The organism is Pseudomonas sp. P8_229 (assembly GCF_034008635.1).
Taxonomy (GTDB): Bacteria; Pseudomonadota; Gammaproteobacteria; order Pseudomonadales; family Pseudomonadaceae; genus Aquipseudomonas.
This window is the reverse complement of record NZ_CP125378.1, coordinates 3897843-4013185: the sequence shown is the minus strand read 5'-3', so window position 1 is coordinate 4013185 and position 115343 is coordinate 3897843. Positions and strand designations below refer to the sequence as shown.

The following is a 115343-nucleotide window of genomic DNA, read 5'->3' as shown; positions in this document are numbered from 1 at the left end:
ACGTGCTTCTACATGATCGTCGGCCTGGTGCAGGCCGATCAGGGCCGCGTGCTGATCGATGATCTGGACGTCAGCCATCAGCCAATGCACGGTCGCGCCAAGGCCGGTATCGGCTATCTGCCGCAAGAAGCGTCGATCTTCCGCAAGCTGTCGGTGGCCGACAACATCATGGCCATCCTCGAGACCCGTCAAGAACTCGACAAGGCCGGTCGTCGCAAGGAGCTGGAAAGCCTGCTGCAGGAATTCCACATCAGCCACATCCGCGACAACCTCGGCATGAGTTTGTCCGGTGGTGAGCGCCGCCGCGTGGAAATCGCCCGCGCCCTGGCCACCGCACCGAAATTCATCCTGCTCGACGAACCGTTCGCCGGTGTCGACCCGATCTCGGTCGGCGATATCAAGCAGATCATCCACCACCTCAAGGCCAAGGGCATCGGCGTACTGATCACCGACCACAACGTGCGTGAGACCCTGGATATCTGCGAAACCGCCTACATCGTCAACGACGGTCAACTGATTGCCGAAGGTGATTCCGCGACTATCCTGGCCAACGATCTGGTCAAGGAAGTGTACCTGGGCCACGAGTTCCGCCTCTAAAGCGCGATTGAGTTCGACCAGCCGGCAGAGTGCTGTAGCGTTGAAGTGAAGTTTTATACGCTTTTATTGTTACAGCGCTCTAGGCAAACACGACGCCTCAAAGATGTTCACCGCGCTTTGAGGCGATACGTCAACAAAGTTTTATAAGCTTTTATTGTTACAGCGCTCTAGGCAAACACTTCAGTTTCAGGCATATAATTTGCTTAAGTTTGGCGCTTCGGCGCCCTGTAGTGGATGGCGCATGTGCGCCGGCGAATAAGGTGTTAAGCCCCTGCCATGAAACCATCGCTAGTCTTGAGAATGGGCCAGCAGCTGACGATGACACCGCAGCTGCAACAGGCCATCCGCCTGCTCCAATTGTCGACCCTGGACCTGCAACAGGAAATCCAGGAGGCCCTGGAATCCAATCCGATGCTCGAACGCCAGGAAGAAGGCGACGACTTCGACAACTCCGATCCTTTGGCCGACAACGCCGAACAAAAACCCAACACCGAAATTCAGGAACCCTCCTATCAGGAAACCGCACCGACGGTGGACAACCTGGAGGATGGCGAATGGAACGAGCGCATCCCCAACGAATTGCCCGTCGATACCGCCTGGGAAGACGTCTACCAGACCAGCGCCAGCAGCCTGCCCAGCAGCGATGATGACGAGTGGGACTTCACCACCCGCACCTCCGCCGGGGAAAGCCTGCAAAGCCATCTGTTGTGGCAATTGAACCTGGCGCCGATGTCCGACACCGACCGCCTGATCGCCGTGACCCTGATCGACTGCATCAACAATCAGGGCTACCTCGACGAAACCCTCCAAGAAATTCTCGACGCCTTTGATCCGGAGCTCGACATCGAGCTGGACGAGATCGAAGCCGTCCTGCACCGCATCCAGCAGTTCGAACCGGCCGGCATCGGCGCCCGCAACCTCGGCGAATGCCTGCTGCTGCAACTGCGCCAACTGCCGGCCAAGACCCCGTGGCTGAACGAAGCCAAGCGTCTGGTCAGCGATTACATCGACCTGCTCGGCAGCCGCGACTACAGCCAACTGATGCGGCGCATGAAGCTCAAGGAAGATGAGCTGCGCCAGATCATCGAACTGGTACAAAGCCTCAACCCGCGCCCGGGTTCGCAGATCGAATCGACCGAAGCCGAGTACGTGGTCCCCGACGTCATTGTGCGCAAGGACAACGAACGCTGGCTGGTCGAACTGAACCAGGAATCGGTGCCGCGCCTGCGGGTCAACGCTCAGTACGCCGGTTTCGTTCGCCGTGCCGACACCAGCGCCGACAACACCTTCATGCGCAATCAGCTGCAGGAAGCGCGCTGGTTCATCAAAAGCCTGCAAAGCCGCAATGAAACCCTGATGAAGGTGGCCACCCAGATCGTCGAGCACCAGCGCGGCTTCCTGGAATATGGCGACGAGGCCATGAAGCCGTTGGTCCTGCACGACATCGCCGAGGCGGTGGGCATGCACGAATCGACGATTTCCCGGGTGACCACGCAGAAATTCATGCATACCCCACGCGGTATTTATGAGCTGAAATACTTTTTCTCCAGCCACGTCAGCACCTCCGAAGGCGGCGAATGCTCGTCCACGGCGATCCGCGCGATCATCAAAAAACTGGTTGCAGCGGAAAATCAGAAAAAGCCGTTGAGTGACAGCAAAATCGCTGGTTTACTGGAGGCACAAGGCATTCAGGTGGCTCGCCGCACCGTCGCCAAGTACCGCGAATCCCTCGGGATCGCGCCTTCGAGCGAACGCAAGCGGTTGATGTAAGCCACGTTACAGCGTTCCAGTGGCAGGCTATCCAGCCTGCCGCTTTATGCACTGGCAACGAAGGAGAAGCTGTATGCAAGTCAACATCAGTGGACACCAACTGGAAGTGACCGAACCGCTGCGCACCTACATCAACGAGAAACTCGAACGATTGGAGCGCCATTTCGACAAGATCACCAACGTGCAAGTCACGATGTGTGTCGAAAAACTGAAGCAGAAAATCGAAGCCACCTTGCATATTCCCGGCAGCGAAGTGGTCGCCAACGCAGAAGATACCGACATGTATGCTGCGATCGACTCACTGACCGACAAGCTGGATCGCCAACTCAAAAAGCATAAGGAAAAGACCCAGAGCCTCCTCCAGGGCGCAACAGGTCGTTAACACCCCCAACCCATGATCCGACTTGAAAGTATCCTGACCCCCGGCCGTTCCCTGGTGAACGTGCCGGGCGGCAGTAAAAAGAAAGCCCTCGAACAGATTGCCAACCTGATCGCCCGCGAAGTGCCGGATCTGGAGATGCAGGATGTCTTCGAAGCGCTGATCGCCCGAGAAAAACTCGGCTCTACCGGTTTCGGCAACGGCATCGCCATTCCCCACTGTCGTCTCAAAGGCTGCGAAGCGCCCATCAGCGCATTGATGCACCTTGACGCCCCCATCGATTTCGATGCAATCGACGGCGCACCGGTTGACCTGCTGTTTGTCCTGCTGGTCCCGGAAGCGGCCACCGATGCTCACCTGGAATTACTCCGCCAGATCGCCAGCATGCTCGATCGCAAGGAAGTGCGCGAAAAACTGCGCAGCGCACCGAGTAACGAAGCCTTGTATCAGGTTGTCCTGAGCGAGCAAAACGGTCATTAATCATGCGTTTGATCATCGTCAGCGGCCGTTCCGGCTCGGGTAAAAGTACCGCCCTGGATGTCCTTGAGGACAACGGCTACTACTGCATCGACAACCTGCCGGCCGGCCTGCTGCCTGAATTGGCCGAGCGCGCTCTGGTTCACACCGAGCTGGCCCAGCCGCTGGTAGCCGTCTCGATCGATGCCCGCAACCTGCCAAGCCATTTGTCGCGCTTCCCCGAGCTTTTGGAGGAAGTCCGCAGCCGCCATATCCAGTGCGATGTGCTCTATCTGGATGCCGATGAGGAAACCCTGCTCAAGCGTTTCTCGGAAACCCGTCGGCGCCATCCACTGAGTACCGCCAATCGCTCGCTGGCCGAAGCAATCAACGACGAAACCGCCCTGCTCGGCCCGATCGCCGACCTGGCCGACCTCAAGGTCAACACCACCAATCTGAATCTGTACCAGTTGCGCGACACCATCAAGCTGCGCCTGCTGAACCAGCCGGAGCCGGGTACGGCCTTTCTGGTCGAGTCGTTCGGCTTCAAGCGCGGCATGCCGGTGGATGCCGATCTGGTGTTCGACGTACGCTGCCTGCCCAACCCGTACTGGAAGCCGGAACTTCGCGCACAATCGGGTCTTGATGCACCGGTCGCCGAATACCTGGCGGCGCAGCCGGAAGTCGAAGAGATGTATCAGGACATCTTCGGCTACCTGAATAAATGGCTGCCGCGCTTTGCCGCGAGCAATCGCGCCTACGTCACCATTGCCATTGGCTGCACCGGCGGGCATCACCGCTCCGTTTACCTGACCGAACGCCTGGGTCAGGCCCTGCAGAAAACCCTGAAGAACGTCCAGGTTCGCCACCGCGACCTCACTTAAAGGATTCACACCGCGATGCCTGCTCTGGAAATCGAAATCATCAACAAACTGGGCTTGCACGCCCGCGCGTCGGCCAAGTTCGTTGGCGTGGCAGGCCAGTACCCGGATTGCACCATCAGAGTGGGTCGCACCCCTGAAGCCACGGTGGACGGCAAAAGCATCATGGCGATGATGATGCTCGCCGCCGGCAAGGGCACGAAAATCTATCTGAGTACTGAAGGCCATCAGGAACAGGAAGCGCTGGATGCACTGGTGGCGTTGATCAACAACTACTTCGACGAAGGTGGTTGACTCCGTGTAGAGAGGGAGCTTGCTTGCTCCCTTTCTAAACTTCAGCCCAATGCTGTATCCATCACCATCATCAGACAGAAGCCGATCAGCAAGCCAAGACTGGCGAGCTTGTCATGACCATTGCGTCGCGACTCGGGGATCACTTCATGAGTCACCACCAGCAACATCGCTCCCGCCGCCAGCGCCAGCCCCAACGGCAGTAACAGCTCTGCCAGGCTGACCAGCCACGCACACAGCAACGCAAACACCGGCTCGACCAGACCTGACGCCGCGCCGATCAAGAACGCCTTGACCCGCGACATCCCCGCCCCGACCAGCACCAGCGCAATCACCAACCCCTCCGGCACATCCTGCAAGGCAATGCCCATCGCCAGACTGTCCGCGTCGACCATGCCACCACCGGCCGACACACCGACTGCCATGCCTTCGGGAATGTTGTGGGCAATGATCGCGAAGACGAACAGCCAGATTCTTGGTGGAATCACCGGGTGCTCAAGGGTGCCAACAAGCATTTCCGGTGAAGCGCCGGACAACCGCAGATCCACCAGGTACAGGCCGAACGCACCGAGCATGATGCCCAGGCAGATCAGACCACTGGCGCCCCACGGGGTCATGCCCAGGCTTTGCGCGGCGGCGATGCCTGGCACGATCAGCGAAAACGCCGTGGCGGCCAGCATCACCCCGGCGCCAAACCCCAGCAGAGTATCGCTGAGCATCTGCGGCATGCGCCGGATCACCAGCACCGGCACCGCCCCGAGCGCCGTGCCGAGGGCGCAGATCGCCCCGCCTTGCAACGCCCGGGAAAGCCTCGGCTCCAGATCCAGCCATTCCAGCCCGTGCGCCGCCAGCAAGGTCATGCCCGCCAGCAGCAACAGCGACCCGACCGCGTAACGAAACATGCGCCCACCGCCGATCGCCAGTGTTTCAGTGCCCATAGCCTGCCTTGGATTGTTTTTATAGAAGACTTAAACCAGTGCGGCCTGATAACGCGCAGCGACTTCCGGCCAATTGATCACGTTGTAGAACGCGTTGATGTACTCCGGCCGACGGTTCTGATAACGCAGGTAGTAGGCGTGCTCCCAGACGTCCAGACCGAGAATCGGCGTATTACCGTTCATCAACGGGCTGTCCTGGTTACCGCTGCTTTCCACCACCAGTTGCTTGTCCGGCGTCACGCTGAGCCAGGCCCAACCACTGCCAAAACGGGTCAGCGCGGCTTTAGTGAACGCTTCCTTGAAACTGTCGAGGCCGCCCAGTTGTGCATCGATCGCCATGGCCAGCGCACCGTCCGGCTTGCCGCCGCCGTTGGGCACCATGACTTCCCAGAACAGCGAATGGTTGGCGTGTCCGCCGCCCTGGTTGATCACTGCGGCGCGAAGTTTTTCCGGCAGTTGCTGAACGCTGGCGACCAGTTTCTCGACCGGCCACTCGGCAAACTCAGTGCCCTCGACCGCCGCGTTGAGGTTGTTGATATAGGTCTGGTGGTGCTTGGTGTAGTGAATTTCCATGGTTTGCGCATCGATATGCGGTTCCAGGGCGTCATAGGCGTACGGCAAGGCAGGCAAGGTAAAAGCCATTTCAGTGAACTCCATGGTGATGTGCGGCTGACGCGCGGCGCGCATTGCCGGTATCCGGGTGCAGCAGGCGTTGCGTGCGCGGGTATTCGCCGTGCTCGCTGATGAAACTCAGCAGCTCGACGTAGGTCTTGCTACTCTGGCGCAGCGCCGCTTCACGCAGGGCCGGGCGCAAGCGCTCGTCCTGCATGGTCTCCAGCAGCCGATGATGGATCGCGCAGAGGTACTCGGCGCTTTCCTCCGGCTGGTTCAGGCGCAAGTGCAGATCCGCCAGGTTGTGGTGGGAGATGACGCAGGCCGCCACCGCTTCGTCAGCATCGGCCCAGCGTTCGAACAACACTTGCGCCAGGGCCAAGGCTTGCAGGTAAGCCTCGCGGGCATCGATCAGCTCGCCGAGCATGAAGCAGCGATTGGCCCGTTCGATCGTGCGTTTCCAGTGCTCCATGGTGAACCTCCAAAGCGGTTGCGGGATTTACACGCCGCCGGCGGTGAGTTTCTCGGGATTGAGCAACTCTTCCAGCTGGCTGCGGGACAGGTCGGTGTGCTCCAGTGCAACGTCGATCACCGGGCGCCCCTGTTTGTAGGCCTGCTTGGCGATTTGCGCGGCTTTCTGGTAGCCGATGATCGGGTTGAGCGCGGTCACCAGAATCGGGTTGCGCGACAACGCTTCCTTGAGCCGCGACTCATTGACCTTGAAGCTGGCGATGGCTTTGTCACCGAGCAAGCGACTGGAATTGGCCAGCAATTCGATGCTGCTCAGCAGGTTTTGGGCGATGATCGGCAACATCACGTTCAGCTCGAAGTTGCCCGACTGCCCGGCGATGGTGATCACCGAGTCATTGCCGATGACTTGCGCGGCGACCATCGCGGTGGCTTCCGGGATCACCGGATTGACCTTGCCCGGCATGATCGACGAACCCGGTTGCAGGCCCTCAAGTTCGATTTCTCCGAGACCGGCGAGCGGGCCCGAGTTCATCCAGCGCAGGTCATTGGCGATTTTCATCAGCGACACAGCGGTGGCCTTGAGCTGCCCAGAGACGGCGACGGCGGTGTCCTGCGAACCGATCAGGGCGAACAGATCCTTGCCCGGAGTGAACTGCACATTCGTCAGTTGGCTCAATTGGCGGCTGAAACGCGCGGCGAACTCAGGATGCGCATTGATCCCGGTGCCAACTGCCGTACCGCCCTGCGCCAGCGACTGCAGGCTCGGCAACAAATCCTGCAGGTGAGCGATATTGGCCTTGAGCTGCTGCGCCCAGCCATTGAGCACCTGGCTCATACGCACCGGCATCGCGTCCATCAGGTGGGTGCGACCGGTTTTGATGTGGTGATGCACTTGCCCGGCTTTCTTTTCGATCACCTGTACCAGGTGCAGCAGCGCTGGCAGCAGTTGTTCGTGCAAGGCCAGGGCGGCGCTGACGTGGATGGTGGTCGGGATGATGTCGTTGCTGCTCTGGCCACAGTTGACGTGATCGTTCGGATTGAGCGGTTCGTCGAGCAGACGGCTGGCGAGGGTCGCGATCACTTCGTTGGCGTTCATGTTGGAACTGGTGCCAGAACCGGTCTGGAAGATATCCACCGGGAAATGCTGCATGAAATCGCCTTCGAGCAGGCCTTGCGCCGCGTCGCTGATGGCCTTGCCTTGTGCGGCGCTGAGCTGATTGAGTTCGACGTTGGCCCGGGCAGCGGCGGCTTTGGCGAGGATCAGCGCGCGAATGAATTGGGTCGGCATCGGTTGGCCGCTGATCGGGAAGTTATCCACTGCGCGCTGGGTTTGCGCGCCGTAGAGAGCGTCCACCGGCACCCGCAGTTCGCCCATGCTGTCGCGCTCAATACGTGTCTTGGTCATCGGTAAATCCTTGGACTAATTCAATAAGAGGAATCGAGGGAAGCAGTTCGCAGGTGGCGAGCTGCCAGGTGTAGCGCTGCCAACGCTGGAGCCGGCAGTTGCACCGCGACAGGCGCTCCATTTCACGCAACGGGCGCCAGGCTTGATCAAGACAGAGGCTGCGCCAGTGCCACGGCAACGCGATGTCGGTGGCCGTGTCGAGTAGCAGACGGAAGGAAGTTTCAGCGATGTTCCAGGGAGACGTCGCCGTGCAGCAGGCGAGATAACGGCCTTCGGCCAGGTAATGTTCGATCAGGCGCGGTTCGTCAGGATCCATCGCGCAACGGATCTGGCGACTCATCCAGCGCCAGCTTTCGAGGTATGGCTGCTCGTGCAAGGCAGAACTCATGATCCGGGACTCGTTCGGAGATGAGATTTATTATTAAATGATAATGAGAACCAAAACAAGAGTACCGAGTTACGCAGAGTCCATTGTGGGAGCGAACCTGCTCGCGAAGGCGTCGTGTCAGTCACCACTGCGATCGGCAGTTAAATCACTTTCGCAAGCAGGCTCGCTCCCACATGGTTTTGTGTGGGGCCAATAAAAAAGGCGCGCCACCCGTTGAGGTGGCGCGCCTTGTTTTGTGACGGCTGAGGTTAGCTGCCCGCTACCGTCATCCGCTCGATCAGCACCGAGCCTGTACGAATGTTGCTGCGCAGTTCCAGATCATTACCGACCGCGACGATCTGCTTGAACATGTCGCGCATGTTGCCGGCGATGGTCACTTCCTGCACCGCGAACTGGATTTCGCCGTTCTCGACCCAGAAACCTGCCGCCCCGCGCGAATAGTCGCCGGTGACCATGTTCAAGCCATGGCCCATCAATTCGGTGACCAACAGCCCACGACCCATACGGCGCAGCAGCGCCGCCTGATCTTCATCGCCGTGCGTCACGAACAGGTTGTGCACGCCGCCGGCGTTGGCGGTGCTCGGCATGCCGAGTTTGCGCCCGGAGTACGTGCCGAGGATGTACGACACCAGCTCGCCCTTCTCGACGAACGGTTTGGCGTAGGTCGCCAGGCCATCACCGTCGTAGGACGCACTGCCCATGGCGCGCATCAGGTGTGGACGTTCGTCGATCGTCAGCCACTCCGGAAACAGCTTCTGCCCTAGCGTGCCTTCCAGGAACGACGATTTGCGGTACAGACTGCCGCCAGACACCGCCGACAAGAAGCTGCCGAACAAGCCCCCGGCCAGCTCAGCGGAGAACAGCACCGGCACTTCGCAGGTCGGCACCGGACGTGCGCCCAGACGGCTCGCCGCCCGTTGCGCGGCACGCTGGCCGATACTCACCGGGTCTGCGAGCAGACTGCCCTGACGATTGACGTCATACCAGTAATCACGCTGCATCTGGCCGTCGGCTTCAGCGATCATCACGCAGCTGAGGCTGTGCCGGGTCGACGCATAACCACCGACAAAACCGTGGCTGTTGCCATACACACGGCAGCCCTGATGGGTGCTGAGCGTGGTGCCGTCGGCATTCTTGATCCGCGCATCGGCATCGAACGCGGCCGCTTCACAGAGCAACGCCTTCTCGATGGCTTGTTCCGGGGTGATGTCCCATTCATGGAACAGGTCGAAATCCTGCTGATCCTTGGCCATCAGTGCCGCATCGGCCAGGCCAGAGGCTTCGTCTTCAGAGGTGTGTTTGGCGATTGCCAGTGCCGCAGCAACCGTCTCGCGAATCGCATCCGGCCCGGTGGCGGACGTGCTGGCCGAGCCTTTGCGCTGCCCCACGTACAGAGTAATGCCAAAGCCCTGATCGCGGTTGAACTCGACCGTCTCGACCTCACGCTGGCGCACCGATGTCGACAAACCCTGCTCCAGCGACACCGCTACTTCGCAGGCACTGGCGCCCTGACGCTTGGCTTCGGCGATGATCTGCTCGACCTGTTCCTGCAGTGCCGGCAATGCTTGCGGGCCGACGCTTTGAACTGCACTCATGCTCATCTCCACTCAAATTCTGCTTTCGGCTGGGGTCATCGAGCGACCGGGCCGGACAAGCGGCCCCCGACTGGTTATCATGGCGGCGTTTCTTTGCGGACTGCCACCATGGTTGATTCTTACGACGACTCCCTCGATACGGGAGAAAAAAGCAAATCTCAGGTCAAACGCGAGCTGCATGCTCTGGTTGACCTTGGCGAGCGCCTTACAACACTCAAGCCCGACTTGCAGGCAAAACTGCCATTGACCGACGCTTTGCGCCGGGCCCTGGCCGATGCGCCCAAGCACACCGCGAACATCGCGCGTAAACGGCACCTGCAGTTCATCGGCAAACTGATGCGCGATCAGGACACTGACGCGATTCTGACGTTGCTCGATCAACTCGATGCCTCCACCCGTCAGTACAACGAGCGTTTCCACAACCTCGAACGCTGGCGTGACCGCCTGATCGCCGGTGACGATGCCGTGCTGGAGAAATTCGTCGTCGAGTACCCGGACGCCGATCGCCAGCAATTGCGTTCCCTGATCCGTCAGGCTCAGCACGAGGTTGCGCAAAACAAACCTCCTGCTTCCAGCCGCAAGATCTTCAAGTACATCCGTGAGCTGGACGATACCCAACGCGGCCTGCGTTGATATTCGCCATCGGGTGGCCGCACTGTGCGCCACCCGCAGCTCCATCCCCTTTTATGCGCCCGTGCCACCCACGGTGATCGCATCGATCTTCAATGTTGGCTGACCGACACCCACCGGCACCGACTGTCCATCCTTGCCACATGTGCCCACACCGCTGTCCAGCGCCAGATCGTTACCGACCATCGACACCCGGCTCATCGCTTCAGGGCCGTTGCCGATCAACGTCGCGCCTTTGACCGGCGCAGTGATCTTGCCGTCCTCGATCAAGTAGGCCTCGCTGGTGGAGAACACGAACTTGCCGCTGGTGATGTCGACCTGACCGCCGCCAAGGTTGGCGCAGTAGATGCCTTTCTTCACCGAGGCGATGATTTCCGCCGGATCGCTTTCGCCACCGAGCATGTAGGTGTTGGTCATGCGCGGCATCGGCAGATGCGCGTAGGACTCGCGACGACCGTTACCAGTACGGGCCACGCCCATCAGGCGCGCGTTGAGCTTGTCCTGCATGTAGCCCTTGAGCACGCCGTTTTCGATCAGCGTAGTGCACTCGGTCGGAGTGCCCTCGTCGTCGACGCTCAGCGAGCCGCGACGACCACTCAGAGTGCCGTCATCGACGATAGTGCACAGCTTGGAGGCAACCATTTCACCCATGCACCCGCTGTAGGCAGAGCTGCCCTTGCGGTTGAAGTCGCCTTCCAGACCGTGGCCGACCGCTTCGTGCAGCAGCACGCCGGACCAGCCCGACCCCAACACCACCGGCAACGTACCGGCCGGCGCCGGGATCGCTTCCAGGTTCACCAGTGCCTGACGCAGCGCTTCACGGGCATAGCCCATGGCGCGGTCTTCGGCGAGGAAATAGCGATAGTCGGTCCGCCCGCCACCGCCATGTCCGCCGCGCTCGCGACGGCCATTCTGCTCGACGATCACGCTGACGTTGAAACGCACCAGCGGACGCACATCGGCGGCCAGACCACCGTCGGTGGACGCCACCAGAATCCGCTCCCAGACCCCGGCCATGCTCACACTGACCTGCTGAATTCGCGGATCGAGGGCGCGCGTGGCAACGTCGATGCGCTTGAGCAGCTCGACTTTTTCGGCACGGCTCAGCACTTCCAGCGGGTTGTCCGGTGCATACAACTGCGCGACATCCTGGGTGGTGAACGCCTGCACCGTACCGTTCTGCCCGGCGCGGGAGATCGAACGCGCGGCACGGGCCGCAGCGCCGAGGGCTTCGAGGGTGATCGCGTTGCTGTAGGCAAAACCGGTCTTCTCCCCGGACTGCGCACGCACGCCGACACCCTGGTCGAGGTTGAAGCTGCCTTCCTTGACGATTCCGTCTTCCAGCGACCACGACTCGGAGATCTGGCCCTGAAAATACAGGTCGGCAGCATCGATGCCCGGGCCGGCCAGGTCGCCGAGCACGCCTTGCAGGCTCTCGATCGTCACGCCGCCGGGCGCCAACAGGTGATCACTGACTGAGGACAACAACTCGCTCATAGGTTTACGCCTTAAATTCATGTTCTGAAGCAGGTCGCTGTGCGCCCTGCGAGAAAAACCGCCGATGATTCGTCACCGGCATTCGCGCCCTGATAGACGCTTGTTCATCACTGTCGCGTTCGGCCAACAACACCGCTTCGCCTTGATCCTGTTGCGCCAGCACACGGCCCCACGGATCGATGATCGCCGCGTGACCGAAGGTTTCCCGCGGTCCCGGGTGGGTCCCGCCCTGTGCTGCCGCCAACACATAACACTGAGTCTCGATGGCCCGGGCGCGAATCAGCACGTCCCAATGCGCCGCACCGGTCACTGCCGTAAATGCCGATGGAGCGGTGATCAACTCGGCACCGGCCGCGCGCAATTCGCTGTACAGCTCGGGAAAGCGCAGGTCGTAACACACCGTCAGACCGACTCGGCCCACCGGCGTATCCGCCACCACGACGCCGCTGCCATAAGCATAGTCATCGGATTCGCGATACCGCCCGCGATTGTCCGCCACATCGACATCGAACAGGTGCAACTTGTCATACCGCGCAACGGTTTCACCCTGATCATTGACCAGCAGCGAACAGGCGTGGGACTTGGCATCCGGCTGCCCAAGCGGCGGCAACGGCAACGTGCCGGCCACTATCCATAACTTGAGGTCGCGGGCGGTCTGTTTCAACCATGGCAGGATCGGGCCTTCGCCGAGCGCTTCGGCGCGGCCGATGTCGGCAATGTCGCGACGGCCCATGGCGGCGAAGTTTTCCGGCAGCACTGCCAGCTTCGCGCCGCCGGCCGCAGCCTGCTCGAGCAGGCGTCGGGCCTGGGCCAGATTGGCCAGTACATCGCTCTGGCTGACCATTTGAATCACCGCTAAAGACATGGCGCACTCCGCAACAGGTATGCGGCCATGCTACTCCATAGGCTTGGGATGTGGCTGTTCAAAAAGGCTTGTCAAAGGTGATTTTCGGCTCTTTCCACGGGCCTTTGACGGTGTATTTGACGCTGGCGAAGCGCGCCACGCGGTCACCGATCAACTTGTCGATCAGGAACAATGCCCCGCCGACGGCCGGCGCGCCGACAATCAGCGCGGCAATCGGCAGGTTGTTGGTCACCGGCAATGTCACCAGCAATTTCGCATCGACCTGCTCACGGACCAGGTCCAGCGTGCCGTTGAGTTCAATGTTGCTCGACGGCCCGGTCAGGCGGATCGGCTCGCGAGTGTCATACACACCGGCGTTGGCCACCAGCAAACCCTTGACCCGGTCGTAGCTCAAGCCTTTGCCAAACAAGTCGGAGAAGTCCAGTCGCAGGCGGCGGCCAATGGAGTTGAAGTTGAGCAGACCGAACACCCGCAGCGCCTGCGCGCCGCCCTCGACTTCGACGAACTGACCTTTATTGAGCGATGCATCCAGCGTGCCGGAGAAACGTTTGGTCGCCAGCCATGCCGGCGAACCAGGCCAGCGGCCATCGACGTCCATGTGAAATTCTTCGCTGGTCACGCTCGGTGCGAAGCCCCAGCCCTTGAGCACATCGGCGAGGTTCTTGCCGCTGATCCGGCCCTTGAACCAACTGTTGGTCGAGCCCGGTGTACCTTCCCAGCCGCCGTTACCCTGCAACAGGATGCCCTTGAGGCCCATGTCGAGGTTGTTCAAGGCGATGCCTTTGGCGGTCGGGCGCACCTTCATCGACCAGCCTCCGACCAGATCCTGGCCCAGATACAACTGATTGATGGTGATATCCAGCGCGGGAATCTTCGTTGGGTCGACGGAAACCAGTGGGTCGGGCGAATTCTCGTCAGCCTGCACCGTCGGATCCGGCGCCGGCAGCCGCACGTATTGCAGATTGACCGCAATCGGTGCGCCTTTGGCATCGGGAAGGCTGGCCGAACCCTTGGCCTGCTGGCTGTCGAGCGACAGGTTCCAGGCCCACGGCTTGCGATTGACTTGCACCGCAGCCTGATCGAGCGTGGTGCCGAATGCAGTGAGCTTGCCCACCTTGAAATCGGCACTGTTGAGCAGTTGCCTGGCGCTGCCACCCGGATCGTTGCCGGCGTATTTATTGACCAGATCCTGCCACGGCGCGACGTCAAGTTCCGATAGCACACCGCGTATGCGCAAGCCCTTGGCGTCCGGCAAGACCGCGTCGCCGGTGCCGAGAAACAATTCGCCCCGACCATCGGCGATATTGCTCGGCGGCGCGGCGAAGGTGAAGCTGGCCAGTTGATCGTAACTGACCCAGTAGCGCCGCTCCGGGCCCTGCAAGGTCATGCGGAACACCGTGTCGCGCCCCTGCTCGGCCGACATGCCAAACGGCGCCGGCAGATCCACCGCGACGCCTTTCATGCTGGAACTGACCGTCAGTTGACTGTCGGTACCGTCCAGGTTCACCTGCAACTGATAAGGAATGGTCCCGGATACCGGCAACGGCTGGGTCACCCCCAGCCAGTCGGTGAGTTTCTTGACCTCGACCTGCCCGGAGGCCGCGACCCGGGTCTTGAGCTTGTTCGGGCTGCCATCGGCGAAAATCTGTGCGGTCACGGGCTTGTCGAAAGCCCTGGCAGCGATGTTCTGCCCGCTCAGCCCCTTGGCGCTGTCGAAGCGGAAATCACCCTTGAGCTGACTCAGTTCAAGCTTCGGCTCGGCCAGTTTCAGGCGCGCATTGGCGGTCTTGAAGTCGACGAGGATCTTCGGCAGATCGCCCTTTTCCAGCGGAATGTCGAGTTTGACCTTGCCCTGCAGATCGCCCTCGCCTTCCCACCCGGCAAAGGTCTCGCCGGTGCCAATCGGTGCGGTCTGCAGAATTTTCAGGCCATCGCCCAGCCCGCCGGCAAACCCGCCGTCAAGGAACAGATGCGTATGCTGCCCGGCCGGCACATGGGGAATGTTGACGAAAACATCGCTGACCTGGGTGTCGAGCAACTGGCCCTTGTCGGCCACGATGCGCACACCGCTGTCCTCGATGAACACGTCGCCGCTGACCTTGCTCACATGCGGCCAGCCCGGCTGGAACGCCAGCTCGGCGTCATGCACCTTGAAGAACAGACTGATGCTGCGATCAACGTCCTTGGCGTTTTTGCTCAGCGAGCCTTGGTACTGGAAGAAGCCCTGGTCCACCGCGCCCTTGAGGATCGCCGTGCGCAGCCACTCGTCGAGGGCGGGGCTGAGGACTTCGGGCAGGTATTTGGCGGTGTAACGACCGTCGCCATCGACCAGACCGACACGCAGGTCCATGTAGTCTTCCTGGGTATGATCGAAGTGCAGGCGGATCAGGAAGTCGCCGGCAATCTTGCCTTCCTCGCCCAACACCTTCAGGTATGGCGCGATCAGGGTGAAACCGTCTTTGTCGAGTTTCCAGGTCAACCGGGCGTTGGCCTGAATGTATTGCCATGGCTTAGCGAAAATCGGGTCGAGGTGCAGGACGAAATCCTTGCTGTCCATGCGCAATTCGCCACCGTCGAGGTTGCCGCTGAGGCTGCCACTGACGTTGCGCGCTGCCGGAGCACCGTGATAGGCATCGAAACCGACTTGATCCAGATTGGCCGCGAAGCTGAATTTCGAGCCGTCGGTGGCATTGGGACGAAAATCCAGCAGCACGTTGCGCAGCCCACCCGTCACCTTCAAGTGGTCGACGACAGTGGCGAAACCTTCCGGCAGCGGCCCCAGCGCATTCAGCAACGGGGTGATCGGCGTCAGATCGAAACGGTCAGCCTGCAAATGCCAGAGTTCTTCGACTTTATCAGTGGCCGCCGTCTGCTTGAGCTGCACATGGGATTCCCAGCGGGTCTCGCCGAAATTCATCGCCAGTGAGTCGAGGGTAACCGTCGCGCCGTCATCGTCGCGCTGGTAATAACCGTTGAGCGCCAGGTTGTTGATCCGGATCGGCTTGCGCTCGGCGTAGGCGCCGGTCAGTTGTGGCGCGTTCAAACGAATGACGGCGCTCTGCAGGGCACCGTCATTCCAGTTGACCCAGAGCTCGCCACCGGCCTTGATCTCGGAAAAATTCCACTGTTGGGTCAAACGCTCGGGCAGCCACTTCGACCAGTCGCTTTGCGGCAGGCTGACATAGCCCTCCACCGAGCTGTCCGGCAACTGCGTGGGACGGATCCGCGTGCGCAGACTCATGGCCACCGGCTGCCCGTCAGGCAAGGTCAACCGCGCATCGAGACGCTGACGACTGGCCCCGGTTTTCAGGTTGAGGCCGACGTAGGTGAAGGTCATCGGCGCTTGATTCAGCGGCTGCAAGGTCACCTGACTGTCGAGCACCGACAGTTGCTGAATCATCTGCGAGCGATTGAACAGTTGCTCGGGATCCAGCGGCTGATCGTTTTGCACCGGCAAGCCTTCCAGCGCCCAAGTGCCGTCCTGCGCTTCCTTGAGGCTGACCTTCAGACCGTTCAACTCCAGATGGGCGATGCGCACTTCGCGCGCCAGCAAGCTGCCCCAGAGATCCGGCACCGCGCGTACCCGGTCCAGACGCAAGGCATTCGCGCCATCGCCAACCATCACATCATGGGCCAGCAGGATCGGCGCAAATCCACTCCAGTTGCCTTCCAGTTCGCCGATCCGCAGCGGCATGCCAAGCGCGGCGCTGGCCTTGTCTTCGATATCGGCGCGGTACTCTGCCACCAGCGGCGTCAGTTCCCGACCGAGGCTGACGTACAACGCCATCAACACCAGAACCAACGCGCACAGGCCCAGCCCCCAGCGAGTGAGTGCGGCCAAAATGCGTGTCAGACGCTCCATGTCAGTTGGCTCCCATGGCGAAAATACTGCAAAAAGCTGAGGCCAGCCGTTGTGGATTAAATGTGCCGCAGGGGTTCAGAGCAGCACCACGTCATATTGTTCCTGGGAATACATGGTTTCGACCTGAAAACGTATGGTGCGACCGATGAACCCTTCAAGCTCGGCGACGTTACCGGATTCTTCATCGAGCAGTCGATCCACCACTTTCTGGTTCGCCAAGACGCGATAACCCTCGGCCTGATAGGCGCGGGCTTCACGCAGAATCTCGCGGAAAATTTCGTAACAGATGGTTTCCGGAGTTTTCAGTTTGCCGCGGCCCTGGCAGCTGCTGCACGGCTCGCACAGCACCTGTTCCAGACTTTCGCGGGTGCGCTTGCGGGTCATCTGCACCAGGCCCAGCTCGGTGATGCCGATGATGTTGGTCTTGGCGTGGTCGCGCTCCAGCTGTTTTTCCAGCGTGCGCAGGACCTGACGCTGGTGCTCTTCATCTTCCATGTCGATGAAGTCGATGATGATGATCCCGCCCAGGTTGCGCAGACGCAGTTGACGGGCAATCGCGGTGGCCGCTTCGAGATTGGTCTTGAAGATGGTCTCTTCGAGATTGCGATGACCGACGAACGCCCCGGTGTTGACGTCGATGGTGGTCATGGCTTCCGCCGGATCGACCACCAGATAACCGCCGGACTTGAGCGGTACTTTACGCTCGAGGGCTTTCTGGATTTCGTCTTCGACGCCATAGAGGTCGAAAATCGGTCGTTCGCCCGGGTAGTGTTCCAGACGGTCGGCGATTTCCGGCATCAGTTCGGCGACGAATTGCGTGGTTTTCTGGAAGGTTTCCCGCGAGTCGATGCGAATTTTCTCGATCTTCGGGCTGACCAGATCGCGCAAAGTACGCAAGGCCAGGCCGAGGTCTTCATAAATCACGCTCGGCGCGCCGATGGTCTGGATCTGCGCATTGATCTGATCCCACAGGCGCCGCAGATAGCGGATGTCCATGAGAATTTCATCGCCCCCGGCGCCTTCGGCGGCGGTACGCAGGATGAAGCCACCGGCCTCCTTGATCCCTTCCTTGGCCACACAATCGCTGACCACCTGTTTCAGGCGCTCTCGCTCGGCTTCGTCTTCGATTTTCAGGGAGATGCCGACGTGGGCAGTGCGCGGCATGTACACCAGATAGCGCGACGGAATCGACAGCTGCGTAGTCAGCCGCGCGCCTTTGGAGCCGATCGGGTCCTTGGTGACTTGCACCACCAGGCTCTGGCCTTCGTGCACCAGCGAGCTGATGCTCTCGACCGCCGGCCCTTCGCGCAGGGAGATTTCCGAGGCGTGAATGAAGGCGGCGCGATCCAGGCCGATGTCGACGAAAGCCGCCTGCATGCCCGGCAACACGCGCACGATCTTGCCTTTATAGATGTTGCCAACGATCCCGCGTTTTTGCGTGCGCTCGACGTGGACTTCTTGCAACACACCGTTTTCGACCACCGCCACACGCGATTCCATCGGCGTGATGTTGATCAGAATCTCTTCACTCATGGCAGGGTCTCGTTCAGGCATGTTCACGATAATGGCCGCATCTTGATTCGTACGACGCTCATTGCGCGTGGAGGTTTTGCCAACAGGGTATGCCGAAATGGCCCAACAGTTCTGCGGTTTCGCAAACCGGCAGCCCGACCACCGCCGAATAGCTGCCGTTGAGGCCCGCGACAAACACCGCGCCCAGGCCCTGAATGCCATAACCGCCGGCCTTGTCCCGGGGCTCGCCGCTGGCCCAGTAGGCGGCGGCTTCGTCGCGACTGATCGGGCGGAAGCGCACCAGACTGCGCACAACCTGCGCCTCACAGCGCTCGCCTTCGAGCACGGCGATGGCCGTCAGCACTTCATGCTCCTTGCCGGACAACATCATCAGCATGGCGCATGCCTCGGCTTCGTCCACCGGTTTACCAAGAATTTTGCCGTCGAGTACCACGGCGGTGTCCGCTCCCAGCACGCAATACGCCGCGTCGGACGCGAGCGCGCGTTGACCGGCCTCGGCCTTGCCGCGCGCCAGACGCTCGACATAGGCCGAAGGCGATTCTTCGGCTAGTGGGGTTTCATCGATGTCCGCACTGATGGCGGAGAACGGCACGCCGATCTGCGTGAGCAATTCACGCCGGCGCGGCGATCCTGAGGCGAGGTACAGCGGCTTCATCAAAACATCTCCCTGTTCAGTGCCCAGCCTCACCGGATCAATTGATTTTGTAGCGGCGGCGCAATCCACGCAAAGCGAAGCTGACCCAAGGCCAGAGCAAGGCGCTGGTCAATGCCGGCAGCACCAGTGCCAGTGTTGGCTGGCGGTTGCCGGTCAGGGCGCTGAGCCATAGTTGAACCAACTGGGCGAGGCCGAAGATCACCAGGATGACCAGGCATTGCTGCCATATCGGGAACATCCGCAGGCGTTGCTGCAAGGACAGCACCAGGAACGTGATCAGGGTCAGGATCAAGGCGTTCTGACCGAGCAGATCGCCCTGCAGCACGTCTTCGGCCAGCCCCAGACAGAACGCTGTGACCATGCCGACCGTATGCGGCATATACAAGGCCCAGAATGTCAGGAGCAAGGCCAGCCACAGCGGACGCAGGATCTCCATGAAAATCGGTAGTGGCGAGACACTGAGCAGTATGCCAATCAGAAACGTCAGCCAGACAATCCAGCCGTTACGCGATGCGGTAGCCCCGACCATTATTCTTGTCTCCCGGTTGTTGCCGGCGCGATGACAGGCGGTTTGGCCGCCGGTCGAGCAGCAGGTTGACTCACCGGTGGCTTACTGGCTGCAGGTGGTTTTGCAGCAGCGGGCGGTTTGCTTGCAGCGGGCTTGGCCGGTGGAGTGCTGGCAGCAGGTGCAGTGGCAGGGGGTGTTGCGGCGGCAGGCGGGGTCACGGTTTTCGGTACCGTTGCGGGAATCACCGGACCACCGCCCTGCGCATCGAGACTTTCCTGGGCCTGCGCCGCATCGTTGGCACGTTCTTCGGCCGTGCGATTGTCGCTGAACACCAGCAACATGTAGCGGCTGCGGTTCAGCGCGGCAGTCGGTACGGCACGAACGATGGCAAACGGCTGGCCGGAATCGTGGATCACTTCCTTCACGGTCGCGACCGGATAGCCTGCCGGGAAGCGCTGACCGAGACCGGAACTGACCAGCAGATCGCCTTCCTTGATGTCCGCCGTGTCGGCCACGTGGCGCAATTCCAGGCGCTCAGGATTGCCGGTGCCGCTGGCAATCGCCCGCAAACCGTTGCGATTGACCTGCACGGGAATGCTGTGAGTGCTGTCAGTGAGCAGCAGCACGCGAGAGGTGTACGGCATCAACTCGACCACCTGGCCCATCAAGCCGCGCGCATCGAGTACAGGCTGACCGAGGACCACGCCATCACGCTCACCTTTATTGATGATGATGCGATGAGTGAACGGGTTGGGGTCCATGCCGATCAACTCGGCCACTTCGACCTTTTCGTTGACCAGCGCGGAGGAATTGAGCAACTCGCGCAGCCGAACGTTCTGCTCGGTGAGGGCGGCAAGCTTCTGCATGCGACCCTGCAAGAGCAGGTTTTCGGTCTTGAGTTTTTCGTTTTCGGCGACAAGCTCGGTGCGGCTGCCGAACTGGCTGGCAATCCCTTCCCACAGCCGTCCAGGCAGGTCAGTGATCCAGTAGGCATCCATAAGCACCAGCGACGCTTGTTTGCGCGCAGGCTTGAGCAGATCGAAGCGAGCATCGACCACCATCAGCGCGATCGACAGCACGGCCAGCACCAACAGGCGCACGCCCAACGAAGGGCCCTTGGCGAAAAGCGGTTTAATAAGCCGCTCCTCCCAGGCAAATGTTCTGTTTATTCATACGGCATCAAACCGGCCTGGATGAAGACTGACAGAAGATAAACGCCAACAGGCAGCACTGCAAAGTGCTGCCTGCGCGCTCACCCACGTATTGCAAACCAGCACTTATTCGCTGGAGAGCAGGTCCATGGTGTGCTTGTCCATCATTTCCAATGCACGGCCACCGCCGCGAGCAACACAGGTCAGCGGGTCTTCGGCAACGATCACCGGCAGACCGGTTTCCTGGGCCAGCAACTTGTCGAGGTCACGCAACAGCGCGCCACCACCGGTCAGCACCAGGCCACGCTCGGCGATGTCGGAAGCCAGTTCCGGCGGCGACTGCTCCAGCGCGCTTTTCACGGCCTGAACGATGGTTGCCAGGGACTCTTGCAGAGCTTCCAGCACTTCGTTGGAGTTCAGGGTGAATGCACGTGGAACGCCTTCGGCCAGGTTACGACCGCGAACGTCGACTTCGCGAACTTCGCCGCCCGGGTAGGCGGTGCCGATTTCCTGCTTGATGCGCTCGGCGGTCGATTCACCGATCAGGCTGCCGTAGTTGCGGCGCACGTAGGTGATGATCGCTTCGTCGAAGCGGTCGCCGCCAACGCGCACGGATTCGGCATACACCACACCGTTCAGGGAGATCAGCGCGATTTCAGTGGTACCACCACCGATATCCACGACCATCGAGCCGCGCGCTTCTTCAACCGGCAGGCCGGCACCGATCGCAGCAGCCATTGGCTCTTCGATCAGGAACACTTCACGCGCACCGGCACCAAGGGCCGATTCACGGATGGCTCGACGCTCAACCTGAGTGGATTTGCATGGAACGCAGATCAGCACACGAGGGCTGGGCTGCAGAAAGCTGTTTTCGTGAACCTTGTTGATAAAGTATTGCAGCATCTTTTCGCAGACGCTGAAATCGGCAATAACGCCGTCCTTCATCGGACGAATGGCAGCAATGTTGCCCGGCGTACGGCCGAGCATGCGCTTGGCTTCGGTGCCGACAGCAACGACACTTTTCTGGTTACCGTGTGTCCGAATGGCCACAACCGACGGTTCATTCAGGACGATACCGCGCTCGCGCACGTAAATAAGGGTGTTGGCAGTGCCCAGGTCAATGGAAAGATCGCTGGAAAACATGCCACGCAGTTTCTTGAACATGGGAAAGGGACCCTAGGCAACGCGTGGGTAAAAAAGTGCGGCAAACTCTAACAACGACAGGGATTTTGGGCAAGGCGCCAATATGTTAAATTGGCCGCTTTTCTGTGCACCAAGCCCCACAATCGCGGCCTTATGACCGTAGAAGTGCGGTAGTGTTCCGACAATCTAACACACGGACGCCGTCCGTTCTGTTTTCCACAGGAGAATCCCGATGGCGCTAGAACGCTCCGACGTGGAAAAAATCGCTCATCTGGCCTGCCTTGGCCTCAATGATGCCGATCTTCCACACATTACTTCCGCCCTCAACAGCATTCTCGGGCTGGTCGACGAAATGCAGGCCGTCAATACCGACGGTATCGAGCCTTTGGCCCACCCGCTGGAAGCCAGTCAGCGCCTGCGCGCCGACGTCGTGACCGAGACCAATCACCGCGAGGCTTACCAGTCCATCGCACCAGCGGTCGAAAACGGCCTGTATCTGGTTCCGAAAGTCATCGACTAAAGGGAAAGAGCCTGCAATGCATCAAATGACTCTGGCCGAGATCGCCCGCGGTCTCGCCGATAAAAAGTTTTCCTCCGAAGAGCTGACCAAAGTCCTGCTGGCGCGCATCACCCAGCTCGATCCGCAGCTCAACAGTTTCATCAGCCTCACCGAAGAGCTGGCCATCGAGCAGGCGAAAGCCGCCGATGCACGCCGCGCCAACGGTGAGAGCGGCGCCCTGCTGGGTGCGCCGATCGCTCACAAGGACCTGTTCTGCACCCAGGGCATTCGCACCAGCTGCGGCTCGAAGATGCTCGACAACTTCAAAGCCCCGTACGACGCCACCGTGGTTGCGAAACTGGCCGCTGCCGGCGCCGTGACCCTGGGCAAGACCAACATGGACGAATTCGCCATGGGTTCGGCCAACGAGTCGAGCTGGTACGGCGCGGTGAAAAACCCGTGGAATCTGGAACACGTACCGGGCGGTTCGTCCGGCGGTTCGGCGGCGGCGGTTGCCGCTCGTCTGTTGCCAGCGGCCACGGCCACCGACACCGGCGGCTCGATCCGTCAGCCAGCCGCGTTCACCAACCTCACCGGCCTGAAACCGACCTACGGTCGTGTTTCGCGCTGGGGCATGATTGCTTACGCCTCCAGCCTCGATCAGGGCGGCCCGTTGGCACGCACTGCCGAAGACTGCGCAATTTTGTTGCAAGGTATGGCCGGGTTCGACCAGAACGACTCCACCAGCATCGACGAGCCGGTTCCGGATTACTCCGCCAGCCTCAACACTTCGCTGCAGGGCCTGCGCATCGGCGTGCCGAAGGAATACTTCAGCGCCGGTCTCGACCCGCGCATCGCCGAGCTGATCCAGAACAGCATCAAAGAGCTGCAGAAGCTCGGTGCGGTGATCAAGGAAATCAGCCTGCCGAACATGCAGCACGCAATCCCTGCGTACTACGTGATCGCGCCGGCAGAAGCCTCCTCGAACCTGTCGCGTTTCGACGGCGTGCGTTTCGGCCACCGTTGCGAGCAGCCGAAAGACCTGATCGACCTGTACAAACGCTCCCGTGGCGAAGGCTTCGGCCCGGAAGTCCAGCGCCGGATCATGGTCGGCGCCTACGCGCTGTCCGCCGGTTACTACGACGCCTACTACCTCAAAGCGCAGAAGATCCGTCGTCTGGTGAAGAACGACTTCATGGCGGCCTTTAATGAAGTCGACATCATCCTCGGCCCGACCACGCCGAACCCGGCCTGGAAACTCGGCGCCAAGAACAGCGACCCGGTCGCTGCCTATCTGGAAGACGTCTACACCATCACCGCCAACCTCGCGGGCCTGCCGGGCCTGTCGATGCCGGCCGGTTTTGTCGATGGTCTGCCGGTTGGCGTGCAGTTGCTCGCGCCGTATTTCCAGGAAGGTCGCCTGCTCAATGTTGCGCACCAGTATCAGCTCAACACTGACTGGCACACCCGCACCCCAACCGGCTTCTGAGGAGACACACATGCAATGGGAAGTCGTGATCGGGCTGGAGATTCACACTCAGCTCACCACCCGGTCGAAAATCTTTTCCGGTAGTTCCACCACGTTCGGTTCCGAGCCGAACACCCAGGCCAGCCTGATCGACCTGGGTATGCCCGGCGTGTTGCCGGTGCTGAACCAGGAAGCAGTGCGCATGGCGGTGATGTTCGGTCTGGCGATTGACGCCGAGATCGGTCAGCACAACGTGTTCGCCCGTAAAAACTACTTCTACCCAGACCTGCCGAAGGGCTACCAGATCAGCCAGATGGAGTTGCCGATCGTCGGCAAGGGCCACCTGGACATCGCCCTGGAAGACGGCACCGTCAAACGTGTCGGCATCACCCGCGCGCATCTGGAAGAAGACGCCGGCAAGAGCCTGCACGAAGAATTCAACGGTGCCACCGGCATCGACCTGAACCGTGCCGGCACGCCGCTGCTGGAAATCGTGTCCGAACCGGACATGCGCAGCGCCAAGGAAGCCGTGGCTTACGTCAAGGCGATCCACGCACTCGTGCGCTATCTGGGCATCTGCGACGGCAACATGGCTGAAGGCTCGCTGCGTTGCGACTGCAACGTGTCGATCCGTCCGAAAGGCCAGGTTGAATTCGGCACCCGCTGCGAGATCAAGAACGTCAACTCGTTCCGTTTCATCGAGAAGGCGATCAACTCCGAGATCCAGCGTCAGATCGAGTTGATCGAAGACGGCGGCAAAGTGATCCAGCAGACCCGTCTGTACGATCCGAACAAGGACGAGACCCGTCCGATGCGTTCCAAAGAGGAAGCCAACGACTACCGTTACTTCCCCGATCCGGACCTGCTGCCAGTGGTCATCGAAGAGTCGTTCCTGGGCGAGGTGCGCGCCACCCTGCCGGAACTGCCACCGCAGAAACGCGAGCGCTTCCAGGAGCAATTCGGTCTGTCGGTCTATGACGCCAGCGTCCTGGCCACCAGCCGCGAGCAAGCCGATTACTTCGAGAAAGTCGCGAGCATCGGCGGCGACGCCAAACTGGCAGCGAACTGGGTAATGGTCGAGTTGGGCAGCCTGCTCAACAAGCAAGGCCTGGACATCGACGAGTCGCCAGTGTCTGCCGAACTATTGGGCGGCATGCTGCAGCGCATCAAGGACAACACCATCTCCGGCAAGATCGCCAAGGTAGTGTTCGAAGCGATGGCCAACGGCGAAGGCAGCGCGGACGAGATCATCGACAAGCGCGGCCTCAAGCAAGTGACCGACACCGGCGCGATCTCGGCCGTGCTGGACGAAATGCTCGCGGCCAACGCCGAGCAAGTTGAACAATATCGTGCGGCTGATGAAGCCAAGCGCGGCAAAATGTTCGGCTTCTTCGTCGGCCAGGCCATGAAAGCCTCCAAAGGCAAGGCCAACCCGCAGCAAGTGAACGAACTGCTGAAAAGCAAGCTCGAAGGCTGACCACAATGGAGCCAGATCCAAAGCCTGGCTCCAATCCATGTGGGAGCAAACTTCTGTGGCAGCAGAGCTTCTGTGGTGAGGGGATTTATCCCCTCACTACAAAAGCTCGTATTCCACAAAGGATTATTCCCACAATTGTTTAGGGAAACCTTTGAATGAAGCGTCTGCTCATTGGCTGCGCCCTGCTCTCGCTACTGGCCGGTTGCGCCAGCAACGACATCATCGACCCGCACGGTTACGACCAGACCGGCGTCGCCTCCTATTACGGTGCCAAGCACCACGGTAAACGCACCGCCAGCGGCGAGGCGTTCAACCAGCATTCCCTGACCGCCGCCCATCGCCAACTGCCGTTCGGCACGCGGGTGAAGGTCACCAACCTGAAAAACGACAAATCCTGCATTGTGCGCATCAATGATCGCGGACCGCACACCCGTGGCCGCTTGATCGATGTCTCGCGTGAGGCTGCCGAACGACTTGGCATGCTCAGCAGCGGCACGGCGCGGGTTCGTATACAGGCTCTCGACGACTGATGGAGCGCTGACTATTTTTGCTCTGGCCGATTTACCGCTGATCAACGTGATCGAACTGCTCAGCGGCCTGTTTCTGCTGATCATCGGCGCCGAACTGATGGTACGCGCCGCTGTGCGTCTGGCCGCGCGCCTGCACGTGCGTCCGCTGATCATCGGCCTGACCATCGTCGCTCTCGGCAGCAGCGCCCCGCAAATGGCCGTCAGCTTGCAGGCGACACTGGCGCACAACCCCGACATCGCCGTCGGCAGCGTGATCGGCAGCAGTATCTTCAACATCCTGGTGACCCTCGGTCTGTCGGCGCTGATCATTCCGCTGCGGGTCTCCAGGCAACTGGTGCGCCTGGACATCCCACTGATGATCGGCGCCAGCCTCCTGGTGTTCGTCCTCGCGTGGAATGAACAGATCGGCCGCTTCGACGGCATTCTGTTGCTCGCCGCGCTGGCGCTGTATCTGGGCCTGCTGCTGCGCCAGTCGCGGCACTCGGCCCGGCCGCATTCGGAATTGCCGAACACGCCGCACGCACCGTGGTTCAGCAGTTTGCTGATGATCGTCGTTGGTTTGGCGCTGCTGGTGTTCGCCGGGCATTTGCTGCTGGGCGCGGCCGTGGCGGTGGCGACTGACCTGGGCTTCTCCGAGCGAGTGATCGGCCTGACCGTGGTCGCGGTCGGCACCTCATTGCCGGAACTCGCCACCTCGCTGATCGCCGCATTGCGCGGCCAGCGCGACATTGCGGTGGGCAACGTGATCGGCGCCAACCTGTTCAACCTGCTAGGGGTGCTCGGCATCACCGCGCTGATCGCACCAACCCCCTTGTCGGTGTCGCCCAACGCGCTGGATTTCGACCTGCCGGTGATGCTCGGCGTCGCCGCGCTTTGCCTGCCGGTGTTCTATTCCGGCTACCGCGTGACCCGTGCCGAAGGTTTGTTGCTGCTCGGTTTGTACCTGGCTTACGGGCTGCATGTGGTGTCGTTCACCACCGGCATGCCGCTGGCCGGCAAACTGGAAAAACTGATGCTGTTTTACGTGCTGCCGACGCTGCTGGCGTTCCTGTTGTTCACGTCCGTACGCGCCTGGCGCCGCCAACACCACAAGAGGGATGTGCCATGACCGATTCGAAGAAATCCGGGGTTGAAATCCGCCGTCAGGTAATGGGCGATGCGTTCGTTAATCGCGCGCTCGGCAACGCCACCGAGTTCACTCAGCCCTTGCAGGATTTCGTCAATGAACACGCCTGGGGTGGTGTGTGGAATCGCGAAGGTCTGCCGCTGAAAACCCGCAGCCTGATCACCCTGGCGGCGCTGACGGCATTGAAGTGCCCGCAGGAATTGAAAGGCCACGTGCGCGGTGCACTGAACAATGGCTGCACAGTGGAAGAGATTCGTGAGGCGCTGCTGCATTGCGCGGTGTATGCCGGCGTGCCGGCGGCGATTGATGCGTTTCGCGCGGCGCAGGAAGTGATCGACAGCTACCAGAAACCTGAGTGACTGATTGAAATTCGAGTAATCCGATCTGACGCCTTCGCGAGCAAACCCGCTCCCACAAGGTTCTTTGGTGTTATTGAAATCTGATTAACAACACAAAACCTGTGGGAGCGGGCTTGCTCGCGAAGAGGCCCTTTGCGCCACTGAAGATCTGTCAGTCAGATCCAGCCACCCCACTGCAACACAAAGATCCCGACATTGGTGGTCACCGCCGCCATCAGCGTGGTCAGCACAATGATCGCCGCCGCCAGCTCATGATTGCCCTGCGCCGCCCGGGCCATGACGAAACTGGCTGCCGCCGTCGGGCTGCCGAAGTACAGAAACAGAATCCCCAGCTCCGCCCCGCGAAAACCCCACAGCCACGCGCCGAGCGTCGCCAGCACTGGCAGGCCGATCATCTTCAGCAGGCTGGAACTGAGCGCCATGCTCCCGCTCTTGCGCAGCGCCGCCAGTGACAGCGTCCCGCCGATGCAGATCAGCGCCAGCGGCAAGGTGGTTTGCGCCAGATACTGGCCAGAGGTTTCCAGCCAGCCCGGAAGGCTGATCTTGAACCAGGCGAACGGCGCGGCAGCAATCACGCTGATGATCAGCGGGTTGCTGAACACGCTTTTGCAGATGCTCCACGGATCGGATTTGATCACCGGGCTGTACACCGCCAGCACGATGGTCGACAGGGTGTTGTAGAACAGGATCACCAGCGCCGCGAGGATCGCCCCGAGGGAAATCCCGTAGTCGCCGTACATGCTCGCCGCCAGTGCCAGGCCGATCACTCCGTTGTTGCCGCGAAACGCGCCCTGGGTATAGATGCCGCGATCCTCGCGCGGGCAACGAAAAATCGCCCAGCCCCAGGCCAGGGCGAAACTCGCCAGCGTGGCGAGCGCGAAGTAGATCAGCAGCGCCGGTTGCAAAGCAGCGTGCAGGTCAGCATGCAGGATTCCGAGAAACAGCAGCGCCGGCATGCTGACGTTGAACACCAGCGATGAGGCGGTGTGGATGAAGTTGTCGTTGATCCAGTCGATGCGTTTGAGCAACACCCCGAGAAACAGCATGGCGAACACCGGCGCGGTGATGTTCAGGGTTTCGAGGAAGATTGCCAGCATGCCGGAGAGCCTTGGGTGAGCGTCGTCAGGGGACTAATGATAAGCCACTTTCACCCCGATCGTTCCCACGCTCTGCGTGGGAACGCCTCCTGTGACGCTCCGCGTCACGCTTTTGAGACGCGGAGCGTCCCGGGCTGCATTCCCACGCGGAGCGTGGGAACGATCAACGGCTCGGTATCAAGTAATCGGCGCCGGATTGAACAGGGTGATGTCGTTATGCAGCTTGTGCTTCTCCGCCCAGGTCTGCTGCTTGCCGCTCGCCACATCCAGGTAGTAGTGGAACAGCTCCCAGCCCAACTCCTCTATCGACGCCCGACCGGTGGCAATCCGTCCGGCATCGATGTCGATCAGGTCCGGCCAGCGCTGCGCCAGCTCGGTCCGGGTCGAGACCTTGACCACTGGCGCCATCGCCAATCCATACGGCGTACCCCGCCCGGTGGTGAACACATGCAGGTTCATCCCCGCCGCCAGTTGCAACGTGCCGCAGACAAAATCGCTGGCCGGGGTCGCGCAGAAAATCAGCCCTTTGCGTTTGAAGCGCTCGCCCGGGCCGAGCACGCCGTTGATCGCACTGCTGCCGGATTTGACGATCGAGCCCAGCGACTTCTCGACAATGTTCGACAGCCCGCCCTTCTTGTTGCCCGGCGTGGTGTTGGCGCTGCGATCCGCCTCGCCCTTGGCCAGGTAACGGTCGTACCAGTCCATCTCACGCACCAGTTCCTCGGCAACGGTTTTGGTTTCGGCGCGTGAAGTCAGCAGGTAAATCGCATCGCGCACTTCGGTGACTTCGGAAAACATCACCGTCGCCCCCGCACGCAACAACAAGTCCGAGGCGTAGCCCAGCGCCGGGTTGGCAGTGATCCCGGAAAACGCATCACTGCCACCGCACTGCATGCCGAGGATCAGCTCAGAGGCCGGCACGGTCTCGCGGCGGCGCTGGTCGAGCTTCTTCAAACGGACTTCCGCCAGCGCCATGATCTGCTCGATCATCTCAGTGAAACCGTGACTGGAATCCTGCAGGCGATACAGCCACGGCTCGCTCAGATCGACCGACGCATCGTCCTCGTGCATCACCTGCCCGGCCTGCAGTTTCTCGCAACCAAGGCTGATCACCAGCGCTTCGCCCCCCAGGTTCGGGTTGCGCGCCAGATTGCGCACGGTGCGGATCGGGATGTACGCATCGGTGGCGGTGATCGCCACGCCGCAGCCGTAACTGTGGGTCAACGCCACCACGTCATCGACGTGCGGATATTTCGGCAGCAGCTCGTCCTTGATGCGTTTCACCGCGTGATCGAGCACGCCGGTAACGCACTGCACCGTGGTGGTGATGCCAAGAATATTGCGCGTACCAACGGTGCCATCGGCATTGCGATAACCCTCGAAGGTGAAGCCTTCCAGCGGCGCCTGTGCGGCCGGCACTTCGGTGGACAGCGGCAGGCTGTCCAGCGGCGGCGCGGTCGGCATGCGCAGTTGATCTTCCTTGACCCAACTGCCACGCGGGATCGGCTGCAACGCGTAGCCGATGGTCTGGCCGTAGCGAATCACCTGGCCGCCCTCGGGAATGTCCTCGAGGGTGACCTTGTGGCTCTGCGGCACAAAGTCCACGGTCACCAGACCGTCCGGGAACTCGGTGCCGGCCGGTACGCCTTGGTCGTTGACCACAATCACTACGTTGTCCCGCTCGTGCAGGCGGATGTAGCGCGGCGAGTCGGAATGTTCAATCAACTGCATGACGCCGCTCCTCAGGAATGCGCTTGAGACAATTTGCCGGTGATTTCAGAACCACCGTTGGTTGGCGGCTCTTTGAGCACCACCCGTTTGATCGGGCCGACGATCACCAAATAGCTGAACACCGCGACCAGTGCGTTGGCGCCGACAAACACCAGCGCCCATTTGAACGAACCGGTGGAGCTGATGATGTAGCCAATCACGATCGGTGTGGTGATCGAAGCGATGTTGCCGAACATGTTGAACAGACCGCCACTGAGGCCGGCGATCTGCTTCGGCGACGTATCGGAAACCACCGCCCAGCCCAGCGCACCGACGCCTTTGCCGAAGAAGGCCAGGGCCATGAAGCCGACCACCATCCATTCGATATCAACATAGTTGCAAGCGACAATACTGCTCGACACCAGCAAGCCACCAATGATTGGCGCCTTGCGAGCGAAGGTCAGCGAATGGCCCTTGCGCAGCAGGTAATCGGAAATCACCCCGCCGAGCACGCCACCGATGAAACCGCAGATTGCCGGCAGCGAAGCAATGAAACCGGCCTTGAGAATGGTCATGCCGCGTTCCTGCACCAGGTACACCGGGAACCAGGTCAGGAAGAAATAGGTAATGCCGTTGATGCAGTACTGGCCCAGATAAACGCCGAGCATCATGCGGTTGGTCAGCAACTGGCGAATGTAATCCCACTTCGGTCCGTCAGTCTTTTTGCCTTGTTTCACGTCCATGTCGACCATGCCGCCGTTGTCGGCGATGAACTGCACTTCGGCATCGTTGACCATCGGGTGTTGACGCGGGCTGTGGATAACCTTGAGCCAGATCCCCGAGAAGACGATGCCAAACACGCCCATGACGATGAACACATGTTCCCAGCCGAAGGTGTAGACGATCCAGCCCATCAGCGGTGCGAACAGCACGGTGGCGAAGTATTGCGCCGAGTTGAAGATCGCCGAGGCGGTGCCACGTTCTGCGGTCGGGAACCACGCCGCGACAATACGCGCGTTACCGGGGAACGATGGCGCTTCGGCCAGCCCCACCAGAAAGCGCAACATGAACAGCGCGACAATCGCCGTGGACATGCCGAACTCACCGACAAAGCCTTGCAGCACGGTGAACAGCGACCAGCAGAAAATGCTCAGGGCATAGACTTTTTTCGAGCCGAAGCGATCGAGCAGCCAGCCACCGGGAATCTGCCCGGCCACGTAGGCCCAACCGAAAGCGGAGAAGATATAACCGAGGGTGACCGCGTCGATACCGAGGTCTTTTTGCAGGCTGGAACCGGCGATGGCGATCGTGGCGCGATCGGCGTAGTTGATCGTGGTCACCAGGAACAGCATGAGCAGGATCAAATAGCGGACGTGAGTCGGCTTGGACGATTGCATGTAGATGTACTCCCACTGATTATTTTTATGCGCGGGTGAATCTTCTTGGGTCTGTCATCTGTGGGGGCTGCAAGCCAGCCCCACAGGTATTGCAGGTATCAGGAACCGATGTAGGCCGTTTTCACGACTGTGTAGAACTCTTGCGCATAGCGGCCTTGCTCGCGTGAGCCATAGGATGAACCCTTACGGCCACCGAACGGAACGTGATAATCGACACCGGCGGTCGGCAGGTTGACCATCACCATCCCGGCCTGGGAATGACGCTTGAAGTGGTTGGCGTACTTCAGCGAAGTCGTCGCGATACCCGCCGACAGACCGAACTCGGTGTCGTTGGCCATCGCCAGCGCCGCCTCGTAATCGGCCACGCGAACGATGTTGGCCACCGGGCCGAAGATTTCTTCACGGCTGATGCGCATCGACGCTTCGCTGTCGGCAAACAGCGTTGGCGCGAGGAAGTAACCTTCGGTGTCGCAAGTCACCAGACCACCGCCGCTGACCACACGCGCACCTTCGCTCTGGCCGATGTCGATGTACTTCAGGTCCTGTTCCAGTTGCGCTTGCGAGACCACCGGACCGATGTCGGTGCCGGACTTCAGCGCATGACCGACCTTGATCGACTGCATGCGCTCGGCCATCGCCTCGACGAACTTGTCGTGAATTCCGGCGGTGACGATCAAGCGACTCGATGCCGTGCAACGCTGGCCGGTGGAGTAGAACGCGCTCTGCACCGACAGCTCGACCGCTTGTTTGAGGTCGGCGTCGTCGAGAATGATCTGCGGGTTCTTGCCGCCCATTTCCAGTTGTACTTTGGCTTGGCGCGAAACGCAGTTGACTGCGATCTGCCGACCCACGCCAACCGAGCCGGTGAAGCTGATGCCGTCGACTTTCGGGCTCTGCACCAACGCATCGCCAACCACGCGACCGCTACCCATCACCAGGTTGAACACGCCGGCCGGGAAGCCTGCGCGGGAGATGATTTCTGCCAGCGCCCAGGCGCAACCCGGCACCAGGTCCGCCGGTTTCAGCACCACGCAGTTGCCGTAGGCCAGAGCCGGGGCGATCTTCCACGCTGGGATCGCAATCGGGAAGTTCCACGGAGTGATCAGACCGACCACGCCGAGGGCTTCGCGAGTCACTTCGACGTTGACGCCCGGGCGCACCGACGGCACGTAGTCGCCGGACAGACGCAGGCATTCACCGGCGAAGAATTTGAAAATGTTGCCGGCGCGGGTCACCTCGCCGATGGCTTCGGGCAGGGTCTTGCCCTCTTCACGGGCCAACAAAGTACCGAGCTCTTCGCGACGAGCCAGAATCTCAGTACCGACTTTATCCAGCGAATCGTGACGGGCCTGAATGCCGGAGGTCGACCAGGCCGGGAACGCGGCGCGGGCCGCATCGATGGCGGCGTTAACCTGAGTCAGGTCAGCCTTGGCGTAATCGCCGATGGTGTCGCTCAGTTCGGACGGGTTGATGTTGGCCGAGTAGTCGGCACCGGCGACCCATTCGCCGTTGATGTAGTTGTCGTAGCGTTTTGCATTTGTCACAGGGGCAGCCCTCAAATCTCAAAGCCTTCACGCAAAAAGCCGCTGATTGCTCAGCGGCCTCGCTTTTATCGGGTGTTACTGCGCACCTTGCTTGTCGATCAGCGCGGCGAGCATTTCGTACTCTTCGCCGGTCAGGTCGGTCAGCGGCGCCCGCACCGGGCCTGCGTCATGGCCGGCGATTTTGGCCCCGGCCTTGACGATGCTCACGGCGTAACCGGCCTTGCGGTTGCGGATGTCGAGGTACGGCAGGAAGAAGTCATCGATGATCTTGCCGACGGTGGCGTGATCTTCACGGGCGATCGCGTGGTAGAAGTCCATCGCGGTTTTCGGGATGAAGTTGAACACCGCCGAGGAGTAAACCGGCACGCCCAGCGCCTTGTAGGCAGCAGCGTAGACTTCGGCGGTCGGCAGGCCGCCGAGGTAGCTGAAGCGATCACCGAGGCGGCGACGGATCGACACCATCAGCTCGATATCGCCCAGGCCGTCCTTGTAGCCGATCAGGTTCGGGCAGCGCTCGGCCAGACGTTCCAGCAGCGCCGCGTTCAGGCGGCAGACGTTGCGGTTGTAGACCACCACGCCGATGTTCACCGATTTGCACACCGCTTCAACGTGGGCGGCAACGCCATCCTGGCTGGCTTCGGTCAGGTAGTGCGGCAGCAGCAACAGGCCTTTGGCGCCCAGACGCTCGGCTTCCTGTGCGTATTCGATGGCCTGACGGGTCGAGCCGCCGACACCGGCCAGAATCGGCACGCTGGTGGCGCAGGTATCGACTGCAGTCTTGATGATTTCCGAATATTCACTGGCTGCCAGGGAGAAGAACTCACCGGTACCACCGGCGGCGAACAGTGCCGAAGCGCCGTACGGGGCCAGCCATTCCAGACGCTTGATGTAGCCGGCGCGGTTGAAATCGCCCTGAGCGTTGAAATCGGTGACCGGGAACGACAGCAGGCCGGCGGAGAGGATGGACTTCAGTTCTTGTGGATTCATTTTTCGAACACCCTGGGTAACAACGTTTTTTGTGAGTTTTATGATTCAGCCAGCGCTGAAGTTGTAGGTCATCGTACAACTTAAAAAACAACCGTCAACTGCATTTCATCGCTGCCCGGCATTTTTTGTCGGACAAGATTCTTTCTTGACGTAGGAAAAATCTCGACTAGGATCGATTTCACTGTATATACATACAGCTAAATTAAATCCACCGCCGACATATCAAGGAGAAAGAAATGTCCGGACTGCACCCCAAACCACAGGAAAGACCCAAGCCGGTTGTCGCCCGTTTCGATGATCTGTTCACCCCAAACGGCATCCGCTTCAGCGCCGACAACCCGCATCTGGTACTGCACATCGCCGATACTCACAGCGATGTCGAACCGGTCACCGCCCTCCCCCGCAAACCGCTCAAAGGCAAACCACAATTGCGCTTCGAAGGCGGCGAACACACGGCCATCGGTGACAACACCCTGCTGCGCTTCGTCGAAAACGCCGAACCGATCCGCGCGCAAAATGTGCAACTGCACTTGCCTAACGGACTCGCCCTGACCTATGGCCAGGTCGTGGCGCTGGCCGGCGATTTCTACGGGGTGGTCGACCGGCCGATCAACGAAGGCGCGACCCCGGCCGATCGCCTGAACCGCTTCAACGCCGCATTCGATTCCCTCGCCGTACTGCCGGCTTCTCGCGCCGAGGCACCGCAGATCCTCGCGGTCATGCAAAAAGAGATCGACGCGGTTAAACAAGCGATCAAGGACGGCAAGCCACCGCACGAAGCCTACGATACATTAGGAGATACGTTGTCCGAAGAGTGGAACAAGCTCACCGGTGGTGGCAGTTTCGTCTCCGCGCTGTTCCCCCTCGGGCGATACCTGAAACTGGCAGCGAACAACGCCGACCACTTCGGTGAATGGGCCAGACTGGCTTACATCGCCGGCCATACCGCCGCCCTGCAGACCGCCGTCGCGGCCCGCGCCAATCACGATGAACAACAACTGGAACGGGCCTACGCGATGAACGCGTTCGCCGACCACTTCCTCACCGACCTGTTCTCCTCCGGCCACCTGCGCGTGCCGCGCAAAGAGATGGCAGTGGTGGTGACCCCGAGCGATCTCGGCTCGCTGGTGACGCGTTTCATGCACGACGAGGACAGCAAATTCGGCCTCAAGGTGCGCAACGCCCATGGCGATCAATGGCGCGCCTACGGCGACAAGCGCTACTTCGAGGCCAGCGACGCGGACAACCGCACCCAGGTCAATCTGGCGGTGCAGGCCTCGGCGGATGAAATCTTCGCCGCCTACCTCAGCGGTAATGTGCCCGCGCCGTCGGCGTACGCCGCACTGCAACGGCTGCCGGATCTGACGGCGGTACTGAATCTTTCCGACAACTTCTCGCCGCTGTTCCGCGTCGAGGGCGGCAAGGTGCTGCGGCGCAAAGACGTGAACAACCTCAACGACACCGCCACCATTGATGACTGGTGGGGCTGGAGCACGTACCTGCTGCTCAAGGACTACCACCCGACGGGCAACATCAATCAAGGAGAATGACCATGACGATCACATTGAAACTGGAACTGGCGTCGGGCCAATCGCTGCAAGGCGCACCGCTGGAGTTGCTGGCCGATGGCAAGCCGATTGCGCGGGGGGTTGTGGATCAATCAGGAGATGTAGCGTTTGCTGCCAAGCCTGGTAAAGCGCAACTGTCAGTGAGGGTGGATCGCTCGATATTGCCGCGCTGAATTCACCGGCCCCTTCGCGAGCAAGCCCGCTCCCACACTTGAAATGCATTTCAAGTGTGGGAGCGGGCTTGCTCGCGAAAGCGGTATATCAATCAACACATGACTCAGGCCTGCTGACTCACCCGCGCTGCGCCTGTGCCTCTTCATGCGCCTGACGCAACCGTTCACGGCTGTTGGTCAAATGCAGGCGCATCGCCGCCCGCGCCGCGTCGGAATCCTGGCGGGCAATCGCCTCGTAGATTTCCTCGTGCTCACGGCTCAGGCGGTTCATGTAGTGCTGCTGATCATCGTGGGCCAGCCGCGCCGAATTCAGCCGGGTACGCGGAATGATGCTGGTGCCCAGGTGGGTCATGATGTCGGTGAAATAGCGGTTGCCGGTGGACAGGGCGATTTCCAGGTGGAAGGCGAAGTCCGACGCCACCGCATCGCTGGCGTGGGCCACGCTGTCGTTCAAGGCATCGAGGGCCGCGCGCATGGTTGCCAGTTGCTCGGGGCTGCGACGTTGCGCGGCAAGGCCGGCGGATTCCACTTCCAGGCTGATGCGCAATTCGAGAATGGCCAGCACGTCACGCAGGGTGACCACCGTGGCCGGGTCGATGCGGAAACCACTCGGGCTTGGCGTATCGAGCACGAAAGTGCCGATGCCGTGGCGGGTTTCCACCTGGCCTGCGGCCTGCAAACGGGAAATCGCCTCGCGCACCACGGTGCGGCTGACACCATGCTCCTGCATGATCGCCGACTCGGTGGGCAGCTTGTCGCCGCGCTTGAGCAGACCGTCGCGGATCTGCTCGGTCAGCACCGTCACCAGCTCCTGAGCCAGGCTGCGGCGCTTGCGCGGGAGGCGTGGGGTGTCGATCGGGTTTTCCATGGTTAACGTCTGGTCTCGAAAATTCGGCGTGGTTCGCATCATAGCGCAGGCGGGTTGTACGATCACTGTCGAGTCACAACAGCGCTTCTTGTAGGAGTGAGCCTGCTCGCGATTGCGGTTTCACATTCAACAAAGATGTCGACTGTTGCGCCGCTATCGCGAGCAGGCTCACTCCTACAGGGGCATGGTGGTGATCAGGCGGTCACGGCCTGTTCGACCAGATGCCCGCTGTCGATCCGCACATGCCGTGGGTGGAAGCGTTTGAGGCTGCTGCGGTGGCCGACGCTGACGATGCTCAGCCCCGGCAACTGATCGATCAGCGCCTGATACAGCGTCGCCTCGTCTTCTTCATCCATTGCCGACGTGGCTTCGTCCATGTACAGCCATTGCGGTGCGTAGAGCAGCGCGCGGGCGAAGGCCAGGCGTTGCTGCTCACCCGGCGACAGCATGCGCTGCCAGTGATTGGCTTCATCCAGACGCGCGACCAGGTGCGGCAGACGGCAGGTCTCCAGCACCTCGACGTAACGCTGCGGCGCGTAAGTGTCGCCCGGTTGTGGATAACTCAGGGCCTCGCGCAAGGTGCCGATCGGCAGGTACGGTTTCTGCGGCAGGAACAGATAGCGCGCCGCTGGCAGCCGGATGTTGCCGTGGCCCGCAGGCCACAAATTCCCCATCGCCCGCAACAGCGTGGACTTGCCGCTGCCGGAACGCCCGCTGAGCATTAACCGGTCACCCGGTTCCACCGTCATGTCGGCATTGGTCAGCAGGTGACGACCGTCGGCCAGGTCCAGGCCGAGATTGTGCACTTTCAATTCACTGCCCTGATTCTGCACATCGATGGCCGGGATGCGGTCTTCGTTGTCGGTCATGGCCTGACGGAAGCTCAGCAGACGATCACAGGTGGCGCGCCATGCGGCGAGGTTCTGGTACGCACTGATGAACCAGCTGAAGCTCTCCTGGACATTGCCGAATGCCGAGCTGATTTGCATCAGTTCACCGAGTTCGATCTTGCCGGCGAGGTAACGCGGCGAGGCAACGATGAACGGGAAAATGATAGCTGCCTGGCTGTAACCAGCGGTGAAGAACGTCAGACGCTTGGACACTTTCATGATGTCCCAGAAGTTATGCCAGACATTGCCGAAGCGCCCACTCAAGCGGCGATTCTCGTTCGGTTCACCGTTATACAACGCGATGCTCTCGGCATTTTCGCGAATCCGCACCATGGAAAAACGCAGGTCGGCTTCAAAGCGTTGTTGTTGGTTGTTCAGGCCGATCAAGCGCCGACCGATCAAGTGCGTCAGCCAACTGCCCACCACGGCGTAGACCAACACGCACCAGAACATGTAGCCGGGAATGGTGATGCCATAGACTTCAATGCTGCCCGACACGCCCCACAGAATGATCGAGAACGACACCAGGCTGACGATATTGCGCAGCAACCCGATACCCAACTCAAGGGTGTTGGAGGTGAAGTTGTTGAGGTCTTCGGAAATCCGCTGGTCCGGGTTATCGGTATAACCGCCCTGCTCCAGCTGGTAGTAATTCTTGTCGGCAAGCCAACGGGAGAAATGCTTTTCGGTCAGCCAGGCACGCCAGCGAATCGTCAGCATCTGCGTCAGATAAAGCCGATACACCGCGCCGATAATCGCCACCGCTGCAATCGCGCAGAAATACAGAATCAGCTGCCAGAACGCAGCTTCATCTTTCTTCTGCAAAGCGTTGTAGAAATCCTTGTACCAGGTGTTGAACCACACCGAGATCCCCACGCTGAGCAACGACAGCGCGATCACCGCAATCAGCAATGTCCAGGCCTTGCCCTTCTCTTCACTGCACCAGTAAGGCGTGATGATCCCCCACACCTTGCGAAAAAACTGCCCGCGCACAGCATCGTTGACCGCGGAATATTCAGCGTTCTGATTCATGGAAAAGGCTCGATAAAGAAAAGAACAGACACAAACCGATCATAGTTGATCGGTTCGTTTTATCGCCAGAGTGGGACTGGCTCATTCAGGGATTGTTCAGATTCATAGGGGTTTCAGCATCGCCGCGAGCGCACGTACCGTTCATCGGGACTGTCAAAGTTGACAGTAGAGGGGGGTGATTCAGGCTGATCGACTGCAACGGCCTCCTGTAAGCAATTTCGCTGTGAATCAGGAGAGCAGATTACTCCTCTGACAACGAAAGGAATTGGTCATGAAAAAAGAAGAAAACCCGCTTAATGCTCCAACCAGCGATTCGATCAAGAAGGGCGAACTGTCTTTCAGTGAGCTGAGTGATTCGGGGGCCACATTCATATTCTCGTCCGATAACCCTGAGGTTGATATCGATGTTGGCTGGATCGGATATGACTCCGAAATCAAATCCGAACAGAAAGTCGGTAAACAGAACGAGCTCCTTCTCACGGTACCAAAAGCTATCGTGGAAACGTGGTTAGGAATGAAACTCTACGCGCAATGCAAAGCGACTCTGGGTGAAAAACAATACACATCGCCAAAAACGCTCTTCACGGTTGTACCTTGAACCCAAGGCGCTACCCGAATGCAGGGTAGCGCCCGTTTAATTCAGTCCAGCCTATCCGACCAGAAAATCTCTCAGCGACGAACCGGGCGCTTCTGCAGTTTGCGCTGCAGGGTGCGGCGGTGCATGCCCAGGGCGCGGGCAGTGGCGGAGATGTTGCCTTCGTGCTCGGTCAGCACACGCTGGATGTGCTCCCATTGCAGACGATCGACCGACATCGGGTTTTCCGGCACCAGACTGTCGAGGTCGGCGTGCTCGGAGAGCAGCGCGGCCAGTACGTCGTCGGCGTCGGCCGGTTTGCACAGGTAGTTGCAGGCGCCGCGCTTGATCGCTTCGACCGCGGTGGCAATGCTCGAATAGCCGGTGAGGATCACCACGCGCATTTCCGGGTCCAGCTCCAGCAGCTTGGGCAGCAGCACCAGGCCGGAGTCGCCGTCCATTTTCAGGTCCAGCGCGGCGTAATCAGGCAAATCGGCCTGGGCGATGGTCAGACCTTCCTCGGCGGAACCTGCGGTGCTGACGCGAAAGCCACGGCGGGCCATGGCACGGGCCATCACTCGGGTGAAGGTCGCGTCGTCGTCGACCAGCAGCAAATGCGGCAGTTCTTCGCCTTCGACTTGGATTTCGTCACTCATGTTGGTCTCCTCGGGCGCCGTGGGGCAGGCGCAGCTCGGTGAGCGTGCCGCCTTCCTCATGACTATAGAGTTTCACTGAGCCGCCGGCGCGTGTCACGCTGGCCTTGCTCAAAAACAGGCCCAGGCCGAAACCTTTGCCCTTGGTGGTAAAAAACGGTTTGCCGATCTGTTCGGCGATGGCCAACGGCACACCGGCGCCGTGGTCACGAATGCTGATGGTCACGGTTTCCGCGTCCCAGTCCAACGTCACCTGGAGATTTTCCGGGCAGGCGTCGGCGGCATTGTTGAGCAAATTAAGCAGCGCCTGAGTCAGGTCCGGCGGCGGTGCCATGCGCGGCACGTTGCCCTGGCCGAGGCGGTGGAAGCGGTAACTGGCTTCCGGACGCATCAGGTGCCAGCGGTTCAGCGCTTCGTCGAGCCACTGGGTGACATCCTGCATTTCTACTGCCAGACGTCGGTTGGCCTCGGCGGCGCGCACCAGTTGTTGCAGGGTCTCTTTGCACAGTTTGACCTGATCCTGCAGCACCTTCAGATCGTCCTGCAGCATCGGGTCGGGATGATCCTGCTGCATTTCCTTGAGCAACACGCTCATGGTCGCCAGCGGCGTGCCGAGTTCATGGGCGGCGCCGGCGGCCTGAGTGGCGACAGCGAGCAACTGCTGATCACGCAGGCCCTCTTCGCGACGAATCGCCCGCAACTCCTCCTGACGGCGCAGCTCTTCGGCCATGCGCGCAGCGAAGAAGGTGATCACCGCAGCAGCGAGGGCGAAACTCAGCCACATGCCATAGATCTGCAGGTTCTCGCGGGCGACCGGCAGGGTTTCCAGCGGATAGAAACGCGTGAGCATCACGGTGTACAGCGCCAGCGCGATACCCGACAGAATCACCGAGTAACGCCACGGCAACGTCACCGCGGCGATGGTCAGCGGCACCAGATAATAGGACACGAACGGGTTGGTCGAACCGCCGGAGAAATACAGCAACGCACTGTGGATCACCAGATCACAGGCCAGTTGCAGGGCGTACTCGAGCTCGGTCACCGGCCACGATGTGCGCAGACGCACGGCGGTGAACACGCACAGCAGAATCGAGCAGCCGAGGGTCATCGCCAGTTGCACCCACGGCAACGGCAACAATTGCAGCCAGTAGGCCAGGCCTACGGAACCGGCCTGCGCGGCAAGTACCAGGGTGCGGATGAAAGTCAGCCGCCAGAGGTTCTGGCGAGTGGCGGAAGTCAGTTGTACGGGGGCGAGCATGAGCTCTCCTGATGAGCGCTCCAGGCGGATCGCACGGAGTATAACCAAGCCGCGACCCCGAGAGGCGAAAGTGCGGCAAACGACCACATGGCGCTGGCGGTAAATTCGGCTACTCGCATGCAATTCCCAAGGTTGAGGAGATCAACTGTGGTGAGGGGATTCATCCCCGATCGGCTACGCAGCAGTCGTAAAATCTGCAACCCCATTCTCCTGAAATAAATCTGGTTGCAGCATTTGGGGCGGCTTCGCCACCCATCGGGGATAAATCCCCTCACCACAGATTCCTCTCAGCTCAGAAATACATGCCCCTGTGGGAGCGAGCCTGCTCGCGAATGGCTGCGCAGCAGCCCCCTGCATCTGTATAGAAGTTGTAACTGGGCGAACCCGGGCATAAAAGCTAGAGTCTGATGGTTTCACGCAGGGACGAACCAACACCTGCGCATTATTCAAGGAGCCTTCATGCACACCTTTCGCCGCAGCGCCGCCCTTCTCGCCCTGACCGTCGGCAGTGTCGCCAGCCTTCCGGCCCTGGCCGCCGATGAGCTGCACTACAACCAGATTTCCCTGCGCGCCGAAGTCAGCCAGGAAGTCGCCCGCGACCTGATGATCGTGACGCTCTACACCGAAGAGCAAAACACCGACCCGGCCAAACTCGCCGCCGACGTCAGCACCACCATGAACAAGGCGCTGGCCCAGGCCAAGCAAGTCAAGGACATCACCCTGCGCCAGGGCAGCCGCAACAGCTACCCGATCTACGACACTAAAGGCCAGAAGATCACCGGTTGGCGTGAACGCGCCGAACTGCGCCTGGAAAGCGCCGACTTCGCCGCCCTGTCCAAACTCACCGGCGAACTGCTGACCGACCTGAAAATGGGCGGCATGGACTTCGCCATCGCCGAGCCGACCCGCAAGGCCAGCGAAGACAAACTGCTCAAGGAAGCCGTCAGCGCCTTCAAGGCCCGCGCCCAACTGGCCACCGATGCCCTGGGCGGCAAGGGCTACAAAATCGTCAACCTGAACCTCAACAGCAACGGCTACCCACAACCGTACATGCGCGCCCCGATGATGATGATGAAAGCCGCCGGCATGGATTCAGCACCGGTGACGCCTGAAGTCGAAGCCGGCACCAGCCAGGTCAGCCTGACCGCCGATGGCTCGATCGAAGTGTTGATGCAGTGATTTGATGCGGGCTGAATGAAAAACCGGCGATCAGTGAATGATCGCCGGTTTTTTTGTGCCTGGAATTTGTGGTGAAAGATCCGACGCCTTCGCGAGCAGGCTCGCTCCCACATTTGGAATGCGATTTTCTGCGGGAGTGAGCCTGCTCGCGAAAAACGATGACGCGTTCTCAAGCCTGCGGATCAACCCGATCCAGCGCCCGGTTCACCGCCAGCTCGGCCAGCATGATGATCTGCTGAATCGCCAGCGCCGTATTGCGCTGCGGGCGACTGAGCTGATCGGCGAAATCACTGGCCATGGTGTTGGCCGAGGCCAGCGACTCACAGGCGTGGGCCAACAGGCTTTCGGTGTCGATGCCCGGGTGGACGAGGAACATAGAACTGGGTGGGCGCGGTTTTGCGGCTTCGGGGCTGAGGTAGAAATCGAGGGCGCGTTTTATGGCTTCGCGGTTTTTCGCGAGGTCTTCGGCATGGAGGGCTTCGGTGAGTGGGGTTGTGGGTTCGAGCGGTGGATCTGGGACTGGCTTGGACATGCATTTCACCTATGACGTTGGGCCACCTCAAGCCGTTTCTCACACGACGAAGAGGTGGCAGCTGTGTGCGGGGTGAGAAACCGGTCATAGGCACCCGGCCAGACAAAAGTCTGCCCGCACAGAGCCGCCATAACGTAATTGCATACAGCGTACTGGCTGGCGGCAATTATGCGGGTATGGCACTGAATGACTATGAACTGCCGGGTTCTCACGCCCGATCGCTGAATCTTCAGCGACAACCCAAGGCCAGAGAGCCGGCGTCCGACGGACAACCTGAAAACCTTGTGGGAAGGTTCTGGTTATTTGAAACGACTTTAAACAGGCCAATCTGATTGGGTGACCGGGCGGGCCTCTTCGCGAGCAAGCCCGCTCCCACAGTGGGATTGGGTGTGGTCTGTTAGAGATTGGTCGGCAGGCAGGCAGCCATCGCGAGCAGGCTCACTCCTACAAATGGATCGCATGCAGCCTGCAAGAGAATAGTCGGCTGGCTGGATTCCACAGTTTTGATTTGTGTAAGCCCATGCGGCGCAGCCGCCCCACTCAACAGGATGAGCGCAAGCTCGGCTGCAGCTCTTGATCTTGATCCACGGGCGACGTCGGCAGGCTGAGCGGAGGGATTGATCCGGGCGTGGGAGCGCAGCGACCGTTTGGCGAAGCCAAACACAGTGAGAGGAGGTGCAGCGAAGCAAACCGTAGGCGCTGCGCCCGGATCGATCCCGGAGCGAAGGGACCCCGAGCCCCAGCGAGCGGGCCGCACGCAGGAGCAAGCCTTTTTGGTTACTTTTTCGGCGTCTGGAAAAAGTGACCCGCCGTAAGGGCGGAACCCCAAGCCGCCGTTACCGCAGCAACGGATATGTACACACCCCAGATATACCGAGACAAACACCCAAACAAGAAAAACGATATTTCCGAAGCCCCCCAAATCCCCGCTACCCTAAAAAACACAACCACCTCCAATCTACCCGGGGACTCCATGCCAAGATCCACCCTCAAACCGCTCTTGATCTCCCTGGCCCTGGCCGCAACCACCCCCATAGCGAACGCTGCCACAACCCTGGTCTACTGCTCCGAAGCCAGCCCCGCCGGCTTCGACCCCAGCCAATACACCAGCGGCACCGACTTCGACGCGTCCGCCGAAACCGTCTTCAACCGCCTCACCCAATTCCAGCGCGGCGGCACCGACATCGAACCCGGTCTGGCGACCCAATGGGACGTCTCCAGCGACGGACTCCAGTACACCTTCCACCTGCACCAAAACGTAAAATTCCACACCACCGACTACTTCAAACCAACCCGCGACCTCAACGCCGATGACGTGCTGTTCACCTTCCAGCGCCTGCTCGACCCGGACAATGCCTTTCGCAAAGCCTACCCCGCCGAGTCCCCCTACTTCACCGACATGGGCCTGAACACCACCATCAAATCGGTCGAAAAACTCGACGACCAGACCGTGCGCTTCAACCTGAACAACGTCGACGCCGCGTTCGTGCAAAACCTCGCCATGAGCTTCGCCTCCGTGCAATCGGCCGAATACGCCGCCCAACTGTTAAAGGAAGGCAAAGCCGCCGACCTCAACCAGAAACCGGTGGGCACCGGCCCGTTCGTGTTCAAGCGCTACCAGAAAGACTCGCAGATCCGCTACGCCGCCAACAAGGCCTACTGGAAACCCGAAGACGTGAAGATCGACAACCTGATCTTCTCGATCACCCCCGACGCCGCCGTGCGCCTGCAGAAGCTCAAGACCGGCGAATGCCAGGTCAGCGGCTACCCGCGCCCAGCCGACATCGAAGTGATGGAAAAGGACCCGAACCTGCGCGTGCTCAAGCAGGCCGGTTTCAACCTCGGCTTCCTCGCCTACAACACCACTCACCCGCCGCTCGATCAGCTCAAGGTCCGTCAGGCGCTGGACATGGCCATCGACAAACCGGCGATCATCAAAGCTGTCTACCAGAGTGCCGGCCAGCTGGCGCAAAACGCCTTGCCGCCGGCGCAATGGTCGTATGACCCAAATATCAAGGACGCACCCTACGACCCTGTAAAAGCCAAGGCGCTACTCAAGGAAGCCGGGGTTGCATCGGGTACCACCATCAATCTCTGGGCGATGACCGTGCAGCGCGCCTCCAACCCGAATGCGCGAATGTCGGCGCAGATGATCCAGCAGGATTGGGACAAGATCGGCATCAAGGCCAACATCGTCAGCTACGAATGGGGCGAGTACATCAAGCGCGCCAAGAATGGCGAACACGACGCGATGATCTATGGTTGGACAGGTGACAACGGCGACCCGGACAACTGGCTCGGCGTGCTGTACAGCTGCGCGGCAGTCAAGGGCAGCAACTACGCCAAGTGGTGCGACCCGGCCTACGACAAACTGGTGCAAGCAGCCAAGGTGACGACCGACAAGGCGCAACGGGTAAAACTGTATCAACAGGCGCAACTGATCCTTAAACAGCAGGTGCCGATCACGCCAATTGCCAACTCCACGGTGTTCCAGCCGCTGCGCAAGGAAGTGACCGACTTCAAGATCAGCCCGTTCGGCCTCACACCCTTCTACGGCGTGGGTATAAATAAGTAACACCAGGCCCCAACACGGCGCGCAAAACGTGACTCGCGCACCGTTTTGGGGCCCCGTTTGCACCGTAAAAAACGCTCGCAAACGGTCAAATGCGTCAGGATTTATACATATGCGACATTAAGGTACGTTCGTGCCACCGTTTAACGCTCGCTCACACTCTGGATCTTGCAATGGGTATGGCCCCTGCATAAGTATCCGCAGGCACGACTCACGAGGTCGTACCTCAATATTAAAAAATGACAACAAATCATGAGGCCAACATGCTTAAACACGCGGTCATTCCGTTTTTAGTCGGCGCAGGCTTGTTAGCCTCCGCACCTTTCGCATCCGCTGCGACTAACCTGGTGTTCTGCTCCGAAGGGAGCCCGGCCGGTTTTGATCCAGGCCAGTACACCACCGGAACCGACTTCGACGCCTCAGCCGAAACCATGTTCAACCGTCTGAGCCAGTTCGAGCGTGGCGGCACCGCCGTTATCCCTGGCCTGGCCACCAGTTGGGACATTTCCCCGGATGGCCTGACTTACACCTTCCACCTGCGTGAAGGCGTCAAGTTCCACACCACCCCGTATTTCAAGCCGACTCGTGAGTTCAACGCCGACGACGTGCTGTTCACCTTCAATCGCATGATTAACAAGGATGACCCGTTCCGTAAGGCGTACCCGACCGAATTCCCGTACTTCACCGACATGGGGATGGACACCAACATCACCAAGATCGATAAAGTCGACGACCACACCGTCAAGTTCACTCTGAAAGAAGTCGACGCCGCGTTCATCCAGAACATGGCCATGAGCTTCGCTTCAGTACAGTCCGCCGAGTACGCTGCCCAGCTGCTCAAGGAAGGCAAGGCTGCCGATATCAACCAGAAGCCGATCGGCACCGGCCCGTTCGTGTTCAAGAGCTATCAGAAAGACTCGAACATCCGTTACACCGGCAACAAGGACTACTGGAAACCTGAAGACGTGAAGATCGACAACCTGATCTTCGCCATCACCACCGACCCGTCGGTGCGCATCCAGAAGCTGAAAAAGAACGAGTGCCAGGTCACCCTGTTCCCGCGTCCGGCGGATCTCGCGGCACTCAAGGCCGACAAGACCCTGAAGATGCCTGACCAGGCCGGTTTCAACCTCGGCTACATCGCCTACAACGTGATGGACAAGGTCAAGGGCAGCAACGAGCCTAACCCGCTGGCTGACCTGCGCGTGCGCCAGGCGCTGGACATGGCGGTGAACAAGCCGCAGATCATCGACTCGGTTTACCAGGGCGCCGGCCAACTGGCCGTCAACGCCATGCCGCCGACCCAATGGTCCTACGACACCACCATCAAGGACGCCAAGTACGATCCTGAAAAAGCCAAGCAACTGCTCAAGGAAGCAGGCGTCAAGGAAGGTACCGAGATCGTTCTGTGGGCGATGCCGGTTCAGCGTCCGTACAACCCGAACGCCAAGCTGATGGCTGAAATGCTCCAGTCCGACTGGAAGAAGATCGGCTTGAACGTGAAGATCACCAGCTACGAGTGGGGCGAGTACATCAAGCGCTCCAAAGGTGGCGAGAACCAGGCCATGATCATTGGCTGGAGCGGTGACAATGGTGACCCGGACAACTGGCTGAACGTGCTGTTCGGCTGCGACTCGCTCAGCGGCAACAACTTCTCCAAGTGGTGCGACAAGAAGTTCGACGGTCTCGTCAAGGAAGCCAAGCGCACTACCGACCAGGCCAAGCGCACCGAACTGTACAAACAGGCGCAACACGTCCTCAAAGATGCAGTCCCAATGACACCTATCGCTCACTCGACGGTGTACCAACCCATGCGCGCCAACGTGCAGGACTTCAAGATCAGCCCATTCGGCTTGAACTCCTTCTACGGCGTCAGCGTCAGCAATTAAGCCATTGCAGCGGCGACGTTCATGACGTCGCCGCTGTTTTAGCTGCCGGGAAGTTAGGAATTTGCCTACGGCCAATTCCGCTGCGGATGACTGCAGCGGCAGAGGACGCGTCGACTTTTCCTACGAGTTTTCAGGCAATTACGCATTTACTGCCAGACCCACGGCCCCTACCGTCGGGTTCTGACCAGTTTCTGCGTGGGCCACCGGCTTGCCGTACGTGCTGGATTGAGCTCAATGCCACCTCAACGTCCCTGGACGTGATCGCGGTGCATTGAACAACACTACAAAAAGAGGGAGCGTCATGCGCCATACCTTGGTTTTTTCCGCACTGCTGGGCGCCGGCCTGTTGGCCGCCACGTCCACCAGTTACGCCGCCAGCAAGAGCCTGGTGTTCTGCTCCGAAGGCAGCCCGGCGGGTTTTGATACCGCGCAATACACGACGGCGACCGACAACGACGCCGCCGAGCCGCTGTACAACCGCCTGGTCGAGTTCGAAAAAGGCGCGACCAACGTCGTACCGGGTCTGGCAACCAAGTGGGATATTTCCGAGGATGGTCTCAAGTACACCTTTCACCTGCGTGAAGGGGTGCAATTTCATACAACGCCGTACTTCAAACCGACGCGCGATTTCAACGCCGACGACGTGCTGTTCACGTTTAACCGCATGCTCGATCCGCAACAGCCATTCCGTAAGGCTTATCCGACCGAGTTCCCATATTTCAACGGGATGAGCCTGAACAAGAACATCGCCAAGGTCGAAAAGACCGGGCCGCTGACCGTGGAGTTCACGCTCAACAGCGTCGACGCTGCGTTCATCCAGAACATCGCCATGAGCTTCGCCGCCATCCTGTCCGCCGAATACGCCGACAAGCTGCTGGCCGAAGGCAAGCCGAGCGACATCAACCAGAAGCCGGTCGGTACCGGGCCGTTCGTGTTCAAGAGCTATCAGAAAGACTCGAACATCCGTTACACCGGTAATAAACATTACTGGGATCCGAGCCGGGTCAAACTCGACAATCTGATCTTCGCGATCAACACCGACGCATCGGTGCGCGTGCAGAAGCTCAAGGCCGGCGAATGCCAGATCACCCTGCATCCGCGCCCTGCCGATGTTGAAGCGCTGAAGGCTGATCCGAAACTGCAGCTGATTTCCAAGCCAGGCTTCAACCTCGGTTACATCGCCTACAACGTGCGCCACAAGCCCTTCGACCAGCTCGAAGTGCGTCAGGCTCTGGACATGGCGGTGAATAAACAAGGGATTCTCAACGCTGTTTATCAAGGCGCCGGGCAATTGGCCGTCAACGCCATGCCGCCGACCCAGTGGTCCTATGACGACACTATCAAGGACGCCGCCTACAACCCGGAAAAAGCCAAGGAGCTGCTCAAGGCTGCCGGCGTCAAAGAAGGCACCGAAATCACCCTGTGGGCGATGCCGGTACAGCGTCCGTACAACCCGAACGCCAAACTGATGGCCGAAATGCTCCAGGCGGACTGGGCCAAGATCGGCCTGAAAGTGAAGATCGTCAGCTACGAATGGGGCGAGTACATCAAGCGCACCAAGAATGGCGAGCACGACATCAGTCTGATCGGCTGGACCGGTGACAACGGGGACCCGGACAACTGGCTGGGCACCCTGTACAGCTGCGACGCCATTGGCGGCAACAACTATTCCATGTGGTGCGATCCGGCTTACGACAAGCTGGTCAAAGAGGCCAAGGTCGTCACCGACCGCGACCAGCGCACCATGCTCTACAAACAGGCGCAGCAGTTGCTCAAGCAGCAAGTGCCGATCACGCCTGTCGCCCATTCGACGGTCAACCAGCCGTTAAGCGCCAGGGTTGAAGGCTTCAAAGTCAGCCCCTTCGGTCGCAATGTGTTCTCGGGCGTCAGTATCGATTAACCCAACCGATTAGCCGCAACGCTGAGGGGGCTGTCTACCCCCTCACGCAAGCGCTTTGCCGAAATTCGCCGATCCGGCCTTTTGCAAACGTTTGCGATGTGTGAATGAGTTCTAAACCAATAACCGGCCAACCCAAAAAAGCCGGCATAAAAAGAAAGTAAAGGAGCTTCACCCATGAAACTGAGCAGCACCGCGATACTGGCCTTGGCCATCAGCAGCATCACCGCCACGGCTTACGCCGAGGAACAGAGCCAGGCGTTCACCCCGGTGACCGTCAACGAGAAAAGCGCCCAGGCTGATGCCACCGGCTTCCTCGAAGGTTCTACGGTCAGCGGCACGACCCGTAACTGGTACGCCAACGAGCAACTCAAGCGCGGCGGCAAGTTCACTTACCGCAAGGACGGCGTCGCCACCCCGACTGACCGTCGTATCAACTGGGTGCAGGGCACCATCGTCAATTTCAACTCCGGCTTCACTCAGGGCACCGTCGGTGTCAGCACTGAAGTGGCCGCGTACAACGCCGTAGCCCTGGATCGGAGCCGCAAGGATCTGGCGTCCAACAACGGTGGCGCACCAGGCTCGCGTCCAGGCGCAGGCAACAACCGTACGCTGACCAAGGAAGGCGGCGACGCTGAAGGCCAGTGGAGCAAACTGGGCCTGGCCAACGTCAAGTTCCGCGTGTCGAACACCACGCTGACCGCCGGTCGTCAGAATTTCAGCACCCCGATCGTCGACACCATCGGCAACCGTGCGCTGCCTTCGAGCTTTGAAGGTGTAAGCCTGCACAGCGAAGAACTGAACAACCTGTCGTTCGACGCCGGCAGCTTCGACCGCGTATCGCCGCGTACCGAAGAGAGCCTGTCGAAGTTCCGCTCCGAGTACACCAACAACAAGGCTGAAACCGATCGCGTGAGCATCGTCGGCCTGAACTATCAGCCGCTGAAAAGCCTGAAAACCAGCCTGTACGCCTCCAAGGTTGAAGACTTCTGGAACCAGTACTACTTCGGCGCCACCCACGAACTGGGTGACAGCAATGTCGTGAGCCTGACCACCGGCCTGAACTACTACAAAACCGTCGATACCGGCAAAAAAGAGATGGGCGAAATCGACAACGACACCTACTCGCTGTCGTTCGGCCTGACTCACCAGGCCCACAGCCTGACCTTCTCGTACCAGGCCATCAACGGTGACGAGTACTTCGACTATCTGCACGAAACCAACGGCATCTACCTGGCCAACTCCCTGCTGTCGGACTTCAACGGCCCGAACGAGAAATCCTTCCAGGTCGCCTACGGTCTGAACATGGCCGAATACGGCGTGCCAGGTCTGAAGTTCAATATCTACCAGGCTCGCGGCTGGGGCATCGACGGTACTCACTACACCGGCACTGCGTATGACGTACGCAACATGGACGGCGAGCACCACTATGAATACGGCATCGGTGCGACCTACGCGGTGCAAAGCGGCCCACTCAAGGCGACCACCATCCGTGGCACCTACACCGCTCACCGCGCCAGCGAAAACCAGTCCGATGGCAGCATCAACGAGTTCCGTCTCGTGACCACGGTTCCATTCAACATCCTGTAAAAAACGCCAACCGACGGCTGACTCATGAAGAGTCGGCCGTTCGGTTTTTTGTCTTCAACCGATTGCAGAGGGTTATCGATGAAAATGCTTCCCCTACGTGCGGCCGTCGCGGCTGCGTTGTTGAGCGCCGCCATCGGCGTCTCGGCCAAACCCTTGGTGGTCTGCACCGAAGCCAGTCCGGAAGGCTTCGATATGGCCCAATACACAACTGCAGTCACAGGCGATGCGGTTTCCGAAACCATTTTCAACCGCCTGGTGGGTTTCAAGCCCGGCACTACCCAAGTGATCCCGTCACTGGCCGACTCCTGGGAGATCAGCGATGACGGCCTGAGCTACACGTTCCATTTGCGCAAAGGCGTCAAGTTTCACACCACCGAATACTTCAAGCCGAGCCGCGACTTCAACGCCGACGACGTGGTCTGGAGCTTCCAGCGCCAGCTGGACCCGAATCATCCGTGGCACAAACAGTCGAGCGTAGGCTTCCCGTACTTTGAAAGCATGGGTTTCAAGGAACTGCTGAAAAACGTCGAAAAAGTCGATGACAGCACAGTCAAGTTCAGCCTGACCCGCCGCGAAGCGCCATTCCTGGCCGACATCGCCATGGCGTTTTCCTCGATCTACTCCGCCGAATACGCCGACCAGTTGCTCAAGGCCGGCAAGCAGGGCGACTTGAACAACAAGCCGGTCGGCACCGGCCCGTTCATCTTCCAGCGCTACGCCAAGGACGCTCAGGTACGGTTCAAGGCGAATCCGGAATATTTCCTCGGCAAGCCACCGGCCGAAACGTTGATCCTGGCGATCGCCGTCGACAACAACGTGCGCCAGCAAAAGCTCAAGGCCAACGAGTGCCAGATCGCGCTGTACCCCAAGCCTGACGACATCCCGAGCATCAAGCAGGATCCGAACCTGAAAGTCGCCGAACTGGACGCGATGACCGTGTCCTACATGGCCATGAACACCCAGCACAAGTACATGAGCGACGTCCGGGTGCGCAAAGCCATCGATATCGCCTTCGACAAGGAAGCCTACGTCAACGCGCTGTTTGGCAAAGGCAACGCGACCGTCGCGGTCAACCCGTACCCGCCAACGCTGTTGGGCTACAACCATGATCTGAAGAACCCGCCCCGCGATCTCGACAAGGCCCGCGCCCTGCTCAAGGAAGCCGGCGTGCCGGAAGGTTACGTGTTTACTCTGTTTACCCGTAACGGCGGCGGCCCGACCAACCCGAACCCGATGCTCGGCGCGCAGATGATGCAGGCCGACCTGTCGAAAGTCGGGATCAAGCTCGACATCCGTGTAATGGAATGGGGCGAAATGCTCAAGCGCGCCAAGAACGGCGAGCACGACATCGTGTCGGCCGGATGGGCGGGCGACAACGGCGACCCGGATAACTTCCTGACGCCTATGCTCAGTTGTGAGGCGGCCAAGAACGGCGAAAACTACGCTCGTTGGTGCAACGAGAAATTCCAGGCGCTGCTGGACGAGGCTCGGGCTAAAGTAGATCCGGCCGAACGCGCCAAACTCTATGAGCAGGCCCAGGTGTTGTTTAATCAGGACCAACCGTGGATCAGCATGGCCCACACCCGGATGTTCACTGCAATGCGCAACAACGTAGAGGGTTATCACATCAGCCCTCTGACAACCAATAACTTCGCCACCACCCAGGTGAAGTAGATAAGAAACTCCCGGCCTCCCTGACCCCAGGGTCGCCGGGCACGCCTAACCGGCTGATGAGGTACCACACAAGATGTTTAGTTTTATTGCCCGCCGACTGGGGTTGTTGATCCCCACGTTTTTCGGCATCACCCTGCTGACTTTCGCGTTGATTCGCATGATCCCTGGCGACCCCGTGGAAGTGATGATGGGCGAACGTCGGGTCGACCCCGAAATGCACGCTCAGGCAATGGAACGCCTTGGTCTGAACAAGCCGTTGTATGCCCAGTACCTGGACTACATCGGCAAACTGGCCCACGGCGATCTCGGCGAATCCCTGCGTACGCGTGAGAGCGTATGGACCGAGTTCACCTCCCTCTTCCCGGCGACCCTGGAACTGTCCATGGCCGCCCTGCTGTTCGCCGGCATCCTCGGTCTTCTGGCCGGGGTGATTGCGGCCCTCAAGCGAGGATCCCTGTTCGACCATGGGGTAATGGGCATCTCCCTGGCGGGGTATTCGATGCCGATCTTCTGGTGGGGCCTGATCCTGATCATGTTCTTCTCGGTGAGCCTGGGCTGGACCCCGGTTTCCGGGCGGATCGACCTGCTCTACGACATCGAGCCGCGCACCGGCTTCATGCTGATCGACACGCTGCTGGCCGATGACATGGGCGCGTTCCTCGATGCGCTGCATCACCTGATCCTGCCGGCCATCGTGCTCGGCACCATTCCGCTGGCAGTGATCGCGCGGATGACCCGTTCGTCGATGCTCGAAGTACTGCGTGAAGACTACATCCGCACCGCGCGGGCCAAAGGCCTGTCGCCGTCGCGCGTGGTATTCGTGCACGGCCTGCGCAATGCGCTGATCCCGGTACTGACCGTGGTCGGCCTGCAAGTCGGCACTCTGCTGGCCGGTGCTGTCCTGACCGAAACCATCTTCTCCTGGCCCGGCATCGGTAAATGGCTGATTGAAGCCATTGGCGCCCGGGACTACCCGGTTGTGCAAAACGGCATCCTGTTAATCGCCTGCCTGGTGATTCTGGTCAACTTCGTAGTGGACATCCTCTACGGCTTTGCCAACCCACGCATCCGTCATCAGCGCTGAGGTCCATACCATGAGCACTCCAACATCCTCAGTAGCCACTTCCGCCCCAAGCGCGGATCAAAGCCTGCTGTACCCGTCGCCGTACAAAGAATTCTGGCAAGCCTTCTCCAAAAACAAAGGTGCGGTTGCCGGCCTGCTGTTCATGCTGCTGGTGATTTTCTGCGCGATCTTCGCACCGTGGGTCGCGCCGCATAACCCGAGCGAGCAATACCGTGACTTCCTGCTGACGCCACCGGCGTGGCTTGAAGGGGGGCAGATGCAATTCCTGCTCGGCACCGATGAACTGGGTCGCGACCTGCTGTCACGGCTGATTCAGGGTTCGCGCCTGTCGCTGCTGATCGGTCTGTCGTCGGTGGTGATGTCGCTGATTCCGGGGATTCTGCTGGGTCTGTTCGCCGGTTTCTTCCCGAAAATGATCGGCCCGACCATCATGCGCCTGATGGATATCATGCTGGCGCTGCCTTCGCTGCTGCTGGCTGTGGCGATCGTCGCCATCCTCGGCCCTGGGCTGATCAACACCGTAATCGCCATTGCGGTGGTTTCGCTGCCGTCCTACGTACGTCTGACCCGCGCAGCCGTGATGGGCGAACTGAACCGCGACTACGTGACCGCCGCGCGCCTAGCCGGTGCCGGTCTGCCACGCCTGATGTTCATCACCGTGCTGCCCAACTGCATGGCACCGCTGATCGTGCAGGCCACCCTGAGCTTCTCCTCGGCGATTCTCGACGCTGCGGCGCTGGGCTTCCTCGGCCTTGGCGTACAACCGCCAACCCCTGAGTGGGGCACCATGCTGGCCTCGGCCCGCGACTACATCGAACGCGCCTGGTGGGTCGTCAGTCTGCCTGGTTTGACCATTTTGCTCAGCGTGCTGGCAATCAACTTGATGGGCGACGGTCTGCGCGATGCGCTGGACCCGAAACTCAAGAACGCCGCCTGAGGAGATTCCCATGTCACTGCTAGAAATCAAGAATCTCAACGTTCGCTTCGGCGACAAGACGGCTACGCCGGTGGTCGATGGCCTCGACCTGAAAGTCGACAAAGGCGAAGTGCTGGCCATCGTTGGCGAGTCGGGTTCGGGTAAGTCCGTGACCATGATGGCGCTGATGGGCCTGATCGAACATCCCGGCATCGTCACCGCCGACTCGCTCAGTTTCGACGGTAAAGACATGCTCAAGCTGAGCAATCGTCAACGTCGGCAAATCGTCGGCAAAGACCTGTCGATGGTCTTCCAGGACCCGATGACCGCGCTGAACCCGAGCTACACCGTCGGTTTCCAGATCGAGGAAGTGCTGCGCCTGCACCTGAAAATGTCCGGCAAGCAAGCGCGCAAACGTGCGATCGAACTGCTGGAAAAAGTTGAAATCCCGGGCGCCGCCAGCCGTATGGACGCCTACCCGCATCAACTGTCCGGCGGCATGAGCCAGCGTGTTGCGATCGCCATGGCGATTGCCGGCGAGCCGAAACTGCTGATCGCCGACGAACCGACCACGGCACTCGACGTAACGATTCAGGCACAGATCATGGATCTGCTGCTGGCGTTGCAGAAGGAACAGAACATGGGCCTGGTGCTGATCACTCACGACCTCGCCGTCGTGGCTGAAACTGCCCAGCGCGTGTGCGTGATGTACGCCGGCCAAGCGGTTGAAGTCGGCCAGGTGCCGCAACTGTTCGACATCCCGGCGCACCCGTACAGCGAAGCGCTGCTCAAGGCGATTCCCGAGCACAGCCTCGGCGCCTCACGTCTGTCGACCCTGCCGGGCATCGTCCCGGGCCGTTACGACCGTCCGCAGGGTTGCCTGCTGTCGCCGCGTTGCCCGTACGTGCAGGACAGCTGCCGCGCGCAGCGTCCAGGCCTTGATCCGAAAAGCCACAGCCTCGCCCGCTGCTTCTTCCCGCTGAACCAGGAGGTGGCGTAATGGCCGTCGTACTTACCGCCCGCGACCTGACCCGTCACTACGAAGTCTCCCGTGGCCTGTTCAAGGGTCATGCGATCGTACGCGCGCTCAACGGCGTGTCGTTCGAACTGGAAGCCGGCAAGACCCTCGCCGTGGTCGGCGAATCGGGCTGCGGCAAATCCACCCTGGCCCGCGCCCTGACCCTGATTGAAGAACCGTCGTCCGGCTCGCTGAAAATCGCCGGTCAGGAAGTCGCCGGCGCCGACAAGGCACAGCGCAAGCAACTGCGCAAAGACGTACAGATGGTGTTCCAGAGCCCTTACGCGTCGTTGAACCCACGGCAGAAAATCGGTGATCAACTGGCCGAACCGCTGCTGATCAACACCAGCCTGAGTGCCGCTGAACGTCGCGAGAAAGTCCAGGCGATGATGAAGCAGGTCGGCTTGCGTCCCGAGCACTATCAGCGCTATCCGCACATGTTCTCCGGCGGTCAGCGTCAGCGTATCGCCCTGGCCCGGGCGATGATGTTGCAACCGAAAGTGCTGGTGGCGGATGAACCGACCTCGGCGCTCGACGTATCGATTCAAGCGCAGGTGCTGAACCTGTTCATGGATCTGCAGCAGGAGTTCAACACCGCTTACGTGTTCATCTCGCACAACCTCGCGGTGGTGCAACACGTGGCGGATGACGTGATGGTGATGTACCTCGGTCGCCCGGTGGAATTGGGTCCGAAAAACGACATCTACGAACGTCCGTTGCACCCTTACACCCAGGCGCTGCTGTCGGCGACTCCGACCATTCACCCGGACCCGAACAAACCGAAAATCAAGATCGTCGGCGAACTGCCTAACCCGCTGAACCCGCCATCGGGCTGTGCTTTCCACAAGCGCTGCCCGTATGCGACCGAGCGTTGCAGCACCGAAGAGCCGGCGTTGCGCCAGCTCGACAGCCGGCAGGTGGCGTGTCACTACGCCGAGCAGTTCCTCGACGGCGCCGCCTGATAACGGTGGACGAAACTGTGGGAGCGGGCTTGCTCGCGAATGCGCTGTGATAGTCGAAGATGGTAGTGACTGATTCACCGCTTTCGCGAGCAAGCCCCCTTCCACAGGAAACTTGAGTTGTAGCCGAAGCGTTAACCAAACCCCTTCTTCTTCGATTGCGCATCAGTCGAGGAAGAAGGGGTTTTCTTTTGCCGGCGGCACCCACGCAAAATTGCACGACAGCCGCCATACTGGCTCACTCGTACCAGACATCAGCGCTAAACTGTGGGCCCCATTCATACCCAAGGAGCAAGACATTGGACAAGGAACTTCCAACAGATTTCGAGCAGTTCGTCGAGACACTGACGCGCTTGAGCAACAAGAACGGTTTGACCCTGGGCCGGCTGAATCGTCAGGAGCTGGCGGTCTTGCTCTTGTACCTCAGCTCTGCGCTGAAAGCCGACGAACGCTATAACGAACGTGAAGCGACCGCGCGGCTGGATCAATGGAAAACACAGTACGCCCCCATGCTGCGAAGCGATGTGGTGGAGCTGCGGCGGACACTGATCGACGGCCACTACTGGATGCGGGAGCCCGACGGGCGCGGCTATGAGCTCGACGCGGCCATTGCGGGCCATCCGTTGTTCATCCGACTGGTTGAGGAGCGTTTGGAAATGCGCATCGCCGAACAGCTGCTGGCGACCGCCCGCGCCCGCGAAGAGCGAAAGAGAGCGGCACTACAAGGCTGACCTGCGGCGCCTTCAAGGATCAGGGGGAGGAGCCCTTGGCGTTCTCCCCCCTGACCTCGTCTATTGCACTCTGACGAAAACGGCCTGCTCGGCAAGCGCGCTTTGCGCATTCGCAAGGTGAAGCTCCGGAGCCCATCGGACAAAATTGCTCAGCACCCGGCCCTGTCCGGTACTCGGCAGTAGCAGGTGCATGTAAAGCCCGCTGTCGGATGACGGGGCGACGACATTATTGGCGAACACGCGAAGCACCGGCTGACGCAATACGATGCCGCAAGCACCCAGCCGTGAATTGCGCGACAGCACATAGTTGTCGTGGATATCGAGCACTGGCGCCCTGGCAACTAATGTGGCGACGCGATCATACAAAGCGGCTTCGCTGCAGCGGTCGATATCATCGACCGCAATCAATCGAGCGCCTTCTTCGACGACATATTGCACAAGAAATCGATCGCCCTGCAGAACGCCGCAAGCGTGCTTCAAAAGGGCCACGATCCAGGCAACGCCCTGATCGCTGCTACTGGCCAAACACTCGGGCCAGTTCAGCGCTGTTCGCATCTGCTCCCCCGTATGCACCGGCATTGACCCGACATTCTGCGGGTCCAGCCACGCGGCAGCAGCCTGCAAGCGCACTTCGGCTGCCTTGAAGCAAGTCGCCGATTCCATCGATAACCCGGGCTGCGGCACCGCGGGGCTCTGTGCCGGCAGGTTGGCACTGAATCTGAAGCGGTCAATGATCGCGTCTGGCAACTCAGCTTCATCGCCGTGCAACAGCTGATGTTTGACTCCCGCATTGAAGCCGTCCAGATACCCGAGGATATTGCCCTGCGCCATTCCTTGGCGATGCAGGTAAAACAGACTCCACTGCTCAAAGCCGAATTGCGGCAGCCAGGTGGAGTTTTGAGCGGTGAGAAAGAATCGCTCGGTGATGGAGGCGGCCAGTTCGCTGTTCATCGTATCGTGTGCCCAGTCGAAACCCGACCCGGTAATGCCGTATTTCTCGCGGTCATTCCAGATGGGCGTCAGCGGATCGCAGTACCAGACCTGTGCGCGGAAGGTGTCCGGCCGAAAGGTTTCGATGAAGTCCAGGCTCTCTTGCACCGTGTGGATGGTTTCCCCTGGAAAGCCAATGATGAACGAAGCGTGAGTCGCAATGCCCACCGAGCGGAATGCACTGATGGCCTGTTCATAGTTCTTGCGGCGTGACGTCTTGCGCATCAGCGCAAGCATCTTGTCTGAGGCAGACTCGATACCCAGAAAAACGCCTTCACACCCTGCACGCGCCATCAGCTCAATGGTTTCAGGATCGCCCTGATCAGAGCGGTAGAAGGAGTTCCACTTAAAGTTGTACTGGTTGTCGATCATCATCTGCATGATTTCCCGGAAGCGCTGCTTGGGCACATTGAATGTGTCATCCAGGAACGTCAGCGTATCCACGGTGCCTATCGCTTTCACCGCGTCCAGTTCGCGTTCGACATCGCTGGTGGACAAGTAACGGTACTTACCGGCTCGCTGGGGAAACCCGCAGAATGCGCAGGAATACGGGCAGGATTTAGCCGTACGCGTAGACAGAAACCGTCCTATGCCACGCGGTTCGAACAACCTGTAATTGACGAAGTTTTCCTTCAGCTCGTTGTACTCGGGTTCATCCGCACCGAACACCCACGTATCGCCGTCAAGCACCGCCGTGCGGCTCAACCCGATAACTGGCCTGTTGTGGTTGAGCGCCTCCAGCACCTGGCGAAGCGTGTCCTCGCCCTCATTGCTGTTGATATAGATATCGCCGCCAAGAACACTCAGGTAATCACCGAGCATCTCCAGGTCGTGGGCCTTGAACAAACCGCTGATATAAGGCCCGCCGATGATGATCTGCACCTCGGGCGCACAGGAGCGCACGAAGTCCACGATCTCCTGCACCGGATGGGGCATCACATAGAGGGTCGTAGTGATGACTACGGTGTTGATCGTGCCGGACGCCAGTTTTTGTGCAAGAACGGCCTTCTCGTTTTGAAAAAGATTGACGTAGTCAAAGGCGATGCCGTGCTTTTCGAGATAAGTGCCCAACACCATCACGACCGGCCACAGAAAGTCGGCATTGTTCAGGTTCAGGTTCGTCAGCCCCTGCACCTCACGTGTCTTGTTCAGCACGCCCAATGCATGAACCCGCGAACCTTCATAGTTGACGAACGCCAAACGTAGATCACGTTTCGCTGCCGCTTCAGGTGCAAGTTGATCGAGCATCTGACAATAGTCGTCAAACGAAAAATCGTTGAAGCCGATGATCATGCATTTTTTGTTTTGCATCGGGTCACTCCTCCCTGGAATGGAACATGCGAAGGCTCGCGTCTCAGCTCCTTGATTGGTTCAGCCTTGGGCCGTGGCCCACCGTCGCGTATCAGGAATGAAGTCCGCGATGTTGGTATAGGATCCGGCCTGCAGACACTTGTCGACGAACAACTGCCCAACCACGAGGTCGAGAACACCCAAGCCGAACGGTGAAAAAATCAGCGGGCGCGAACGGTCAATCAAGCTTGGGTTGTTGAGGATGTGCGCGAGCGTGCCATGCACGAATGACCGGTCGCCATACTTCTGCTCAGCCAGATGGGGCGAAGTATTGGCCTTCATGCAATGCTCCACATCATCGAACATGTTGAACGCGTGCCAGATGATGTCCGGGCTGATATCGCGCAGCGAGACATTCAGAATGATCTGGCCGGGGGCGAAGACATCGTCTCCCGAGACGTAAGGCGTACCGGCGTTGGTGGCGAAAACAACGATGTCGGCAGCACTGATCGCAGCCTTCCAGTCCTCGACGAAAAGCGCTTGCTGACCCGTCCCCGCCTCGACGTGGTGACGAAGCTCGGTGGCCGACGCTACGTCCAGATCGCAAACGGTGACCTGATCGAACTTCCAGCCATCGGCCATGAAAAAATCAAAGATCGCGCGGGAGATCACCCCGGCGCCGACGAATGTGATTTTCAGCGCTTTCTTCGGATCCGCCGCCAGCGCCCTCGCGGCGACCACCGCAGAAGCCGCCGTTCTGGCCGAACTGATTTGCGAGGCTTCCAGGCAAGCCACCGGGTAACCCGTTTCGTAATCGTTGAGCAGCAGAACAGCCGAGGCGCGCTGCAGATTTCGCTCGATGTTCTTCGGATAACTGGCAATCCACTTGATGCCCGAAATGGGCGTGTCATTGGCAATCGCAGCAGGCAAGGCAATGATTCGATCCGATTGACGCTCCTCGAACCTCAGGAAATAGCTGTCGGGGTTGTTGGTCAGGCCAGCGTCGTGCTGCAGGTAGGTCGCTTCGACCAGACGCAGAATATCCTGGCGTAACGAAGGCATCAGGCTGGCGATCTGCGAACCGGAAACGACGGTCAATGCATGGGATGACAGGTGTCGGGAGTCTTTCATGGGAGGTCTCATTGAATGGCTTCGTGGTTTAAAGCCGCTGTGTCACGAGCGCTTGCTTCGGCCTCCAGGAGACAGAATCGATCTAACGTTTCGCTCAGCAGGTGTTTTAGTTTCAGCATGTTTTGAGGCGAAATTCTGTCGGCCTGGTACTGCAGCTTGATAAAGCAATGGTCAGCCGTGACAGGCACCCACATGAACAGCGGCCACGGCTGATAGTCGGGAAGTTGGACCTGAGAGACGGCGACGCCTTCAAGATCCCAGCCTTCAAACGGGCTTTCGGCACCGATATGAATTGGCAGGCTTTGCCTGATTTCGGATTCGTCGATGATTTCGCCGATCGAAAGACCGACGCTGTCGAAGGTTTCGTAGAGTGAATCAGCGACATTGAGGATGTGAGCCTGCAACGAGAGTTTCGAATCGACCCTTACCCGCAAGGGAATACGCGCTGACAGGTAAGCGACGACGGTTTGCGTGCCTTCTGTCCAGCGCGGCGTCACATTGGTCTGGATCAACAGATCGTCCGAGGCGCAAAAATGCGCGAGGGCGATAGACGCCGCTGCGGTGTAAACCACAAAGGGGGTGACATCCAGCGCATTGCAGAGTCGGTTGATCGCGCCGTGAACCGCTGCACCGGGAGTCATCACATCGAAGGTCGATTTGCCTTGCGCGCTGTCGCCGCTGAGCAGATCCGGAATCAGGGGAATCTTCGCGTCCTTGAGATACTCTCGCCAGAACAGCGCCTGACGCTGTCGCTCGTCGTGCGCCAAAGGCATGGCCAGCGTTTCATGATCGAAGGTGAGTGGCTCCAGCAATGGCTCCGGTGCGGCGGATATCGCGCCGTTGTAGGCGGTCGCCAGATCATCGAGGATCACCTCCAGCGACCACGAGTCGACCACGATGTGGTGAATGATCAAGGCAAACAGATGACGATCAGGCCCGAGCTTTTTCAGGTAGCCCCTGAACGGTATGTCCACCTTCAGATCAAGTGGCCGCCGGCACAGATCCTCGATACAGTCCTCCAGCCGGGACAACTCGAACGGTTCGCTATCGACGCTCAGCACATCGTGCACCTGTGCTCCGGGAAAACGTCGCACGCCTTCTGCCGTTTCGTGGAAGTGCGATCGCAACTGTTCGTGACGATTGACCACCGCGTCCACCGCTCGTCTGAATTGCGCAATATTCAATGATCCGTCCAGCACGAAACCAATGCTCACGCAGGCAGTTTCGGCAAGATCGTAGGCGCTCGAAGCGCTCCAGTAATACCGTTGATATGGATTCAGTCCTTTACCCGCCATCACCTACTCCTCGATCAGACAGGCCATTTGCGCCAGGGTCGGGGCGCCAAACACGCGCTTCAGATTGACCTGAATACCACTGCGTTTCATCAGCGCAACGAGACGCATCGCCAAGAGGGAGTTGCCGCCCAATGCGAAGAAATTCGCCTCACGGTTCTCGATCGGGCGCCCAAGAATCTGGGCCCAGATCAGCGCCAGGGTTTCTTCGTGAGGTGTCATTGCCTCTGCGGCTGCGCCTTCATCCGTCACCTCGGCCAACTGCGTGATCAATGCTGCCCTATCGACTTTTCCCGCCGGATTGCGCGGCAGTTCATCCAGAACGAGGATGCGCGCAGGCATGAAGTAAACCGGCAACTCGGCGCTGATTCTGGACCTCAGTTCAGCTTCCAGCTGCGCCCCGTCAGCGTTGTCCGACGGGGTCACAAACAGCGCGATTCTCACGCCCAATGTGCCGGCATCGACGCAACAGGCGTGGCAGCTCCGAATTCGCCGCGAAGCCATCGCACAGGCCTCGATCTCCGCTAGCTCAACGCGATTTCCGTTGATTTTGAGCAGATCGTCCTTACGCCCCTCGAACAGGATGTCGGCGTTCACATCGCGCCTGGCGAAATCGCCGGTGCGAAAGCTCAGGCTGTCATCGCCATCCAGGCCACGGACAAACCGCGCATCGCTCAAGTCCGGATTGCCCAGATAGCCCAAGGCTACACTCACTCCGCTGATGTAGATCTCACCCAGCTCGCCATCCGGTACTTGCTCCAGCGCTTCGTCGAGGATGCGCACCGTAACGGCGGAAATCGCCTGACCGATATTCGCCGGTGAGGTATCAAGGGTGCACAGCTTGACCGTTGTCGCGACTGTGGCTTCGGAAGGCCCATAGGCGTTGATCAAACGGACTCTGTCTGCCCAGTTGGCAATCACTTCATTGCTGCACCTCTCGCCGGCCACGATCAATGTACTCAGGCTGATCGGCAGTTCGGGCGGCAGCAGTGATACCAGTGACGGCGGCAACGTGGCGACATCGATCCGACGATTGCACAGCAGACTTTGCAGGCTGTCGAAATCCCGCAGCGCGTGGTCGGCCACCGCAACCAGACAGCCACCAGCGAACAGGGTCATGGCGATTTCGGCGATGATTGCGTCGAAACAGACCGGGGAGAACATCAGCACCCGGCTGCCCTGCTTGATGCCATACGTCAGTGCATGGCGCGCAAGGTTGGGGATGCCACGGTGTGAAACCATCACCCCTTTCGGTTGCCCGGTAGAACCTGAAGTAAAGATGATGTACGCCAGGTCTTGTGGCGTTATCCGCGGTTGGTCGAAGTACAGGAACTGTGCGGCATCGCGAACCTGACCGAGGGTCACGACCTTTTCTGCGGCCAGGGCGCGATTATCGCCGACGGTGTAGCCGTCGGGCACCAGAACCAGCTTCGCCGTGGCTGCATCCAGTTGCACGGACAAGCGGGCTGGCGCGGCGTCCAGGTCCATGAGGACAAACGCTGCACCACTCTTCATGACACCCAGCAAGGCCACCAGCAGATCCTTGCCGCGCGGACAACCAATGGCAACTATCGCACCTGCACCAATCGCGTTGTCTGCCAGATAGGCCGCGATCAACTGACTGTCTGCGTCCACTTCGGCATAGGTATATGAAACACCGCCATCCTCGATGGCTGGAGCATCCTTGAGGTCGTGGCTGACGCGGGCCCATTGATCGAGAAAGATCTGTGTTTGCGCGATACCGCTCGGGGGAAATTGTAGTTGTGACAAGCTAGGTTCCTTCCGCTCTGAGAAAACATCAACCAACGTACCGCCAAGACTCAACCCACCATCGAGTGTTGATACATCTGGCTGCCAAAGTTGGCGTCACACCACTGATCCGAATAGATCGTTTCGAGATACCGCTCGCCCATATCGGGACTGATCACAACAACTTCGTCGCCCGCCGGAATCTGTTTCCACAGCCGCTTGAGCGCCACCAGCACGGTTCCCGTGGAGCCACCGAGCAGCAGACCGTAGTCCAGCGCAACACTGCGACACATGCGGATCGTCTCGACCTCATCGACAAATTCGATATGCTCGACCAGTTCCCGGTCGAGAATCTCCGGACGCCGACTCGTTCCCAGACCCGGAATCAAGCGCTTCCTGGGCACCTCCTGAAAGTTGATCGAACCCACGGTATCGACGGCAATCAGTTTTACGTCCGGCGCTTTTTCACGCAGATAGCGCGCGCAGCCAATAAGCGTCCCAGTGGTGCCAGCACCGACAAACAGCCATTTACAGTTGGGACGCTGCTGCAGGATTTCCGGCGCAGTCCTGTTGTAGTGCGCCAGCGGATTGGCCGGGTTGGCGTACTGGTTGGTCCAGAAATACCTCGGATCCTGACGGATCATTTCCTGAATCAGCGCAATGCGCGCCCCGAGAAAACCACCATTGCGGTCGCGGGTGTCACAGACAATGACTTCGGCACCATAAGCCTTCATCAGGTTGACACTTACCTGGTTGACGTTGGGATCGGTAATGCAGGTAAACGGATAACCGCGCTGCGCACAGATCATCGATAACGCAACACCTAGGTTTCCCGAACTGGACTCGATGACTTTTCGCCCGGGCGAAAGTAGCCCCAGGCGCTCGCTTTCTTCAATCAGCGAGATAGCGGTCTTGAGCTTTATCGACCCGGCCGGATTCAACCCTTCTATCTTCAGATAGACCGGCACATCGCCAATAAAGTTATCCAGCTTGTGATACTGATTCGCACTGTAAGTTTGCATCATGCTCAAGGTATCCATTTCCAAGAGAAGATATTCGACGCGCGTGGAAAACAATCCGTTGTTGAAGATCGGCCATTTGCGCAACGCAGAATTTTTCGGGGTTGAAGTTGAGTTCGATCAGAAAATCATCTGCCGGAACCAGACCGAGAACCAAAGGGAACTCTGACTTCTCGAACCACTGCAGATTACTGAGCCGGTAGCGATCACTGACCGGCAAGTTGTCCTGAAGCTCGAAGTTCTCGACCACCAGAACGGTATTGAACAAATCCTCCAGGCCAAGTCCGGCGGCATTTCGCAAATGACTCATCGAGACATGTCCTTCGTCCTGCAGCGCTGCACTGCTGCGTTGCAACTGCCGAAGGGCCTCGGCGGAGAACGGCGCCTGTACATCGACCTTGCACGGGACGATTGAAGTCATCAGTCCGATGATGTCTTGCGACCCCTCAAGATCGACAGGCCGCCCCGAAATCGCCCAGCCGAATACCGGTGTGAGGCTTGCGGTATTCTCTGCCAGGATCTGCCCCCAGATACGCTGGAAGAGAACCGCAACGGTCACCCCCAGTCCGGTGCAGAATCGCTCGATGCCTCCCGACAGGTCGCGCCCGAGTCTGAATCGGTAGACGTTGTCATCCGCACGCGAGGACGCCTGATAGGCCACCGGGCTGGTGAAGAGACTTGGGCTCACGCCCGCCAGATAACGTCGCCAGAACGGACGCTTTTCCCGCTCGTGCTGATTGGCCAGCCACTCGATGTAATCGCGATAGACCGGGCCGAAAACCGGCTCGGGTTGAACGTCGCGGATCATCTGGTCGTAGATGGCAAACAGTTCTTTGATGACTTTGGCCACACACCAGCCATCCAGAAGGATGTGATGGTAGGTCCAGATCAACTTGTGCGCCTGCGACCCATTGGACAGCAGCGTGAAGCGGGTCAGCGCGGGTGTCGCCAGATCAAAGATTCGTGAACGATCGTCGTGCATCAGGCGTTCATACTGCGTCGGCTCATCGCTGTGCGCGATGATCTGCCAGCTGCAATTTGCGTTCTGCAACACATACTGCACCGGCCCCGCTACCGCATCCCAGAAAAACCCAGTGCGCAGGATCGGATGGCGCCCGGCCAGCAATTGCCACGCGGCCTCAAGCACGCCGCTGTCGACTTCACCGTTGATGTCCATGACGTATTGCAGCGTATAGGTGTCGTCATCGCTCATCAGGTGCTGGAACAGAATCCCCTCTTGCGTCGGCGACAAGGGATAGATATCCACCGGCATGACTCCGGTGCCGGCAATCAACGACTGCAACTCATCGTCAGTCAGATCGACATCCGGATAGTCGCCGGGTACACGGACCACGGCGCCTGCCGTGCAATGTCCGATGATTTGCTCCAGTGCATCGACGTAATGCGTCGCAAGATTCTCGGCCTCCTGCGGGGACAGGATCCCGTCGTCGTAATACCAGTCGATTTCAAATCGACCCTGGGCGATCCGTGCCTCGATCTCCAGCGCATGCTGGCGTCCGTTACGCGGATCCACCGATACCTGATCGACGAGGCTCAAGACCTGGGCAGATGGCATCGACACATCAGGATCGTCAAACGACACGTTGTCCCACTGCCCGAGATAGTTGAACTGCACCATGGGTTCGGCAGCAGGAATCACCCGGGACTCATTGCACAGATAACGCAGCAGTCCATACCCGACTCCCCGTTGCGGGATATCCGCAAGAGTACGTTTGGTCGCCTGGATCAGACTTCCGAGCCCCTCTTGAGGATCATGCAGGCACACCGGGAACACCGACGTGAACCAGCCTACCGTGCGGGATACGTCGACGCCTTCCAGGATGCTTTCGCGACCATGTCCTTCGAGGTTGATCGCTATGTCCGGACGCGCCTGCCAGACGGAAAACGCCCGCACCAGCGCCGAGATCAGGATGTCATTGATACGGGTGTTGTACGCTGCAGGCACCTCGCGGATCAGCGCGCTGGTCGCCGCGACGTTCAGCCCCCGGGACAGTATTGCTGTACGTCCCGACGGCCGCCGGTTCAGGTCAAACGGTCTCGCGACGGGGAGCGTCTCGATGACCCGTGACCAGTACGCAGTCTGCGCCAGAACGTCGCTCTTGAAGGCCTGCCCGTCACTCGCCAGTTGCTGCGCCCAGCCGCGAAAGGAGGTGACCTGCGCAGGAAGCGCAGTGCCTGCAAAGAGATGCAGATAATCCTCGACAAGGATGCGCAGGGACACCGCATCGACCACCAGGTGATGCGCCACCAGAACAAGCAGATTGGCTTCGGGATCCGGCGTGCAGAACAGCACCGCGCGAAACAGATCGCCCTGCTCGAGGTCGAGACCGGACAGGGACTCATCCAGCACGGCCCGGATCTGCTCCAGCGATTGATCGATCGGTGCAGCCAGTTGCACTGTCTTGCAACTCGACTGCGCGTCGACGGGAATGTCAGGAATGGTCTGGGCGTATCCTTCGTCGACCTTGAACTGCGCGCTCAGTAACGGATAGCGCTGCAGTGTCTTGCGAGTCGCCATGACCAAGGTATCGGCTGCAACGGTACGGTGAATCTCGATCGCCGTGCCAAGGCACCAATGGTCAGCGTTGACCAGTTGCTGTTCGGCGAACCAGCGCTGCACGGGCACGAGCGCGGTTGCGCCGGTCGGCGGATGGACTTCCCCGTTGCCGACGCTGTGAAGCGGTCGCACTGCCTGGGCGATTTCGGCCAGCGATCGACTGGCAAAGATGCGATCAAGATCAATCGTCATCCCCTCGCTTCTCAGACGGGCAATGAGTTGCAACGCGCTGATCGAGTCTCCACCCGAAGAGAAGAAGTTCTGCTGCAGGCTAATCGTGTCGTTGCCGATGATCGCACGGGTGGCCGTCAGCACTACCGTGTCGAAAGGTGTGTGCTGCGAGGAGGCCGGGGGCAGATCTTTCGCAACCGACGTTTCATACCCGGTCACGGGCTCGCCTTTCCAGCTCAGCCACTCCTGCAGAGGGCGCTGAGCTTCACAGATGTACGTCAGCGCACTCAGGAAATGTTCACACAGCGCCTCTGCCCGCGCCAGGGAGACATGCTCTGGATCGCGAATGAAATCCACAGTGATTGCATCGCCGCTGCTGAGGACTTCAACAGCAAATGCAAACTCGGTGAGGTCAGTCACCTGCGTGAGCTCGACCGTGACGCCGGGGACCTCGAGTGCAGCCCAGTCTGCCAGCGTCTCGACATTCAGCACCGTATCAAAAGCGCCATTGGTAAAACGCGAGCGTGTGCTGAGCAACGTCTCGTTCATCGATATCGATTCAAAACACAGCAACTCGGCGATGCGTCTGCTGACGGCCTGCAGGCTGACCTCCGGACTTTGCGCCGGCGCCAGTGCCAGGGGAATCGGCAAGGTATTGGCGTACATCCCGACATCATCCAGGCCAACCCCGGTGTCGGCGCGGCCCGAGACGATCATTCCGAATAACTGGTGCCGTCTGCCGTTCACGGCATTGAGCGCCATGCCCCAAGCCGTTGCCGCGACAGAGGCAATGGTGACCCCGGCACGCCCACACAGACGCACGATGGCCTGCTCAAGCGTCGCGGGCAGACGCCTTTCGATGAGCTGATGTTCCACCGGTTTCAAGGACGGCTCGGCCAGCTTGTCAGCTACGCAGACCGGCACATGGAAAGGCTCGAGGAGCTCTGACCATAGCTGCTGGTCCTGCGGTTTCAGGTGGAATTTTTCCTGATCGGCGATGTAGCTTGAAAACGCATCCGGCAGCGCTGGCGCCCCCGAGAATACTTCGCTCATCAGCGCGAAGATCGAAGCACCATCAAGCACGAGATGGTGCGCACCGAGAACAAACTGATAATCGTTGCCCCCCAGGTGGAACAGATGCAATCGATAAAGCGCAGGCTGATCCAGCTCGAAACCTGTCTGTTTGTCCTGAATGAGGAAGTCCTCGATATGCTTGCGCTGTTGCACTGGATCGAGGTGCAGAAGACTGGTTCGGGACCATCTCAGTGGTGCGTCTTCGGCAACGATACGCACCGGTTGACCCGACGGTGCCAGGACGAACGCACTGCGCAGCAACTCATGATGTTGATGAGCCTTGCGCCACCCTTCTTGCAGCGCTGTGCCGTCATCGGGCAGCACCATGCGGAACGAAAACTGCAGAACGTAAGTCGTGCGATGACGGGTTCGCAGCGACTGGACGTAGATGCCCTTCTGCGCCGGCGACATCTGTTTGAACGATGAGGAATAACCCCCCGCCTGTTGCAGATCCTGCTGTTTGCCGCTGGCGCCGGCTGCGACGCCAGACACCGCAGTTTGGGTTCTGGCCACCTTGAGCAGACCGAGTGTGGTCGGGTTCCGGAAGATGTCCCCCAGGGTAAAGGCATATCCCTGGGTCTTCGCCCGCGCAATGAACTGCAAGGCGAGAATCGAATCGGCACCTTGTTTGAAAAAGTCGTCGGTGGGTTGCAACGCCGGATTGCGCAGCAAATCGCGCCAGGTCTCGAGCAGCACCTGTCCGGCCCCGGTTGCCGTTGCTGCAACGTTCTGTGCGGCGTCTGGCACTCGTGTTTCATTAGCAGTGGCCGTGAGTTTTTTCTTGTCGATCTTGCCATTGGGTGTCTGGGGCAGAGACGACTGAATGCGGAACTCGGACGGGATCATGTGTTCCGGCAAGAGGCCGCGCAAGTCAAGACGCAGCGTGTCGGGATCGATTGCGGCGCCTTCCTGCTCGACGATGAAAGCCGTCAGAAAGGCTCGGGTATGCGAAGTGTTGAGAACCACGGCCGCCTGTTTGATGTAAGCCAGTCGCTGGATGCCGAATTCGACCTCGCTCAGTTCGATCCGGTGACCTCGCACCTTGACCTGATCATCGGTTCGACCGTGATAGTGAAAGACTCCCTCATCATCACAGCTGACGAGGTCGCCGGTCTTGTAGGCTCGCTGGCCGTCGACAATGACAAACGCCTTGGCGGTCAGGTCGGGGCGACCGATGTAGCCCAGCCCCACCGCAATCCCTTCGACATAGAGCTCCCCGACTTCACCCACGGGCAACGCCACCTGGTCAGCGTCACGCACCACCAGCCGGACACCCCGCACCGCCCGCCCGATCGGAATGGCGTGATCGGCAGAAGGCATGCGGGAGATAACCTGGTGGGTCACATCGTCACTGCACTCAGTCGGCCCATAGGCATTGACCAACGGCACATTAGGCTTGGTCGCCAACCAGCGCCGGGCAAGTGAAACGGGCAGCACTTCGCCCGTCGCGACGAGACAGCTCAACCGATCGAAGCGCGCATTCTGCGCATCCAGCGTAATCGCATCCAGAATGGCCAGCAGGTGGCTGGGCACCACCTGCAGAATATCGATTTCGTCGTGCACGATCCGCGCACCCAAACGATCCAGATCCAGAAACTCCGAACGGGTCAGAATTGCCGTACGTCCGGCGCAGATGAGCGGCGCGAGGAATTGCCAGACGGAAATATCGAAACTCTGTGGCGCTGTCTGCGCCACGCTGGGGGCCTTGTGCATCCCCAGGTCTTCGACTTTGGCCAGCAGGTGATTGAGCATTCCCGCGTGATGGACCATCGCCCCCTTGGGCATCCCCGTGGAGCCGGAGGTGAAGATCACATAAGCAAGACTGTCGCCCTTCAGTGCACAGCGCTCGTACGGCGCCCCGCCCTTGAGGTCTTCGAGCCGGGCCGGCATTGTCAGAAGACCAATACCGTCGAACATTAACCCGCTGTCGTGCTCCGCGATCAGCCACCGACAACCGCATTGCTCCAGCATATAGGCCCGGCGGTCCAGCGGCAGGGCGCGATCCAGTGGCAGATACGCGGCCCCAACCTTGAACAGGCCAATCATCGAAACCAGAAATCCGAGCCCCCGCTCCAGACCGATCGCGACAATATCGCCCGGCTTGACGGATGCCGCGCTCAGCCTGCGGGCGAAACCGTCGGATACCTCGTCAAGATCTTGATAGCTCAGGCTGTTGCAGCCATCCGAAGCCGCAATGGCGCCAGGCGCCCGCCGAACCTGGTCGGCGAATAAATCCAGAAAATTGTCCATATCATCCATGTCTTATGGTCTAAATTTCGGTGTCAGGCGCCTTCTCGAAGGTATTTCTTGACCCCCCAGTGCCAAAGCAATCGAGACAACAGCAAGAAGGCCAGGGTCGCCAGTACAGCACCCGCCAATGACCGCCCCGTCGTCATCCCCATCGCTGACTGCGCGGGCACTTCCATGATGAAAAAGACAGGTACTACGGTCATGATCACGACCTGGATCCACTCCGGGTACGCGCCGGACGGAAACCGTCCGGTTGTCAGAAACATAAACAGCAGGTGGGAAATATTGCCGGTCTTCTTTGTCCAGAACGCCAGACTGGCGATGCTGAACCAGACCGAATAAACCAGCGCACACGCCAGCACCATGAAGACGAAGAAAGCGCCGAGCGTCTGCAACGTCAGTTGCCCTTGCGCATGACTACCGCCCAGCATCAGGCCCAGCCCCAGCAGGACCCCGAAAATATGCCACAGGCGCAACTGCCCAAAGGCCAGAATGGTTTGAACATCAACCGGTTTGGACAAGTAAGTATCAATGGACTTGCTGATGATCAACTTCGAGGCAGCCTCGCAGTTGGGCAACACCACCATTTGTACAAAGGAGCGAATAAGGATAAATGCACCATACAACACAATCGATTGCTGTTTATTCCAACCACCAATTGTCTCGACATTTCCAAAGAAAATCTCAATCACAACATAAACGGACAATCCCAGTAGGGCCGTGTTCAACAGGCTGACAAAGACCGGAACACGATCTTTCATATTTGCCTGCAACCTTGCTGTCAGAAGCGCCTTGACTGCGCTCAGGGTCTTCATTACCCGAACACCGAATAACGTTTGACACCTTTGGCCCAGATAAAACGAGCCAACAAGGACAGTACGACGACCAGTACAATCTGAAACAGCAATCCGCTGACCAACTGCTCCCTTGTCAGCTCTCCCATGATGACCCTGATTGGAAAGCTAATAATATAGGGGAACGGCGACCACTCAAGTATCGACTGCATCCAGGCGGGATAAAGTGTCAAGGGTGCAAGCACGCCACCAAACAGTGTAAGCATGTAAGTCAACACCAGATCAAAGGCACTTGCCTGATCGGACCAAAACGCCGCCAGCCCACCAATAAAATAGAGCAGATAGTTTATGGCGAACCCAAGTACTACCCCGAGCAGTGCAGGGAGCAGATAGCTCAGGTGCAAGTATTGGCCCGCCTCGGAAAACAGAAATACTCCGGCCACCAGGAAAAATATGGGAATGACTCTGACCATCGCCGAAGCCATTTCACTCAGAAAGTAATAGAGAGCAATATTGAACGGTTTTAACAGGTGACTGCCGATATCACCCGAGTGAATATCGTTCTCTACTTCTTCAGCAGCCGTACTGGACACGATTTCGCCAACCAGAAACACCAGCGCAAAGTAAGCGGCAAACCTGGCCGGTGTAAAACCCTCCAGTGCCGCATCTTTTGCAATCCCCATCCAGATGACCATCATGAACAACGGCACCAAAGAGGCAAGCACCAATACGAACAGCTCTGCGCGGTGTGCAACTTTGCGGCGAATGGCCGTGCGTGCAACTCCGGCAACTTTCATGGCAAACCCGCTCACGCGACACACTCCCCGGGCGCACCCTTGACCTTGTGCCCCGAATCGACCTGCGAGGCCATGAACAGCTTCAACAGGGCTTCCTCGATCGGTGGATCGCCGATGGAAATGTCGATGACCGGCTGCTCAGCAAGTACCCGTGAACAAACGCCCACGACTTCGGCCGCTGGCACCAGCAGCTCATGCACAAAGCCGTCCGCCGAGCGCACCAGAGCATATCGGCCAAGTGCCGAGGCCATGACGCTTTCGGACATTTCCACGGTGATGATGCGGTGATCCGACATGCGCTTGCGTAATGACTCAAGGGTGTCATCGAAGGATATCTTGCCATCGGAAACGACAACGACTCGCTCACACAGGGCTTCAATATCCTGCATGTAATGCGACGTTAGCAGTACGCTCACATTGCGCTCGCGACTATAGTCCCGAATGAATGAACGAACTATCTTCTGCACGCCAACATCAAGCCCGATGGTCGGCTCGTCGAGAAAAAGCACTTTGGGATCATGAAGTAATGATGCGACCAGCTCACACTTCATTTTCTCGCCAAGCGACAGGGTTCGCACCGGCGCCCTGGCCAGTTTCGACACTTGAAGCAGTTCATCCAGATAACCATAGGTCTGTTTGAACTGCTCATCAGGTATTTCAAATATCTTCTGATTGAGCCGAAAAGTCTCCATGGCCGGCAAGTCCCAGATCAACTGTTGACGTTGCCCCATGATCAGCGAGATTGACTTGAGAAATTCCTTGCTGCGCAGTTGCGGGTTACAGCCCAGAACCGATAGTTGTCCGGCAGTCGGATAGAGCAACCCCGACAGCATTTTCAATGTTGTAGTTTTACCCGCACCATTGGGACCGAGAAAGCCGACAACTTCACCCTGCTTGACAGTAAATGAAATATCGTCGACGGCAGTTTTTTCGGAGGTCGTGGGAGATACAAGATTTTTCAGCCAGCCGAACGACCCTTCCGAGCGCTCTTTTATCCGATAAGTCTTGGACAAATTTCTTACACTAATACAATCCATTGCGTGCGAGACCTTGAAGAAAATGAGCTATCCATTGCGCATATCGTTTCAACGCCGGTTTGAATATCACGCACCGATCGACGTCGTCAAGAAACGTTATTACACATTTAAATTTTTAATTTCCGGCGCCAATTTACCGTTGCGCAATCAACCCCACTTGCAAGCGCCATAGCTTAATGAAATCACACTCGATAAAAGTAGCGCGCAACGCTCTAGTCCGCGCCTTTCTCTTTTTTCAGAGTTTGCCACTGGTTCAGAAATTAATCGTTTGTGACGCCGGTGTCGAGCGCAAAACACACGGTCACGCAAAAGCAGAGTGAAGCTACAAATGAAGGGGAAAAGCCGTACAGAAAAATCCTGCACAGAAAAAATTCAGCCTGTGGATAACCAGCCCCTTCTCCTCCGATTGCGCATCAGTCGGGGAAGAAGGGATCTTCTTTTGCCGATGACTTACGACTGGCTGTCGCCATCGTCATCGTCGGTGTCTGGCTCGTCAGTGGTTGAATCATCATCGTCCTTGCTGCCACCCTGATCCTGATCACCTGGTTCCGATTCGGACTTGGCCAGCAGGATCACACCGCCGTGCCCATGCGGTGCATTAAAACCCTGCTGAGGGCTGGCGGTACTCGCCCAGGCTGCAGACGTACCCAGTGACAGCATCACCAAAACCTTAAGCAACAGCACAATGCGTTGAAAAATGCTCATAGCTGATTCCATCCTTTCGTGGTTGAAGCCTGGAGTGCCGATCCGGCGCTGAATGAAATCTAGTTCCGATCAGCCCGGTTCACCAGATAGGACGCTAACGAGCCCTCGGAAATGCCCCGGTTTGGCAGATCACTTGTGAATAATCGCTATAACCGAATCAGCTAAGCGAAGTAGCGCCTTTGCTGGCGGTCAGCGCTTTGGCCGGGGTCGATGAACGCGTCGCGAGGTAGATCAGGGGCAAGGTCAACAGCGCCAGTGTCGCGCTCGCAAGCCATACGCTGTGCCCTCCAAAGTGCCCATACAACTGACCACTGAGCACTGGCGACAACAACGCACTCGCGCTCCAGCTCATGAAAAACAAACCAAAATACTGGCCGCTTTTGCCACCCTGCGCATGCTGCATGACCAGCACATTCATCGGCGGCATGAAAAAAGCTTCACCCAGTGTCCAGATCACCGTCGACAAACAGACGTAAAACAATCCTGAGCCAAAGGGCAACATTCCCAATCCGACGGCCAGCAACACACAACCCGCCAACAGTTGCCGACGTTGGCCCCAGCGCTCGCCCCAGTGCGTCAGTGGAATTTGCAGCGCCACTACCAGCATCGCGTTGAGCCCGAACTGCCAACCGATGGCCTCGGTGCTCAAGTGGTAGTAGTCGCGCAGATAGTTGCCCAGCGTGCTGTAAACCGTGTCGAAAGCCATCCCCAGCAATACTGCCGCACCCAGCAACCAGAGGAACGCCGTGTCGCGTAACGGCGCGCCGGTGCCTGCCTCGGCTACCTCATCGGGCTCGATTACCGCGCGGCGCCAGGTGGTACGCACAAACCAGAGCAACGCCAGCAGCGTCATCGCCGCACTGACGAAAAACACCCAACGAAAATCCGTCTGCGCCAACACCCCGCCGGCAATACCGGCAGCGGCCATCCCAAGGTTTCGCGCGACCCGGCTCAGCGCTTGGGCGCGAGAGCGCTGAGCAGGCTCGCAATACTCCATGATCAAGCGCTGGTGCAACGTACGGATCGCGCCATCGACGGTGCCGCTGAGCAACAGCAACCCGGCCAAGAGCGGCACCCGCGTCACCAGCCCCAGCAGGATCAACACCCACACGGAAACGAAAAACAGCGCCGCCGTCAGCCGCGCCGTCCGCACATGATCACTGAGCAGCCCACCGAGCATCGAACCGATCAACAGCCCGGCACCGTAAGCCGACAACAGCCAGCCAACGGTCTCGATCGCCAGCCCCAGCTCCTGGCGCAGATACAACGCCATGAACAACTTGACCATGCTGCTCAACCGATTGATGAACAGCAACGCCGCGAGCACCCAGGCCATCAGGCTGAAATAGCCGTTGGGGCGAAGCAGATGGATGAGGTTGCGCGTCATTCCATTGACCTCTCAATAGCGACTGCGTGGACCTGGAACACTAACGGTCAGCGATCCGGTTGTCGCGCTCAAGAACATCGTAACCACAAAAAACAGAGCCGCCCTACACCCCCTGTAGGAACTGCCGCAGGTTGAAATCTTTTGACGTAGCTGTTTCAGATCAAAAGATCGCAGCCTGCGGCCGCTCAATTCGATTGAGTGCTCTCAGTTAGAAAATGGTCGGCTGTCAGGTCGCTTTCGCGAGCAGGCTCACTCCTACAATGGGATAGCATGCAGCTTGCAAGAGATTGGTCGGCTGTCAGGCCGCCTTCGCTGGCAGGCCAGCTCCCACAGTTGGATTGGGTGTGGTCAGTGGGGGATTGGTCGGCTCGTAGGCCGCCATCGCGAGCAGGCTCACTCCTACAATGGGATAGCATGCAGCTTGCAAGAGATTGGTCGGCTGTCAGGCCGCCATCGCGAGTAGGCTCACTCCTACAATGGGATAGCATGCAGCTTGCAAGAGATTGGTCGGCTGTCAGGCCGCCATCGCGAGTAGGCTCACTCCTACAATGGGATAGCATGCAGCTTGCAAGAGATTGGTCGGCTGTCAGGCCGCCATCGCGAGTAGGCTCACTCCTACAATGGGATAGCATGCAGCTTGCAAGAGATTGGTCGGCTGTCAGGCCGCCATCGCGAGTAGGCTCACTCCTACAATGGGATAGCATGCAGCTTGCAAGAGATTGGTCGGCTGTCAGGCCGCCTTCGCTGGCAGGCCAGCTCCCACAGTTGGATTGGGTGTGGTCAGTGGGGGATTGGTCGGCTCGTAGGCCGCCATCGCGAGCAGGCTCACTCCTACAATGGGATAGCATGCAGCTTGCAAGAGATTGGTCGGCTGTCAGGCCGCCTTCGCTGGCAGGCGAAGCCTACAGTTTAGATCGCGTGCACACCCATGCGGCAAAGCCGCCCCACTCAACAGGATGAGCGTTAGCTCGGCTGCAGCTTTTGATCTTGATCTGCTGGCCCCTTCGGCAGGCTGAGTGGAGGGGTTTATCCGGGGGTGGGAGCGCAGCGACCGTTTGGCGAAGCCAAACACATCGAGAGGAGGTGCAGCGAAGCAAACCGGAGGCGATGCCCCCGGATGAACCCCGCAACGAAGGAACCCGAGCCACGGCGAGGGCCGTACGCCGGGGCCCAGCGTTTTGGTTACTTTTTGGCGTCTGAAAAAGTGACTCGCCGTAAGGGCGAAACCGCCACCCGCCCCACCCACTAAAACGGATATACCCCCACCCCCAACAACATGGTCGGCCCAAAGGCCGCCAAGACAAACAGCCCAAAAAAAACCCCCAAGGCATACACCTCAGGGGCTTCAGACAAAACAGCTCAACGCTTAGTGGTGCTCACGCGTCGCACGGAATTTCACATCCGGCCAACGCTCTTCCATCAACGCCAGGTTAACCCGCGTCGGCGCGAGATAGGTCAGGTGACCGCCGCCGTCGACCGCAAGGTTTTCTACTGCCTTGTTGGAGAATTCTTCGAGCTTCTTCTTGTCGCCGCATTCGATCCAGCGCGCAGAGTACACAGTGATCGGCTCGTAGGAGCACTCGACCTTGTATTCCTCCTTCAAACGGCTCGCGACCACATCGAACTGCAGCACACCGACGGCGCCAAGAATGATGTCGTTGCTGCGCTCCGGGAAGAACACCTGCGTCGCGCCTTCTTCGGCCAACTGCTGCAGGCCCTGACGCAGTTGCTTGGATTTCAGCGGATCACGCAGACGCACGCGACGGAACAGCTCCGGGGCGAAGTGCGGGATACCGGTGAAACCGAGGGTTTCGCCTTCGCTGAAGGTGTCGCCGATCTGGATCGTGCCGTGGTTGTGCAGACCGATGATGTCGCCAGCAAAGGCTTCTTCAAGCTGCTCACGCTCGGAGGAGAAGAACGTCAGGGCGTCGCCGATGCGCACGTCCTTGCCGGTACGCACGTGGCGCATCTTCATGCCTTTCTCGTACTTGCCCGAGCAGATACGCATGAAGGCGATGCGGTCACGGTGTTTCGGGTCCATGTTCGCCTGGATCTTGAAGATGAAGCCCGAGAACTTCTCTTCCACCGGCTCGACGGTACGCTCGTTGGCCACACGGGCCAGCGGACGCGGCGCCCAGTCAACGACAGCGTCGAGCACGTGGTCGACCCCGAAGTTACCCAGCGCGGTACCGAAGAACACCGGGGTCAGTTGACCGTCGAGGAATTCCTGCTGGTTGAACTCGTGGCAGGCGCCCTGCACCAGTTCCAGCTGCTCGATGAAACGCTCGTACTCGTCGCCCAGATGCGCGCGGGCTTCGTCCGAATCGAGCTTCTCGATGATCTTGGTTTCGGTGCGTTCGTGACCGTGACCGGCGGTGTAGACAATAATGTAGTCGTCAGCCAGGTGGTACACGCCCTTGAAGTCGCGGTAGCAACCGATCGGCCAGGTGATCGGCGCAGCCTTGATTTTCAGAACGGCTTCGATCTCGTCGAGCAGTTCGATCGGGTCGCGAATGTCACGGTCGAGTTTGTTGATGAAGCTGACGATCGGCGTGTCACGCAGACGGCAAACGTCCATCAGCGCAATGGTCCGTGGCTCGACACCTTTACCGCCGTCGAGAACCATCAATGCCGAGTCGACCGCCGTCAGGGTGCGGTAGGTATCTTCGGAGAAGTCTTCGTGGCCCGGGGTGTCGAGCAGGTTGATCATGTGTTCGCGATACGGGAACTGCATGACCGACGTGGTAATGGAAATACCCCGCTGCTTCTCCATCTCCATCCAGTCGGATGTCGCATGGCGATCGGATTTACGGGATTTCACCGTGCCGGCCACTGCAATCGCCTTGCCCATCAACAGGAGCTTTTCGGTGATCGTGGTTTTACCGGCATCGGGGTGGGAAATAATGGCGAAAGTGCGGCGTTTCGCGACTTCGGCGGCCTGGTTGGTCATGGGAAATCGCCTGGCGGTGATTCAAAAAAGGGCCGCGATTATAGCCCAAGTCGATGCAATAACCGAACCGTTGAGCACATTAAGGGTGGCCAAATGCTGCCCCAGATGGGAACCTTTTAAAGCACGGAGACGTCCATCCCCTGTTACGACATTTCGTCAGGGGCTGAAAAATCAGCAAGTTAGCCTGACGAGGCTGCGCTCATGGCTCGCTTACAGACCGCTTTGCCGGCTCTGAAAAACGGCTACTTTTCGCGAACGACTCTCCCGGCAGCCAGGCATGGCATGCCACTCGGGACTGCGCTCGCCGACTACAAAAAAAGGAGTCCGCCTGTGGCTATCCGCTATGGCAAAGGGCTGATGGGAGGTGCGGTGGTGATCGCGCTCCTGGCCCTGCTGATCCACTGGATCGGCATCAACACGATCGAACACTACCGCGACGATTTGTTGTTTTACCTGCAAGCTCATCTGATTCTCGTCCTCGCTTCAATGCTGGCCGCCCTGGTCGTGGGCATCCCCGCCGGTATCTTTCTCAGTCGCCCGACCATGGTCGGCCGCGCTGAACGCTTCATGCAGATCTTCAATATCGGCAACACCGTGCCACCGCTGGCGGTACTGGCGATTGCCCTGGGGATTCTCGGCATCGGCAGTGGCCCGGCGATCTTCGCTTTATTCCTCGCCTCCTTGTTGCCGATTGTGCGCAACACCTACGAAGGCCTTAAAAACGTTCAGGGTTCGCTCAAAGAAGCGGCCGTCGGCATCGGCATGACCCCGCGTCAGGTGTTGTGGAAAGTCGAACTGCCCAACGCCGTGCCGATCATCGTCGGTGGCGTGCGTGTGGCATTGGCGATCAACGTCGGGACCGCGCCGCTGGCGTTCCTGATCGGCGCCAACAGCCTCGGCAGCCTGATCTTCCCCGGCATCGCCCTGAACAATCAGCCGCAACTGCTGCTCGGTGCCGCGTGCACCGCGCTGCTGGCCCTGCTGCTCGATGGCGTGGTCACCCTCGCCAGCCGTCTCTGGCTGGAACGCGGTCTGCGCCCGTCTTAAGGCTTTTGCGAAGGAATATTTATGAAACGGCTTAGCTTGATTCTGGGTTGCGTCCTGCTGTTCGCAGGATTTGCCCAAGCGACGGAAAAACCGCTCATTCGCCTCGGCGCTCGAGTATTTACCGAGCAGACCCTGCTCGCCGAAATCACCGCGCAATACCTGCGCAGCAAAGGTTACGACGCGCAGATCACCGGTGGTCTGGGCAGCAACCTGGCCCGCAGCGCCCACGAAAGCGGACAGTTGGACATGCTCTGGGAATACACCGGCGTGTCGCTGGTGGCTTACAACCATGTCACTGAAAAACTCGACAGCGCCCAGTCCTACGCCCGGGTCAAAGAACTCGACGCGAAAAAAGGCCTGGTCTGGCTGACCCCGTCGAAATTCAGCAACACCTACGCCCTCGCGCTGCCAAAAAACGTCGCCGAGAAATACCCGCAGATCAACAACATCAGCCAGTTGAATGAAGTGCTGCGCGCCGAGGCCAAGACCAACCATCTGGTGGCACTGGACACCGAGTTTGCCAACCGCTCTGACGGTCTCGACGGCATGGTCAAACTCTACGACATGAACCTGACCCGCAAAAACATCCGGCAGATGGACGCGGGGCTGGTCTACACCGCGCTGCGCAACGGCCAGGTGTTTGCCGGTCTGGTCTACACCACTGACGGCCGCCTCAACGCTTTCGGCCTGAAGCTGCTGGAAGACGACAAGCACTACTTCCCCGACTACACCGCTGCGCCAGTGGTGCGTCAGGCCTACCTCGACGCGCATCCGCAACTGGCCGAGCAACTCAAACCGCTGGCCGAACTGTTCGACGACGAAACCATGCGTCAGCTCAACGCACGGGTCGACGTCGATCACGAAAGCCCATCGAAAGTTGCCGCCGATTTCCTGCGCCAACATCCGCTGAATTAAGAGAGGAGAAGTCATGGAATTCCTGAACGCCTTTTCCCATCTCGACTGGCAGCAGGTGATGCACCTGACCTGGCAGCACATCACCCTCGTCGGCATCGCCGTGACCCTGGCGATTGTCGCTGGCGTGCCGCTGGGTATTCTGATGACGAGGTTTCCGACCCTCGCAGGTCCCTTGCAGGCCAGCGCCACGGTGCTGCTGACCGTGCCGTCGATTGCGCTGTTCGGCCTGCTGCTGCCGTTCTACTCCAAGTTCGGCCAGGGCCTTGGGCCGATGCCGGCGATCACCGCCGTGTTCCTTTATTCACTGTTGCCGATCATGCGCAACACCTACCTCGCATTGACTGGCGTCGAACCGGGTATCCGTGAAGCCGCACGCGGCATCGGCATGACCTTCGGCCAGCGCCTGCGCATGGTCGAGCTGCCGATTGCGGTGCCAGTGATTCTCGCCGGCGTGCGCACTGCCGTGGTGATGAACATCGGCGTGATGACCATCGCCGCGACCATCGGCGCCGGTGGCCTCGGCGTGCTGATCCTCGCTTCCATCAGCCGCAGCGACATGTCGATGCTGATTGTCGGCGCGCTGCTGGTCAGTCTTCTGGCGATCTTCGCCGACCTCCTCCTGCAGTGGCTGCAACGTACGCTGACTCCAAAAGGACTGCTCAAATGATCGAACTTCAAAACCTCAGCAAAACTTTCCAAAGCAACGGCAAAGACGTCAAAGCCGTGGACTCGGTAAGCCTGACCGTCAATGAAGGCGAAATCTGTGTGTTCCTCGGGCCATCGGGTTGCGGCAAAAGCACCACGCTGAAGATGATCAACCGCCTGATCAAACCGACCTCGGGCAAGATCCTCATCAACGGTGAAGACACCACTGATCTCGACGAAGTGACCCTGCGTCGCAACATCGGCTACGTGATTCAGCAGATAGGTCTGTTCCCGAACATGACCATCGAAGAGAACATCGTCGTCGTGCCGAAACTGCTCGGCTGGGACAAACAGAAATGCCACGACCGCGCTCGTGAACTGATGAGCATGATCAAGCTTGAGCCCAAGCAGTATCTGCATCGCTATCCGCGTGAATTGTCCGGTGGTCAGCAACAGCGCATCGGCGTGATCCGCGCACTGGCGGCCGATGCCCCACTGTTGCTGATGGATGAGCCGTTCGGTGCGGTCGACCCGATCAACCGCGAGATGATCCAGAACGAATTCTTCGAGATGCAACGGGCGCTGAACAAGACCGTGATCATGGTCAGCCACGACATCGACGAAGCGATCAAGCTGGGCGACAAGATTGCGATCTTCCGCGCCGGCAAACTGCTGCAGATCGATCACCCGGACACCCTGCTCGCGCATCCGGCGGACGACTTCGTCAGCAACTTCGTTGGCCAGGACAGCACCCTGAAGCGCCTGCTGTTGGTCAAAGCCGAAGATGCGGCGGACAACGCACCGTCGGTGAGCCCGGAAACCCCGGTGGCCGATGCGCTGGAATTGATGGACGAGCATGACCGCCGCTACGTGGTGGTCACCTGTGCCGAGAACAAGGCGCTGGGTTATGTGCGTCGCCGCGACCTGCACCGTCAGACTGGTACCTGCGCGCAGTTCCTCCGGGAGTTCAACGCCACGGCGGCGTACGACGAGCATTTGCGCATCCTGCTGTCGCGCATGTACGAGTTCAATCGTTCGTGGCTGCCGGTGATGGACGCCGAGCGGGTGTTCCTCGGCGAGGTGACGCAGGAGTCGATTGCGGCGTATCTCAGCTCGGGACGTTCGCGCGGGATGAAGACCAATATCGTATCGCCGGCTGAGGCGGTAGTCGCCTGATTACCCGGTAAAAACACACACCCCTGTAGGAGTGAGCCTGCTCGCGATAGCGCAATATCTGCCAATGAAGATGTAGGCTGAAAAAAAGTCATCGCGAGCAGGCTCACTCCTACAGGATCAGGGGTGTTATTAAGTCATTCACAAGACGGAAAAGAATCTCAACACCTGAGAACCGGACAGCATGCCTTGCGCAGCCTTCAAAACCGGCAAAATCCCCCTCACACCCACCTTTCGCCGCCAACGTCGCCGATTTTGACGCCATCGCACTTACCCACGACTTCGCCGACATAATCCGCGAACGTGCAGGTATTTTTAACACTGAAAAATTCCCGGGGAACATCTGCCCGTCATCTCGGTCGGCTACAAAGAGTGATGAACGCGACGCACGTCAGAAGCGTGCAGAAACGCGACATTTTTAGTTGATCTCAGGCCCCTCACGCCCTAAAGTTCGCGCCGAACGTCCATGCTGGAAACGATCCATCCGGCTCAAGTACTGACGACGAGACAGCAAGGCCAAGGGCAGATACGCCCGTGGCCTTTTTGCTTTCGGCGACATGCCTTGGGAAGTAGGCGAACCAAAGTGGGGATACGGAGGACGTTCATTTGCACCCATTGATAATTTTAGTTTGCCAGTAGGAGATCCCAGCATGTCGATCCAGGTCGAAGACTATTTCGCGCGCGCTACATTCGACAAAATGAAGGCGTTCGCCGACAAACAGGAAACCCCGTTCGTGGTGATCGACACCGCGATGATTGCCCAGGCCTACGATGACCTGCGCGCCGGTTTCGAATTCGCCAAGGTCTACTACGCGGTCAAGGCCAACCCGGCCGTCGAGATCATCGACCTGCTCAAAGAGAAAGGTTCGAGCTTCGACATCGCCTCCATCTATGAGCTGGACAAAGTGATGGATCGTGGCGTCAGCGCCGACCGTATCAGCTACGGCAACACCATCAAGAAATCCAAGGACATCCGCTACTTCTACGAGAAGGGCGTGCGTCTGTTCTCCACCGACTCCGAAGCCGACCTGCGCAACATCGCCAAAGCGGCACCAGGCTCGAAAGTCTACGTGCGCATCCTGACTGAAGGCTCGACCACGGCTGACTGGCCTCTGTCGCGCAAGTTCGGCTGCCAGACCGACATGGCCATGGACCTGCTGATCCTCGCTCGCGACCTGGGTCTGGTGCCGTACGGCATCTCGTTCCACGTTGGCTCGCAACAGCGCGACATCAGCGTCTGGGACGCGGCGATCGCCAAGGTCAAAGTGATCTTCGAGCGACTGAAAGAAGAAGACGGTATTCACCTGAAGCTGATCAACATGGGCGGTGGCTTCCCGGCCAACTACATCACCCGCACCAACAGCCTGGAAACCTACGCCGAAGAAATCATCCGTTTCCTGAAGGAAGACTTCGGTGATGACCTGCCGGAAATCATTCTGGAACCGGGCCGTTCGCTGATCGCCAACGCCGGCATCCTGGTCAGCGAAGTGGTACTGGTTGCACGCAAGTCGCGCACCGCCGTCGAACGTTGGGTCTACACCGATGTGGGCAAGTTCTCCGGCCTGATCGAAACCATGGACGAGGCGATCAAGTTCCCGATCTGGACCGAGAAGAAAGGCGAGATGGAAGAAGTCGTGATCGCCGGCCCGACCTGCGACAGCGCCGACATCATGTACGAGAACTACAAGTACGGTCTGCCGCTGAACCTGGCGATTGGTGATCGTCTTTACTGGTTGTCGACCGGTGCGTACACCACCAGTTACAGCGCGGTTGAGTTCAATGGCTTCCCGCCGTTGAAATCGTTTTACGTGTAAGAGCAGCTGCGAGTTTCAAGCTGCTAGCTGCAAGTGAAAAGCCCATGACGTGTCATGGGCTTTTTTGTGTCTGGCTTTGAGATTTGTGGTGTGCTTTCGATCTATACCCCTCACCCCAGCCCTCTCCCCCAAGGGGGCGAGGGGGAAAGGGAGCAGATCGGGGGCTTTTCAAAACCTGAGGTCGACTGGATATCTCAGGTCGGTGTACCAGGAACATCCAACTCGGTCAGTCCCCTCTCCCTCTGGGAGAGGGTTAGGGTGAGGGCTCTTGGCACCGAAGCGCATACCGTCCAGCCAACGCCTGAATCCTCGGATCTACAGCACTCGCCAACGCCTGACTCGCCACCCGCAGAAAATTCAGATTGCCGCCGGCCAAAGCTTTCTCAAGCCAATCGACCGCCTGATCAATCCGCCCCTCATCCGCTAAAACTGCAGCAAAACTGAACTGCCCGCGAAAATCCCCGCCCTCAGCCGAACGCCGATACCAGTCGCGCGCTGTTGATAGATCCGCCGGGCACACCTGCCCTTCCTCCAGATACCGCCCCAGCAGATTCATCGATTTCGCATGGCCCAGTTCAGCCGCGCGTCGATAGAGCGCCAGCGCCTGCAGATGATCCACCGCCACACCGCGCCCGGTCGCCAGCAGATTGGCAAGGTTGTACATCGCCCAATCCAACCCGGCCTCCGCTGCAATCTGATAATGCCGCGCAGCAACCGACGCATCCGCCGCAATCCCCCAGCCATGCTCATGACAACGCCCGAGCATATTGCGCGCCATCAGATGCCCACGCCCGGCGGCGATGCCAAACCAGCGCAGCGCCAGCGCTTGATCCTGCGCAATGCCTTGGCCGTCGAGCAGAATCTGCCCAAGCAAGGCCTGCGCTTCAACCTCGCCCTCACCTGCCGCCAGCAAAATCGCCTGCGCAGCACGGGCCGGACTTTCGCCGAGCATGACTCTGAGTTGTTCGCCGCTGAGGACTTCCTCGCGACGCAGCAGGAAACTCATACCTCGACCCAGCGCCGCAGCAGGTTGTGATAGGTGCCGGTGAGGCGGATCAGCGACGGGTGATCGGGCATGTCTTGTGTCAGTTGCTGGATCGCTCCGTCCATTTCGAACAGCAGCGCGCGCTGGCTGTCTTCGCGCACCAGGCTTTGCGTCCAGAAAAATGACGCGTAGCGCGCACCGCGGGTGACGGCGTTGACCTTGTGCAAGCTGCTGCCCGGGTACAGCATCAGGTCGCCGGCCGGCAGTTTCACTCGCTGGGTACCGAAGGTGTCCTGGATTTCCAGCTCGCCACCGTCGTAATCAGCAGGCTCACTGAAAAACAGCGTGGCCGACAGATCAGTGCGCACTCGCTCGATGCTGCCCTTGGGCTGGCGCACGGCATTGTCGATGTGAAAATCGAAACTGCCACCCGCCGTGTAGCAGTTGAGTAACGGCGGGAATACTTTGTGCGGCAGTGCGGCGGACATGAACTGCGGATTTTTCCACAGCCGTTCGAGCATCGCCGCGCCGATTTCCTTGGCCAGAGGATGGCCTTCCGGCAGCTGCAGATTGTGCTTGGCCTTGGCTGATTGATAACCGGCGGTGATTTTGCCATCGGCCCAGTCGGCCTGCTCCAGAGCTTCGCGAATACGCTGCACTTCGTCTTTGGCGAACAGTCCGGGGATGTGCAGCAGCATGGCGATGTCACCTGATGGCAAAGAGGCGCCAATGGTATTGATTCTTATTGGCTGTGTAAAACCCGCACGACGGATGAATCGGCAAAAACCGTAAGGTCAAATTGTAAAGAATGTAAATTCGTCGCGAATAACAATATTTCGCAATTGATACGAATACCTGTTTACCCTATATTCCGCGACCTCAAATCCTTGGGGAGGGGAAATAAAAATGTCACGTCAATACGCACAATTGCCGGTCAGTTCACCACGTCTGCTCGCTTCGGCCATTGGTGTCGCCATCACCGCCGGTTCCGCTGCAAACATGGTGTTCGCCGCCGAGAAGACCGACAGCAAAGCCTCCGGCAATGCCATCGCCCTGGACGCTACCGCCATCACCGGCCAAGCACAGGACTCGACGTCCTACCAGGTCGAAAAAGCCTCCTCGCCCAAGTACACCGCACCGCTGGTCGACACGCCGCGCTCGGTAACCGTGATCCCGCAACAGGTTTTGAAAGACACTGGCGCCCTGAACATGCAGGACGCGCTGCGTACCGTGCCTGGCATTACCTTCGGCGCAGGTGAAGGCGGCAACCCGCAGGGCGACCGTCCCTTCATCCGTGGTTTCGACGCCCAGGGCGACACCTACCTCGACGGCGTACGCGATACCGGTTCGCAAAGCCGCGAGATCTTCGCCGTCGAAAACATCGAAGTCAGCAAGGGCCCGAACTCGGCTATCGGCGGTCGCGGCGCGGCCGGCGGCAGCATCAACCTGGTGAGCAAGAAAGCGCACCTGGGCAACTCGTTCGACGGTGGTTTCACCTGGGGTTCCGACCAGACTCAGCGCTACACACTGGACGGCAACTACCAGTTCAGCGACACCGCTGCCGGCCGTTTGAACCTGATGAGCCACGAAAGCAACGTCGCCGGTCGTGACAGCGTCGATTACGACCGCTGGGGTATCGCCCCGTCCCTGGCGTTCGGTCTCGGCACCGACACCCGCGTCAATCTCGATTACTACCATCTCGAAAGCAACGACACCCCGGACTCGGGCATTCCGTACACCATTCCAGCCGGTGGTTCGGCTGCACGCACCAAATCCAACCCGGACAAACCGTACTCGGGTGGCGATCACAGCAATTTCTATGGACTGGACGGTCGCGACTTCCGCAAGGGCCGCACCGACACCGCGACCTTCGCCATCGAGCACGATCTGAGCGACTCGCTGACCATCAAGAACACCCTGCGTCACGGCACCAGCATGCAGGACTACATCCTGACCCAGCCGGACGACAGCAAGGGCAACGTCAACAACGGCAGTGTCTGGCGGCGGGCCAACACTCGGGTGAGCAACACCGAGACCACCACCAACCAGACCGACCTGTTCGGCAACTTCTACGTCGCCGGCTTCAAGAACAGCTTCTCCACCGGTGTCGAATACACCTACGAGCAAAGCCAGAAATCTTCGTACAACGTCAACACCGACACCACGCCAGGTTCGCCGGGTAACGCCAGCACCAACTGCACCCCGTCGATGATCGGCGCGTCCAGCGGCTACAACTGCACCTCGCTGTCGAACCCGAACCCGGGCGACCCGTGGAACGGCGCGATCTCGCGCAACTACGCCGGTACCGACACCAAGGCCAACACCTACGCACTGTACGCGTTCGATACCCTGGAGTTGTCCGAACAGTGGCTGGTAAACATGGGCTTGCGTTACGACCATTTCGACACTAAATACCGTACCTACGATGGCTCGGGCGCGACCGTCGTGACCAAAGGCGTCGAGTCCAAGGGCAAGGACACCAGCGAGTTCGTCACCGGCCAGTTCGGCGTGGTCTACAAGCCGGCGCCAAACGGCAGCATCTACGCCTCGTATGCCACCTCCGCCACACCACCGGGCAGCACCCTGGGTGAAGGCATGGACGGCAACCCGTTGGGCGGCACCACCGATCGCAGCGGCAACCTGCTGAGCAGCGACATGGAGCCGGAAACCACCAGGAACTACGAAATCGGTACCAAGTGGGACCTGCTGAACGATCGCCTGTCGCTGACCGCCGACATCTTCCGCACCGAGAAGGACAACGCTCGCGTTCAAGTCGATACCACCTCGTACGAAAACGTCGGCAAGACCCGCGTGCAAGGTATCGAGCTGTCGGCCAGCGGCAAGCTCACCGACAAATGGCAGGTGTTCGCCGGTTACGCCTACATGGACAGCGAGCAAGTGGACGGTGGTGACCTGCCGGCCAACAAAGCCAACAACGGCAACGAGCTGCCTAACACACCGAAAAACAGCGCCAGCCTGTGGACCACTTATCAGGTCACGCCGAAGCTGACCATCGGTGGCGGTGCGTTCTATGTCGATGACGTGTTCGGCAGCGTGGCCAACACCACCATGGTCGACTCGTATGTGCGTTACGACGCCATGGCTGCCTACAAGCTGACCAAGAACGTCGACCTGCAACTCAACGTGCAGAACCTGACCAACGAAACCTACTACGACAAAGCCTTCGCGACCCACTTCGCCAATCAGGCGGCGGGCCGTACGGCGCTGTTGAGCACCAACTTCCACTTCTGACCAACGCTGTAAATGCGGGAGAACCTGTAGGAGTGAGCCTGCTCGCGATGAGGTCGTGTCTGCCAGCGAATGGATTGACTGATCCACCGCTATCGCGAGCAGGCTCACTCCTGCAAAGGTATGCGCCGCAAGATCATGGCCCCGTTCATTCATTTGAACGGGGCCTTTGTGCGTAATCAAAGAAGCTCTCGACAACCCACGGCATAATGCGCGCCGTGATGACACATTTTTGAACGAACAAGGCGAGCGACGTGTTGAAGAAAACCCTGTTCCAGCTGCACTGGTTTTTTGGCATCACTGCCGGGCTGGTGCTGGCCCTGATGGGCATTACCGGTGCCGCCTATTCGTTTCAGGACGAAATTCTGCGGGCGCTGAACCCATCGGTGTTGCAGGTGGAAAAACAGGTCGCCGGCGTCCTGCCCCCAGTCGAGTTGGTGGAACACATCGAAGCGACCTCCGGCAAAAAGGTCGCGATGCTCTGGGTCGAGACCGACAGCGGCAACGCCGCGCGCGTCTACTTCACCCCGCCCAAAGGCGAGCGCCGTGGCGAGATGCGCTACTTCGATCCGTACACTGGCGAGTTCATGGGCGATGCCGTGGGCCAGGATTTCTTCGGCCTGATGTTGCAACTGCACCGTTTCCTCGCCATGGGCGATACCGGGCGCAACATCACCGGCGCGTGCACCCTGATCCTGTTGTTCTTCTGCCTCTCCGGGCTGTACCTGCGCTGGCCACGACAGTGGAACAGCTGGCGCGTGTGGCTGACCCTCGACTGGAAGAAAAAGGGCCGCAGCTTCAATTGGGATTTGCACTCGGTGGCCGGCACCTGGTGCCTGTTGGTGTATCTGCTGCTGGCGTTGACCGGGTTGTCCTGGTCGTACGAGTGGTACAACAAGGGCCTGACCAGACTGTTTTCCGACGCGCCGCAAAACGAGCGCGTGCGCGGTAGTCGCGGCCCGGCGCCGGAAGGTCCGGCACCGACCGCCGACTACGCGGCGATGTGGAGCAGCATCTACAGCGCGGCCGGTCCCGGCCTGTCGGCCTACAACATCCGCATGCCGCCAGTGGCCGGGCAACCAGCGACGGTGTTCTACCTGCTCGACAGCTCGCCGCATGATCGCGCGTTGAACCAGATCACCCTCGACCCGGCCACCGGGGTGGTCAAACGCGTCGACCGCTACGCCGACAAGAGCTTCAAGGCGCAACTGCTGACCAGCATTTACGCGCTGCACGTCGGCAGCTATTTCGGCCTCGTCGGACGAATCATCATCACCCTGGCCGCTGTGTGCATGCCGCTGTTTTTCATCACCGGGTGGTTGCTGTACCTCGACCGTCGGCGCAAGAAAAAACAGGTTCAGGACGCACGCAAAGGCCTCGAACAACCGGCCGGCAATGCACCCGGATGGCTGATCGGTTTCGCCAGCCAAAGTGGTTTCGCCGAACAACTGGCGTGGCAGACCGCCGGGCAATTGCAGGCCGCCGGATTGCCGGTGAAGGTCCAGCCGCTGGCAGATGTCAGCACGCAGGATCTGCGCGAATCGAACAACGCGCTGTTCGTGGTCAGCACCTTCGGCGACGGTGAAGCACCGGACAGCGCTCGCGGCTTCGAACGTAAAGTGCTGCGCAACGCCGCCAGCCTCGAGGGCCTGAACTACGCCGTACTGGGTCTGGGCGACCGCCAGTATTCGCATTTCTGCGGCTTCGCCCGACGCCTGCATCAGTGGTTGAGCGAGCACGGCGGCAAGACCCTGTTCGCCCCGGTCGAAGTCGACAGCGGCGACCCGTATGCCCTGCGTCACTGGCAAACCCAGCTCGGGCTGCTCACCGGACAAACGCCGGTCGACACCTGGCAAGCGCCGAGCTACGAAAACTGGACGCTGGTGCGCCGCGAACTGCTGAACCCCGACAGCAGCGGTGCACCGGTTTATCTGCTGGGCCTGAGCGCACCGAACAGCAGCTGGCTGGCTGGCGACCTGGTGGAAGTACTGCCACGCAATTGCGCGTGGGCGGTCGAACACTTCCTCGACGGCCTCGGCATTCGCGGCGAAACCCGGGTGAAGGTCAATGGTCTCGAAGAGCCGCTGGAAGTCGCCCTCGCCTCGCGCCAACTGCCTGAACACCGCGCGCATCTGGTCGGCCTGCACGCGCAGGCGCTGGTCGATGCAATGGTGCCGCTGGCGATGCGCGAGTACTCGATTGCCTCGATCGCCGCTGACGGTGTGCTGGAGCTGATCGTGCGTCAGGAGCAACACAGCGATGGCAGCCTCGGCATCGGTTCCGGCTGGCTGACCGAGCATGCGCCGGTGGGCGGCAGCATCAGCCTGCGCGTGCGCCGCAACAGTGGCTTCCACCTGCCGAACCAACCAGTGCCGATGATTCTGCTGGGTAACGGCACCGGCCTTGCCGGGTTGCGCAGCCTGCTCAAGGCACGCATCGCCGACGGTCAGCAGCGCCACTGGCTGCTGTTCGGCGAGCGCAATCGTCAGCACGATTTCCTCTGCCGGGCGGAGCTGGAAGAGTGGTTGATCAATGGCGACCTGGCGCGACTGGACCTGGCGTTTTCAAGGGATCAGGCGCAGAAAATCTACGTGCAGGATCGCCTGCGCGAATCCGCTGACGAACTGAAAAAATGGTTGGCCGACGGTGCGGTGATCTATATCTGCGGCAGCCTGCAAGGCATGGCCTCCGGCGTGGACCAGGTGCTCAACGACATCCTCGGCGCCGCCGAAGTCGAACGCCTGATCGAACAGGGCCGCTACCGCCGGGATGTTTACTGAGATTACTCACCCTCCTGTGGGAGCGGGCTTGCTCGCGAACGCGGTGTGTCAGCGGAGTCGCTGTCGACTGACATGACGTCTTCGCGAGCAAGCCCGCTCCCACAAGGAAGTTGCAGTGCCGGTTAAATCACACCGGCTGCAACTTCTGCTCAAACACGCTCACCCCATTCAAATCCCGCAACACCACGCTCATCTCCCCGCTCTGCCCTTCGATATTCACCTCACCAAAAAACTGAAACCCGGCAAACGGCGAAGCATTCTGGGTGGGCGGTGCTTTCTGGAACACCACTTCCGGGCCAAAGGTCTTGTCCAGTGGATTGGGCCCGAAACTCCCGGCGTTCAACGGTCCCGCGACAAACTCCCAGAACGGCTCGAAATCCTGAAACGCCGCACGCTCCGGGTGGTAGTGATGCGCCGCGCAGTAATGCACGTCGGCGGTGAGGAACACGAAATTGCGCACTTGCTGCGCCCGCAGAAAACCGAGCAGCTCGGCGACTTCCAGTTCACGCCCCTGAGCCGGGCCGGGATCACCGTTGGCCACTGCTTCCCAGCGCGCAACGCCCGGGCTGACTTCACCGTCCGGCACACCGAGGCCGATCGGCATGTCAGCGGCGATCACCTTCCACTGCGCTTTGGAGTGCTTCAAGCCACGCTTGAGCCAGTCCAGTTGCTCACGCCCGAGGAACGGTTTTGCCGCGCCGAGATTGTCATCATTGGCACCGCGATAGCTGCGCATGTCGAGGACGAATACGTCGAGCATCGGCCCGTAACTGAGCTTGCGATAAATCCGCCCGCCACCGTCGGCCGCCTGCAGGCGCATGGGCGAATATTCCAGCCAGGCCTTGCGTGCACGGCCGACCAGGGTGTGGATATCTTTTTCCTGATAACGCTCGTCGAGCTGCTTGCCCGGCGACCAGTTGTTCACCACCTCGTGGTCGTCCCACTGCCAGATCTGCGGCACTTCGGCGTTGAAGCGGCGGATGTTTTCGTCCATCAGGTTGTAGCGGTAATTGCCGCGATAGTCATCCAGCGTCTGGGCGACTTTGCTCTTGGCTTCGGTGGTGAGGTTGCGCCACACGCGACCACCCTCGGTGGTCAACTGCGCCGGCACCGGGCCGTCGGCGTAGATGGTGTCGCCGCTGTGGATAAAGAAGTCCGGCAGGCGCAAGCGCATGGATTCGTAGATGCGCATGCCGCCGATGTCCGGGTTGATGCCGAAGCCCTGGCCGACGGTGTCACCGCTCCACACAAAGCGAATATTGCGCCGCGCGGTCGGTGCGCTGCGCAAGTGACCGAGCCACGGCTCGCTGGCGACGCCGGTTTGCGCGTCCTTGAAATACACCCGATAGAAAATCGCCTGATCGGCGGGCAGCCCGGTGAGCTCAACCCGGGCGGTGAAATCTGTGCGCGCATCGGCCAATGTCGAGACCACCCGACGCGGGTGGCGAAACTGGCTGCGCGTGTCCCACTCGACCACCATCCGCGCCGGACGGTCGCTGCGGCTCCAGATCATCGCGCGGTCGCCTTGCAGGTCACCGGACTGCACGCCATCCGTCAGTTGTGGCCGATCCTTGACCGAGGCAATCACCGCCGGCGCCAGCCCCGGCATCAACAGACCGGCACCGACCACCTGCATGACCCGCCGACGACCCGGATTGAAATCGCTCATGGTGTTCTCCCTGAAAAAGGAAAACTTAAGCACGGCTGTATGACCCTGCCATGACACCCTCCTCTTGTAGGAGTGAGCCTGCTCGCGATAGCGGTGTGTCAGTCAACATCGATGTCTCTGACAGATTGCTATCGCGAGCAGGCTCACTCCTACAGGGGGAAGGGTGTCAGGCTTTGGCAGGTTCCATCGCCAGCTCCACCGCTTCCGGGCGTTTGACCGTCGCGTAAACCACCGCCGTCAACAAACTCCCCGCGACAATCGCCAGCAGATACAACAGCGCATGATTGATCGCATTCGGGATCGCCAGCACAAACAGGCCACCGTGCGGCGCCATCAGTTTGCAGCCGAAGTACATCGACAGTGCACCGGTCAAAGCACCACCGGCAATGCTCGCCGGAATCACCCGCAACGGGTCTTTGGCGGCAAACGGAATCGCCCCTTCGGAGATGAAACACAGCCCCAGCACCAGCGCCGCTTTACCGGCTTCGCGCTCGGTCTGGGCGAACTTGCGCCGGGCGATGAAGGTGGCGATGCCCAACCCGATCGGCGGCACCATCCCGGCGGCCATGGTCGCGGCCATCGGTGCATAACTCTGCGAGGCCAGCAGCCCCACCGAGAACGCATACGCCGCCTTGTTGATCGGCCCGCCAAGGTCGACGCACATCATGCCGCCGAGCAACACGCCGAGCAGGATCGCGTTGGTGGTGCCCATGCTGTCGAGAAAATGTGTGAGCGCCGCGAGCATGCCGGCAACCGGTTTGCCGACCACGTAGATCATCACCAAACCGGTGATCAGGCTGGCGAACAACGGGATGATCAGAATCGGTTTCAGCGCTTCAAGACTCTGCGGCAAGGCGACGTAGCGACTGATGGCTTTGGCCACATACCCGGCGATAAACCCGGCAACGATACCGCCAATGAACCCTGCCCCCAGCGTACTGGCGAGCAAACCACCGATCATCCCCGGCGCCAGGCCCGGACGGTCGGCGATCGAATAGGCGATGTAGCCGGCAAGCAGCGGCACCATCAGCTTGAACGCGGTCTCGCCGCCGATCTGCATCAGCGCCGCCGCCAGCGTGCCCTCTTCCTTGAACGCGGTGATGCCGAACACGAACGACAACGCGATCATCAGACCGCCCGCCACCACCATCGGCAACATGAACGACACGCCGGTCAGCAGATGTTTGTAGACCCCGGTTTTCTCTTGCTTGGCCGGAGCCTTGCCGTCATTCGCGGCGCTCTCCACCTGACCTTCGGCGAGGGCTTTTTTCAGTGTGGCTTCGGACTGCTTCAAGGCAATCCCGGTGCCGCAACGGTAGATTTTCTTGCCGGCGAAACGCTCGGTGGCGACTTCGATATCCGCCGCCAGCAACACCACGTCAGCCTCGGCAATCGCTGTCGCGCTGAGCGGGGTTTTCGCGCCGACCGAACCTTGCGTTTCGACGTGCAGTTCATAGCCCAGACGCTTGGCCGTTTGCTGCAACGCTTCAGCGGCCATGAAGGTGTGGGCGACGCCGGTCGGGCACGCGGTGATCGCGACGATGCGCGGTGCACGTTGCGCAGCGGCTGCCGGGGCAGCGTCGGCGGCGACGTAAACTTCGGCCTCTTCAGCACCACGGCGCAGAACCGCTTCGACATCCTGCAGCGCTTGCGCCGGGGCTATGCGGAACACGCGCTTGCCGACGAAACGCTTCATGTCGAGATCGCCGGTGACCACCAGCAGCACCCACTCCGCCGCCGCGATGGTCGCGGCCGACAGTTCACGTTCCGGGTGCGCCGCATCCACCACTTCAACGCTGGTGCTCCAGCCCTGACGCTGGGCCGCCGCGTCGAGCAGGCGGGCGCACAGCACACTGGTGACCATACCGTTCGGGCAGGCCGTGACAATGGCTAACTTCATGACAAACCCTCTTATTGTTCTGTCAGGGGACGCACGCGTACGCCCTGTTCGAGCTGCGCCAGTTGCGCCGCATCGTTGATGCCGAAACCGATTTGCGTCACCGCCATCGCGGCAATCGCCGTGGCGCTGCGCAAGGTCTGCTCGGGCGTCTCGGCACTGAGCAAACCGTGGAGCATACCTGCCAGCAACGAGTCACCGGCACCCACCGTGCTGGCGACCGTGACCTTGGGCGGCGTGGCATGCAGCGCCGAACCAACGCTGAACCAGTTCACGCCGTCGGCACCATGGGAAATCACTACGTGCTCGATGCCCTTGGCATGCAGGCACGCCGCGGCCTGCGCTTCGGCGGCGTGCGAAACCACATCGCAATCGAGCGCATCGGCAAGCTCCTCGGTGTTCGGTTTGATCAGCCACGGGCGCGCTTCAATGGCCGCGCGCAAGGCTTCGCCGCTGCTGTCGAGGGCGACTTTCAGACCAAGTCCGTTCAGGCGTTCGATCAGCTCGCGCAACCACTGCGCCGTGACACCGCGCGGCAAACTGCCGGCGACCACCACCGCATCGTGCCCCGGTGCAATCTGCACCAGCCGCTCGAGCAATGCCTGCTGCGCCGCCGCGTCGACCACCGGGCCCGGGCCATTGATGTCGGTGATACGGCCGTCGTGCTCAGCGACCTTGATGTTGCTGCGCGTCTCCCCCGGCACGCGGATGAACGCGTCGACAAAGCCGCGCTTGGCGAACAAGGTTTCGAAGGCTTGCAGATTGTCTTCGCCGAGAAAGCCGCTGACCGTCAGTTGATGCCCGAGGTCCGCGAGCACCTGCGCGACGTTCACGCCCTTGCCGGCAGCATGGGTGTGCATCTCGTCGCTGCGGTTGACCTGACCGGCCTCCAGACGTGGCAGCTCGACCGTGAGGTCCAGCGCCGGGTTGAGGGTCAGGGTGAGAATCTTGGCCATTACAGGGCCTCCACTAATGCACGCACTTCGTTCGCGCTGCCCACGGTGAGGGCATGTTGAGCAAGGGTTTGCGCATGGGTCAGGCTGAGTTCGCGGATGCGTGCCTTGACCTCGGCGATGCTGCGCCCGGACACGCTCAGCTCATCGACGCCGAGGCCGACCAGTACCGGCACCGCCAGCGGGTCCGCCGCCAGTTCGCCGCACACGCCGACCCATTTGCCATGGGCATGCGCGGCGCGCACAGTGATGTCGATCAGTTGCAACACCGCCGGATGCAAGCCATCGGCCTGAGCCGAGAGCGTCGGGTGACCACGGTCGATGGCCAGGGTGTATTGCGTCAGGTCATTGGTGCCGACGCTGAAGAAGTCGACTTCCTTGGCCAGTACCGGCGCCAGCAATGCGGCGGAAGGCACTTCGATCATGATCCCCAGTTGCAGATCAGCGACCGGAATTTCCACACGCAGACGCTCGGTCATGTCGCGGGCCTGACGCCATTCTTCGACGCTGCCGACCATCGGGAACATGATGCGCAACGGCCGGTTGTCCGCCGAACGCAGCAACGCGCGCAGTTGCGCTTCCATGATCTGCGGACGCTGCAACGTGAGGCGAATGCCGCGCACGCCGAGGAACGGGTTTTCTTCCTTGGCGATCGGCCAATACGGCAGCGGTTTGTCGCCGCCGACGTCCAACGTACGCACCACCAGCGGTCGTCCGGCGAGACCGTCGAGGACGCGGCGGTATTCGGCTTCTTGAGTCGCTTCGTCCGGCGCCTGCGGGTGCGCCATGAAAATCAGTTCGGTGCGCAGCAGACCAATGCCTTCGGCGCCCTGCTCTACCGCAGCGGTGACACCGGCGCTTTCACCGATATTGGCGAAGACTTCCACGGCATGACCGTCAGTGGTGTGCGCCGGTTGATGACGTTGTTCGGCGGCAGCCTTGAGGCGCTGCTCACGGGTGTCGCGTTCTTCGGCGGCGCGCTGCAGGGTCGCGGCATCGGCGTCGACATGCAGGCGACCGCGCTGGCCGTCGAGCAGCAACGGCGTGCCCGACTTCAGCAGCAACACCGCAGCGCCGGCGCCCACCAGCGCCGGAATCCCGAGGGCACGGGCGACGATGGCACTGTGCGCGGTGGCGCCGCCGCGAGCGGTGAGAATACCGGCCACTCGGGCCGGATCGAGCCGCGCCACGTCCGAGGGACCAACCTCGTCCATCACCAGAATGTACGGTTGCTCCGGCTCGTTCGGGGTCTGCACGCCGCAGAGTTGCGCCAGCACCCGACGACCGATGTCACGCAGATCCGCCGCCCGCTCAGCGAGCAACGCGTCCAGCAAAGATTCCTGTTGTCTGGCCGCCGCTTCGATCACCGCCATCCACGCCGCTTCGGCGCTTTCGCCTTGCTTGAGGCGGGTGTCGACTTCATCGGTCAATTCCGGGTCGTCGAGCATTTCCTGATGGGTGATGAAGATCTCGCGGATCGCTTTGGCTTTACTGCGTTCGATCAAACCCTGAATGTCGCGGCGCACATCGCTCAGCGCTTGCTTGAGGCGCTCGCGTTCGATGGCGGCGGACTCGCCACGCAACGGGTAATCGATGGTTTGCTGCACCTGAATGTGCGCCGGCCCGATGGCAATGCCCGGCGCCGCAGGAATCGCCTGCAACTGCGCGCCGGACGCCGGGGCGACCAGCACTTCGGCGATATCGGCAATGACTTCGCGCTGCTGGCTCACCGCTGGCAATGGCTCGACTTCTTCACCGAGACCCTCTTCGATAGCGGCCAGCAGTGCCGGCAAGGCGTCGGCAGCGATACTCGGTTCAGCGATCAACTCCAGCACCTGACCGCGACGGGCGCCGAGGCTGAGCAGCTTGCTCAGGCTCTTCACCGACACGGCGCTGTCCTGGCTGTCGACGATGCGCACGCGGATTTCGCCGTCAAAACTCTTCGCCAGTTGCGCGAGGATCTTCGCCGGGCGCGCATGCAAACCGTGGGCGTTGGCCAAGGCGATGCGTGCGCTCGGCCAGTCGGCTGGCAGTTCGCCGCCGAGCACTTCGAGGACCTTGCGGCTGCTGGTGGCGCGGCCCAATTCATGGCCGCGACCTTCGATGAGCAACGCGCACAGACGTTCGAGCAGCGCCTGATGCGCCTCACCCAAACTGGCCAGACAGAACAGACCGCTGAGCGGCTGGCCGAGGTAACGCATCGGTTTGTCCGGGGTGACGAACGCCAGGCCCGGACGCTTGACGGTCTGCTCGCTGTGCAGCCACCACAGGCCATCGCCCAACGGCAGCGCTTCGACTTGCTGCAACACACCGGCAAAGCCGTTGCTCACACAATCGGCCTGCCGCAGCAGACGCGCGCCACGCCAGACCAATTCTTCAAAATCGTCAGCCGACACGCCGAGGCCGATCATCTGCGCATCCAGCGCCAGTTCCTGCGGCGCACCTTGCAGCAGTTTCAGCAGCGCTTGCGGCGAGCTCGCGCGACGCAACGCCTGACCAAGATCGGTTTCGCCGAGGGCACGGGTCAGCAGTTGCAGCAGGCGCAGGTGTTCGTCGGATTTGGCCGCGATGCCGATCGCCAGATAAACGATCTGCCCATCGCCCCAATCCACGCCCTCGGGAAACTGCATCAGGCGCACGCCGGTGGCGAATACCTGATCACGGGTTTCGGGCGTACCGTGGGGAATGGCAATACCTTGACCGAGAAAGGTCGAGCCCTGGGCTTCCCGGGCCTGCAAGCCGGCGAGGTAGCCATCGGCAACCAGACCATCGGCGACCAGGTGATTGGCGAGCAATTGCAGGGCGGCGGGTTTATCCACAGCCGATTGGCCCATGGATATCTGCTCTATAGTGAGCTCGAGCATGCGATCTCCTTTTTGGCGCCTGATGACGCCAGGTATTGTTTTGAATTGTTTGCAGCTTAGGCGCTGTAGGCCATCCTTTTCAGGGGCAGTTTTGGCGGTTTCACGGCAGAACCGGCCAAAGGCGTCTAAAACGTAGAAAATACGCTTGCTGAAACGTTTAATCTAGATTGATCGGCACGTTACTCGATAATGTCTCATCCTTGAAGTCCAACTTGTCGGATGCGCTGCGACAATAGTCGCCTGCCCTAATCGGGTAGGATTGGCGAAAATGTCGGGGCTAGCTCGAAAAAACAAGGAAATACCGGGTTGAAACTCAGTGATATCGCACGGTTGGCCGGAGTGTCCGTGACCACCGCCAGCTACGTCATCAACGGCAAGGCCGAACAGCAACGCATCAGCAACGCCACGGTCGAGCGGGTGCGTGCGGTCGTCGAACAACACGGCTTCACGCCCAACCCACAAGCAGCCGGGCTGCGCAGTCGGCACACGCGCACGCTGGGCTTTATTCTGCCGGATCTGGAAAACCCCAGTTACGCGCGGATCGCCAAGCTGCTGGAGCAAGGTGCGCGGGCACGTGGTTATCAGTTGCTGATCGCCAGCTCCGACGATGCGCCGGACAGCGAACGCCAACTGCTGCAACTGTTCCGCGCCCGCCGTTGCGATGCGCTGATCGTCGCCAGTTGCTTGCCGGCCGGCGACGACAGCTACCGTCAGTTGCAGGCCAAGGGCTTGCCGATCATCGCCATCGACCGAGTCATGGAACCCGAGCATTTCTGCTCGGTGATCAGTGACGACCGCGAAGCCAGCCTGCACCTGACCCAAAGCCTGCTCGACCCGCAGCCCAAACAGATCGTGTTGCTGGGCGCCCGCCCGGAGCTGAGCATCAGCCAGGAACGGGCCGCCGGTTTCAGAGAAGCGCTGGTCGACTTCAAAGGCGAAGTGCTGGTCGAACACACCGAATCCTTCAGCCGCGAGTGCGGCAAGCAGTTGATGGAAGAACTCCTGCAACGTCTGGGGCATTTTCCGGATGCGCTGGTGACCACTTCCTACGTGCTGCTGCAGGGCGTGTTCGATGCGCTGCATGATTTCCCGCTCAAATCCCGGCCGCTGCGTCTCGGCACCTTCGGTGACACGCAGTTGCTGGACTTCCTGCCGTTGCCGGTCAACGCCATGGCCCAGCAGCACCGGTTGATCGCCGACAAGGCGCTGGAACTGGCGCTGGCTGCGGTCGAACAGTCGGAGTACAAGGCCGGCGTGCAGGCCATTGCCCGTACCTTCAAGCAGCGTATTCACCGGAACTGAGCCGTGGAGCTGATCGACAGCCACACCCACCTCGATTTTCCCGACTTCGACGCCGACCGCGCGGCGCTGCTCGCCGAAAGCCGTGCCCTCGGGGTGCGGCGGATGGTGGTGCTGGGGGTCTATGAGGGCAACTGGCAACGGGTGTGGGATCTGGTGCAAAGCGATGCCGCGCTGTACGCGGCGTTCGGTCTGCACCCGGTGTATCTCGATCAGCATCGCCCGCAGGATCTGACCGCGCTGGGCGACTGGCTGACCCGCCTGCGCGGCCATCGGCAGTTGTGTGCAGTGGGCGAGATCGGCCTGGATTACTTCATCGAATCCCTCGACCGCGAACGCCAGCAGGCGCTGTTCGACGCGCAACTGCAACTGGCGGCGGATTTCGAACTGCCGGCGCTGATCCACGTACGCCGCAGCCACGCGGCGGTGATTGCCACGCTCAAGCGCTTCAAACTCAAACGTGCCGGCATCATCCACGCCTTCGCCGGCAGCCGTGAAGAGGCACGCGAATACATCAGACTCGGATTCAAACTGGGGCTGGGCGGCGCACCGACCTGGCCACAGGCGTTGCGCATGCATCGGGTACTGGCGGATCTGCCGCTGGAGTCGATCGTGCTGGAAACCGACTCGCCGGACATGGCCCCCGCGATGTTCCCCGGCCAGCGCAACAGCCCCGCTCACTTGCCGGCAATCTGTGCGGCACTGGCTGAGTTGATGAATATCAGTGCAGAACAACTGGCGGCGGCCAGTACTGCCAACTGCGCCGAAGTGTTCGGCTGGTAATCAGTCGGCGTGGGCCTTGGCCGCGTCGAGGATCAAAGTCATGTGCTGGCGATGGTGAACAAAGCGCAGCAACGCGAAGTACACGAAAAGCACGATCAGCGAAGCGTTCAGTTGTTCACTCACGCTGAGCAACCCGATCCACTCCATGACCAGCGCCACCAGCAACGCAGTGCACACCGTTAACGACGCACTGAAGCGCAACAGTCCCAGCGAATCGAGGGATCTGAAGCGTTTGATCTGTTTCGGGCAGCGCAACTCCAGGCTTTTCTGGCAGTGCGCACAGGTGAACTGCTCGTTGATCGCAATGGCGTTGAGCTGCCATGGTTTGAGCTGCTGCGTAGTCTGGCAATGTGCACAACGGCCCTGGATTCCCAAGGTTGCAACGGACATGAGCGGCCTCCTCGACGCAATCAACGGAACAGGAATACTGGCTCATTAATGACGAAAAGCCAGTCGCCGAAAGAAAACAGGAATTGGCTTACAAGCGTAAGTATCAAAGCATTACAAAATGTTCGGACATCTGCCCTGCTGCCCCTGTTTGAATGAGCCTGTGGTGAGGGGATTCATCCCCGATGGACTGCGCAGCAGTCCCTGATCACTTACAGACATGGGGGACGCTTCGCGTCCCATCGGGGATGAATCCCCTCACCACAGGTTATCTGCCTAAGGGTGGCGCGCAGGCCTCAGACGCGAAATGCGCTGATCAACTGCTTGAGCTCCACCACCTGCGCCGACAGTGCCCGGCTGGCATCTTCCGTCTGATGCGCACCTTGGGCCGTGCGCTCGCCGGCGCGGTTGATCTCGACGATGTTCTGGTCGATGTCGTGCGCCACGGCGGTCTGTTGTTCCACGGCAGCGGCGATCTGCTGGTTCTGATCGACGATCATGCCCACCGCACCCAGGATATTTTCCAGCGCCTGCTGGACCTTTTCCGACTGCCCGACCGTGCCGCTGGCCATCTGATGGCTGACGCCCATGGCTTTCACCGCCGCGCCGACTCCACCGTGCAGCTTGGCAATCATCTGTTCGATTTCTTCGGTCGATTGCTGGGTGCGCTTGGCCAAGGTACGCACCTCGTCCGCCACCACGGCAAACCCACGACCCTGTTCACCGGCACGGGCCGCTTCGATGGCAGCGTTGAGCGCCAACAGGTTGGTTTGCTCGGCGATACTCTTGATCACCTCCAATACGCGGCTGATCGACTGGCTGTCACTGGCCAACTGGTTGATCACCCGCACGGACTGATCGATCTCGCTGGCCAGCGCGGCAATGCTGCCCTGCTGCGACTCGACCAATCCACGACCGCTGATGGTTTCATCGTTGACGCTGTGGGCACTGCTCACCGCTGCCGCCGCGCTGCGGGCCACTTCCAGCGAGGTCGCCGACATCTGGTTCATCGCGGTCGCCACTTGCTCGATCTGCGTGCGCTGCCCCGCCACCGCCTGGTTGCTCTGCGCGGACACATTTTCCACCTGCCCGGCCTGGCGCTCGACTTCGCTCACGGTATGGCCGACCCGCTCGATCAGGTCGTGGATCTTCCTCACGGTGCCATTGAACACTTCGCCCAACTCACCCAGTTCATCACGGCTGTGGGCGACGAAATTGACCGTCATGTCACCGGCCGCGACCTTGTCCATCATCGCCCCCAAGCGCTTGAGCGTGGTGCGGGTCGACGCGTAGAAACCACCGTAGAGATAGAAAATCAGCACAAACACCACCGACAACGCCACGGCCTGCAGGACCATGTGCGTGCGGTTCTGCGCCAGGCGTTGCTGCAATTGGGTATCGAGGAATTTCAGGGTCACGTCGTTGAGCTGGTAGGTCTTGTCCATCAGCCCGGTGACCTGGTCGTAGAACGCTTGCCACGGGGTATCGAGGGTTTCGGCCACCACGACTTTCTCTTCAAACAGTTCGCTGGCCTGTTTGAGAGAGGTTTTGCTGTTGTCGGCCTGGGTACTGAGGTCTGCGCGCGCGGCTTTGCTGGAGTCGAGAGCGTCCGCCAGTTTCAGGGCGTATTCGGCCTGGAGTTTTTCGATCTGCGCCAGCAACTCGTCAAACCGGGTGCTCGACGAACTGTTGAGAAAGCCCTGGCCCAATGAGTACGAGCCGATGGCCCGGCCCTCACCGAGGGTCTGGGTCACGGCCGGTGTAATGTTGGTCACAAGTTCGCTGAGCTGACGGATGTCACCCTGATTGTCGCGGCTCAGACCGGCCTGACTGGCGATGATCTGGCTGAAGATCTGCGCATTGCCGAGCAGTTTGCCGATCATCCCGCTTTTGCTTTGCAGGGAGTTTTCCGCCTGCTGAGCCTTGAACGCGCTGATCATTTCATCGCGTTTGCCGTCAAAAACCTTGATCTGCTCAGGATCATCGGTCATCGCCTGCAGGCTTTGCAGACGCGAAAGGACCGTTTGCTCCAGGCTGCTGATCTGCGCTTCGAGATTGCCGGCCTTGCCGGACTGACCGAGGATGACATCTACTTGTACCAGGTTATTGAGAGTCTCCAGATCCCGGCGCAGGGTCAGGCTACTGCCCAACAGGTCGAGGCTCTGCAACTCCACCCGGGTGCCCTGGAATTCACGATAGGAATCGCGCACCAGATAAAAATTGGTCACCAGCATCGGCACCAGGAACAGCACGCTGATCAGGCTGAACTTCATGCCGAAGCTCAGACGGTTCATCAGCGAGACGGCGGGATAGAGCAAGCTCTTCACTGGAAGTCTCCCTTGGCTTTTCTTGTTTTTATTGGCAGGCGCGGGGCGACAGCAGATAGCCACTATCGGGCGCTGTCTCTGTATAGCTTAAATCGAGGGGAGGTTTTGTAACTTAAGGTTAACGACTACCTGAGTTGACAACTGACCTTGTGGTGAGGGGATGAATCCCCTCACCACCTGAATTTCACCAAGGGATCAGTGAACCAGCACGGTCCACAAGGCAAACCCGGCATACCACAGCACCGCCGCGCGCAGCAGCAGTTCCCACAGGCAATCGAGGGTGTTGATGCCTTCAGGCCCGACCACCGGCGGCGGGATCTCGCCGGCTGCCAGCCCGACCTTGTTGATCAGTTGCGCAGCGCTGATGTTCCAGTTCAGCAGCTCATGCAACATGACCCGGCTGACTGCAACGAAGTTGCCGACCAGAGCCAGACTGGCAGCAAGCAAGCGCACCGGCACCCAGTCCAAGGCATGGCGCAACTGCCCCGCTCTTTCCACCAGCGCCGGATTCTGGCCGTGCTCTTGTGCCAGCGCCAGCAAGCGATAAGCCAGCGCCACCACCGGACCGAGCACGAAGTACCAGAAAATCACCGCGAAGAAGCTCTGATAGGCCTCCCACAACAGATGACCCTGGACCCGATCCAGCAACTGCTCGCCGCTGTCGGCGCAGATGTCCAGATCACGTTTGGCCACATGCGCGGCGGCTTGCAGGTCTTCGCGGCGCCAGGCATCACGAAACGGCCCGAGGCCGCCGAGCAGATCTCCGCGGCCCAAGGCGTAAATCACCACCAGCACATGCACCGGCAAGGCCAGCAAGCCGTACGCCACAGGTTCCAGCACCAGCAGCAACAAGCCGAGCAGCGCCACCGGCAGCAGCACCAGAATCGTCAGCACCAGCCATGGCCGCTGGCCCAGGCGCGCGCTGGTTTCGAGTTTGTTCAGTTCGCGGATCCATCCGCCATCGCGTTGAACCCGATGGCGCAGGGCCGAGAATTTCTCGATCCAGACCGCCAGCAGTAACACCAGAAAACTCATTGTCCTTCCTCTTGTGCCAGGGCTGCGCGGTAACGCGCCCAGTCGAATGCCGGGCCAGGATCGGTCTTGCGCCCGGGTGCGATGTCGCTGTGCCCGCAGATGCGGGCGCCGGTGATAGCCGGAAATGCCGTTTGCAGCTGACGGGTCAGCGTGATCAATGCCTGGTACTGCGCATCGGTGAATGGCAGATCATCGGTGCCTTCGAGTTCGATGCCCACGGAAAAATCGTTACAGGTTTCGCGGCCCTCGAACATCGAGACGCCAGCGTGCCACGCCCGTTCAAGACAGGAGACAAACTGGGTGACGCTGCCGTCACGTTCGATCAGAAAATGCGCCGAGACACGCAGGTCGGCGATCCCTGCAAAATAGGGATGCTCGGTGACATCCAGTCGGTTCTGGAAAAATTCCTGCACCTTGCCGGTGGCGAACTGCGCCGGTGGCAGGCTGATGTTGTGGATCACCAACAGGGAGATTTCGCCCGCAGGGCGTTCATTGAAGTTGGGCGATGGGCAGACCTGCACCCCGTGACACCACCCGCTAGCGGGATCCAACTGCATACCGATTCCTTCAACGCCGACTGTGTTGACGCCCAGTATGCCGTGATCGACCCCCGGCGCGCGATCACTTGCCGCGATTGAGTCGCCGCAGATTGCCGAGCACCGACTCCAGAGCCCGGTCGAACAACAAGGTGTCGTCCAGCACACGTACCGCGCCACGCCGGAACTCGAGGGCCAGGCCGACGCGGCTGCGCTCCAGCACTTTCATCCCGGTGCGATCGACAAACACGTACTTGCCGGTGGTTTCAATAATGGCCGCCAGCTTGCAGCGCAGAGTGTGCTCGTCGTCCTCCTGGAAAGCGACCCAACTGCCCAGGCGCAATTGCTCCACTTGACGCAGCCCAGCGTCATCATGGGCAAGGCCTGTCGGATTCAGGCTGCCCGCCCCCTCGTCGGCGCTGCGCAGGATAATGTGCTGCGACACCTCGACCAACGTCGCTGCGTCGGTCGGGGCCTGCTCGGCAGCGGGTTCAAGTACCCGCACATGCAGCGCTTCGAGCTCGCTGAAAAATTCGCTGGTGGCAAACGGATCGAACGCCGAACTGCTCAGGCCGTCACGCAGTGACTTGAGCAACCCCGGCACCAGCGCCAGCAAACGCGGGCCCGCGTCCGCCTCGTCATGCCGTTGAACGCTCCAGATCAATTGCTCCATGGTCTGCACATCTGCCTGCCATTCAGCGGACTGATCGCCATGCTTGAGGCACGTCAGCAGCAACACCTTGCTCCAGGCATCGCGTACAAACGTCACCACCGACGGCGGCAGGACTTTACCCAGCAGCACCTGATTCAACGCCTGCTCGACGCGCCGGCGCGCCAGTTCGGTTCTCGCCCGTCCCTCTTCGGCATCGCGCAAACGCTGCTCAAGCAATTCGCTACGTCGACGCTCATCGCTGGTGAAGGCCAGGAAGTCGGCGAGCAGTTCGGAAAAGATCGCCGGATCATCGCCAAAGTCGCTCAGCAAGCGCTGCACCACTTGTTCGATGCGCAGATACAGGCTGTCGCGCGCCTCACCGTTGCAATCGCCCCAGCCCATGGCTGCATCGGCGATTTCATTGAGCAGGCGCCGCGCCGGGTGGCTGCTGCGGCTGAAGAAGCTCTTGTCGAGCACTGCCACCTTGAGCATCGGAATCTGCAGACGGGCGATCAGCGCCTTGAGCGAATCCGGCAGGTTGCGATCCTCAAGGATGCAATCGAAGACCATGGCGATCAGGTTGATCACGTCCTCGTCGGCACCGTCGACAATGCGCGACTTGCCACTCCTGACGCTGACCCGCGTCAGCAACTGTTCGAGCTGGTTACGCAGATCGAAGTCGTCCTGCGCCGCCAGTGCCGGTACATATTGCTGCAGGTGCGAGAGCAGGCGCAGCAGGTCGCGAGTGCTGATCGGTTGCGTCGCAACGCTCGGCTCCAGGGTCGGGGCGACGCTGCCACGCACATGCAGAAGCAGCTCCTGCAGCGCGGCGAAGACTTCCTGCACACCTTCGTCGGCGGGCGCAGGCTCATCGCTTTCTTCGCTGCTGATGCTGGCCGCAGCGCGCTCGACCGCCCGTCGTGCCGGTGCCGGCTTCAACTCGGGCAACACGCCGGTGGCGATCAGCAATTGATTGGCTTCGGCGTACAACGGCTCGGTGTCCGCGAGTACATAGCGCTCGAACAGTTTGAGCAGGATCAGCTTGACCTTGATCTCCACGCCCAGGTTACGTCCGGCCTGCAGAAAATACTCGCAGAGCATCGCCGGGCCGAGCGGGTTGTGCTGATCGTCGATGGGTTTGCCAAGCAGCGCGTTGAACCGCGCGGTCAGTTGGTCGAGGGCAAAGCCGTCACGTTTGAGCACACGGCCGACCATGGTCTCGACCGCCACGCTGCGCTCCATGTCATCGGTACGCGGCGCCGAATCCTCGAACATCAGCGAATCGGGCAGCGTCTGCTGTACAACGTCGTACTGGATGAGGGCAACGAAGGCTTCGAAGAACTGCTCGAGAAAGCCACGTTCAATGTTTTTGCGCTTGAGGCGCAGGTCGCGCATGGCTTCGAAAAAGATGTTCTGTTCGACGTCGTTGCGCGCCCGGTCGGCCATCTCGAACAGGGTGTCGTCGGCGTTATCGAATAACTCCTGCAAGCCATGGCGCAGTTGCTGGGCAGCCTTGTCGCGGACCTGAAGCAGAATCACAGGCAGGCGGGCGAGCGGCGAGTGATTCGCCTGATCGGTAGCGGCCTTGTACAAGGGCACTACATTCCCGTCTTTGTGCATCCAAGCCTCCTGAAACGGTGATCCCGCTCGTCGCAAACATCGAGTGCACCGACCACAACACACTTGCCGTGAACCAGCGCAAATCCCTGTAGGAGTGAGCCTGCTCGCGATAGCGGTGTGTCAGTCGCACCAATGTCGCTGCCAGAATTTCGCGAGCAGGCTCGCTCCTGCAGTGGTGAATAGGGGCGTCAGACGAACGTCAAAGCCATGACGTCAAATGCAAGGCGGATTATCTTGCAAAACTTGTCCCGGGCGCTATAGCCGTCAGGGTTTCCCCTATGCCTGCGACACCTTCCAGTGACCACGAAAAACGCCGCTTTGCTCACAGAAAATCGACCAGATGCAGTCAGGCACGCGAGTTCTTGCCTTGGGTTGGCTCCTGCCATGCCCCTATAATCGGCGCACTTAGTTTGTGGAGCCCGTTATGCCGAATCTACGTCTCGCCGATTTGACCGCCGAAATCGAAGCCAACGTGCGCCGTGCGTTGCTCGAAGACATCGGCAGCGGCGACATCACCGCGCAACTGATCCCCGCCGAACGTCTGGCCAAAGCCACCATCATCACCCGCGATGACGCCGTTATCTGCGGTACGGCATGGGTCGACACCGTGTTCCGTCAGCTCGATCCACGTGTCGCGGTGCATTGGCAGGTGCGTGACGGCGAACGGGTCAAACCCAATCAGCCGCTGTTTCATCTGGAAGGCCCGGCGCGTTCGCTGCTGACTGGCGAGCGCAGTGCGCTGAACTTCCTGCAACTGCTGTCCGGCGTGGCAACGCGCGCGCAGTTCCTGGCAGATTTCGTTGCACAGACTCAGGTCAAGCTGCTGGACACCCGCAAGACCCTGCCTGGCCTGCGTCTGGCGCAGAAATACGCGGTGACCTGCGGCGGTTGCCACAACCATCGCATCGGCCTCTACGATGCGTTCCTGATCAAGGAAAACCACATTGCCGCCAGCGGTGGCATCGCGCAGGCCATCGCCGCCGCGCACAAGATCGCGCCGGGCAAACCGGTTGAAGTCGAAGTGGAAAGCCTGGAAGAGCTGAAGGAAGCGCTGGCTGCCGGCGCCGACATCATCATGCTCGACGAACTGAGCCTGGACGACATGCGTGAAGCTGTGCGCCTGAACGGCGGCAAGGCCAAACTGGAGGCCAGCGGCGGGATCAACGAAAGCACGCTGCTGCCGATCGCCGAGACCGGGGTGGATTACATCTCGATTGGCGCGATGACCAAGGATGTGAAGGCGGTGGACCTGTCGATGCGTCTGAGCCTCTGAGGCTGTCGCGCAATAAAAAACGCCAGCCCGATTGAGGCTGGCGTTTTTGTTTCAGACCACCAGATTGTTCATCTCGCAGTACTCGTCCCACTCGACGCCCAACACTTCGGCCGCCTCCTTGTGCAGCACAAGACGCTGGGCCTCGAACTCTTCAGGGGTGCTGGTGTACTTGAGCGTCAACTCCCACGGCTGCAAGCCCTGGGCTTCGGCTTCGTCTTCGAACGCCCACTGGATCTGATCTTTCTGATCGTCGGCGCTCAGGTCCTTGATCTCTTCTTTCAGGTCCGGTACGTCCAGAATGTACTTTTCCAGCGCTTGTTTGTGACGTTGCTCTTGAGTTAATTCGGTCATGGCGTTCTCGCTGATCGTAAGAATGGAGGATGGATCTGGATCATCAAGGATCTCTCTGACGCGGATTGTCCGGCCTTCGGAACCATTCGGGATCATCTGAAAACTGCTAAGCGATGCTCATGCAGGCACCGAATATAGGACGTTTGCATGACGAATTACACGGCTCTTTACATCTCTCTCACAAAAAGTTGACCTGCGGAACATAAATCCGGATTCCAAGTCATAGCGTTGTGCCATATCGGCACTCACTCTCGCTGTTCACAAGGAAAACCAGTGATGCGCAGCTTTTCGAAGATTTGTTCCGTGGTGTCCGCCAGTGCCTTGCTTGCCGCCGTGATGTTGCCGGCAAGCGCCATGGCGCTTGAACTGAGCAACAGCAGCTCCTCCTATGGCGACAAGGTTTCGCTGATTCACAACGATTACGGCAAGGATGTGGTCATCAAGAGCGATATCAGCATCGATGAACTGCAAAAGATGCGTGACACCGTCCGCGACCAGTCACACCAGATTGAAGAGTTCAAACGCAGCAGCGGTTCCAGCTCGAATTCCAGTAGCAAGGAAATCGATGACCTGAAGAACAAGGTCAAGGATCAGGACCGCCAACTGGATACCCTCGGACGCCAGGTCGAAGACCTAAAACGCAACAGCGGTTCGAGTTCGAATTCCGCCAGCAGCGAAATTTCCAGCCTGAAGCAGAAAATCAACGATCAGGATCGCGCCATGGATCAGCTCAAACGTACCGTCGAGGATCTGAGCCGCAAGGTGAAATAAGGGAAGTGGTGCCCGAGACAGGAATCGAACCTGCGACCTTCGCGTTACGAGTGCGCTGCTCTACCGGCTGAGCTACACGGGCGGTGGGCTAAACCTAGCACCGGTCTCGGAGTCCGGCAACTTCACAGAATGTCTCGATATTTCGCAGACAAAAAAATGCCCCGCCGTTTTCACGGCGGGGCATTTTTATTGCGCTAAAGCGGTGGGGTGATTAAACGCCCGAAGCCTTGGCAGCTGCCACGTCTTTGATGGACAGCTTGATACGGCCGCGGTTGTCCACGTCCAGTACCAGCACTTCCACTTCCTGACCTTCTTTCAGGATGTCGGTGACTTTCTCTACGCGAGCGTCGCTCAGCATCGAGATGTGCACCAGACCGTCCTTGCCAGGCAGGATGTTGACGAATGCGCCGAAGTCGACGATGCGCTCAACCTTACCGACGTAGATCTTGCCGATTTCAGCTTCTGCAGTGATGCTCAGAACGCGCTGACGAGCAGCTTCTGCAGCTTCCTTGGTTTCGCCGAAGATCTTGATCGAACCGTCGTCTTCGATGTCGATCGAAGCCTTGGTTTCTTCGCAGATCGCACGGATGGTCGCGCCGCCTTTACCGATAACGTCACGGATTTTGTCGGTGTCGATTTTCATCGCGATCATGGTCGGTGCGTTGGCCGACAGTTCGGTACGCGACTGGCCGATGATCTGGTTCATCTGACCGAGGATGTTCAGGCGCGCTTCCAGGGCTTGGCCCAGAGCGATTTCCATGATCTCTTCGGTGATGCCCTTGATCTTGATGTCCATCTGCAGCGCGGTGACGCCTTTGGCGGTACCGGCTACTTTGAAGTCCATGTCGCCCAGGTGGTCTTCGTCACCGAGGATGTCGGTCAGAACAGCGAATTTTTCGCCTTCTTTAACCAGGCCCATGGCGATACCGGCAACCGGCGCCTTCATTGGAACACCAGCGTCCATCAGGGCCAGGGAAGCACCGCAAACGGAAGCCATCGAGCTCGAACCGTTGGATTCGGTGATTTCCGACACCACGCGAATGGTGTACGGGAACACGTCAGCGGCTGGCAGCATGGCCGAAACCGAACGACGGGCCAGACGGCCGTGACCGATTTCACGACGACCAGCACCACCCATGCGACCACACTCGCCCACCGAGAACGGAGGGAAGTTGTAGTGCAGCATGAATGGGTCTTTTTTCTCGCCTTCCAGGGTGTCCAGCAGCTGTGCGTCACGGGCAGTACCCAGAGTCGCAACTACCAGAGCCTGGGTTTCACCACGGGTGAACAGAGCCGAACCGTGAGTCTTCGGCAGAACGCCGACTTCGATGTTCAGCGGACGTACGGTTTTGGTGTCGCGACCGTCGATACGTGGCTTGCCGTTTACGATGTTTTCGCGAACGGTGCGGTATTCGATTTCGCCGAAAGCCGCTTTGACTTCGCTGGACGAAGGCTGGCCTTCTTCACCGGACAGTTTGGCAACAACCTGATCCTTCAGCTCACCCAGGCGGGCGTAACGATCGGCCTTGATGGTGATGGTGTAAGCCTGGGAGATCGCGTCGCCGAACTCGGCGCGGATCGCGCCCAGCAGTTCGGTGGCTTCTGGAGCCGGAGCCCAGTTCCAGGTTGGCTTGGCAGCTTCAGCGGCCAGTTCTTTAACAGCGTTGATCACGACCTGGAACTCGTCGTGAGCGAACAGTACTGCGCCCAGCATCTGGTCTTCGGTCAGCTCTTTGGCTTCCGATTCAACCATCAGTACGGCGTCCGAAGTACCGGCAACGACCATGTCCAGGCTCGAAGCAGCTTGCTGCTCGTAAGTCGGGTTCAGCAGGTAGCCGGTGCTTTCGTGGAAAGCTACGCGAGCGGCGCCGATCGGGCCGTCGAACGGAATGCCCGAGATTGCCAGGGCAGCCGAGGTACCGATCATCGCAGCGATGTCCGGATCGGTCTTCTTGCTGGTGGAAACGACGGTGCAGACAACCTGCACTTCGTTCATGAAGCCTTCTGGGAACAGCGGACGGATCGGACGGTCGATCAGTCGGGAAGTCAGGGTTTCTTTCTCGGAAGGACGGCCTTCACGCTTGAAGAAACCGCCAGGGATCTTACCGGCAGCGTAAGTCTTTTCCTGGTAGTGAACGGACAGAGGGAAGAAGCCCTTGCCTGGATCGGCTTGCTTGGCACCGACTACGGTCACCAATACGCTGACGTCGTCGTCAACGGTGACCAATACTGCGCCGGAGGCCTGACGGGCGATACGGCCAGTCTCGAGGGTAACGGTCGACTGACCGAACTGGAATTTTTTGATTACCGGGTTCACGGTGTCCTACCTTCTTTGTGGCTCTTGGGGGAACTGGTTTCTTGCGAAATTCTTGGGCAATGTCGGGAATCGGCCCGCTGACTGTCCGGGTAAAACGGTAGTGCAGATAAAACTTGAGGCTGGGAGCCTGCCAGCCACCAGCGGAAAACCGCTGATGCCTGACAGACAACCAACCTCATAGCGCAATCGCTGATTAGCGACGCAGACCCAGGCGGCCGATCAGAGCGCTGTAACGGCTCAGATCCTTGCCTTTCAGGTAGTCCAGCAGCTTACGACGCTGGTTTACCATGCGGATCAGACCACGACGGGAGTGGTGGTCTTTACCGTTGGCCTTGAAGTGACCTTGCAGTTTGTTGATGTTGGCGGTCAGCAGTGCAACTTGCACTTCTGGCGAACCAGTATCACCAACAGCTTGCTGGTAGTCGGCAACGATTTGAGCTTTTTCTTGAACGTCGAGAGCCATGAGGCAATCCTTTTATCAGGAAACTGTTTCAAAAACAGTTTCAACAGGCCAGGGACAAATCCCTGTATCTATAAATGAGTCGTGACCGTGCCTGTTAACAGCCACACTCGCCGGCCCGCTATTACACGGACCGGTTTCCGGTCATTCTGACCGAATCAGTCGACGCGGCGCGATGCGCCCGTCTTCGCTCACTTCACCGATACCGATGAAGCGACCGTTGTGATCCTGTACCCGTACCATGCCGAACTTCGGAGCATCCGGGGCACGTACCGGCTGGCCGTTGAGCCAGTAGAACGCACTCGCTTCGGAGAAGTGCAGCAGCGGCCAATCCTGCAGGCCGCTGTCCGATGGCATCAGGAAGCGGTCGACCGCTTCGTTGCCGCCTTCGGCATGTACCGCTTCCAGCTCTTCGAGAGTGACAGTCTGCGCCAGGGTAAAAGGCCCGGCCTGGGTACGACGCAGTTCCGCGACGTACGCACCACAACCGAGTTGCTCACCGATATCCTCCACCAGGGTGCGAATATAGGTGCCCTTGCTGCAATCCACCGCAAGACGCGCAGTATCGCCTTCGAAGGCCAGCAATTCCAAGCGCGCAATAGTAACAGAACGCGGTTCGCGCTCCACTACTTCGCCTGCACGGGCCAGCTTGTACAGCGGCTGCCCGTCACGCTTGAGTGCCGAGTACATCGGCGGTATCTGACTGATTTGCCCACGAAATTTCGGCAGAACCGCTTCGACATCGGCGCGACCAACGGTCACCGGGCGCTCCTGCAAAACCTCACCCTCGGCATCGGCCGTGGTGGTGGTCTTGCCCAGTTGCGCCAGGGTTTCATAACCCTTGTCGGAATCGAGCAGGTATTGCGAGAACTTGGTTGCCTCACCAAAGCACAGCGGCAATACACCGGTGGCCAACGGATCGAGACTGCCGGTGTGGCCGGCCTTCTCGGCGTTGAGCAACCAGCGAACCTTCTGCAACGCGGCGTTGGAGGTAAACCCCAGCGGCTTGTCGAGCAGGATGATACCGCTGACGTTACGACGGATACGTTTGACCTGAGCCACCGAATTACTCCTTGGTGTCTTCAGGTTCAGCAGCGACCGGGTGCTGATTGTCTTCAGCAACCGCACGCTCGATCAGGGCCGACAAGTGCGCACCACGGACAACGGATTCGTCGTAGTGGAAGTGCAATTGCGGCACGCTGCGCAGCTTCATCTCACGGGCCAGCTGCATGCGCAGGAAACCTGCGGCAGCATTGAGCACCTTGATGCTTTGCGCGATGTCTTCAGCGTTGTCCTGCCCCATCACGGTGATGAAAATCTTCGCGTGACCGACGTCACGGCTGACTTCCACAGCGGTAATGGTGACCAGGCCAACACGTGGATCTTTGACTTCACGACGGATCAGTTGGGCCAGCTCACGCTGCATCTGATCGCCGATACGTTGGGTACGGCTGTATTCTTTTGCCATGATTTGTTACCTGTTACTGCCCCACGGTGAAACCCGCAAGGTCTGAAAGCGGCAAACGCCCGGCCTGACAAATGCCAGACCGGGCGTTGCGTTTAGAGTCCGGGTGATGCGCCGCACATGTGAATGTGGCCGGCCATCACGGCTCCTGAAGTGCGCGAGTTAGAGGCTGCGAGCAACCTGAACCTTCTCGAAGACTTCGATCTTGTCGCCGACTTTGACGTCGTTGTAGCTCTTCACGCCGATACCGCATTCCATGCCGGCACGTACTTCGGAAGCGTCATCCTTGAAGCGGCGCAGGGATTCCAGCTCGCCTTCGAAGATAACGATGTCTTCACGCAGTACACGGATCGGACGGTTACGGTGCACAACACCTTCGATCACCATGCAACCAGCGATCGCGCCAAACTTCGGCGAACGGAACACGTCACGCACTTCGGCCACACCCAGGATGTTCTCGCGAACATCGCTGCCGAGCATGCCGGTCAGGGCTTTCTTGACGTCTTCGATGATGTCGTAGATCACGTTGTAGTAACGCATGTCCAGACCTTCCTGCTCGACGATCTTCCGTGCGCCAGCATCGGCACGCACGTTGAAGCCGAACAGTACAGCGTTGGAAGCCAGTGCCAGGTTAGCGTCGGACTCGGTGATACCACCGACACCGCCGCCGACTACGCGCACTTGAACTTCGTCGTTGCCCAGGCCATTCAAGGCACCGTTCAACGCTTCCAGCGAACCACGGACGTCGGATTTGAGGACGATGTTGAGCGTCTTCTTCTCGGCCTGACCCATGTTTTCGAAGATGTTTTCCAGCTTGCCGGCGTGAGCGCGAGCCAGTTTGACTTCGCGGAACTTGCCTTGACGGAACAGAGCCACTTCACGGGCTTTCTTCTCGTCAGCAACTACGCTCATCTCGTCGCCAGCGTCCGGGGTACCGTCCAGGCCGAGGATCTCGACAGGGATGGATGGACCGGCTTCTTTAATTGGCTTGCCGTTCTCGTCGAGCATGGCACGCACGCGGCCATAGTTCGAACCGACCAGAACCATGTCGCCTTGGCGCAGGGTACCGTCTTGAACCAGAACGGTTGCAACCGGGCCACGACCTTTGTCGAGACGCGACTCAACCACAACGCCACGGCCAGGAGCCGACGGAGTTGCTTTCAGTTCGAGAACTTCGGCTTGCAGCAGAACAGCTTCGAGCAGCTCGTCAACACCAGTACCGACTTTCGCCGAAACCGGTACGAACGGCGTATCACCGCCCCACTCTTCAGAAGTCACGCCGTGAACCGACAGTTCGCTACGGATGCGATCGAGATCAGCGCCCGGCTTGTCGATCTTGTTCACTGCAACAACCAGCGGAACGCCAGCCGCTACTGCGTGCTGAACAGCTTCAATGGTCTGCGGCATCACGCCGTCGTCCGCTGCAACCACCAGGATCACGATGTCGGTCGCCTTGGCACCACGAGCACGCATTGCGGTAAACGCGGCGTGACCCGGGGTGTCGAGGAAGGTGACCATGCCGCGTTCGGTTTCAACGTGGTATGCACCGATGTGCTGGGTGATACCACCGGCTTCGCCAGCAGCTACCTTGGCACGACGGATGTAGTCGAGCAGGGAAGTTTTACCGTGGTCAACGTGGCCCATTACGGTCACGACTGGAGCACGAGAGAACGACTCACCTTCAAACTTCAGGGACTCGGCCAAGGAATCTTCCAGGGCGGTGTCGCTGACCAGGGTCACTTTGTGGCCCAGTTCTTCGGCTACCAGTTGAGCAGTTTCCTGATCAAGCACCTGGTTGATGGTGGCCGGTGTACCCAGCTTGAACATGAACTTGATGATTTCAGCAGCCTTGACCGACATCTGATTGGCGAGATCGCCAACAGTGATGGTCTCGCCGATCTGCACATCACGCACGACAGGGCCGGTTGGGCTCTGGAAACCGTGGGCGTTGCGTTTCTTCAGCTTGGCCTTGCCGCGACCACCG

The 115343-nt window shown here is 59.8% G+C and carries 91 protein-coding genes and 1 tRNA gene (2 of these 92 cut by a window edge); 38 read left to right on the top strand and 54 right to left on the bottom strand.

The window, feature by feature from the left end; translation table 11 throughout:
• The 6 genes from lptB to QMK55_RS17940 form a co-directional block, all read left to right on the top strand.
• Positions 1–597, top strand: partial view of an LPS export ABC transporter ATP-binding protein gene (lptB, locus tag QMK55_RS17965; protein ID WP_007953572.1) — the 3' portion only. 129 nt of this gene lie to the left of the window's left edge; the window shows 597 of its 726 coding nt (coding positions 130–726); its start codon lies off the left edge, out of view; it ends in the stop codon at positions 595–597.
• A 276-nt stretch (positions 598–873) separates the two neighbouring features.
• Entirely contained in the window at positions 874–2367 is a 1494-nt protein-coding gene (locus QMK55_RS17960) for an RNA polymerase factor sigma-54 (protein WP_102356076.1), read from the top strand.
• 73 nt (positions 2368–2440) lie between these two features.
• Positions 2441–2749 (top strand): ribosome hibernation-promoting factor, HPF/YfiA family, encoded by a 309-nt coding sequence (gene hpf / locus QMK55_RS17955; RefSeq protein ID WP_025109458.1) that lies wholly within the window; start codon positions 2441–2443, stop codon positions 2747–2749.
• Between the two features lie 12 nt (positions 2750–2761).
• A complete protein-coding gene (gene ptsN, locus QMK55_RS17950) occupies positions 2762–3226 on the top strand; it encodes a PTS IIA-like nitrogen regulatory protein PtsN (RefSeq protein WP_025109459.1) in 465 nt (154 codons plus the stop codon).
• A 2-nt stretch (positions 3227–3228) separates the two neighbouring features.
• Entirely contained in the window at positions 3229–4086 is an 858-nt protein-coding gene (rapZ, locus tag QMK55_RS17945; protein WP_102356075.1) for an RNase adapter RapZ, read from the top strand.
• Positions 4087–4101: 15 nt separating this feature from the next.
• Positions 4102–4377 carry an HPr family phosphocarrier protein gene (locus tag QMK55_RS17940; RefSeq protein WP_102356074.1) on the top strand — a complete coding sequence of 92 codons (276 nt, stop codon included), beginning with the start codon at positions 4102–4104 and terminating at the stop codon, positions 4375–4377.
• 41 nt (positions 4378–4418) lie between these two features.
• Here the strand turns inward: QMK55_RS17940 and QMK55_RS17935 are convergent, their stop codons facing one another.
• The 6 genes from QMK55_RS17935 to pmbA form a co-directional block, all read right to left on the bottom strand.
• A complete protein-coding gene (locus QMK55_RS17935; protein WP_320329676.1) occupies positions 4419–5312 on the bottom strand; it encodes a ZIP family metal transporter in 894 nt (297 codons plus the stop codon).
• 30 nt (positions 5313–5342) lie between these two features.
• The gene (locus QMK55_RS17930; RefSeq protein WP_102356129.1) at positions 5343–5954 is read right to left on the bottom strand and encodes a superoxide dismutase; all 612 of its coding nucleotides are present in this window, start codon (positions 5952–5954) and stop codon (positions 5343–5345) included.
• 1 nt (position 5955) lies between these two features.
• Positions 5956–6396, bottom strand: a complete 441-nt coding sequence (locus QMK55_RS17925; RefSeq protein WP_102356072.1) for a hypothetical protein — start codon at positions 6394–6396, stop codon at positions 5956–5958.
• A gap of 27 nt (positions 6397–6423) precedes the next feature.
• Positions 6424–7800: a class II fumarate hydratase gene (locus QMK55_RS17920; RefSeq protein WP_102356071.1), complete on the bottom strand. Its 1377-nt coding sequence runs from the start codon at positions 7798–7800 to the stop codon at positions 6424–6426.
• Positions 7781–8188: a FagA protein gene (locus QMK55_RS17915; protein ID WP_102356070.1), complete on the bottom strand. Its 408-nt coding sequence runs from the start codon at positions 8186–8188 to the stop codon at positions 7781–7783. The genes QMK55_RS17920 and QMK55_RS17915 overlap by 20 nt, the downstream gene beginning before the upstream one ends.
• A 248-nt stretch (positions 8189–8436) precedes the next feature.
• Positions 8437–9789 carry a metalloprotease PmbA gene (gene pmbA, locus QMK55_RS17910; protein ID WP_178082128.1) on the bottom strand — a complete coding sequence of 451 codons (1353 nt, stop codon included), beginning with the start codon at positions 9787–9789 and terminating at the stop codon, positions 8437–8439.
• A gap of 102 nt (positions 9790–9891) precedes the next feature.
• Between pmbA and yjgA the strand changes: the two genes are divergently transcribed.
• Positions 9892–10416 carry a ribosome biogenesis factor YjgA gene (yjgA, locus tag QMK55_RS17905; RefSeq protein ID WP_025109468.1) on the top strand — a complete coding sequence of 175 codons (525 nt, stop codon included), beginning with the start codon at positions 9892–9894 and terminating at the stop codon, positions 10414–10416.
• Between the two features lie 51 nt (positions 10417–10467).
• Here the strand turns inward: yjgA and tldD are convergent, their stop codons facing one another.
• The 8 genes from tldD to mreB form a co-directional block, all read right to left on the bottom strand.
• A complete protein-coding gene (tldD, locus tag QMK55_RS17900) occupies positions 10468–11910 on the bottom strand; it encodes a metalloprotease TldD (protein WP_320329675.1) in 1443 nt (480 codons plus the stop codon).
• A gap of 4 nt (positions 11911–11914) precedes the next feature.
• A complete protein-coding gene (locus tag QMK55_RS17895) occupies positions 11915–12775 on the bottom strand; it encodes a carbon-nitrogen hydrolase family protein (protein WP_102356067.1) in 861 nt (286 codons plus the stop codon).
• Positions 12776–12833: 58 nt separating this feature from the next.
• Positions 12834–16637: a YhdP family protein gene (locus tag QMK55_RS17890; RefSeq protein ID WP_320329674.1), complete on the bottom strand. Its 3804-nt coding sequence runs from the start codon at positions 16635–16637 to the stop codon at positions 12834–12836.
• Positions 16638–16712: 75 nt separating this feature from the next.
• A complete protein-coding gene (rng, locus tag QMK55_RS17885; RefSeq protein ID WP_320329673.1) occupies positions 16713–18170 on the bottom strand; it encodes a ribonuclease G in 1458 nt (485 codons plus the stop codon).
• Positions 18171–18228: 58 nt separating this feature from the next.
• Positions 18229–18825: a Maf family protein gene (locus tag QMK55_RS17880; protein ID WP_320329672.1), complete on the bottom strand. Its 597-nt coding sequence runs from the start codon at positions 18823–18825 to the stop codon at positions 18229–18231.
• A gap of 37 nt (positions 18826–18862) precedes the next feature.
• Positions 18863–19354 carry a rod shape-determining protein MreD gene (gene mreD / locus QMK55_RS17875; protein WP_102356064.1) on the bottom strand — a complete coding sequence of 164 codons (492 nt, stop codon included), beginning with the start codon at positions 19352–19354 and terminating at the stop codon, positions 18863–18865.
• On the bottom strand, positions 19354–20469 hold the full coding sequence (gene mreC / locus QMK55_RS17870; RefSeq protein WP_320330264.1) for a rod shape-determining protein MreC: 1116 nt from the start codon (positions 20467–20469) through the stop codon (positions 19354–19356). The genes mreD and mreC overlap by 1 nt, the downstream gene beginning before the upstream one ends.
• A 141-nt stretch (positions 20470–20610) precedes the next feature.
• Entirely contained in the window at positions 20611–21648 is a 1038-nt protein-coding gene (gene mreB, locus QMK55_RS17865; RefSeq protein ID WP_002555108.1) for a rod shape-determining protein MreB, read from the bottom strand.
• Between the two features lie 211 nt (positions 21649–21859).
• On the opposite strand from mreB, the gene gatC reads away from it, so the two are divergent.
• The 6 genes from gatC to QMK55_RS17835 all read left to right on the top strand — a co-directional run bounded on the left by gatC (position 21860) and on the right by QMK55_RS17835 (position 27086).
• On the top strand, positions 21860–22147 hold the full coding sequence (gatC, locus tag QMK55_RS17860) for an Asp-tRNA(Asn)/Glu-tRNA(Gln) amidotransferase subunit GatC (protein ID WP_007901429.1): 288 nt from the start codon (positions 21860–21862) through the stop codon (positions 22145–22147).
• A gap of 16 nt (positions 22148–22163) precedes the next feature.
• A complete protein-coding gene (gene gatA / locus QMK55_RS17855; RefSeq protein WP_102356062.1) occupies positions 22164–23615 on the top strand; it encodes an Asp-tRNA(Asn)/Glu-tRNA(Gln) amidotransferase subunit GatA in 1452 nt (483 codons plus the stop codon).
• A 10-nt stretch (positions 23616–23625) separates the two neighbouring features.
• Positions 23626–25071 carry an Asp-tRNA(Asn)/Glu-tRNA(Gln) amidotransferase subunit GatB gene (gene gatB, locus QMK55_RS17850; protein WP_102356061.1) on the top strand — a complete coding sequence of 482 codons (1446 nt, stop codon included), beginning with the start codon at positions 23626–23628 and terminating at the stop codon, positions 25069–25071.
• Between the two features lie 155 nt (positions 25072–25226).
• Positions 25227–25601: a septal ring lytic transglycosylase RlpA family protein gene (locus QMK55_RS17845; protein ID WP_102356060.1), complete on the top strand. Its 375-nt coding sequence runs from the start codon at positions 25227–25229 to the stop codon at positions 25599–25601.
• A 46-nt stretch (positions 25602–25647) separates the two neighbouring features.
• Positions 25648–26709 (top strand): calcium/sodium antiporter, encoded by a 1062-nt coding sequence (locus QMK55_RS17840; protein WP_102356059.1) that lies wholly within the window; start codon positions 25648–25650, stop codon positions 26707–26709.
• The gene (locus QMK55_RS17835; RefSeq protein WP_320329671.1) at positions 26706–27086 is read left to right on the top strand and encodes a carboxymuconolactone decarboxylase family protein; all 381 of its coding nucleotides are present in this window, start codon (positions 26706–26708) and stop codon (positions 27084–27086) included. The genes QMK55_RS17840 and QMK55_RS17835 overlap by 4 nt, the downstream gene beginning before the upstream one ends.
• 155 nt (positions 27087–27241) lie before the next feature.
• On the opposite strand, the gene QMK55_RS17830 is transcribed toward QMK55_RS17835, so the two are convergent.
• The 5 genes from QMK55_RS17830 to kdgD all read right to left on the bottom strand — a co-directional run bounded on the left by QMK55_RS17830 (position 27242) and on the right by kdgD (position 33821).
• The gene (locus tag QMK55_RS17830) at positions 27242–28183 is read right to left on the bottom strand and encodes an AEC family transporter (protein ID WP_102356057.1); all 942 of its coding nucleotides are present in this window, start codon (positions 28181–28183) and stop codon (positions 27242–27244) included.
• A gap of 177 nt (positions 28184–28360) precedes the next feature.
• Positions 28361–29914 (bottom strand): galactarate dehydratase, encoded by a 1554-nt coding sequence (gene garD / locus QMK55_RS17825; RefSeq protein WP_320329670.1) that lies wholly within the window; start codon positions 29912–29914, stop codon positions 28361–28363.
• Positions 29915–29925: 11 nt separating this feature from the next.
• On the bottom strand, positions 29926–31290 hold the full coding sequence (locus tag QMK55_RS17820) for an MFS transporter (protein ID WP_102356055.1): 1365 nt from the start codon (positions 31288–31290) through the stop codon (positions 29926–29928).
• Between the two features lie 98 nt (positions 31291–31388).
• Positions 31389–32834, bottom strand: a complete 1446-nt coding sequence (locus QMK55_RS17815; protein WP_102356054.1) for an aldehyde dehydrogenase family protein — start codon at positions 32832–32834, stop codon at positions 31389–31391.
• A 75-nt stretch (positions 32835–32909) separates the two neighbouring features.
• On the bottom strand, positions 32910–33821 hold the full coding sequence (gene kdgD / locus QMK55_RS17810) for a 5-dehydro-4-deoxyglucarate dehydratase (protein WP_102356053.1): 912 nt from the start codon (positions 33819–33821) through the stop codon (positions 32910–32912).
• Positions 33822–34057: 236 nt separating this feature from the next.
• On the opposite strand from kdgD, the gene QMK55_RS17805 reads away from it, so the two are divergent.
• Positions 34058–35371 (top strand): phospholipase, encoded by a 1314-nt coding sequence (locus tag QMK55_RS17805; protein ID WP_320329669.1) that lies wholly within the window; start codon positions 34058–34060, stop codon positions 35369–35371.
• Between the two features lie 2 nt (positions 35372–35373).
• Positions 35374–35562 carry a hypothetical protein gene (locus QMK55_RS17800; RefSeq protein ID WP_102356051.1) on the top strand — a complete coding sequence of 63 codons (189 nt, stop codon included), beginning with the start codon at positions 35374–35376 and terminating at the stop codon, positions 35560–35562.
• A gap of 118 nt (positions 35563–35680) precedes the next feature.
• Here the strand turns inward: QMK55_RS17800 and QMK55_RS17795 are convergent, their stop codons facing one another.
• Both QMK55_RS17795 and QMK55_RS17790 read right to left on the bottom strand, forming a co-directional pair.
• Positions 35681–36430, bottom strand: coding sequence for a FadR/GntR family transcriptional regulator (locus QMK55_RS17795; RefSeq protein ID WP_024164483.1), 750 nt, complete (start codon positions 36428–36430; stop codon positions 35681–35683).
• A 194-nt stretch (positions 36431–36624) separates the two neighbouring features.
• Positions 36625–38352 (bottom strand): ABC transporter ATP-binding protein/permease, encoded by a 1728-nt coding sequence (locus QMK55_RS17790; RefSeq protein WP_320329668.1) that lies wholly within the window; start codon positions 38350–38352, stop codon positions 36625–36627.
• A 271-nt stretch (positions 38353–38623) separates the two neighbouring features.
• Between QMK55_RS17790 and QMK55_RS17785 the strand changes: the two genes are divergently transcribed.
• Positions 38624–38950 carry a hypothetical protein gene (locus tag QMK55_RS17785; RefSeq protein ID WP_320329667.1) on the top strand — a complete coding sequence of 109 codons (327 nt, stop codon included), beginning with the start codon at positions 38624–38626 and terminating at the stop codon, positions 38948–38950.
• 71 nt (positions 38951–39021) lie between these two features.
• Here the strand turns inward: QMK55_RS17785 and QMK55_RS17780 are convergent, their stop codons facing one another.
• Positions 39022–39582, bottom strand: coding sequence for a response regulator transcription factor (locus QMK55_RS17780; RefSeq protein ID WP_003221630.1), 561 nt, complete (start codon positions 39580–39582; stop codon positions 39022–39024).
• Positions 39575–40837 (bottom strand): ATP-binding protein, encoded by a 1263-nt coding sequence (locus tag QMK55_RS17775; RefSeq protein WP_102356047.1) that lies wholly within the window; start codon positions 40835–40837, stop codon positions 39575–39577. The genes QMK55_RS17780 and QMK55_RS17775 overlap by 8 nt, the downstream gene beginning before the upstream one ends.
• 459 nt (positions 40838–41296) lie before the next feature.
• On the opposite strand from QMK55_RS17775, the gene QMK55_RS17770 reads away from it, so the two are divergent.
• A complete protein-coding gene (locus tag QMK55_RS17770) occupies positions 41297–42016 on the top strand; it encodes an SIMPL domain-containing protein (protein WP_320329666.1) in 720 nt (239 codons plus the stop codon).
• 169 nt (positions 42017–42185) lie between these two features.
• Here the strand turns inward: QMK55_RS17770 and QMK55_RS17765 are convergent, their stop codons facing one another.
• The gene (locus QMK55_RS17765) at positions 42186–42548 is read right to left on the bottom strand and encodes a DUF6124 family protein (RefSeq protein WP_320329665.1); all 363 of its coding nucleotides are present in this window, start codon (positions 42546–42548) and stop codon (positions 42186–42188) included.
• A gap of 973 nt (positions 42549–43521) precedes the next feature.
• On the opposite strand from QMK55_RS17765, the gene QMK55_RS17760 reads away from it, so the two are divergent.
• From QMK55_RS17760 to QMK55_RS17715, 10 genes are all read left to right on the top strand, one after another.
• Complete coding sequence (locus tag QMK55_RS17760) at positions 43522–45123, top strand: ABC transporter substrate-binding protein (protein WP_320329664.1); 1602 nt, start codon at positions 43522–43524, stop codon at positions 45121–45123.
• 260 nt (positions 45124–45383) lie between these two features.
• Positions 45384–47009, top strand: coding sequence for an ABC transporter substrate-binding protein (locus QMK55_RS17755; protein WP_102358512.1), 1626 nt, complete (start codon positions 45384–45386; stop codon positions 47007–47009).
• A 301-nt stretch (positions 47010–47310) separates the two neighbouring features.
• Positions 47311–48909: an ABC transporter substrate-binding protein gene (locus QMK55_RS17750; protein ID WP_102358511.1), complete on the top strand. Its 1599-nt coding sequence runs from the start codon at positions 47311–47313 to the stop codon at positions 48907–48909.
• 174 nt (positions 48910–49083) lie between these two features.
• Positions 49084–50496 carry an OprD family porin gene (locus QMK55_RS17745; protein WP_102358510.1) on the top strand — a complete coding sequence of 471 codons (1413 nt, stop codon included), beginning with the start codon at positions 49084–49086 and terminating at the stop codon, positions 50494–50496.
• 78 nt (positions 50497–50574) lie between these two features.
• Positions 50575–52170, top strand: a complete 1596-nt coding sequence (locus QMK55_RS17740) for an ABC transporter substrate-binding protein (protein WP_320329663.1) — start codon at positions 50575–50577, stop codon at positions 52168–52170.
• Between the two features lie 73 nt (positions 52171–52243).
• The gene (locus QMK55_RS17735; RefSeq protein WP_047597886.1) at positions 52244–53254 is read left to right on the top strand and encodes an ABC transporter permease subunit; all 1011 of its coding nucleotides are present in this window, start codon (positions 52244–52246) and stop codon (positions 53252–53254) included.
• 10 nt (positions 53255–53264) lie between these two features.
• A complete protein-coding gene (locus tag QMK55_RS17730) occupies positions 53265–54191 on the top strand; it encodes an ABC transporter permease subunit (protein WP_003221608.1) in 927 nt (308 codons plus the stop codon).
• Between the two features lie 10 nt (positions 54192–54201).
• On the top strand, positions 54202–55170 hold the full coding sequence (locus tag QMK55_RS17725) for an ABC transporter ATP-binding protein (protein WP_095125386.1): 969 nt from the start codon (positions 54202–54204) through the stop codon (positions 55168–55170).
• Positions 55170–56150, top strand: a complete 981-nt coding sequence (locus QMK55_RS17720; RefSeq protein WP_320329662.1) for a peptide ABC transporter ATP-binding protein — start codon at positions 55170–55172, stop codon at positions 56148–56150. The genes QMK55_RS17725 and QMK55_RS17720 overlap by 1 nt, the downstream gene beginning before the upstream one ends.
• 296 nt (positions 56151–56446) lie before the next feature.
• Complete coding sequence (locus QMK55_RS17715; RefSeq protein WP_158242612.1) at positions 56447–56878, top strand: DUF2087 domain-containing protein; 432 nt, start codon at positions 56447–56449, stop codon at positions 56876–56878.
• Between the two features lie 60 nt (positions 56879–56938).
• Here QMK55_RS17715 and QMK55_RS17710 read toward each other — a convergent pair whose 3' ends face one another.
• The 12 genes from QMK55_RS17710 to QMK55_RS17655 form a co-directional block, all read right to left on the bottom strand.
• A complete protein-coding gene (locus QMK55_RS17710; RefSeq protein WP_102358506.1) occupies positions 56939–59179 on the bottom strand; it encodes a PhpK family radical SAM P-methyltransferase in 2241 nt (746 codons plus the stop codon).
• A 60-nt stretch (positions 59180–59239) separates the two neighbouring features.
• Entirely contained in the window at positions 59240–60289 is a 1050-nt protein-coding gene (gene sbnB / locus QMK55_RS17705; protein WP_102358505.1) for a 2,3-diaminopropionate biosynthesis protein SbnB, read from the bottom strand.
• A gap of 8 nt (positions 60290–60297) precedes the next feature.
• A complete protein-coding gene (locus QMK55_RS17700) occupies positions 60298–61584 on the bottom strand; it encodes a condensation domain-containing protein (protein ID WP_102358504.1) in 1287 nt (428 codons plus the stop codon).
• Positions 61585–61587: 3 nt separating this feature from the next.
• A complete protein-coding gene (locus QMK55_RS17695; protein ID WP_320329661.1) occupies positions 61588–63351 on the bottom strand; it encodes a non-ribosomal peptide synthetase in 1764 nt (587 codons plus the stop codon).
• Between the two features lie 50 nt (positions 63352–63401).
• Positions 63402–64355, bottom strand: a complete 954-nt coding sequence (sbnA, locus tag QMK55_RS17690; RefSeq protein WP_102358502.1) for a 2,3-diaminopropionate biosynthesis protein SbnA — start codon at positions 64353–64355, stop codon at positions 63402–63404.
• Positions 64312–70431, bottom strand: coding sequence for a non-ribosomal peptide synthetase (locus QMK55_RS17685; protein WP_320329660.1), 6120 nt, complete (start codon positions 70429–70431; stop codon positions 64312–64314). Before QMK55_RS17685 ends, sbnA begins: the two co-directional genes overlap by 44 nt.
• A gap of 23 nt (positions 70432–70454) precedes the next feature.
• Positions 70455–71237, bottom strand: a complete 783-nt coding sequence (locus QMK55_RS17680) for an ABC transporter permease (protein ID WP_102358500.1) — start codon at positions 71235–71237, stop codon at positions 70455–70457.
• Positions 71237–72028, bottom strand: coding sequence for an ABC transporter permease (locus QMK55_RS17675; protein WP_102358499.1), 792 nt, complete (start codon positions 72026–72028; stop codon positions 71237–71239). The genes QMK55_RS17680 and QMK55_RS17675 overlap by 1 nt, the downstream gene beginning before the upstream one ends.
• A complete protein-coding gene (locus tag QMK55_RS17670) occupies positions 72025–73026 on the bottom strand; it encodes an ATP-binding cassette domain-containing protein (RefSeq protein WP_320329659.1) in 1002 nt (333 codons plus the stop codon). The genes QMK55_RS17675 and QMK55_RS17670 overlap by 4 nt, the downstream gene beginning before the upstream one ends.
• 474 nt (positions 73027–73500) lie before the next feature.
• Entirely contained in the window at positions 73501–73755 is a 255-nt protein-coding gene (locus tag QMK55_RS17665; protein ID WP_102358497.1) for a hypothetical protein, read from the bottom strand.
• Between the two features lie 157 nt (positions 73756–73912).
• A complete protein-coding gene (locus tag QMK55_RS17660; RefSeq protein ID WP_320329658.1) occupies positions 73913–75142 on the bottom strand; it encodes an MFS transporter in 1230 nt (409 codons plus the stop codon).
• A 1366-nt stretch (positions 75143–76508) separates the two neighbouring features.
• A complete protein-coding gene (locus QMK55_RS17655; RefSeq protein WP_064119440.1) occupies positions 76509–78092 on the bottom strand; it encodes a peptide chain release factor 3 in 1584 nt (527 codons plus the stop codon).
• A gap of 357 nt (positions 78093–78449) precedes the next feature.
• Here QMK55_RS17655 and QMK55_RS17650 point away from each other — a divergent pair, with 357 nt between their 5' ends.
• From QMK55_RS17650 to QMK55_RS17630, 5 genes are all read left to right on the top strand, one after another.
• Positions 78450–79139 carry an ABC transporter permease gene (locus QMK55_RS17650; protein ID WP_177490688.1) on the top strand — a complete coding sequence of 230 codons (690 nt, stop codon included), beginning with the start codon at positions 78450–78452 and terminating at the stop codon, positions 79137–79139.
• Between the two features lie 21 nt (positions 79140–79160).
• Entirely contained in the window at positions 79161–80054 is an 894-nt protein-coding gene (locus QMK55_RS17645; RefSeq protein WP_320329657.1) for a glycine betaine ABC transporter substrate-binding protein, read from the top strand.
• Positions 80055–80067: 13 nt separating this feature from the next.
• Positions 80068–80721, top strand: coding sequence for an ABC transporter permease (locus QMK55_RS17640; RefSeq protein ID WP_102359003.1), 654 nt, complete (start codon positions 80068–80070; stop codon positions 80719–80721).
• Positions 80718–81875 (top strand): betaine/proline/choline family ABC transporter ATP-binding protein, encoded by a 1158-nt coding sequence (locus QMK55_RS17635; protein WP_047291222.1) that lies wholly within the window; start codon positions 80718–80720, stop codon positions 81873–81875. Before QMK55_RS17640 ends, QMK55_RS17635 begins: the two co-directional genes overlap by 4 nt.
• Before the next feature lie 647 nt (positions 81876–82522).
• Entirely contained in the window at positions 82523–83686 is a 1164-nt protein-coding gene (locus tag QMK55_RS17630; protein WP_034154440.1) for a type III PLP-dependent enzyme, read from the top strand.
• A gap of 253 nt (positions 83687–83939) precedes the next feature.
• Here QMK55_RS17630 and QMK55_RS17625 read toward each other — a convergent pair whose 3' ends face one another.
• Positions 83940–84692: a tetratricopeptide repeat protein gene (locus QMK55_RS17625; protein ID WP_102358292.1), complete on the bottom strand. Its 753-nt coding sequence runs from the start codon at positions 84690–84692 to the stop codon at positions 83940–83942.
• Positions 84689–85369 (bottom strand): Fe2+-dependent dioxygenase, encoded by a 681-nt coding sequence (locus QMK55_RS17620; RefSeq protein ID WP_320329656.1) that lies wholly within the window; start codon positions 85367–85369, stop codon positions 84689–84691. Before QMK55_RS17620 ends, QMK55_RS17625 begins: the two co-directional genes overlap by 4 nt.
• Positions 85370–85577: 208 nt before the next feature.
• Between QMK55_RS17620 and QMK55_RS17615 the strand changes: the two genes are divergently transcribed.
• Together QMK55_RS17615 and QMK55_RS17610 are read left to right on the top strand one after the other, a co-directional pair.
• Positions 85578–87923, top strand: coding sequence for a TonB-dependent siderophore receptor (locus QMK55_RS17615; protein ID WP_320329655.1), 2346 nt, complete (start codon positions 85578–85580; stop codon positions 87921–87923).
• Between the two features lie 251 nt (positions 87924–88174).
• Entirely contained in the window at positions 88175–90700 is a 2526-nt protein-coding gene (locus QMK55_RS17610; RefSeq protein WP_320329654.1) for a sulfite reductase flavoprotein subunit alpha, read from the top strand.
• Between the two features lie 127 nt (positions 90701–90827).
• On the opposite strand, the gene QMK55_RS17605 is transcribed toward QMK55_RS17610, so the two are convergent.
• The 4 genes from QMK55_RS17605 to ptsP form a co-directional block, all read right to left on the bottom strand.
• On the bottom strand, positions 90828–92369 hold the full coding sequence (locus QMK55_RS17605) for an alkaline phosphatase D family protein (protein ID WP_320329653.1): 1542 nt from the start codon (positions 92367–92369) through the stop codon (positions 90828–90830).
• A 166-nt stretch (positions 92370–92535) separates the two neighbouring features.
• Entirely contained in the window at positions 92536–94269 is a 1734-nt protein-coding gene (locus tag QMK55_RS17600) for a PTS fructose-like transporter subunit IIB (protein WP_102358299.1), read from the bottom strand.
• Positions 94270–94280: 11 nt separating this feature from the next.
• Complete coding sequence (pfkB, locus tag QMK55_RS17595; protein ID WP_102358301.1) at positions 94281–95222, bottom strand: 1-phosphofructokinase; 942 nt, start codon at positions 95220–95222, stop codon at positions 94281–94283.
• Entirely contained in the window at positions 95222–98083 is a 2862-nt protein-coding gene (gene ptsP, locus QMK55_RS17590) for a phosphoenolpyruvate--protein phosphotransferase (protein WP_320329652.1), read from the bottom strand. The genes pfkB and ptsP overlap by 1 nt, the downstream gene beginning before the upstream one ends.
• Before the next feature lie 306 nt (positions 98084–98389).
• On the opposite strand from ptsP, the gene cra reads away from it, so the two are divergent.
• Together cra and QMK55_RS17580 are read left to right on the top strand one after the other, a co-directional pair.
• On the top strand, positions 98390–99385 hold the full coding sequence (gene cra, locus QMK55_RS17585) for a catabolite repressor/activator (RefSeq protein WP_320329651.1): 996 nt from the start codon (positions 98390–98392) through the stop codon (positions 99383–99385).
• A gap of 3 nt (positions 99386–99388) precedes the next feature.
• Entirely contained in the window at positions 99389–100165 is a 777-nt protein-coding gene (locus tag QMK55_RS17580) for a TatD family hydrolase (protein ID WP_320329650.1), read from the top strand.
• Here QMK55_RS17580 and QMK55_RS17575 read toward each other — a convergent pair whose 3' ends face one another.
• The 5 genes from QMK55_RS17575 to QMK55_RS17555 form a co-directional block, all read right to left on the bottom strand.
• Positions 100166–100555, bottom strand: a complete 390-nt coding sequence (locus QMK55_RS17575; protein ID WP_102358307.1) for a hypothetical protein — start codon at positions 100553–100555, stop codon at positions 100166–100168.
• A gap of 293 nt (positions 100556–100848) precedes the next feature.
• Positions 100849–101553, bottom strand: a complete 705-nt coding sequence (locus QMK55_RS28645) for a methyl-accepting chemotaxis protein (protein ID WP_413787284.1) — start codon at positions 101551–101553, stop codon at positions 100849–100851.
• 1521 nt (positions 101554–103074) lie between these two features.
• Complete coding sequence (gene ampE, locus QMK55_RS17565; RefSeq protein ID WP_102358309.1) at positions 103075–103914, bottom strand: regulatory signaling modulator protein AmpE; 840 nt, start codon at positions 103912–103914, stop codon at positions 103075–103077.
• Complete coding sequence (gene ampD / locus QMK55_RS17560) at positions 103911–104471, bottom strand: 1,6-anhydro-N-acetylmuramyl-L-alanine amidase AmpD (RefSeq protein WP_003221563.1); 561 nt, start codon at positions 104469–104471, stop codon at positions 103911–103913. The genes ampE and ampD overlap by 4 nt, the downstream gene beginning before the upstream one ends.
• A gap of 64 nt (positions 104472–104535) precedes the next feature.
• Positions 104536–106722: a DUF1631 domain-containing protein gene (locus tag QMK55_RS17555; protein ID WP_320329648.1), complete on the bottom strand. Its 2187-nt coding sequence runs from the start codon at positions 106720–106722 to the stop codon at positions 104536–104538.
• Between the two features lie 424 nt (positions 106723–107146).
• Here QMK55_RS17555 and nadC point away from each other — a divergent pair, with 424 nt between their 5' ends.
• A complete protein-coding gene (gene nadC, locus QMK55_RS17550) occupies positions 107147–107995 on the top strand; it encodes a carboxylating nicotinate-nucleotide diphosphorylase (RefSeq protein WP_102358313.1) in 849 nt (282 codons plus the stop codon).
• A 51-nt stretch (positions 107996–108046) separates the two neighbouring features.
• Here the strand turns inward: nadC and QMK55_RS17545 are convergent, their stop codons facing one another.
• Positions 108047–108346 (bottom strand): DUF6388 family protein, encoded by a 300-nt coding sequence (locus QMK55_RS17545; protein WP_320329647.1) that lies wholly within the window; start codon positions 108344–108346, stop codon positions 108047–108049.
• Positions 108347–108622: 276 nt separating this feature from the next.
• On the opposite strand from QMK55_RS17545, the gene QMK55_RS17540 reads away from it, so the two are divergent.
• Positions 108623–109117, top strand: a complete 495-nt coding sequence (locus QMK55_RS17540; protein ID WP_102358316.1) for a hypothetical protein — start codon at positions 108623–108625, stop codon at positions 109115–109117.
• Between the two features lie 6 nt (positions 109118–109123).
• Here QMK55_RS17540 and QMK55_RS17535 read toward each other — a convergent pair.
• The 6 genes from QMK55_RS17535 to infB all read right to left on the bottom strand — a co-directional run.
• Positions 109124–109199 (bottom strand) — tRNA-Thr (locus QMK55_RS17535).
• Positions 109200–109328: 129 nt separating this feature from the next.
• Positions 109329–111434 (bottom strand): polyribonucleotide nucleotidyltransferase, encoded by a 2106-nt coding sequence (gene pnp / locus QMK55_RS17530; protein ID WP_102358317.1) that lies wholly within the window; start codon positions 111432–111434, stop codon positions 109329–109331.
• 193 nt (positions 111435–111627) lie between these two features.
• Positions 111628–111897, bottom strand: coding sequence for a 30S ribosomal protein S15 (gene rpsO, locus QMK55_RS17525; protein WP_003221553.1), 270 nt, complete (start codon positions 111895–111897; stop codon positions 111628–111630).
• A gap of 141 nt (positions 111898–112038) precedes the next feature.
• Positions 112039–112956 (bottom strand): tRNA pseudouridine(55) synthase TruB, encoded by a 918-nt coding sequence (gene truB / locus QMK55_RS17520; protein WP_024011571.1) that lies wholly within the window; start codon positions 112954–112956, stop codon positions 112039–112041.
• Positions 112957–112960: 4 nt separating this feature from the next.
• On the bottom strand, positions 112961–113362 hold the full coding sequence (gene rbfA / locus QMK55_RS17515; protein ID WP_007915259.1) for a 30S ribosome-binding factor RbfA: 402 nt from the start codon (positions 113360–113362) through the stop codon (positions 112961–112963).
• 159 nt (positions 113363–113521) lie between these two features.
• Positions 113522–115343: the 3' portion of a translation initiation factor IF-2 gene (infB, locus tag QMK55_RS17510; RefSeq protein ID WP_102358319.1), read on the bottom strand. The gene runs 698 nt beyond the window's last position; the window shows 1822 of its 2520 coding nt (coding positions 699–2520); its start codon lies off the right edge, out of view; its stop codon occupies positions 113522–113524.

What these genes read in the sequence shown, in the direction of transcription:
- QMK55_RS17960 (WP_102356076.1), top strand. Translation starts at nt 874, where the DNA reads ATGAAACCATCGCTAGTCTTGAGAATGGGCCAGCAGCTGACGATGACA.
- hpf (WP_025109458.1), top strand. Translation starts at nt 2,441, where the DNA reads ATGCAAGTCAACATCAGTGGACACCAACTGGAAGTGACCGAACCGCTG.
- ptsN (WP_025109459.1), top strand. Translation starts at nt 2,762, where the DNA reads ATGATCCGACTTGAAAGTATCCTGACCCCCGGCCGTTCCCTGGTGAAC.
- rapZ (WP_102356075.1), top strand. Translation starts at nt 3,229, where the DNA reads ATGCGTTTGATCATCGTCAGCGGCCGTTCCGGCTCGGGTAAAAGTACC.
- QMK55_RS17940 (WP_102356074.1), top strand. Translation starts at nt 4,102, where the DNA reads ATGCCTGCTCTGGAAATCGAAATCATCAACAAACTGGGCTTGCACGCC.
- QMK55_RS17935 (WP_320329676.1), bottom strand. Translation starts at nt 5,312, where the DNA reads ATGGGCACTGAAACACTGGCGATCGGCGGTGGGCGCATGTTTCGTTAC.
- QMK55_RS17930 (WP_102356129.1), bottom strand. Translation starts at nt 5,954, where the DNA reads ATGGCTTTTACCTTGCCTGCCTTGCCGTACGCCTATGACGCCCTGGAA.
- QMK55_RS17925 (WP_102356072.1), bottom strand. Translation starts at nt 6,396, where the DNA reads ATGGAGCACTGGAAACGCACGATCGAACGGGCCAATCGCTGCTTCATG.
- QMK55_RS17920 (WP_102356071.1), bottom strand. Translation starts at nt 7,800, where the DNA reads ATGACCAAGACACGTATTGAGCGCGACAGCATGGGCGAACTGCGGGTG.
- QMK55_RS17915 (WP_102356070.1), bottom strand. Translation starts at nt 8,188, where the DNA reads ATGAGTTCTGCCTTGCACGAGCAGCCATACCTCGAAAGCTGGCGCTGG.
- pmbA (WP_178082128.1), bottom strand. Translation starts at nt 9,789, where the DNA reads ATGAGCATGAGTGCAGTTCAAAGCGTCGGCCCGCAAGCATTGCCGGCA.
- yjgA (WP_025109468.1), top strand. Translation starts at nt 9,892, where the DNA reads ATGGTTGATTCTTACGACGACTCCCTCGATACGGGAGAAAAAAGCAAA.
- tldD (WP_320329675.1), bottom strand. Translation starts at nt 11,910, where the DNA reads ATGAGCGAGTTGTTGTCCTCAGTCAGTGATCACCTGTTGGCGCCCGGC.
- QMK55_RS17895 (WP_102356067.1), bottom strand. Translation starts at nt 12,775, where the DNA reads ATGTCTTTAGCGGTGATTCAAATGGTCAGCCAGAGCGATGTACTGGCC.
- QMK55_RS17890 (WP_320329674.1), bottom strand. Translation starts at nt 16,637, where the DNA reads ATGGAGCGTCTGACACGCATTTTGGCCGCACTCACTCGCTGGGGGCTG.
- rng (WP_320329673.1), bottom strand. Translation starts at nt 18,170, where the DNA reads ATGAGTGAAGAGATTCTGATCAACATCACGCCGATGGAATCGCGTGTG.
- QMK55_RS17880 (WP_320329672.1), bottom strand. Translation starts at nt 18,825, where the DNA reads ATGAAGCCGCTGTACCTCGCCTCAGGATCGCCGCGCCGGCGTGAATTG.
- mreD (WP_102356064.1), bottom strand. Translation starts at nt 19,354, where the DNA reads ATGGTCGGGGCTACCGCATCGCGTAACGGCTGGATTGTCTGGCTGACG.
- mreB (WP_002555108.1), bottom strand. Translation starts at nt 21,648, where the DNA reads ATGTTCAAGAAACTGCGTGGCATGTTTTCCAGCGATCTTTCCATTGAC.
- gatC (WP_007901429.1), top strand. Translation starts at nt 21,860, where the DNA reads ATGGCGCTAGAACGCTCCGACGTGGAAAAAATCGCTCATCTGGCCTGC.
- gatA (WP_102356062.1), top strand. Translation starts at nt 22,164, where the DNA reads ATGCATCAAATGACTCTGGCCGAGATCGCCCGCGGTCTCGCCGATAAA.
- gatB (WP_102356061.1), top strand. Translation starts at nt 23,626, where the DNA reads ATGCAATGGGAAGTCGTGATCGGGCTGGAGATTCACACTCAGCTCACC.
- QMK55_RS17845 (WP_102356060.1), top strand. Translation starts at nt 25,227, where the DNA reads ATGAAGCGTCTGCTCATTGGCTGCGCCCTGCTCTCGCTACTGGCCGGT.
- QMK55_RS17835 (WP_320329671.1), top strand. Translation starts at nt 26,706, where the DNA reads ATGACCGATTCGAAGAAATCCGGGGTTGAAATCCGCCGTCAGGTAATG.
- QMK55_RS17830 (WP_102356057.1), bottom strand. Translation starts at nt 28,183, where the DNA reads ATGCTGGCAATCTTCCTCGAAACCCTGAACATCACCGCGCCGGTGTTC.
- garD (WP_320329670.1), bottom strand. Translation starts at nt 29,914, where the DNA reads ATGCAGTTGATTGAACATTCCGACTCGCCGCGCTACATCCGCCTGCAC.
- QMK55_RS17820 (WP_102356055.1), bottom strand. Translation starts at nt 31,290, where the DNA reads ATGCAATCGTCCAAGCCGACTCACGTCCGCTATTTGATCCTGCTCATG.
- kdgD (WP_102356053.1), bottom strand. Translation starts at nt 33,821, where the DNA reads ATGAATCCACAAGAACTGAAGTCCATCCTCTCCGCCGGCCTGCTGTCG.
- QMK55_RS17805 (WP_320329669.1), top strand. Translation starts at nt 34,058, where the DNA reads ATGTCCGGACTGCACCCCAAACCACAGGAAAGACCCAAGCCGGTTGTC.
- QMK55_RS17800 (WP_102356051.1), top strand. Translation starts at nt 35,374, where the DNA reads ATGACGATCACATTGAAACTGGAACTGGCGTCGGGCCAATCGCTGCAA.
- QMK55_RS17795 (WP_024164483.1), bottom strand. Translation starts at nt 36,430, where the DNA reads ATGGAAAACCCGATCGACACCCCACGCCTCCCGCGCAAGCGCCGCAGC.
- QMK55_RS17790 (WP_320329668.1), bottom strand. Translation starts at nt 38,352, where the DNA reads ATGAATCAGAACGCTGAATATTCCGCGGTCAACGATGCTGTGCGCGGG.
- QMK55_RS17785 (WP_320329667.1), top strand. Translation starts at nt 38,624, where the DNA reads ATGAAAAAAGAAGAAAACCCGCTTAATGCTCCAACCAGCGATTCGATC.
- QMK55_RS17780 (WP_003221630.1), bottom strand. Translation starts at nt 39,582, where the DNA reads ATGAGTGACGAAATCCAAGTCGAAGGCGAAGAACTGCCGCATTTGCTG.
- QMK55_RS17775 (WP_102356047.1), bottom strand. Translation starts at nt 40,837, where the DNA reads ATGCTCGCCCCCGTACAACTGACTTCCGCCACTCGCCAGAACCTCTGG.
- QMK55_RS17770 (WP_320329666.1), top strand. Translation starts at nt 41,297, where the DNA reads ATGCACACCTTTCGCCGCAGCGCCGCCCTTCTCGCCCTGACCGTCGGC.
- QMK55_RS17765 (WP_320329665.1), bottom strand. Translation starts at nt 42,548, where the DNA reads ATGTCCAAGCCAGTCCCAGATCCACCGCTCGAACCCACAACCCCACTC.
- QMK55_RS17760 (WP_320329664.1), top strand. Translation starts at nt 43,522, where the DNA reads ATGCCAAGATCCACCCTCAAACCGCTCTTGATCTCCCTGGCCCTGGCC.
- QMK55_RS17755 (WP_102358512.1), top strand. Translation starts at nt 45,384, where the DNA reads ATGCTTAAACACGCGGTCATTCCGTTTTTAGTCGGCGCAGGCTTGTTA.
- QMK55_RS17750 (WP_102358511.1), top strand. Translation starts at nt 47,311, where the DNA reads ATGCGCCATACCTTGGTTTTTTCCGCACTGCTGGGCGCCGGCCTGTTG.
- QMK55_RS17745 (WP_102358510.1), top strand. Translation starts at nt 49,084, where the DNA reads ATGAAACTGAGCAGCACCGCGATACTGGCCTTGGCCATCAGCAGCATC.
- QMK55_RS17740 (WP_320329663.1), top strand. Translation starts at nt 50,575, where the DNA reads ATGAAAATGCTTCCCCTACGTGCGGCCGTCGCGGCTGCGTTGTTGAGC.
- QMK55_RS17735 (WP_047597886.1), top strand. Translation starts at nt 52,244, where the DNA reads ATGTTTAGTTTTATTGCCCGCCGACTGGGGTTGTTGATCCCCACGTTT.
- QMK55_RS17730 (WP_003221608.1), top strand. Translation starts at nt 53,265, where the DNA reads ATGAGCACTCCAACATCCTCAGTAGCCACTTCCGCCCCAAGCGCGGAT.
- QMK55_RS17725 (WP_095125386.1), top strand. Translation starts at nt 54,202, where the DNA reads ATGTCACTGCTAGAAATCAAGAATCTCAACGTTCGCTTCGGCGACAAG.
- QMK55_RS17720 (WP_320329662.1), top strand. Translation starts at nt 55,170, where the DNA reads ATGGCCGTCGTACTTACCGCCCGCGACCTGACCCGTCACTACGAAGTC.
- QMK55_RS17710 (WP_102358506.1), bottom strand. Translation starts at nt 59,179, where the DNA reads ATGCAAAACAAAAAATGCATGATCATCGGCTTCAACGATTTTTCGTTT.
- sbnB (WP_102358505.1), bottom strand. Translation starts at nt 60,289, where the DNA reads ATGAAAGACTCCCGACACCTGTCATCCCATGCATTGACCGTCGTTTCC.
- QMK55_RS17700 (WP_102358504.1), bottom strand. Translation starts at nt 61,584, where the DNA reads ATGGCGGGTAAAGGACTGAATCCATATCAACGGTATTACTGGAGCGCT.
- sbnA (WP_102358502.1), bottom strand. Translation starts at nt 64,355, where the DNA reads ATGATGCAAACTTACAGTGCGAATCAGTATCACAAGCTGGATAACTTT.
- QMK55_RS17685 (WP_320329660.1), bottom strand. Translation starts at nt 70,431, where the DNA reads ATGGATGATATGGACAATTTTCTGGATTTATTCGCCGACCAGGTTCGG.
- QMK55_RS17680 (WP_102358500.1), bottom strand. Translation starts at nt 71,237, where the DNA reads ATGAAGACCCTGAGCGCAGTCAAGGCGCTTCTGACAGCAAGGTTGCAG.
- QMK55_RS17665 (WP_102358497.1), bottom strand. Translation starts at nt 73,755, where the DNA reads ATGAGCATTTTTCAACGCATTGTGCTGTTGCTTAAGGTTTTGGTGATG.
- QMK55_RS17660 (WP_320329658.1), bottom strand. Translation starts at nt 75,142, where the DNA reads ATGACGCGCAACCTCATCCATCTGCTTCGCCCCAACGGCTATTTCAGC.
- QMK55_RS17655 (WP_064119440.1), bottom strand. Translation starts at nt 78,092, where the DNA reads ATGACCAACCAGGCCGCCGAAGTCGCGAAACGCCGCACTTTCGCCATT.
- QMK55_RS17650 (WP_177490688.1), top strand. Translation starts at nt 78,450, where the DNA reads ATGGGAGGTGCGGTGGTGATCGCGCTCCTGGCCCTGCTGATCCACTGG.
- QMK55_RS17645 (WP_320329657.1), top strand. Translation starts at nt 79,161, where the DNA reads ATGAAACGGCTTAGCTTGATTCTGGGTTGCGTCCTGCTGTTCGCAGGA.
- QMK55_RS17640 (WP_102359003.1), top strand. Translation starts at nt 80,068, where the DNA reads ATGGAATTCCTGAACGCCTTTTCCCATCTCGACTGGCAGCAGGTGATG.
- QMK55_RS17635 (WP_047291222.1), top strand. Translation starts at nt 80,718, where the DNA reads ATGATCGAACTTCAAAACCTCAGCAAAACTTTCCAAAGCAACGGCAAA.
- QMK55_RS17630 (WP_034154440.1), top strand. Translation starts at nt 82,523, where the DNA reads ATGTCGATCCAGGTCGAAGACTATTTCGCGCGCGCTACATTCGACAAA.
- QMK55_RS17625 (WP_102358292.1), bottom strand. Translation starts at nt 84,692, where the DNA reads ATGAGTTTCCTGCTGCGTCGCGAGGAAGTCCTCAGCGGCGAACAACTC.
- QMK55_RS17620 (WP_320329656.1), bottom strand. Translation starts at nt 85,369, where the DNA reads ATGCTGCTGCACATCCCCGGACTGTTCGCCAAAGACGAAGTGCAGCGT.
- QMK55_RS17615 (WP_320329655.1), top strand. Translation starts at nt 85,578, where the DNA reads ATGTCACGTCAATACGCACAATTGCCGGTCAGTTCACCACGTCTGCTC.
- QMK55_RS17605 (WP_320329653.1), bottom strand. Translation starts at nt 92,369, where the DNA reads ATGAGCGATTTCAATCCGGGTCGTCGGCGGGTCATGCAGGTGGTCGGT.
- QMK55_RS17600 (WP_102358299.1), bottom strand. Translation starts at nt 94,269, where the DNA reads ATGAAGTTAGCCATTGTCACGGCCTGCCCGAACGGTATGGTCACCAGT.
- pfkB (WP_102358301.1), bottom strand. Translation starts at nt 95,222, where the DNA reads ATGGCCAAGATTCTCACCCTGACCCTCAACCCGGCGCTGGACCTCACG.
- ptsP (WP_320329652.1), bottom strand. Translation starts at nt 98,083, where the DNA reads ATGCTCGAGCTCACTATAGAGCAGATATCCATGGGCCAATCGGCTGTG.
- QMK55_RS17575 (WP_102358307.1), bottom strand. Translation starts at nt 100,555, where the DNA reads ATGTCCGTTGCAACCTTGGGAATCCAGGGCCGTTGTGCACATTGCCAG.
- QMK55_RS28645 (WP_413787284.1), bottom strand. Translation starts at nt 101,553, where the DNA reads ATGTCGGCGACCTCGCTGGAAGTGGCCCGCAGCGCGGCGGCAGCGGTG.
- ampE (WP_102358309.1), bottom strand. Translation starts at nt 103,914, where the DNA reads ATGAGTTTTCTGGTGTTACTGCTGGCGGTCTGGATCGAGAAATTCTCG.
- ampD (WP_003221563.1), bottom strand. Translation starts at nt 104,471, where the DNA reads ATGCAGTTGGATCCCGCTAGCGGGTGGTGTCACGGGGTGCAGGTCTGC.
- QMK55_RS17555 (WP_320329648.1), bottom strand. Translation starts at nt 106,722, where the DNA reads ATGCACAAAGACGGGAATGTAGTGCCCTTGTACAAGGCCGCTACCGAT.
- nadC (WP_102358313.1), top strand. Translation starts at nt 107,147, where the DNA reads ATGCCGAATCTACGTCTCGCCGATTTGACCGCCGAAATCGAAGCCAAC.
- QMK55_RS17545 (WP_320329647.1), bottom strand. Translation starts at nt 108,346, where the DNA reads ATGACCGAATTAACTCAAGAGCAACGTCACAAACAAGCGCTGGAAAAG.
- QMK55_RS17540 (WP_102358316.1), top strand. Translation starts at nt 108,623, where the DNA reads ATGCGCAGCTTTTCGAAGATTTGTTCCGTGGTGTCCGCCAGTGCCTTG.
- rpsO (WP_003221553.1), bottom strand. Translation starts at nt 111,897, where the DNA reads ATGGCTCTCGACGTTCAAGAAAAAGCTCAAATCGTTGCCGACTACCAG.
- rbfA (WP_007915259.1), bottom strand. Translation starts at nt 113,362, where the DNA reads ATGGCAAAAGAATACAGCCGTACCCAACGTATCGGCGATCAGATGCAG.